101 protein-coding genes and 2 pseudogenes are annotated in these 115343 nt (G+C 72.2%); 73 read left to right on the top strand and 30 right to left on the bottom strand.

Going from position 1 to position 115343, the window contains the following annotated elements:
* Positions 1-106 precede the first annotated feature (106 nt).
* Positions 107-799, bottom strand: a complete 693-nt coding sequence (locus tag ACLQ2T_RS19110; RefSeq protein WP_327027030.1) for a Crp/Fnr family transcriptional regulator — start codon at positions 797-799, stop codon at positions 107-109.
* Positions 800-1057: 258 nt separating this feature from the next.
* On the opposite strand from ACLQ2T_RS19110, the gene ACLQ2T_RS19105 reads away from it, so the two are divergent.
* The 6 genes and pseudogenes from ACLQ2T_RS19105 to ACLQ2T_RS19080 all read left to right on the top strand — a co-directional run bounded on the left by ACLQ2T_RS19105 (position 1058) and on the right by ACLQ2T_RS19080 (position 5421).
* Positions 1058-1555: a polyadenylate-specific 3'-exoribonuclease AS gene (locus tag ACLQ2T_RS19105; protein WP_425767704.1), complete on the top strand. Its 498-nt coding sequence runs from the start codon at positions 1058-1060 to the stop codon at positions 1553-1555.
* A gap of 82 nt (positions 1556-1637) precedes the next feature.
* A complete protein-coding gene (locus ACLQ2T_RS19100) occupies positions 1638-2135 on the top strand; it encodes a pyridoxamine 5'-phosphate oxidase family protein (protein ID WP_425767703.1) in 498 nt (165 codons plus the stop codon).
* 147 nt (positions 2136-2282) lie between these two features.
* A pseudogene (locus tag ACLQ2T_RS19095) lies at positions 2283-3275 on the top strand (6-phosphofructokinase); the annotation flags it as partial.
* A 161-nt stretch (positions 3276-3436) separates the two neighbouring features.
* Positions 3437-4198: a pyrroline-5-carboxylate reductase gene (proC, locus tag ACLQ2T_RS19090; RefSeq protein ID WP_425767713.1), complete on the top strand. Its 762-nt coding sequence runs from the start codon at positions 3437-3439 to the stop codon at positions 4196-4198.
* A gap of 128 nt (positions 4199-4326) precedes the next feature.
* Positions 4327-4695: a DUF2203 domain-containing protein gene (locus ACLQ2T_RS19085; protein WP_425767702.1), complete on the top strand. Its 369-nt coding sequence runs from the start codon at positions 4327-4329 to the stop codon at positions 4693-4695.
* A 159-nt stretch (positions 4696-4854) separates the two neighbouring features.
* Complete coding sequence (locus ACLQ2T_RS19080; protein ID WP_425767701.1) at positions 4855-5421, top strand: GNAT family N-acetyltransferase; 567 nt, start codon at positions 4855-4857, stop codon at positions 5419-5421.
* A gap of 116 nt (positions 5422-5537) precedes the next feature.
* Here ACLQ2T_RS19080 and ACLQ2T_RS19075 read toward each other — a convergent pair whose 3' ends face one another.
* Both ACLQ2T_RS19075 and ACLQ2T_RS19070 read right to left on the bottom strand, forming a co-directional pair.
* Complete coding sequence (locus ACLQ2T_RS19075) at positions 5538-6215, bottom strand: NADPH-dependent F420 reductase (RefSeq protein WP_425767700.1); 678 nt, start codon at positions 6213-6215, stop codon at positions 5538-5540.
* A gap of 53 nt (positions 6216-6268) precedes the next feature.
* Positions 6269-6754 carry a glutathione peroxidase gene (locus ACLQ2T_RS19070; RefSeq protein WP_425767699.1) on the bottom strand — a complete coding sequence of 162 codons (486 nt, stop codon included), beginning with the start codon at positions 6752-6754 and terminating at the stop codon, positions 6269-6271.
* 203 nt (positions 6755-6957) lie between these two features.
* On the opposite strand from ACLQ2T_RS19070, the gene ACLQ2T_RS19065 reads away from it, so the two are divergent.
* The 4 genes from ACLQ2T_RS19065 (at position 6958) to ACLQ2T_RS19050 (ending at position 11879) form a co-directional block, all read left to right on the top strand.
* Entirely contained in the window at positions 6958-8562 is a 1605-nt protein-coding gene (locus ACLQ2T_RS19065; protein WP_425767698.1) for a glycosyl hydrolase family 18 protein, read from the top strand.
* A gap of 201 nt (positions 8563-8763) precedes the next feature.
* On the top strand, positions 8764-9243 hold the full coding sequence (locus tag ACLQ2T_RS19060) for a hypothetical protein (RefSeq protein WP_425767697.1): 480 nt from the start codon (positions 8764-8766) through the stop codon (positions 9241-9243).
* Positions 9244-9330: 87 nt separating this feature from the next.
* The gene (locus ACLQ2T_RS19055; protein WP_425767696.1) at positions 9331-10737 is read left to right on the top strand and encodes a class II 3-deoxy-7-phosphoheptulonate synthase; all 1407 of its coding nucleotides are present in this window, start codon (positions 9331-9333) and stop codon (positions 10735-10737) included.
* Positions 10738-10847: 110 nt separating this feature from the next.
* Complete coding sequence (locus ACLQ2T_RS19050) at positions 10848-11879, top strand: threonine aldolase family protein (RefSeq protein ID WP_425767695.1); 1032 nt, start codon at positions 10848-10850, stop codon at positions 11877-11879.
* Positions 11880-12001: 122 nt separating this feature from the next.
* Here ACLQ2T_RS19050 and ACLQ2T_RS19045 read toward each other — a convergent pair whose 3' ends face one another.
* Both ACLQ2T_RS19045 and pknB read right to left on the bottom strand, forming a co-directional pair.
* A complete protein-coding gene (locus ACLQ2T_RS19045; RefSeq protein WP_425767694.1) occupies positions 12002-12862 on the bottom strand; it encodes a deoxyribonuclease IV in 861 nt (286 codons plus the stop codon).
* Positions 12862-14850 carry a Stk1 family PASTA domain-containing Ser/Thr kinase gene (gene pknB, locus ACLQ2T_RS19040; RefSeq protein WP_425767693.1) on the bottom strand — a complete coding sequence of 663 codons (1989 nt, stop codon included), beginning with the start codon at positions 14848-14850 and terminating at the stop codon, positions 12862-12864. Before pknB ends, ACLQ2T_RS19045 begins: the two co-directional genes overlap by 1 nt.
* A 153-nt stretch (positions 14851-15003) precedes the next feature.
* Between pknB and ACLQ2T_RS19035 the strand changes: the two genes are divergently transcribed.
* Positions 15004-15387: an Rv2175c family DNA-binding protein gene (locus ACLQ2T_RS19035; protein ID WP_425767692.1), complete on the top strand. Its 384-nt coding sequence runs from the start codon at positions 15004-15006 to the stop codon at positions 15385-15387.
* A 205-nt stretch (positions 15388-15592) separates the two neighbouring features.
* On the opposite strand, the gene ACLQ2T_RS19030 is transcribed toward ACLQ2T_RS19035, so the two are convergent.
* Both ACLQ2T_RS19030 and ACLQ2T_RS19025 read right to left on the bottom strand, forming a co-directional pair.
* A complete protein-coding gene (locus ACLQ2T_RS19030; protein WP_425767691.1) occupies positions 15593-16675 on the bottom strand; it encodes a polyprenyl synthetase family protein in 1083 nt (360 codons plus the stop codon).
* A gap of 9 nt (positions 16676-16684) precedes the next feature.
* The gene (locus ACLQ2T_RS19025; RefSeq protein ID WP_425767690.1) at positions 16685-17074 is read right to left on the bottom strand and encodes a helix-turn-helix transcriptional regulator; all 390 of its coding nucleotides are present in this window, start codon (positions 17072-17074) and stop codon (positions 16685-16687) included.
* A 395-nt stretch (positions 17075-17469) separates the two neighbouring features.
* On the opposite strand from ACLQ2T_RS19025, the gene metF reads away from it, so the two are divergent.
* Positions 17470-18387: a methylenetetrahydrofolate reductase [NAD(P)H] gene (metF, locus tag ACLQ2T_RS19020; protein WP_425767689.1), complete on the top strand. Its 918-nt coding sequence runs from the start codon at positions 17470-17472 to the stop codon at positions 18385-18387.
* Positions 18388-18430: 43 nt separating this feature from the next.
* Positions 18431-19120, top strand: a complete 690-nt coding sequence (locus ACLQ2T_RS19015) for a CDP-alcohol phosphatidyltransferase family protein (RefSeq protein ID WP_425767688.1) — start codon at positions 18431-18433, stop codon at positions 19118-19120.
* A 7-nt stretch (positions 19121-19127) separates the two neighbouring features.
* Here the strand turns inward: ACLQ2T_RS19015 and ACLQ2T_RS19010 are convergent, their stop codons facing one another.
* Genes ACLQ2T_RS19010 through ACLQ2T_RS18985 form a run of 6 tightly spaced genes read right to left on the bottom strand, consistent with a single transcriptional unit; the run spans position 19128 to position 24446 of the window.
* Entirely contained in the window at positions 19128-20615 is a 1488-nt protein-coding gene (locus tag ACLQ2T_RS19010; protein WP_425767687.1) for a phytoene desaturase family protein, read from the bottom strand.
* 55 nt (positions 20616-20670) lie between these two features.
* Positions 20671-21798 (bottom strand): glycosyltransferase, encoded by a 1128-nt coding sequence (locus ACLQ2T_RS19005; protein WP_425767686.1) that lies wholly within the window; start codon positions 21796-21798, stop codon positions 20671-20673.
* Positions 21795-22649, bottom strand: a complete 855-nt coding sequence (locus tag ACLQ2T_RS19000) for a carotenoid biosynthesis protein (RefSeq protein ID WP_425767685.1) — start codon at positions 22647-22649, stop codon at positions 21795-21797. The genes ACLQ2T_RS19005 and ACLQ2T_RS19000 overlap by 4 nt, the downstream gene beginning before the upstream one ends.
* A complete protein-coding gene (locus tag ACLQ2T_RS18995) occupies positions 22646-23209 on the bottom strand; it encodes a GNAT family N-acetyltransferase (protein ID WP_425767684.1) in 564 nt (187 codons plus the stop codon). The genes ACLQ2T_RS19000 and ACLQ2T_RS18995 overlap by 4 nt, the downstream gene beginning before the upstream one ends.
* Positions 23206-23961: a monooxygenase gene (locus ACLQ2T_RS18990; RefSeq protein WP_425767683.1), complete on the bottom strand. Its 756-nt coding sequence runs from the start codon at positions 23959-23961 to the stop codon at positions 23206-23208. Before ACLQ2T_RS18990 ends, ACLQ2T_RS18995 begins: the two co-directional genes overlap by 4 nt.
* Entirely contained in the window at positions 23958-24446 is a 489-nt protein-coding gene (locus ACLQ2T_RS18985) for a YbaK/EbsC family protein (RefSeq protein ID WP_425767682.1), read from the bottom strand. The genes ACLQ2T_RS18990 and ACLQ2T_RS18985 overlap by 4 nt, the downstream gene beginning before the upstream one ends.
* A gap of 462 nt (positions 24447-24908) precedes the next feature.
* Between ACLQ2T_RS18985 and ACLQ2T_RS18980 the strand changes: the two genes are divergently transcribed.
* From ACLQ2T_RS18980 to ACLQ2T_RS18945, 8 genes are all read left to right on the top strand, one after another.
* Entirely contained in the window at positions 24909-25358 is a 450-nt protein-coding gene (locus ACLQ2T_RS18980) for an SAV_6107 family HEPN domain-containing protein (protein WP_425767681.1), read from the top strand.
* A gap of 157 nt (positions 25359-25515) precedes the next feature.
* On the top strand, positions 25516-26235 hold the full coding sequence (locus tag ACLQ2T_RS18975; protein ID WP_425767680.1) for a hypothetical protein: 720 nt from the start codon (positions 25516-25518) through the stop codon (positions 26233-26235).
* A 154-nt stretch (positions 26236-26389) separates the two neighbouring features.
* Positions 26390-28063, top strand: coding sequence for a DNA polymerase Y family protein (locus tag ACLQ2T_RS18970; RefSeq protein WP_425767679.1), 1674 nt, complete (start codon positions 26390-26392; stop codon positions 28061-28063).
* A gap of 60 nt (positions 28064-28123) precedes the next feature.
* Entirely contained in the window at positions 28124-31495 is a 3372-nt protein-coding gene (locus ACLQ2T_RS18965) for an error-prone DNA polymerase (protein WP_425767678.1), read from the top strand.
* A gap of 116 nt (positions 31496-31611) precedes the next feature.
* Positions 31612-32358 (top strand): methyltransferase domain-containing protein, encoded by a 747-nt coding sequence (locus ACLQ2T_RS18960; protein ID WP_425767677.1) that lies wholly within the window; start codon positions 31612-31614, stop codon positions 32356-32358.
* Positions 32355-33569 (top strand): alkaline phosphatase family protein, encoded by a 1215-nt coding sequence (locus ACLQ2T_RS18955; RefSeq protein WP_425767676.1) that lies wholly within the window; start codon positions 32355-32357, stop codon positions 33567-33569. Before ACLQ2T_RS18960 ends, ACLQ2T_RS18955 begins: the two co-directional genes overlap by 4 nt.
* 39 nt (positions 33570-33608) lie before the next feature.
* Positions 33609-34868 carry a DNA polymerase IV gene (locus tag ACLQ2T_RS18950; protein WP_425767675.1) on the top strand — a complete coding sequence of 420 codons (1260 nt, stop codon included), beginning with the start codon at positions 33609-33611 and terminating at the stop codon, positions 34866-34868.
* Positions 34869-34983: 115 nt separating this feature from the next.
* Positions 34984-35379: a DUF3040 domain-containing protein gene (locus tag ACLQ2T_RS18945; RefSeq protein WP_327024832.1), complete on the top strand. Its 396-nt coding sequence runs from the start codon at positions 34984-34986 to the stop codon at positions 35377-35379.
* A gap of 471 nt (positions 35380-35850) precedes the next feature.
* Here ACLQ2T_RS18945 and ACLQ2T_RS18940 read toward each other — a convergent pair whose 3' ends face one another.
* From ACLQ2T_RS18940 to ACLQ2T_RS18930, 3 genes are read right to left on the bottom strand one after another with little or no spacing between them, the layout of a single operon-like run.
* The gene (locus tag ACLQ2T_RS18940; RefSeq protein ID WP_425767674.1) at positions 35851-38316 is read right to left on the bottom strand and encodes a transglutaminase TgpA family protein; all 2466 of its coding nucleotides are present in this window, start codon (positions 38314-38316) and stop codon (positions 35851-35853) included.
* Positions 38317-38332: 16 nt separating this feature from the next.
* A complete protein-coding gene (locus ACLQ2T_RS18935) occupies positions 38333-39628 on the bottom strand; it encodes a DUF58 domain-containing protein (RefSeq protein ID WP_425767673.1) in 1296 nt (431 codons plus the stop codon).
* A 1-nt stretch (position 39629) separates the two neighbouring features.
* The gene (locus tag ACLQ2T_RS18930; RefSeq protein WP_425767672.1) at positions 39630-40682 is read right to left on the bottom strand and encodes an AAA family ATPase; all 1053 of its coding nucleotides are present in this window, start codon (positions 40680-40682) and stop codon (positions 39630-39632) included.
* Between the two features lie 499 nt (positions 40683-41181).
* Between ACLQ2T_RS18930 and leuS the strand changes: the two genes are divergently transcribed.
* The gene (gene leuS / locus ACLQ2T_RS18925; RefSeq protein WP_425767671.1) at positions 41182-44022 is read left to right on the top strand and encodes a leucine--tRNA ligase; all 2841 of its coding nucleotides are present in this window, start codon (positions 41182-41184) and stop codon (positions 44020-44022) included.
* A 219-nt stretch (positions 44023-44241) separates the two neighbouring features.
* Here leuS and ACLQ2T_RS18920 read toward each other — a convergent pair whose 3' ends face one another.
* The 3 genes from ACLQ2T_RS18920 to ACLQ2T_RS18910 are packed head-to-tail and all read right to left on the bottom strand — an operon-like array spanning position 44242 to position 47010.
* The gene (locus ACLQ2T_RS18920; RefSeq protein WP_425767670.1) at positions 44242-45054 is read right to left on the bottom strand and encodes a TVP38/TMEM64 family protein; all 813 of its coding nucleotides are present in this window, start codon (positions 45052-45054) and stop codon (positions 44242-44244) included.
* Positions 45051-45773, bottom strand: coding sequence for a type 1 glutamine amidotransferase (locus ACLQ2T_RS18915; RefSeq protein ID WP_363745755.1), 723 nt, complete (start codon positions 45771-45773; stop codon positions 45051-45053). The genes ACLQ2T_RS18920 and ACLQ2T_RS18915 overlap by 4 nt, the downstream gene beginning before the upstream one ends.
* Entirely contained in the window at positions 45763-47010 is a 1248-nt protein-coding gene (locus ACLQ2T_RS18910; RefSeq protein WP_425767712.1) for a MurT ligase domain-containing protein, read from the bottom strand. Before ACLQ2T_RS18910 ends, ACLQ2T_RS18915 begins: the two co-directional genes overlap by 11 nt.
* Before the next feature lie 344 nt (positions 47011-47354).
* On the opposite strand from ACLQ2T_RS18910, the gene mraZ reads away from it, so the two are divergent.
* The 24 genes from mraZ (at position 47355) to ACLQ2T_RS18790 (ending at position 72730) form a co-directional block, all read left to right on the top strand.
* Positions 47355-47786, top strand: coding sequence for a division/cell wall cluster transcriptional repressor MraZ (gene mraZ, locus ACLQ2T_RS18905; protein ID WP_425767669.1), 432 nt, complete (start codon positions 47355-47357; stop codon positions 47784-47786).
* A 209-nt stretch (positions 47787-47995) separates the two neighbouring features.
* Complete coding sequence (gene rsmH, locus ACLQ2T_RS18900) at positions 47996-49102, top strand: 16S rRNA (cytosine(1402)-N(4))-methyltransferase RsmH (protein WP_425767711.1); 1107 nt, start codon at positions 47996-47998, stop codon at positions 49100-49102.
* Complete coding sequence (locus tag ACLQ2T_RS18895; RefSeq protein WP_425767668.1) at positions 49099-49707, top strand: hypothetical protein; 609 nt, start codon at positions 49099-49101, stop codon at positions 49705-49707. Before rsmH ends, ACLQ2T_RS18895 begins: the two co-directional genes overlap by 4 nt.
* 4 nt (positions 49708-49711) lie before the next feature.
* Positions 49712-51940 (top strand): peptidoglycan D,D-transpeptidase FtsI family protein, encoded by a 2229-nt coding sequence (locus ACLQ2T_RS18890; protein ID WP_425767667.1) that lies wholly within the window; start codon positions 49712-49714, stop codon positions 51938-51940.
* A 161-nt stretch (positions 51941-52101) separates the two neighbouring features.
* Entirely contained in the window at positions 52102-53622 is a 1521-nt protein-coding gene (locus ACLQ2T_RS18885) for a UDP-N-acetylmuramoyl-L-alanyl-D-glutamate--2,6-diaminopimelate ligase (protein ID WP_425767666.1), read from the top strand.
* Positions 53619-55025, top strand: a complete 1407-nt coding sequence (locus tag ACLQ2T_RS18880; protein WP_425767665.1) for a UDP-N-acetylmuramoyl-tripeptide--D-alanyl-D-alanine ligase — start codon at positions 53619-53621, stop codon at positions 55023-55025. Before ACLQ2T_RS18885 ends, ACLQ2T_RS18880 begins: the two co-directional genes overlap by 4 nt.
* Entirely contained in the window at positions 55022-56155 is a 1134-nt protein-coding gene (mraY, locus tag ACLQ2T_RS18875) for a phospho-N-acetylmuramoyl-pentapeptide-transferase (protein ID WP_425767664.1), read from the top strand. Before ACLQ2T_RS18880 ends, mraY begins: the two co-directional genes overlap by 4 nt.
* A 488-nt stretch (positions 56156-56643) precedes the next feature.
* The gene (locus ACLQ2T_RS18870; protein WP_425767663.1) at positions 56644-58071 is read left to right on the top strand and encodes an FtsW/RodA/SpoVE family cell cycle protein; all 1428 of its coding nucleotides are present in this window, start codon (positions 56644-56646) and stop codon (positions 58069-58071) included.
* Positions 58071-59177, top strand: a complete 1107-nt coding sequence (murG, locus tag ACLQ2T_RS18865) for an undecaprenyldiphospho-muramoylpentapeptide beta-N-acetylglucosaminyltransferase (RefSeq protein WP_425767662.1) — start codon at positions 58071-58073, stop codon at positions 59175-59177. The genes ACLQ2T_RS18870 and murG overlap by 1 nt, the downstream gene beginning before the upstream one ends.
* A 61-nt stretch (positions 59178-59238) precedes the next feature.
* A complete protein-coding gene (gene murC / locus ACLQ2T_RS18860; protein WP_425767661.1) occupies positions 59239-60771 on the top strand; it encodes a UDP-N-acetylmuramate--L-alanine ligase in 1533 nt (510 codons plus the stop codon).
* Between the two features lie 32 nt (positions 60772-60803).
* Positions 60804-61583 (top strand): cell division protein FtsQ/DivIB, encoded by a 780-nt coding sequence (locus ACLQ2T_RS18855; protein ID WP_425767660.1) that lies wholly within the window; start codon positions 60804-60806, stop codon positions 61581-61583.
* A gap of 241 nt (positions 61584-61824) precedes the next feature.
* The gene (ftsZ, locus tag ACLQ2T_RS18850) at positions 61825-62940 is read left to right on the top strand and encodes a cell division protein FtsZ (protein WP_425767659.1); all 1116 of its coding nucleotides are present in this window, start codon (positions 61825-61827) and stop codon (positions 62938-62940) included.
* A 9-nt stretch (positions 62941-62949) separates the two neighbouring features.
* The gene (locus ACLQ2T_RS18845) at positions 62950-63696 is read left to right on the top strand and encodes a YggS family pyridoxal phosphate-dependent enzyme (RefSeq protein ID WP_425767658.1); all 747 of its coding nucleotides are present in this window, start codon (positions 62950-62952) and stop codon (positions 63694-63696) included.
* Between the two features lie 195 nt (positions 63697-63891).
* Complete coding sequence (locus ACLQ2T_RS18840; protein ID WP_425767657.1) at positions 63892-64584, top strand: cell division protein SepF; 693 nt, start codon at positions 63892-63894, stop codon at positions 64582-64584.
* 29 nt (positions 64585-64613) lie between these two features.
* Positions 64614-64919, top strand: a complete 306-nt coding sequence (locus ACLQ2T_RS18835; protein WP_013735078.1) for a YggT family protein — start codon at positions 64614-64616, stop codon at positions 64917-64919.
* A gap of 44 nt (positions 64920-64963) precedes the next feature.
* Positions 64964-65767: a DivIVA domain-containing protein gene (locus ACLQ2T_RS18830; RefSeq protein WP_327024854.1), complete on the top strand. Its 804-nt coding sequence runs from the start codon at positions 64964-64966 to the stop codon at positions 65765-65767.
* 68 nt (positions 65768-65835) lie between these two features.
* A complete protein-coding gene (locus ACLQ2T_RS18825) occupies positions 65836-66489 on the top strand; it encodes a hypothetical protein (RefSeq protein ID WP_425767656.1) in 654 nt (217 codons plus the stop codon).
* 9 nt (positions 66490-66498) lie between these two features.
* Positions 66499-66798: a DUF167 domain-containing protein gene (locus tag ACLQ2T_RS18820; RefSeq protein ID WP_425767655.1), complete on the top strand. Its 300-nt coding sequence runs from the start codon at positions 66499-66501 to the stop codon at positions 66796-66798.
* 305 nt (positions 66799-67103) lie between these two features.
* The gene (locus ACLQ2T_RS18815) at positions 67104-67523 is read left to right on the top strand and encodes a TraR/DksA family transcriptional regulator (protein WP_425767654.1); all 420 of its coding nucleotides are present in this window, start codon (positions 67104-67106) and stop codon (positions 67521-67523) included.
* A 68-nt stretch (positions 67524-67591) separates the two neighbouring features.
* Positions 67592-68227 carry a signal peptidase II gene (lspA, locus tag ACLQ2T_RS18810; RefSeq protein WP_425767653.1) on the top strand — a complete coding sequence of 212 codons (636 nt, stop codon included), beginning with the start codon at positions 67592-67594 and terminating at the stop codon, positions 68225-68227.
* Positions 68224-69168 (top strand): RluA family pseudouridine synthase, encoded by a 945-nt coding sequence (locus ACLQ2T_RS18805; RefSeq protein WP_425767652.1) that lies wholly within the window; start codon positions 68224-68226, stop codon positions 69166-69168. Before lspA ends, ACLQ2T_RS18805 begins: the two co-directional genes overlap by 4 nt.
* Positions 69169-69210: 42 nt before the next feature.
* The gene (locus ACLQ2T_RS18800) at positions 69211-70248 is read left to right on the top strand and encodes a hypothetical protein (protein WP_425767651.1); all 1038 of its coding nucleotides are present in this window, start codon (positions 69211-69213) and stop codon (positions 70246-70248) included.
* Between the two features lie 96 nt (positions 70249-70344).
* A complete protein-coding gene (locus ACLQ2T_RS18795) occupies positions 70345-71796 on the top strand; it encodes a MinD/ParA family ATP-binding protein (protein WP_425767650.1) in 1452 nt (483 codons plus the stop codon).
* Between the two features lie 49 nt (positions 71797-71845).
* Positions 71846-72730, top strand: a complete 885-nt coding sequence (locus ACLQ2T_RS18790) for a DUF2567 domain-containing protein (protein WP_425767649.1) — start codon at positions 71846-71848, stop codon at positions 72728-72730.
* Here ACLQ2T_RS18790 and ACLQ2T_RS18785 read toward each other — a convergent pair.
* Positions 72642-73343: an LON peptidase substrate-binding domain-containing protein gene (locus ACLQ2T_RS18785; protein WP_425767648.1), complete on the bottom strand. Its 702-nt coding sequence runs from the start codon at positions 73341-73343 to the stop codon at positions 72642-72644. The genes ACLQ2T_RS18790 and ACLQ2T_RS18785 overlap by 89 nt on opposite strands.
* 107 nt (positions 73344-73450) lie before the next feature.
* On the opposite strand from ACLQ2T_RS18785, the gene hisD reads away from it, so the two are divergent.
* The 8 genes from hisD (at position 73451) to hisF (ending at position 79356) form a co-directional block, all read left to right on the top strand.
* The gene (hisD, locus tag ACLQ2T_RS18780) at positions 73451-74770 is read left to right on the top strand and encodes a histidinol dehydrogenase (protein WP_425767647.1); all 1320 of its coding nucleotides are present in this window, start codon (positions 73451-73453) and stop codon (positions 74768-74770) included.
* A complete protein-coding gene (locus tag ACLQ2T_RS18775) occupies positions 74767-75879 on the top strand; it encodes a histidinol-phosphate transaminase (protein WP_425767646.1) in 1113 nt (370 codons plus the stop codon). Before hisD ends, ACLQ2T_RS18775 begins: the two co-directional genes overlap by 4 nt.
* Positions 75879-76490 carry an imidazoleglycerol-phosphate dehydratase HisB gene (gene hisB / locus ACLQ2T_RS18770; protein WP_425767710.1) on the top strand — a complete coding sequence of 204 codons (612 nt, stop codon included), beginning with the start codon at positions 75879-75881 and terminating at the stop codon, positions 76488-76490. Before ACLQ2T_RS18775 ends, hisB begins: the two co-directional genes overlap by 1 nt.
* A 34-nt stretch (positions 76491-76524) precedes the next feature.
* Positions 76525-76698 (top strand): hypothetical protein, encoded by a 174-nt coding sequence (locus tag ACLQ2T_RS18765; protein ID WP_327024867.1) that lies wholly within the window; start codon positions 76525-76527, stop codon positions 76696-76698.
* Positions 76695-77348, top strand: coding sequence for an imidazole glycerol phosphate synthase subunit HisH (hisH, locus tag ACLQ2T_RS18760; RefSeq protein ID WP_425767645.1), 654 nt, complete (start codon positions 76695-76697; stop codon positions 77346-77348). The genes ACLQ2T_RS18765 and hisH overlap by 4 nt, the downstream gene beginning before the upstream one ends.
* Before the next feature lie 48 nt (positions 77349-77396).
* A complete protein-coding gene (locus ACLQ2T_RS18755) occupies positions 77397-77720 on the top strand; it encodes a hypothetical protein (RefSeq protein WP_425767644.1) in 324 nt (107 codons plus the stop codon).
* Between the two features lie 20 nt (positions 77721-77740).
* Positions 77741-78466, top strand: coding sequence for a bifunctional 1-(5-phosphoribosyl)-5-((5-phosphoribosylamino)methylideneamino)imidazole-4-carboxamide isomerase/phosphoribosylanthranilate isomerase PriA (priA, locus tag ACLQ2T_RS18750; protein WP_425767643.1), 726 nt, complete (start codon positions 77741-77743; stop codon positions 78464-78466).
* A gap of 122 nt (positions 78467-78588) precedes the next feature.
* Positions 78589-79356, top strand: coding sequence for an imidazole glycerol phosphate synthase subunit HisF (hisF, locus tag ACLQ2T_RS18745; RefSeq protein WP_425767642.1), 768 nt, complete (start codon positions 78589-78591; stop codon positions 79354-79356).
* Between the two features lie 42 nt (positions 79357-79398).
* Here the strand turns inward: hisF and ACLQ2T_RS18740 are convergent, their stop codons facing one another.
* Together ACLQ2T_RS18740 and ACLQ2T_RS18735 are read right to left on the bottom strand one after the other, a co-directional pair.
* On the bottom strand, positions 79399-79860 hold the full coding sequence (locus tag ACLQ2T_RS18740; protein ID WP_425767641.1) for a hypothetical protein: 462 nt from the start codon (positions 79858-79860) through the stop codon (positions 79399-79401).
* 143 nt (positions 79861-80003) lie between these two features.
* Positions 80004-80657, bottom strand: a complete 654-nt coding sequence (locus tag ACLQ2T_RS18735; protein WP_425767640.1) for a YczE/YyaS/YitT family protein — start codon at positions 80655-80657, stop codon at positions 80004-80006.
* 58 nt (positions 80658-80715) lie between these two features.
* Here ACLQ2T_RS18735 and ACLQ2T_RS18730 point away from each other — a divergent pair, with 58 nt between their 5' ends.
* A complete protein-coding gene (locus ACLQ2T_RS18730) occupies positions 80716-82173 on the top strand; it encodes a PLP-dependent aminotransferase family protein (RefSeq protein WP_425767639.1) in 1458 nt (485 codons plus the stop codon).
* A gap of 171 nt (positions 82174-82344) precedes the next feature.
* Here ACLQ2T_RS18730 and ACLQ2T_RS18725 read toward each other — a convergent pair whose 3' ends face one another.
* The 3 genes from ACLQ2T_RS18725 to ACLQ2T_RS18715 all read right to left on the bottom strand — a co-directional run bounded on the left by ACLQ2T_RS18725 (position 82345) and on the right by ACLQ2T_RS18715 (position 85995).
* Entirely contained in the window at positions 82345-84168 is a 1824-nt protein-coding gene (locus ACLQ2T_RS18725; RefSeq protein WP_425767638.1) for an AMP-dependent synthetase/ligase, read from the bottom strand.
* A 137-nt stretch (positions 84169-84305) separates the two neighbouring features.
* The gene (locus ACLQ2T_RS18720) at positions 84306-85238 is read right to left on the bottom strand and encodes a terpene synthase family protein (protein WP_425767637.1); all 933 of its coding nucleotides are present in this window, start codon (positions 85236-85238) and stop codon (positions 84306-84308) included.
* Positions 85239-85365: 127 nt separating this feature from the next.
* On the bottom strand, positions 85366-85995 hold the full coding sequence (locus ACLQ2T_RS18715) for a TIGR03085 family metal-binding protein (protein ID WP_425767636.1): 630 nt from the start codon (positions 85993-85995) through the stop codon (positions 85366-85368).
* A 160-nt stretch (positions 85996-86155) separates the two neighbouring features.
* Here ACLQ2T_RS18715 and ACLQ2T_RS18710 point away from each other — a divergent pair, with 160 nt between their 5' ends.
* Entirely contained in the window at positions 86156-88021 is a 1866-nt protein-coding gene (locus ACLQ2T_RS18710; protein WP_425767635.1) for an ABC transporter ATP-binding protein, read from the top strand.
* Between the two features lie 111 nt (positions 88022-88132).
* Complete coding sequence (locus tag ACLQ2T_RS18705; protein ID WP_425767709.1) at positions 88133-89860, top strand: ABC transporter ATP-binding protein; 1728 nt, start codon at positions 88133-88135, stop codon at positions 89858-89860.
* 89 nt (positions 89861-89949) lie between these two features.
* On the opposite strand, the gene ACLQ2T_RS18700 is transcribed toward ACLQ2T_RS18705, so the two are convergent.
* Positions 89950-90705 (bottom strand): ABC transporter permease, encoded by a 756-nt coding sequence (locus ACLQ2T_RS18700; protein WP_425767634.1) that lies wholly within the window; start codon positions 90703-90705, stop codon positions 89950-89952.
* Positions 90702-91436 (bottom strand): ABC transporter ATP-binding protein, encoded by a 735-nt coding sequence (locus ACLQ2T_RS18695; RefSeq protein ID WP_425767633.1) that lies wholly within the window; start codon positions 91434-91436, stop codon positions 90702-90704. The genes ACLQ2T_RS18700 and ACLQ2T_RS18695 overlap by 4 nt, the downstream gene beginning before the upstream one ends.
* A 167-nt stretch (positions 91437-91603) precedes the next feature.
* On the opposite strand from ACLQ2T_RS18695, the pseudogene ACLQ2T_RS18690 reads away from it, so the two are divergent.
* The 4 genes and pseudogenes from ACLQ2T_RS18690 to ACLQ2T_RS18675 form a co-directional block, all read left to right on the top strand.
* Positions 91604-92308, top strand: a pseudogene (locus ACLQ2T_RS18690) (phosphoribosyl-AMP cyclohydrolase); the annotation flags it as partial.
* A 333-nt stretch (positions 92309-92641) separates the two neighbouring features.
* Entirely contained in the window at positions 92642-93067 is a 426-nt protein-coding gene (gene hisI / locus ACLQ2T_RS18685) for a phosphoribosyl-AMP cyclohydrolase (RefSeq protein ID WP_425767708.1), read from the top strand.
* Positions 93064-94617 carry an anthranilate synthase component I gene (locus ACLQ2T_RS18680; protein ID WP_425767632.1) on the top strand — a complete coding sequence of 518 codons (1554 nt, stop codon included), beginning with the start codon at positions 93064-93066 and terminating at the stop codon, positions 94615-94617. The genes hisI and ACLQ2T_RS18680 overlap by 4 nt, the downstream gene beginning before the upstream one ends.
* A gap of 79 nt (positions 94618-94696) precedes the next feature.
* Positions 94697-95257 (top strand): Trp biosynthesis-associated membrane protein, encoded by a 561-nt coding sequence (locus ACLQ2T_RS18675; protein WP_425767631.1) that lies wholly within the window; start codon positions 94697-94699, stop codon positions 95255-95257.
* A gap of 80 nt (positions 95258-95337) precedes the next feature.
* On the opposite strand, the gene ACLQ2T_RS18670 is transcribed toward ACLQ2T_RS18675, so the two are convergent.
* A complete protein-coding gene (locus ACLQ2T_RS18670) occupies positions 95338-95589 on the bottom strand; it encodes a hypothetical protein (protein ID WP_425767630.1) in 252 nt (83 codons plus the stop codon).
* Between the two features lie 440 nt (positions 95590-96029).
* Here ACLQ2T_RS18670 and trpC point away from each other — a divergent pair, with 440 nt between their 5' ends.
* From trpC to ACLQ2T_RS18645, 5 genes are all read left to right on the top strand, one after another.
* On the top strand, positions 96030-96833 hold the full coding sequence (gene trpC / locus ACLQ2T_RS18665; RefSeq protein WP_425767707.1) for an indole-3-glycerol phosphate synthase TrpC: 804 nt from the start codon (positions 96030-96032) through the stop codon (positions 96831-96833).
* 56 nt (positions 96834-96889) lie between these two features.
* Positions 96890-98131, top strand: coding sequence for a tryptophan synthase subunit beta (gene trpB / locus ACLQ2T_RS18660; protein ID WP_425767629.1), 1242 nt, complete (start codon positions 96890-96892; stop codon positions 98129-98131).
* Positions 98128-98931: a tryptophan synthase subunit alpha gene (gene trpA / locus ACLQ2T_RS18655; protein ID WP_425767628.1), complete on the top strand. Its 804-nt coding sequence runs from the start codon at positions 98128-98130 to the stop codon at positions 98929-98931. Before trpB ends, trpA begins: the two co-directional genes overlap by 4 nt.
* 210 nt (positions 98932-99141) lie before the next feature.
* Positions 99142-100275 (top strand): prolipoprotein diacylglyceryl transferase, encoded by a 1134-nt coding sequence (gene lgt / locus ACLQ2T_RS18650; protein WP_425767627.1) that lies wholly within the window; start codon positions 99142-99144, stop codon positions 100273-100275.
* Between the two features lie 14 nt (positions 100276-100289).
* Entirely contained in the window at positions 100290-101477 is a 1188-nt protein-coding gene (locus ACLQ2T_RS18645) for an FAD-dependent oxidoreductase (RefSeq protein ID WP_425767626.1), read from the top strand.
* 169 nt (positions 101478-101646) lie between these two features.
* On the opposite strand, the gene ACLQ2T_RS18640 is transcribed toward ACLQ2T_RS18645, so the two are convergent.
* Positions 101647-101925, bottom strand: a complete 279-nt coding sequence (locus tag ACLQ2T_RS18640; RefSeq protein WP_425767625.1) for a hypothetical protein — start codon at positions 101923-101925, stop codon at positions 101647-101649.
* Between the two features lie 233 nt (positions 101926-102158).
* Between ACLQ2T_RS18640 and gltB the strand changes: the two genes are divergently transcribed.
* The 7 genes from gltB (at position 102159) to ACLQ2T_RS18605 (ending at position 113995) form a co-directional block, all read left to right on the top strand.
* The gene (gltB, locus tag ACLQ2T_RS18635; RefSeq protein WP_425767624.1) at positions 102159-106907 is read left to right on the top strand and encodes a glutamate synthase large subunit; all 4749 of its coding nucleotides are present in this window, start codon (positions 102159-102161) and stop codon (positions 106905-106907) included.
* Complete coding sequence (locus ACLQ2T_RS18630) at positions 106900-108408, top strand: glutamate synthase subunit beta (RefSeq protein ID WP_425767623.1); 1509 nt, start codon at positions 106900-106902, stop codon at positions 108406-108408. Before gltB ends, ACLQ2T_RS18630 begins: the two co-directional genes overlap by 8 nt.
* Positions 108409-108613: 205 nt before the next feature.
* Positions 108614-109414 carry an SGNH/GDSL hydrolase family protein gene (locus ACLQ2T_RS18625; protein WP_425767622.1) on the top strand — a complete coding sequence of 267 codons (801 nt, stop codon included), beginning with the start codon at positions 108614-108616 and terminating at the stop codon, positions 109412-109414.
* Between the two features lie 159 nt (positions 109415-109573).
* Positions 109574-112111: an FtsK/SpoIIIE domain-containing protein gene (locus ACLQ2T_RS18620; protein WP_425767621.1), complete on the top strand. Its 2538-nt coding sequence runs from the start codon at positions 109574-109576 to the stop codon at positions 112109-112111.
* Positions 112112-112113: 2 nt separating this feature from the next.
* The gene (locus tag ACLQ2T_RS18615; RefSeq protein WP_425767620.1) at positions 112114-113130 is read left to right on the top strand and encodes a hypothetical protein; all 1017 of its coding nucleotides are present in this window, start codon (positions 112114-112116) and stop codon (positions 113128-113130) included.
* A gap of 141 nt (positions 113131-113271) precedes the next feature.
* Positions 113272-113535, top strand: a complete 264-nt coding sequence (locus ACLQ2T_RS18610) for a DUF6244 family protein (protein WP_102660593.1) — start codon at positions 113272-113274, stop codon at positions 113533-113535.
* A 34-nt stretch (positions 113536-113569) separates the two neighbouring features.
* Complete coding sequence (locus ACLQ2T_RS18605) at positions 113570-113995, top strand: hypothetical protein (protein WP_425767619.1); 426 nt, start codon at positions 113570-113572, stop codon at positions 113993-113995.
* 86 nt (positions 113996-114081) lie between these two features.
* On the opposite strand, the gene ACLQ2T_RS18600 is transcribed toward ACLQ2T_RS18605, so the two are convergent.
* The gene (locus tag ACLQ2T_RS18600) at positions 114082-115338 is read right to left on the bottom strand and encodes a S8 family peptidase (protein WP_425767618.1); all 1257 of its coding nucleotides are present in this window, start codon (positions 115336-115338) and stop codon (positions 114082-114084) included.
* Positions 115339-115343: the final 5 nt, after the last annotated feature.

Genomic DNA, 115343 nt, shown 5'->3' with positions numbered 1-115343 from the left:
CGCTGACGGCGTGCAGATCCGGCTCGGGCACAGCCGGAGCGGGGGGGGGGGGCCCCCCCCCCCGCCCCCCCCCCCCACCGCTTCGTTCAGGGCCCGCTGCTGCCGGTCAGCGCTCGCTCATGCCGGCGCGACGACGCAGTGCCGGCACGTCGGTGACCACGATCCGACGGCCCTCGGTACGCAGCCAACCCCGGTTGGCGAACGAGCCGATCGCCTGGTTGACGCTCTGCCGGGAACCCCCGGCCATCTCCGCCAACTGGCTCTGGTTCAGCTCTATGGTGATCATCGGCGCCTGAGACTCGCCGGCGAGCCGCACCAGGGTCTTGGCGACCCGACCGGGCAGGTCGAGGAAGACATGATCGGCGTTCTGCTCGGTCAGGCGGCGGATCAACCCACCGAGGGAGCGCATCACCGCGTCCAGGATGCGCGGGTTCGAGTGCACCAGCTCCATGAAGGCGCCCCGGGACAGGGCCAGGGCGGTGCAGTCCTCGATGGCCTCCGCCGAGGCGGACCGGGTGGAGGCGTCGAGCAGGGAGACCTCGCCGAGCACATCCGGCGGTCGGATCACCGACAACACCGCCCGCTCACCGGTCGGTGCGGTGCGGAACACCGCCACCGCGCCCCGGCGCAGCACGATCAGCGATTCACCCGGGTCGTTCTCCACGAACAGGAGTTGACCCTTGCGGTACGTCCTCGGCACGGCAGCGGCGATCACCCGCTGGCGTACCTCGGGTTCCAGGCCGGCGAACATCTCCACGCCCGTGAGCGCGTCGCCCGGCTCCGGCAGGCGCATCTCCACGGCCCCACCCCCTCCCCCGGTCAAGGACCACATCGCTCACCGGGAGAGCCTGGTGGCCCCTGACTAGGCGAATCGACACCCGTTCGGCGTCCGGCAGCGGTACACATCAGATCATGACGGTCCGGTCGCGTGCTGTACACCCCTGAAGTCACTTCTGTGACAGCTTCAGCTGCGATGTCGCCGTTGCAGATGGTGTGGAAGCGCTCCCGGCTCGCCCCGCCCGCCGGTGCGGCACGGGCGTCAGCGAGGATGGCAGGGATGGTCTACCGCTATTTCTACGACTGCGAATTCATCGAGGACGGCCGTACGGTCGAACTGGTCTCGATCGGCATGGTCGACGAGTACGGCCGCGAGTTCTACGCGGTCTCCACCGAGTTCGACGCCTCCCGGGCCGTGCCCTGGGTTCGCCGCAACGTGCTGGACAAGCTGCCCTCCCCGGCGGACCGCGCCTGGCGCTCCCGCGAGCGGATCCGCGACGACCTGTACGACTTCCTGGTCGAGCCGATCCGTACGGGCGCTGCGGAGGAGTTGGAGCTGTGGGCCTGGTACGCCGCGTACGACCATGTGACGCTGGCCCAACTGTGGGGCGCCATGCCGGCCCTGCCTCGGGAGATTCCCCGGTTCACCAAGGATCTGCGCCAGCTGTGGGACGACCGGGGGCGGCCACGGCTGCCGAACGCCGAATCCGGCCGGCATGACGCCCTGGTCGACGCCCGGCACAACCTGGCCCGGTGGCGGGCGATGACCGGATCGTAGGTTTGGCCGGCTCCGCAGCGGGCACCGGTCCGTCCTGACGGTGGTCGACCCGAGGGAGCATCGCCATGAGGCGGGCGTCAGCATGAGTGACGAGGCGAGCGCCGTCCGCGCGGCCCGGCAGCGGATCACCGAGCTGATCCGGGCGGCGGGCACCTGCACCCTCACCACGATCTCGCTGGACGGTCGGCTGGTGGGCCGGCCGATGCTCCTGCAACGGGCGGCGTTCGACGGTGAGCTGTGGTTCTTCGCGTACGCCCGGTCGGCGACGGTGCGTCAGCTCCGGGTCAATCCGGAGGTCGAGGTGAGCCTCACCGACCCGGGGGAGCAGGTCCGGGCCTCGCTGTCCGGCACCGCCCGCGACGACCACGACCCGGCGCGGGCGGCCCGACTCTGGCAGCCTGAGCTGGCCGTGTGGTTCCCGGAGGGGCCGACCATGGCGGGGTTGACCCTGGTCGCCGTGCACCTCACCGCAGCCCGCTGCTGGGACCGCGCGGGTCTGCGCGGAACGGACCTGCTCGGCACCGCCGGGGCGGCACCGGCGGTGGTCGGTGTGCACCCCGATGAGGCTACTGGCCGGTAGTGGGGCGCGGTGTCCGGTCGTACCAGCGCCGACTACAGTCGCAGTGACGGCCCGCCCCGGGCCGGCAACGGCGCCGAAGGTCTGACGTGACGCATATCCTGGGGCTTGATCGGGCTTGACCAGATGCTCCCAGGAGGATGAGCGATCATGCGTATCGGCGTGCTCACCGGCGGCGGCGACTGCCCCGGCCTCAACGCGGTCATCCGGGCGGTGGTCCGTAAGGGCGTCGCCAGCTACGGCCACGAGTTCGTGGGTTTCCGGGACGGTTGGAAGGGTCCGCTGGAGGGCCTGTCCCGCCCGCTCGGCATCGCGGAGGTCCGGGGGATCCTGCCGCGCGGCGGCACCATCCTGGGCTCCTCGCGGACCAACCCCTTCAAGATCGAGAACGGCGTCGAGCGGATCAAGGAGAACCTTGCCGCCCAGGGCGTCGACGCGCTGATCGCCATCGGTGGTGAGGACACCCTGGGTGTCGCCACCAAGCTGCACGAGCTGGGCGTTCACGTCATCGGGGTGCCGAAGACCATCGACAACGACCTCGGCGCCACGGACTACACCTTCGGCTTCGACACCGCGGTCAACATCGCGATGGAGGCCATCGACCGGCTGCACACCACCGCCGAGAGCCACCACCGCACCCTGGTGGTCGAGGTGATGGGCCGGCACGCCGGCTGGATCGCCCTGCACGCTGGCCTGGCCGGCGGCGCCAACGTGATCCTGCTGCCGGAGCGGGCCTTCGATGTCGAGCAGGTCGCCGGCTACGTCGAGAAGCGCTTCCAGCACCAGTACGCCCCGATCGTCGTGGTCGCCGAGGGCGCCCAGCCGATGGAGGGCCAGATGGTCCTCCAGAACCAGGAGCTGGACGCGTTCGGCCACGTCCGGCTCGGCGGCATCGGCCAGTGGCTGGCCGAGCAGTTGGAGGCCAAGACCGGCAAGGAGGCCCGCACCGTCGTGCTCGGGCACATCCAGCGCGGCGGCACCCCGACCGCCTTCGACCGGGTGCTGGCCACCCGGCTGGGTCTCCAGGCGATCGACGCCGCCCACGAGGGCGACTGGGGCAAGATGGTCGCCATGCAGAGCACGGACATCGTCCGGGTTCCGCTGGCCGAGGCCACCCGGGAGCTGAAGACGCCCCCGGTGGCGCTCCCCCGCGCGCCGGCTCTCTGCTGCGCCCGCTTAGGGTGGTTGGGCCGCGGGGGGGCCCCCCGGCCCCCCCCCGACGCCCATCTTCAGAGGGGGTACCTCAGGTGTCAGCCGGAGTGCGCACGGTCGCGGTGATCGGGGCGGGCAAGATCGGCGAGTTGATGCTGTCCGGCCTGCTGCGCTCCGGCTGGCCGGTGGACCGCCTGCTGGCCACCGCCCGTCGACCGGCCCGCGCCGAGGAACTGGCCGCCCGCTACGGCGTACGGGTGGTGGACAACCTCACCGCGGTCGACGAGGCCGAGGTGCTGGCCGTGTCGGTGAAGCCCCAGGACGCGGCGGTACTGCTGGAGGAGATCGGGCCGAAGGTACCCGCCGGCAAGCTGGTGATCTCCCTCTGCGCCGGCCTGCCCAGCAGCTTCTTCAGCCGCCGGCTGCCCGAGGGCACCCCGGTCGTGCGGGTCATGACCAACACCCCCGCCCTGGTGGACGAGGCGATGACCGCCATCTCCGCCGGGGCGTACGCCACCGGGGAGCACCTGGCGCTGGCCGAGGAGATGTTCAAGCCGCTCGGCTCCACCATCCGGGTGCCGGAGAGCCAGCAGGACGCGGTCACCGCCCTGTCCGGCTCCGGCCCGGCCTACTTCTACCTGCTGGTGGAGGCGATGACCGACGCCGGCATCCTGCTCGGCCTGCCCCGCCAGGTGGCGCACGACCTGATCGTGCAGACCGCGATCGGCTCGGCGGTGATGCTGCGCGACTCCGGCGAACATCCCGTGAAGCTGCGCGAGGCGGTCACCTCACCCGCCGGCACCACCATCTCCGCCGTGCGCGAGCTGGAGAATCACGGCGTACGCGCCGCACTGCTGGCCGCCCTGGAAGCGGCCCGCGACCGGGCCCGCGAACTGGCCGCCCAGGCCGAATAGCCGCCCCCACCGGCGTACGGTGATCCACTCCGTTACGCCGGTATGGCGGGTTCCCCGCGCCGGTGAAACCGCCGGATCAGCGAAACGGAGTCGATCATGCCCGGCGCCGGTACCGCAGGACCATCCGGGTGACGCATACTGGCGCGGTGTTCACTCTCGCCCAGGCCCGGCACCTGGTGGCCACCCTGCAACCTCGGATCGACGAGCTGATCCGGGTCCGCGCCGACCTGACCGAGTTGCAGGTTGATCTGACCAACCACGGGCTCAGCGCACTCGGCGGACGGCCCGAGGCCAAGGCCCTGGAGGCGCGGCTGCACGCCATCTGCGACGAGATCGGGCAGCACGGCATCGAGATCAAGAGTGTCGCACCGGTGCTGCTGGACTTCCCCGGTGAGCGCGCGGGCCGCCAGGTCCTCTGGTGCTGGCTGGAGGGGGACACCGACGTGCGCTGGTACCACCGGGTCGACTGCGGCTTCGGCGGCCGCCGCCCCGCCTGACCCTACGTCCACCTGGGACAGACCCGTCCCCTCCCTCGGCTCCACCGACCGTACGCTGATCCGATCGTTGATCAGCTCAGGGGAGGGCCGGCACATGTCCGAGGGGGTTCGGTGGGGGAGCGTACGTCCACGACGATGGTGCCATCGGGGAGGAGTCTGATGTTCACCATGCCGTTGACCGCCGACGCCGAGCTGCGTCCGCTCAATCCGTGGCACGCCGAGGAGTTCCTGGCCAATCTGGACCGGGCCCGGGAAAGCATGACGCCCTGGGTGTCACCGGCCTTCGTGGCCACCGACCTACCGCAGGCGCGGCACGTGTTGCAGCGCTACGCCGACCGGTGGGCCCGCGACGACGGTGGCATCTGGGGCATCTGGTCGAACGGGAAACTGGTCGGTGGGGTGCTGTTGGTGTCATTGAACGCCGAGACGGGAGTCTGCGAGGCGGGCTGCTGGTTGGAACCGGCCGCCGTGGGCGGCGGCCTGGTGACCCGTGCGGTCAGCCGACTCATCGACTGGGCCATCGACGAGCGCGGCCTGCACCGGGTCGAATGGCGGGTCGTCACCGGTAACGTGCGCAGTATCGCGGTCGCCCGTCGGCTCGGAATGCGGTGCGACGGCGTCCTGCGTGAGGTGGCCCCGGGCCCGGACGGGCGGCTCGACCTGGAGATCTGGTCGCTGCTGGCACCCGAGTGGCGCGCCCGCCGCGCGGGTGCATCCGGCGACTGAGACGGCGCCGTCGCGGCGGTTGCGGGTGTCCCTGGTGGCCGCGATCGGCTGGTACGGGCTGCGGGCCGCCGCCGACGACAGGCCGGTCACCGCCTGAGGTCGGCGGCGGCCACAGGTCAGCCCCGCTTGGCCTCGGCCAGCGCGGCACGCACCTTGTCGGCGTCGCCGGGGGCCTCCCGCTCCCAGTTGGCCGGGTCGGCGGAGTAGATGGTGCCGTACGCCGGGGTGTCCGGCTGGAACCGCCAACTGTCGGCGAGGCTGCCGGCGTCGACCGCGTCATAGCCGATCCGGTCGAGGAAGCCGGTGACGACCGCCTTGGCCTCGGCGTCGTCACCGGCGATCGGCAGGGCACTGCGGTCCGCCGCACCGGCGGGTCGGGCCAGGGTGAGCAGGTGCTTGAAGAAGATGTTGTTGAACACCTTCACCACCCGGGCCTCGGGCAGATGCTGTTGCAGCAGCTCACTGCTGGTGGCCCTGTCCTCGTCCAACTCGGGGATCTGGCCGTCGCGCTGCGGGTAGTAGTTGTTGGTGTCGATGACGACCTTGCCGGCCAGCGGTTGCGCCGGCACGGACCGGTACGACTTGAGCGGGATGCTGACCACCACCAGGTCACCGGCCCGAGCCGCCGCGTCGGCCGTGCCGGCACTGGCCCTCGACCCCAACTCCTCGACCAGGTCGGACAGGGTCTGCGGCCCCCGCGAGTTGCTCAGCACCACCTCGTACCCGGCGGCCACCGCCAACCGCGCGAGGGTGCCTCCGATGTGTCCACTTCCGATCAGGCCCACGACCGACACGTCCACCTCCATCGACTCGGCTCTCCCGTCGAACCTACGCCGCTGGTGGAGGATCAGGGCAGGATCTTCTCCAGGGCGGTGCGCAGGGTGGGGTCCTCCGGGGTGACCGTCGGATCGAAACGGGCGGCCACGGTGCCGTCCGGGGCGACGAGGAACTTCTCGAAGTTCCACCGGATGTCCCCGGTGTGGCCGTCGGCGTCGGGGGTGTCCACCAGGGCGGCGTAGAGGGGATGACGGTCGGTGCCGTTGACCTCGACCTTCTCCGTCAGCGGGAAGGTGACGCCGTAGTTGACCTGGCAGAACTCGCTGATCTCCGCAGCGCTGCCCGGTTCCTGGCCGCCGAACTGGTTGCACGGCACGCCGAGCACCACCAGCCCACGGTCGGCGTACTCGTCCTGAAGGGCCTGTAGACCGGCGTACTGGCCGGTGAGGCCGCAGCGGGAGGCGACATTGACCACCAGCAGGGCCTTCCCGCGGTACTGGGCGAGATCGGCCGGGCCGCCGGTGAGGGAGTTGATCTGGGTGTCGAAGACGGACATGGCGCGAGGGTACCCGCCGCCGCCGCCGTACCGGATCATGCCGCGCGGCGGCGTCTACCGCCAGGTAACAGCGAACGACCGGCGACGACGTGGTTTCTCACCGGGCCGGCAAATCGATACATCGACATCTTGACGAAGTGTGGTCGCGTGAGTAGCGTCTCCTCAACAATTTGGAAAGTTTCCTAACTGTTTGGAGGCGCCACATGAAGAGATCGCTCCGCCGGGCCCTCTGGGTCGGCGCCGCGGTCGCGGTGACCGTCGCCACGGTCCCGATGGCCTCGGCGTTCGGCGCCGGAAGTGTGACCACCTCGTTCGCCCGGGTGCAGGATTGGGGGACCGGTCACGAAACGAGGGTCACCATCACCAACGGTTCCAGTGCCAGCGTCAGCACCTGGCGCATCGAGTTCGAGCTGCCCTCGGGCACCAGCATCAGCAGCTCCTGGGACGCCGACGTCACCCGCGACGGCAACCGCTACGTGGCGGTCAAGAAGAGCTGGGCCGGTGCCTTGGCGCCGGGCGCCTCCTTCAGTTGGGGCTACAACGGCACCGGGGGGTACCGGGCGCCGCTGAACTGCACCGTCAACGGCGTGGCCTGCGGCGGCGGCACCCCACCCCCGACCACCCCGCCACCGACCACGACGGCGCCGCCTCCGCCGACCTCGCCGCCCCCGACCACGCCGCCCCCGCCGCCGGGTGGACAGAAGGTGGTCGGCTACTTCGCCCAGTGGGGGGTCTACGCCCGCAACTACCACGTCAAGAACATCCACACCAGCGGCTCGGCGTCCAAGCTGACCCACATCCTGTACGCCTTCGGCAACACCACCGGCGGCCGCTGCACCATCGGCGACAGCTACGCCGACTACGAGAAGGCGTACACCGCGGCGGAGAGCGTCGACGGGGTCGCCGACACCTGGGATCAGCCGCTGCGAGGCAGCTTCAACCAGCTGCGCAAGCTCAAGCGGATGTACCCGCACATCAAGGTGATCTGGTCCTTCGGTGGCTGGACCTGGTCCGGCGGCTTCACCCAGGCCGCGCAGAACCCGACCGCCTTCGCCGAGAGCTGCTACAACCTCGTCGAGGACCCGCGCTGGGCGGACGTCTTCGACGGCATCGACATCGACTGGGAGTACCCCAACGCCTGCGGTCTGACCTGCGACGCCAGCGGCCCGAACGCGTTCAAGAACGTGGCTGGCGCGCTGCGTACCCGGTTCGGTTCGAACAACCTGGTCACCGCCGCGATCACCGCGGACGGCAGCAACGGCGGCAAGATCGACGCGACCGACTACGCCGGCGCCGCCACCCACCTCAACTGGATCATGCCGATGACGTACGACTACTTCGGCGCCTTCAACCCGCAGGGCCCCACCGCCCCGCACTCGCCGCTCTACTCGTACTCCGGCATCCCGCAGCAGGGCTTCTGGTCGGACGCGGCCATCCAGAAGCTCAAGAGCAAGGGCATCCCGGCCAACAAGCTGCTGCTCGGCATCGGCTTCTACGGCCGGGGCTGGACCGGGGTTACCCAGACCGCACCGGGCGGCACCGCTACCGGCCCCGCCCCGGGCACCTACGAGCAGGGCATCGAGGACTACAAGGTGCTCAAGAACACCTGCCCGGCCACCGGCACCGTCGGTGGCACGGCGTACGCCAAGTGCGGCAGCAACTGGTGGAGCTACGACACCCCGTCGACCATCGGCGGCAAGATGACGTACGCCAAGAACCAGGGTCTCGGTGGCGCCTTCTTCTGGGAACTCTCCGGTGACACCAGCAACGGGGAGCTGATCAGCGCCATCCGGGGCGGCCTCGGCTGAATGTAAGGAAGGGCCCCCTGTTAACGCCTCCGGTAGAGCACGGGCCCCTTGTTAACACTCCGGCAGTCCGATCTTGCCGCGTGTTAATAGGGGGCCCTTCCTATGCAAAAGGCGATAACAAGGGGCCCTTCCTTACATCAGTGCGGGGTGTGACAGACTCGCCGGTCGGACGGTGCGATGTCCGCAGATCGGGAGGTGACGATGCGGGTTCACCGGCGCTCGGCCGCCCTCGCCCTGCTCACGACCGTGCCGTTCGCGCTGGTCGGTTGCGGACTGATCGGCGGCGAGAAGGAACCGGCGGAGCAGCCCGGTCGGGCACCGGCCGAGGAGGCCCTGGCGAAATCCCGCGAGCGGGTGCAGGCGTACCTCGACGCGATGGTGGCCAAGGACGTGGCGGCCGGGCGCAGTCAACTCTGCACGGTGCTGCACGACTCGTTCGACGAGGCCGCGACCGGGCCGAACGGTGACTTCGCCGACCACTTCACGGTGACGCAGACCGAGATCACCGACATCCGTCCGGGCTCTCTCGGGCAGGAGGTCAGCACTGTGGTGACCGTCACGGTGGGTAAGCGCAAGGCGGACCGGGGACTGTTGTTCACAGTCACCCGCGAGGGGCTGGACTGGTGCATCTCGGGCGAGCGCCCCGGTGGGTACAGCCCGGCACCCGCCCCGACGCCCTGACCTGCGACAACGCCCACGGACGTCCAGCTACCGGAACCCGGCCCCTCGATGGGCGGTCAGCGCCCAGGTCGCCGTACGCTTCTTGTCATGCGGCATGAGTGGCATCAGTTGAGTCATCCGGCGGTGGGCAGCCAGGTGTTGCAGACCAGCCGTCCGACCGTCGACTCCGTCGAGGACGAGGCCCTCGGTCTGGACCGCTGGCGAGAGTTGCCCCGCGCCCAGACCCCGCCCTGGGATGATCCGGCCCAGGTGGCCGAGGTCTGCAAGGTGCTCGACCGGGTTCCGTCGGTGGTCGCCCCGTACGAGGTCGACCAGTTGCGTCAGCGTCTCGCCCTGGTCTGCGAGGGCAAGGCCTTCCTGTTGCAGGGCGGCGACTGCGCGGAGACCTTCGCCGACAACACCGAGAGTCACCTGCTGGCCAACGCCCGCACCCTGTTGCAGATGGCGATCGTGCTCACCTACGGCGCGTCGCTACCGGTGGTGAAGGTGGCCCGGGTCGCCGGGCAGTACACCAAGCCCCGGTCGCTCCCGACCGACGCCCGGGGCCTGCCGGCCTACCGCGGCGACCTGATCAACTCGCTGGAGGCCACCCCGGAGGCGCGGGTCGCTGACCCGCAACGCATGATCCGGGCGTACGCGAACTCGGCCGCCGCGATGAACATGCTCCGTGCCTACCTCGCCGGTGGACTGGCCGACCTGCACGCCGTGCACGACTGGAACAAGGGCTTCGTACGCAACTCCCCGGCCGGGGAACGGTACGAGGCGATCGCCCGGGAGATCGACCGGGCTCTGGCCTTCATTCGGGCCTGCGGGATGACCGACGACGATGCCCTGCGTACGGTTACCCTCTACTGCTCCCACGAGGCCCTGGCCCTGGAGTACGACAGGGCATTGACCCGGGTCTCCGACCGACGGGCGTACGGACTGTCCGGGCACTTCCTGTGGATCGGCGAGCGCACCCGGCAGATCGACGGCGCCCACATCGACTTCATCTCCCGCATCGCGAACCCGATCGGGGTCAAACTCGGCCCGACCACCACCCCGGACGAGGCGATCGAGCTGTGCGAGAAGCTGAACCCGGAGAACATCCCCGGGCGGCTCACCCTGATCAGCCGGATGGGCAACCACAAGGTACGCGACGCGCTGCCGCCGATCGTGGCCAAGGTGACCGCCGCCGGGGCGAAGGTGGTGTGGCAGTGCGACCCGATGCACGGCAACACCCACGAGTCCTCCAACGGCTACAAGACCCGGCACTTCGACCGGATCGTCGACGAGGTGCTGGGCTACTTCGAGGTGCACCGGAGCCTGGACACCCACCCCGGTGGCCTGCATGTCGAGTTGACCGGTGAGGATGTCACCGAGTGCCTCGGCGGCGCCCAGGGCATCGAGGATCTGGACCTGCCCGACCGGTACGAGACCGCCTGCGACCCCCGCCTGAACACGCAGCAGTCACTGGAACTGGCCTTCCTCGTAGCGGAGATGCTCCGTGGCTGACGCGAGGAGTGAGCTTGCGAGCCCCGCAGTCGGCGGCCGGAAGGTGGCACTGTGGCTGACGCGAGGAGTGAGCTTGCGAGCCCCGCAGTCGGCGGCCGGAAGGGATGACCGTGGCTGAGAATCTCATCGATCTGCGTTCGGACACGGTCACCCGGCCCACCTCCGGGATGCGGGAGGCGATGGCCGCCGCCGAGGTCGGTGACGACGTCTACGGCGAGGACCCGACCGTCAACGCGTTGGAGGCCGAGGTCGCGGCGTTGTTCGGCCACGAGGCGGCGCTGTTCTGTCCGACCGGCTCGATGGCCAACCAGATCGCCCTGCAACTGCTGGTGCCGCCGGGCGCGGAGCTGCTCTGCGACGCCGACGCCCATGTGATCACGTACGAGATGGGGGCGGCTGCCGCGTACGGCGGAATCACCTCGCGGACGTGGTCGGCGGTGGGCGCGGACGTGGATCCCGACGTGGTCGCCGGCATGATCCGCCCCGACGGCTACTGGGCGGTGCCCACCCGGGCGATCGCGGTGGAGCAGACCCACAATCGTGGCGGCGGCGGAGTGATCTCCCTCGACACCCTGCGCCGGTTGCGCCGGGTCGCCGACGAGGCGCAGGTGGCGCTGCACTGCGACGGGGCCCGGATCTGGCACGCCCATGTCGCCGACGGGGTGCCGCTGGCCACCTACGGCGGGCTGTTCGACACCCTCTCGGTCTGTCTCTCCAAGGGGCTCGGCGCGCCGGTCGGCTCGCTGGTCGTCGGTGCCGCCGACAAGATCGAGCGGGCTCGGGTGATCCGTAAGCGGATGGGTGGCGGGATGCGCCAGGCCGGCATCCTGGCCGCCGCCGGCCGGTACGCCCTGGCCCACCACATCGACCGTCTCGCCGAGGATCACGCCAAGGCGGCCCGGCTCGCTGAGGCGATCGCCCCGTTCGGGGTGCTGGCCGCCCCGGTGCGTACCAACCTGGTCCCCCTGGACCTGACCAAGGCATCCCTGGACGCCCCCACCCTGGCCGCAGCGGCCCGAGCCGAGGGGGTACTCATCTCCGTCCTGGGCCCCCGCACCGCCCGCCTGGTAACCCATATGGACGTCCCCGACCCCGCCATCGACCAAGCCGCCACCACCCTCACCCACCTCCTCCGCGCCTAACCGCCCCTTTTCGCCCCGTTGATCATGAGGTTGGCGGCAGTATCCGATCTCCGCAGTGCCGTTAACCTCATGATCAACGGCGCCTGAGGGCCCCGGAGAGGGCCCGGGGGTGGGGAGGGGAGTTAGGGGAGGAGGCGGCGGAGGGTGGTTATGTCGGCGGCGTGACCTTCGTGGCGGGTGGTGGGGGTTTCCACGAGGATGGGGACGCCGGCGGTGGCGGGGTGACGCATCAGTTCGGCGAAGGCAGGCTCGCCGATGTTGCCCTTGCCGATGTTCTCGTGCCGATCCCGGGTGGAGCCGCACAGGTCCTTCGAGTCGTTGGCGTGCACCAGCCGGAGCCGATCCGCGCCGACGGTCGCCACCAGGGTGTCCAGGGTCTCGGTCATGCCGCCTTCGGCAGCCAGATCGTGCCCGGCCGCCCAGGCGTGGCAGGTGTCGAAGCAGACCCCCAGCCATGGATGCCGGTCCACCGCGTCAAGATAGGGGCCGAGCTGCTCCACCCGGCAGGCCAGCGACCGGCCGCCGCCCGCGCTCGGCTCGACCAGCAGCATCGGCCCGCCACTGTCGGCCGCCGAGTCCAGTAGCGGCAGCAAAGATTCGCGTACCTGCCGCATGGCCGCCTCGGCGTGCCCGGCGTCCACCGCGCTGCCGGCGTGGAACACCACCGCGCGGGCGCCGATCGCGGTGCCCCGGCGCAGGGCATGGGCCAGGGTCTGCTGGGACCGTTCGACCGTGGCCGGGGTCGGCGAACCCAGGTTCACCAGCAGCGAAGCGTGGATGTAGACGGCCACCCCCCGTTCGGCGCAGCCGTCGCGGAACAGGGCGTCCTGCACGGGGTCACCGGCCGGCATCGCCCAGCCACGGGAGTTGCCGACGTAGACCTGGGCCACCTCGGAGCCGGCGGCGTCGACGTACGGCAGTGCCGCCTTCGCCAGTCCACCCGAGGTGGGGGTGTGCGAGCCGATCGGCCGGTGGCTGGTCATCAGAAGCACCCGATGGTGATCTGGGTGCCCGGGGCCACCTGCGTGTTCTCGGGCGGGTTCTGGAACCGGGCCACGGCCGCCGGGTTGAACTGCACCGCCACCGGGAAGCCCTGGCTCTCCAACACCTGCTTGGCCTGCTGGCAGGGCAGGTCGATGACCCGGGGTACGGCCACCAGCGGTGGACCTTCGCTGACCTCCAGCCGGACCTGGGCGCCCTTCTCCACCCCGCTGCCGTCGGCCGGGCTCTGCCCGAGCACCTCGTCGCGGGGCTTGTCGGACTGCTTGTAGGTCGGTTCCACCAGGACCAGACCGAGCTGCGCGATCTGGGTACGGGCCTCGTTGAGACTCTTGCCGACCAGCTTCGGCACCGTGATCGGGGCGCGGCCCCTGCTCAGGATGACGGTGATCTCGTCGCCCGGCTCGACCTCCTTGCCGGCCTCCGGTTTGGTGGCCACCACCACGCCCTCGGGCAGGCTGTCGTCGTACCGGGCGTTGCCCTTGACGATCTTCAGTTGGGCGTTGACCAGGTCGGTCTCGGCCAGGTCGAACTCCTTGCCCACCACGTCGGGCATCGGGAACCGGGCCGGCCCCAGCGACAGGGTCAGGGTGATGGTGCCGCCCTTGAGGATCCGGGCGGCCGAGGCGGGCTCTTGCGCCACCACCCCGTCGCGCGGGATCTGCTCGTCGTGGCGCGGATCGGCGTACTTCAGGGTGAAGCCGCCCTGCGCCGCCTGCGCCTCCGCCTGGGCCTTGCTCATGCTGACCAGTTGCGGGGCGGTGGTGTAGCGGCCCACGCCGAACCACCAGCCGCCGAGGGCGGCCACCAGGCCGACCACCACCACGACGGCGGCGACCGCGAGACGTCCGTTCGACTCCCCCAGGAGACGGGTACGCCATCCGGCGAGTTGGGCCCACCGATTCCCGTCGCCGTCCGGGGCCGCCCGACGACGCCCCCGAGCGGGTGCCCCACCCTCGGGCAGTCGGGCCCAGGTCGGCCGCTCGGCGGGGCGGACCGTCGCCACCATCATGGTGGGCTGGGCGACCACCGGGTCGTCGGCCACCGCGGACAGCATGGCGGTCTGGGCGTTCGCGTTGCCGAGTCCGTCCCGGGCCACCTGCACCTCGGCCAGCAGCGCCCCGGCATCGACCGGCCGGGTCCCCGGATCACGGCGGGTGGCTCGGGCCACCAGGTCGTCGAGCACCCTCGGCAGGCCGGGCACCAGGGTCGACGGCGCGGGGACGTCCCGGTCGACATGCTGCCAGGCGATGTCGATCGGCCGGTCACCGTCGTACGGCACCCGGCCGGTGAGCATCTCGAACAGCACGATGCCGGTGGAGTAGACGTCCGTACGGGCGTCGGCCCGGCCGGTGGTGACCAGCTCCGGGGCGACGTACGCGACGGTGGCCATCAGCTGGTTGCCGCTGTCGTGGTCGGTGCTCGCCTCCACGGCCTGCGCCAACCCGAAGTCGGTGACCTTCACGACGCTGTCGACCAGGTTGGCCGGGCCGCCGCTGGGTGCCTCGGCGACGAGCACGTTCTCCGGCTTGACGTCGCGGTGCACCAGCCCGGCCCGGTGGGCGGCGGCCAGGGCGGCCAGGATCTGCTCGGTGATCGCCAGCGCCTCGTCCGGGTTGAGTCGACGCCGCTCGGTCAGCACCTCCCGCAGGGTACGTCCGCGGACGTACTCCATGACCAGGTAGGGCCGCCCGGCGTGGGTGCCCTGGTCGTAGACCGCGACCACGTTGGGGTGGGTCAGCCGGGCGATGGTCTTCGCCTCGTCGCTGAACCGGTCGACGAAGCTGGCCAGACCGGCCCGGTCCGTCGGCCCCGATGCCGAGTGAATGATCTTGACCGCCACGGTGCGTTCGAGTCGTTCGTCCGTGGCGGTGTACACGGTCGCCATGCCGCCACGAGCCACGCGACCGCGGATGCGGTAGCGCCCGTCGATCAGCGAGCCCAGCAACGTGTCGGCGACCTGTGTGTCCATCGGCAGGAAGTCTATGTGTCGGGGGATGAAGGTTGAACAGGATGCTACCGCCGAGCGGACCTCCTCGGGTCCGCCGTGGCGTCACGGACGGTGGTCGATCCTGGTCAGGGAGGCTGTTGACCCGGTCCCGGGAGGACGTGGCAGGGTGGTCGGGTGACCGACTCCGTACCCACCGACAACGCCGCGCCGGGGACCACCCCCGCCGGGCCGACGGACTGGCTGACCCTGCCGGACGTCGCCGAGCGGCTCGATCTGACGATCAGCAAGGTGCACCAGAGGATCAGGGACCGGGAACTGATCGCGGTACGCCGCGACGGTGTCCGCCGGATCCCGACCGACCTGGTGGCCAACGACACCGTGCTCAAGCACCTGCCCGGCGTGCTCAACCTGCTGGCCGACGCCGGCTACGACGACGAGGCGGCGCTGCGCTGGCTCTACGAGCCCGACCCGACCCTGCCGGGCGGAACCCCCGCCACCGCCCTCGCCGGCGACCAGGCCCGCGAAGTCAAACGCCGCGCCCAAGCCCTCGGCTTCTAACCCACCCCCACCCCTCCCACACCCCACCCTCCGCCCCGCCCTCGGCCTGCCCGCCCGCCCGCGCCCACATCGCCCGTCGATCTTGCACTTTGTGTCCCCGCGAATGGCGCAAAACACCCCATAGGGGCGACCAAAACTGCAAGATCGACGGCGAGGGCGGCGCGCGGCGAGGGAGCGGCGGTGAGGGGGTGGGGAGGGGGAGGGGTTAGTCGGTGCGGCGGGTGGCGGCTATGGCCAGGTCGACCAGGGACTGGCGGGCTTCGGTGTCCAGGTCGACGGCGCTCAACGCGGCGAGGGCGGCATCGGTGAGGGTGGCGATGCGCTGCTCGGTGCGGGCCAGGGCGCCGGTGGCGGTGATCAGGTCCCGTAGTCGGACCACCCCGGCCTGGTCCAGATCCTGGTTGCCGAGCCCGGCGAGCAGGACGGCCCGGTCGGCCTCGTCGGCCGCCTCCAGGGCCGCCGCCACCAGGTAGGTCCGCTTGCCCTCGCGCAGGTCGTCGCCGGCCGGCTTGCCGGTCTGGGTGGGATCACCGAAGACTCCCAGGACGTCGTCGCGCAGTTGGAACGCCTCGCCCAGCGGCAGCCCGTACGCCGAGTAGGCGACCCGTACGTCGGCGGAGGCGTCGGCCAGCGCCGAGCCGAGCAGCAGGGGCCGCTCGACGGTGTACTTGGCCGACTTGTACCGGGCCACCTTGCTGGCCCGCTCCAACGAGGTGTCCCCGGTGGCCTGGGTCACCACGTCGAGGTACTGCCCGACGGTGACCTCGGTACGCATCTCGTCGAAGTCCGGCCGGGCCCGGGCCACCGTCCGGGGATCCAGCCCGGCGGAGTGCAGCAACTCGTCGGACCAGACCAGGCACAGGTCGCCCAGCAGGATCGCCGCCGCGTCGCCGAAGCCGTCCGGAGAGCCACCCCAGCCGGCCGTGCGGTGCCAGGTGGCGAATCGGCGGTGCACCGCCGGCTCACCCCGCCGGGTGTCCGAACGGTCCATCAGATCGTCGTGGATCAGGGCGCTGGCCTGGACCAGCTCCAGCGCGGCCAGGGCGGTGACCACGGCGTCGGTGTCCACTCCGCCGGCTCCTCGGTAACCCCAGTAGGCGAAGGCGGGGCGTAGTCGCTTGCCGCCGCCCAGCACGAAGTCCTCGATCGCGTCGGCGACCGGCACCAGGGCCTCATCGAGGTCGGTCATCCACGATCGGCGGCCGGCGAGGAAGTCGGAGAGGGCCTGGTCCACCCGTTGGCGGAGGCCGGCCCGGTCGACCGGAGAGACAGGAGCAGCGTGGGTCACGTCCCGACGCTAGTAGGTCGGGTCGCGGCGCGCCGACCCACCCACGTTCCGGCGCGTCGCGACTCGCCGAGGGAGCCGGGTCGGTGGGCGCGCCGAAGCCGGCCGGCAGTGCCCGTGTCGCCGCTGTCGGTCGCCGGCCGCCGCTGTCGGGCCGTCGGCCTCGCCCGGGTCGGCCGGTGGATCGGACCGTACGCCGAGAACGGCGGCCAGCCAGCCGTGCCAGAACCGCCCGGGGGTACGCCGCTGGCGTTCCCACCGGGAGATCTCGTGCCGGCTGAGGGTCGGCACACCGGCGGCGGCGCACAATTCGGCGGCCAGCCGGGACTGGCTCCATCCTCGGGCCAGCCGTAACCGGGTCAGTGGCGGCCCGGACAGCGGATCGGACGGGTGCGGGAACATCGGTCCTCCGGAGGTCGACACGCGGGATGGCCGGCCCGGACTCGGACCACCCATCGGTGGATCATGACCCCCGCGCGGCCCCCTGCGGTCCGCAGACCACCCGCGCTGAGACCAACAGATATCCCAGGGGTCCGACGTTTTCCCGACCGGCGGACTGGGCCTGGCCGCACCGGGTGACAGGATCGGGCCCGCACCGGGAACTGGGCCCGGCCCGCACCGGGGAGCGGGACCGGCCGCATCCGGGAACGGGACCGGCCGGACCCGGGAACGGGACCCGGGGAACGGGACCGGGCCGCACGATGGAAGTGGGCCGGGGGTGCCTGAGCAGCCGGGCAGTGATCCCTGGCAGTGGGAAGCGGATAGGGATCTGTGGACTCTCCGGCTAGAGTCGATGCGTGGCGCTCGGTTTACCCTCGGTCCTCCCGAATCCGCAACCAGCGATCGGGGAGCTGGTCCGTGACTGCCAGCCGACCTTCTCCTTCGAGTTCATGCCGCCGAAGACGGCGGAGGGCGAGCGGCTGCTCTGGCAGGCGATCCGTGAGCTGGAGTCGTTGCGGCCGTCGTTCGTCTCGATCACCTACGGTGCCGGCGGGTCGACGCGGGACACCACTGTCTCGGTCACCGAACGGGTGGCCACCGAGACCACCCTGCTGCCGATGGCCCACCTGACCGCGGTCAACCACTCGGTGGCCGAGTTGCGGCACGTGATCGGGCGGCTGGCCGGTGTCGGGGTACGCAACGTGCTGGCCGTGCGGGGTGACCCGCCCGGTGACCCGACCGGTGAGTGGGTCCGGCACCCCGAGGGTGTCGACTATGCCGAGGATCTCGTCCGCCTGGTACGCCGCTCGGGCGACTTCAGCGTCGGGGTGGCCGCCTTCCCGTACCGGCATCCGCGTTCGCCGGACATCGCCACGGACACCGAGCACTTCGTCCGCAAGTGTCGGGCCGGTGCCGATTTCGCCATCACCCAGATGTTCTTCGACGCCGAGGAGTACCTCCGCCTGCGTGACCGGGTGGCCGCCGCCGGCTGCGACACCCCGATCCTGGCCGGGGTGATGCCGGTGACCCGCATCGGCACGATCGAACGCTCCGTGCAGCTGTCCGGGGCCCCCTTCCCGCCGGCGCTGGCCGCCCGGTTCGAGCGGGTCGCCGACGACCCGGAGGCGGTCCGCCGGCTCGGCATCGAGCAGACCAGCGAGATGTGCCAGCGGCTGCTCGACGAGGGTGTGCCGGGCATCCACTTCATCACCTTCAACCGGTCCACCGCGACCCGGGAGATCTGGCAGAACCTGCGGGTGGGCGCCTCGAAGTGAGCTCGTCGGCGCGATACCTCAGCGCCGCCGCGACGGTTGAACCGTGGTGGGCAGACAGCTGAACTGGAACGAGTACGCCACCGCGTGGGCCCGACTGCACGGTGGGTTCGACCCCCGTGCCGCCACGCCGGTGGTACGCGGTTGGCTGCGTCTGTCGTACCATCTCGGGTTTCTGCTGGGTCGGCTGCGGGTCGGTCCGACCGCGGTGACGGCGGTCGGCGTACTGCTCTGCCTCTGTGTGCCGTTGTTCGCGGTGCGCCCGGGTGACGGTCCGTTCCTCGGCGCCCTGTTCGTGTTGCTCGCCTCGGTGGCCGACAGTGTCGACGGGGCGGTGGCGGTGGTTACCGGGCGCACGACCCGGCTCGGCTACGTCTACGACTCGCTGGCCGACCGGATCGGTGAGGTCGCCTGGCTGGTGGCGTTCTGGCTGGTCGGTGCGCCGGGTGCGCTGGTCGTCGCGGCCGGCGCGCTGTCCTGGCTGCACGAGTACGTCCGGGCCAGGGCGGTCGCCGCCGGGATGCGGGAGATCGGCGCGGTGACGGTGGGGGAGCGGCCCACCCGGGTCTGCGTGGCCCTGGTGGGGCTGCTGCTGGCCGGCCTGACCGGGCTGATCCAGCCGGATCTGGCGGCCGGCACCATCACCATGGCGACCGCGGTGTGGGTGCTGCTGGCCGCCTTCGGGCTGGGGCAACTGCTCTCCGCCGTACGCCGGGCGTTGATCGACGCCAACTGAGTTGCCTCTACCAGGCGGGGCCGACGGCATCGGCGACGATCTGGGCGGACAGGGTCACCATCGGCAGGCCGCCGCCCGGGTGACTGGAGCCGCCGACCAGCCACAGGCCGCGCGCCGGTCCCCGGTTGGCCGGACGCAGCAGGCCACCGGCGGTGCCGTAGATGGTGCCGCCCGGGGCGCCGGTGGCGGTGGCCAGGTCGGCCGGGGTCCGGATGTCCCGGAACACCAGCCGGTCGCGGACCTCCACGCCGCGTTCGGCCAGCACCTCCAGGATCCGATCGGCGTACGCCTGCGCCAGCCCCGGTCGACGCCAGTCGATCGCACCGGGGGCGGTGCCCTGGCGGGCGGCGTTGACCAGCACGAACCACGCCTCGTGGCCCTCCGGGCGGACCGCCGGATCGTCGGCCACGGTGACGAAGACCGTCGGATCGGCGGCCGGGCGGGCCCGGACCCCCCGACCCGGGTCGCCGAAGACCGCGTCGAACTCGGCGTCGTAGTCGCGCGGGAAGAAGACGTTGTGGTGGGCCAGCCCACTCTCCCCGCGTACGCCGAGCAGCAGCACGAAGCCGGCCAGGCTGCGGTCGGTGAGCCCGGCCAACCGGCGGGCGTCCGGCAGCAGGTCACGGTAGACCGTCAGCGCGTCGACATTGGCCACCACCACGTCGGCGGGGATCGGGGCGCGCTGGTCGGCCACGCGTACCCCGTGCACCCGTCCACCGGTGGCGTCGATCCGGGTCACCGTGGTGCCGGTGCGCACCACCACCCCCAGGTCCAGGCAGCGCGACAGCAGGGCGTCGGCCAGGGTGCCCAGCCCGCCACGCAGGTACCAGCCGCCGAAGGTCAACTCGGCGTAGGGGACCGCGACCAGGGCGGCCGGGGCCCGACGCGGGTCGGCGCCGGTGTAGGTGGCGTACCGGTCCAGCAGCATCCGCAGTCGTGGATCGGACAGGTGCGACCGGCCCAGTCCGCGCAGGCTCTGCCCGGGGCGGATCGCCGCCAGGTCGCCCAGTCGCCAGGCCAGTCGGGCCAGGTCCCGGGGGGAGTCGACCCGGCGGCGCAGGATGTCGTGTTCGCTGGCCCGCCACACCCGGGCCGCGCGTCGCCACAGCCGCTGCCAGTCGGCGGCGGCCCGGTCACCGAGGGCCGCGCCGATACGGGCGGTGAACTCCGCCGGGTCGGCGCAGGAGTCCAGCACCGGAGCACCGTCGGGGAAGACGTGCCGCACGATCGGGTCCAGCGGCACCAGGTCCAGGTACTCGTCCAGCTTCGCCCCGGTGGCCTCGAACAGTTCGTGGAAGACCTCGGGCAGGGTGAGCAGGCTGGGCCCGGTGTCGAAGTGGAACTGGCCGGACGGGGTGTCGCGGGTGTGTCGTCCCAGCTTGCCGCCGACCGTGTCGGCCCGTTCCAGAACGGTCACCTGGTGCCCGGTGACAGCCAGCCGGGCGGCGGTGGCCAGCCCGCCCACCCCGGCCCCGACGACCACGATCCGCGCCATGCCGCGTCCTCCCCTGACCGTGTCGAGGTCCCTGCTCCGGCCCGCCGAGGCGGAGCTAGCCGACCGGACGGCCGCGCCAGGACAGGCGCCGCCGCTTGCGCAGATGGTACGACCGTAGGGTCAACCAACCGAGGACCGCGACCGACACGGGGTGGCTCAGCGCGTCGGGCCAGGCCCGCCCGCCGGTGGCCCGGGCGCTGACCACCCGTCCCACCACCCCGGTCAGGTACGTCAGGGCGGCCACCCCGGCCAGGTCCGGCGCCCCGGCCAGCAGGGCGGCCACGGCGACCAGCGGCGGTGCGGTGTAGAGCAGGAGCAGCAGGCCGACCACCAGCGCGGCGGCCAGCGGATGCCCGAAGGTGGCCCACAGGGACTTGGTGTAGCCGTCGCGTAGCTGCGGCCAGGTGTCGTACATCCGGCAGGTGGCCAGCCGGGAGCCGTCGGCCAGGGCGATCCGGCCACCGGCGCGTTTCACCGCGCGGGCCAGCTCGATGTCCTCCAGCACCCGGTCGGCGACCGCCGCGTGCCCCCCGGCCCGCAGGTAGCCGGCCCGGTCGACGACCAGGAACTGCCCGCCGGCCGCGGCCAGGGAGGGCCGCGGCGAGCCTTCCATCGCCCGCAGCGGCAGGAAGGTCAGCCACAACCACTGCAACAACGGCTGCACCAACCGGTCGGCCACCGTCCGCACCACGATCTTCGGGTACGGCGACAGCAGGGTCACCTCGGCGGCGCGCAGTTCGGTGACCGCCGCCGCCACGGCGTACGGGCGAAGCACCACGTCGGCGTCGACGAACACCAGCACCTCGGCCGACTCCTCGGCGTGGCCGGCCAACTGCCAGCAGGCGTGTGGCTTGCCCAGCCAGCCCGGTGGCGGGGCCACCCCGGTGTGCAGGGTGACCCGGGGATCGTCGCCGACCAGGGTGCGGACCACCTCGGCGGTGCCGTCGGTGGAGCCGTCGTCGAGCACCACGATCCGCAGCCCGGGTACCCCACGCTGGGCCAGCAGCGCCCGCAGGCACGGGGTGACCCGGTCGGCCTCGTCGCGCAGCGGCAGCAGCACGGTCACCCGTTCGCCGGTCCGCACCGATCGGTCGGTCGGGCGGCGCAGCCACCGGCCGGCGTTGACCAGGGTGTGCCCGGTCAACACGGCGACGAGGAGCAGTACGACCAGCGGCCCGGTCATGCCGTGACGTCGGCCCGGGTGGGTGCCGTGATGGGGGTGTCGTCGGGCTGGTGGCGGCTGCGCAGCAGCGTCACCGCCAGGGGTACCGCGATCACCGCCATGCCGACACCGCCCCACAGGGCGGAGGCGGGCAGGTCCAGGAAGACCGCGTGGGCCAGCACACTTGAGGCGTACGTCCACAGGTAGAGGGCGTACATCGGCCGGTCGTGGGCGTCCGTGTCGAGCACGGCGGACCCGGCCAGCGGACGCAGGGCGGTCATCACCAGCACCGCGAACAGCAGCCAACCCAGGTAGTTGCTGACCGGGATGCCGGCCAGTCCGGGCAGCGCCGGGGTGGCGTCGCGCCACACCCAGTGCCCCTCGGCGACCATCTGGGGATCGAGGAAGAGGTCCCAGGTGGCCAGCCCGATAGTGGCCAGCCCGATCCGCGCCGGCCACCGCCACCACCCGCGTGCTGTGCCGCCGCCGATGATTCGGGTCGCCACCAGCCAGGCCGGCCAGGCCATCCAGGTCCAGGCCAGCGGGATGATCAGTGGCACCCCGGCCAGTTTCGGGCCGAGTTGGCCGGAGTAGTCGTAGCTGCCGAACGGGAAGCCGGTGGCCACCCCCAGGGCCTCGATGGCGAAACCGCCGCCGGTGGCCAGGGCGACGAGCGCCAGGGCGGTACGGGGTCCCCGGCTGAGCAGGGCGTGCCCGACCGAGAGCAGGTAGCCGAGCACGACGGTGGCCACGGTCAGCCGGGCCCGGGTCGACCCCTCGGTCAGCGGGTAGCAGATCTGCGCCAGCACCAGCAGGGCCAGCAGCACCCAGGGGTAGGCCCGCAGGGGGCGGGTCGGTGCGGCTGCGGTCATGACCGTACGGGTGGCTGCTCGGCGGGGAGGGGCAGATCCCGGCCGAGCACCCCGAACGGGCGCTCGTCGCCGGGAAAGCGGAAGTCGCGCAGCAGGTCGACGAAGCCGAATCGGCGGTACAACCGCCAGGCCCGGGAGGTCTGCTCGTCGGCCTCCGGGGTGGACAGCAGGGTGGTCGCGCCCTCGGCCAGGGTGAGCAGGGCCCGCAACTGTCCGGCCCCCAGACCGTGCCCCTGTGCCGGTGGGCTCACATGCAACTCGACCACCTCGAAGCAGTCGGTGAGCCAGCGTCGGCGGGCGGCCGGGTCGAGCGCCCGCCAGACCTGGTCGTGCCACCACTGGCCGGCGCTGCCGGTGTAGCCGTACCCGAAGCCGGCCAGGTGGCCCTCGGCGGTCAGGCTGGCCACGGCGCGGAAGCCGGGCCGGCGTACGTGGGTGGCGATGTAACCGCGACGGCCCGCCAGCAGGTCGGCGCGGTAGCCCATGGCCTCGCCGTAGACGGTCACCACGTCGTCCAGTCGCCGGAGGAGATCGTCCGGTGTCCACCGCACCAATCTCATGCCCGTCCACCCTTCGCCGGGTCTCCGTCGACCCACCCCAGTACGGTCCGGTCACCGATCACGTCACGCACCTCGAACCGGGCGAAGAGTTCCTCCGCGTACCATCGCGCGGTCTCCGTCCGGGTGATCGCGGCCCGGTGCTGCGGGTGACGGTACGCGAACCCCACCAGGTCTGCCGGATCGCGCCACACACTCACCGTGCCCTGCCAGCCCAGCGGCGCCTCACCGACACCGAAACGGGCCAGCAGGCCGGGCGCGGCGTGCAGGGCGGCGGCCACCGGGGGGACCGCCCGCCAGAAGGTGAGGGCGCGGGTGGGGCGCAACCGGGCCCGGGTGAGGGCCAGCACCGGCCCGGTCACCCGGCCACCGGTCGGCTCGCCGAAGGGCCGTCGACCGGACCACTCACCCCGGCTGCTCAGCGGCCGCAGGTCGAGTCGGACACCGGCGGTGGCGATGTCGGACCAGGCCCGGCCCACCGGCGAGTCGGCGAACCGGGTGGCCGCGACGGGGGAGTCCCACACCGTCAACGCCGCCCAGCGGGTCGGGTCGGCGTCGCCCGGCCCGAAGCCGGTGCCGGTTCCGGTGCCGAGCAGCTTGCCGAACCGTACGCCGGGCAGGGCGCGCAGCCGACGCGGATCCCGCGCCATCCGCAGCAGCGCCCGACCCACGGCGGTACGCGGGATCCGCCACACGTGCAGAGTGACCAGTTGGGGGACCTGCTCCGACCCGTTCACGCCGCCGCGCTCGTTCACGCCACGTCGGTCGGGGTGCCGCCGGTGATCCGCAACAGTTCGGCGTACGTGGTGGGGAAGACCGCCTGCGGTACGCCACCGGCGGCCCAGATCTCGTCGTACTTGTCCAGGGCGTTGTCCACCAGGGTGCGCAGCGGCTGCGGATGACCCACCGGGGCGACCCCGCCGATCACCTGGCCGGTGTGCTCCTTGACGAACTGCGGCGTGGCCCGGCGCAGCCGGGTGATGCCGAGCCGGGCGGCCAGGCCGGTGGTGTCCACCCGGTGCGCGCCGGAGGTCAGCACCAGCAGCGGTGCCCCGTCGGCGTCGAAGACGAGGGAGTTGGCGATGGCGCCCACGTCGACGCCGAGCGCCTCGGCGGCGGCTGCGGCGGTGTGCACGGCGTCGGGCAACAGACGGACCGTGGCCGGGGCGTCGGAACCGCTGCGCGCCTGGGCGGCGTCGAGCGCGTCCTGCACGGCCCGGACGTTCGGGTGTGACTGCATCCCGCCATTCTTCCCGGTACCCGTCCAGGCGGCGCAGCCGGCCAGGGCGCAGCCGGTGGCCGGCCAGGTCGGCGCGTCACACGTTGCATTTTCGTCGGGGGGAGGGTGTACTGTCAGCAGTAGTTAGAACGAGTGTTCGATTGAGTCGAACGTTCGTTCCAACCCCTCGGGGTGGGTGTTTCGCGGCACCTGGCCCCGAGAGGTGCGGTACCGCGGACCGCACCGGGCTTCGGGCAGTCGCGAGTCCGGACCCATCAGGCAGGAACGTCGTCCGCCGCCCACGACCCCCGGGCGGCGGACGACGGACCCGCCGGTACGCCGGCCGGGTGTGGTGTGGGGAAGCTCCACACCCGGCCGGCCACCCGATCTGGTGCGTCTTCCTCCGCACCGCCCGCCGCGGGTGCCCCGCCGACGGATCTCCTCCGCCGCGCGGTCGCCCGCCGGTCCGCCTGGAGGAGTGACATGCCGACCAGCCCGGCCCAGGTGCCGACGGTGCCCGCGCACGTGTTGCCACACCGCACCCCCGCCCAACTACTGGCGGTGGCTCGGCAAGGGCTCGCCGAAGCCGCCCGGACGAGCCCCGATGGTCTCCGGTACGCCACCGCCCACCTGGCGGCCCTGCGTGCCGCCGCCGCGGTGCTCGCCGCCCGGGCCCGTCCCGCGCCTACCCGCCGCAGTCGGATCACCAGTGTCTGGGTCCTGCTCGCCGGTGTCGCCCCCGAACTGCACGAGTGGGCCACCTACTTCGCCCTGGCCGCCGGCAAGCGGGCCGCCGCCGAGGCCGGCATACCTCGGGTGGTCACCACCCGGGAGGCCGACGATCTGCTCCGCGCCGCGGAGGAGTTCGTGGCGGTGGTGGAGTCCGCACTCGACCTGGTCCATCAACCGGCCATCGAGGGGCTCGTCGCCTGAGTCGCGGCGTCCGGTCACCACCGGCGGGACACCAGGATGACCGGACGCCGTCAGGGCCCTCCCGAGCCGACCATGCCGCCTCGGCACCTTCTTATCTGATCAACGACAGCACCATCCCCGGGCCGGTGCCCGGGGCGACACGACGGGGGTAGATCCGATGGCGGGCCGCATGGTCGTCGGTTCCGCCGCGCTGGCCGAGTTGGTGCGTCCGGCCAGCGCCCCCGATCCGGCGGGCGGCCACCGGATGCTGCCGGTGCGGCCCGAGCTGAGCGGGTTGTTGCCCGGCCGAGGGCTGCGCCGGGGCAGCACCATCGCGGTCGGTGCCGGGCAGTCCCGGCACAGTGGCACCACCTCACTGCTGTTCGCCCTGCTGGCGGAGGCCTCCCGCACCGGCTCATGGTGCGCGGTGGTCGGGTTGCCGACCTTCGGAGCCGGCGCGGCGGCCGAGGCGGGGATCGTCCTGGACCGGCTGGCCCTGGTGCCGCAGCCCGGCCCGGAATGGCCCACCGTGGTCGCCGCGCTCATCGACGGGGTCGATGTGGTGGTCACCGCCGTACCGGCCACGGTCTCCGCCTCCGTCGCCGGCCGGCTGGCCGCCCGAGCTCGGCAACGCGGCAGCGTGCTGGTGCCCTACGGCCGGTGGGAGGGCGCGGACGTGACCCTCCAGGTGGTACGCGGGGTGTGGGAAGGGCTCGGGTCGGGTCGGGGCCGGCTGCGGCGCCGCGAGGTGACCATCTCGGCGCGTGGTCGGGGGGCGGCGGCCCGCCCCAAGGAGATCAAGGTCTGGTTGCCCGGTGCCGAACTGACCCGGGTCATCCCCGGGCCCGCACCGATCGGCCGACCGGAGACCGCTCTACGCGTGGTGACCTCGGCATGAGCGTCCGCCCGCAGGCGAATCATCAGCTCGGTGCGCTCCAGGACGGTGCGCTCCAGGACGGTGCGCTCCAGGACGGTGCGCTCCAGGACGGTGCGCTCCAGGACGGTGGTCAAGTCGGCCTGGTTGTGATCACGACCATCTCGAGGTCCGGCCGATGACGCGGACCCTGTTGCTCTGGTGTCCGGACTGGCCGGTGCTGGCCGCCGAGATCATCGACGGGGTGCCGGCCACCGGACCGGTGGCGGTGCTGCACGCCAACCGGGTCATCGCCTGCTCCGAGCAGGCCCGCGCCGAGGGGGTACGCCGAGGGCTGCGTCGGCGGGAGGCGCAGGGGCGCTGCCCACAGCTGACCGTCGTCGACCACGACCCCGGGCGGGACGCGCGGGCCTTCGAGCCGGTGGTGGCCGCGGTCGAGGAGGTGGCGGCCGGGGTCGAGGTGATCCGCCCCGGAGCCTGCGCGTTGCCCGCCCGGGGGCCGAGCCGGTACCTCGGCGGTGAGGAGGCGGCGGCCGAGCGGATCGTCGAGCATGTCGCGCAGAGCTGCGCGGTGGAGAGCCAGGTCGGCATCGCCGAGGGGGTGTTCGCCGCCGGGTTGGCCGCCCGACAGGGGCGGACAGTGCCGCCCGGCGGGACGCCGGAGTTCCTGTCCACCCAGCCCGTCGAGGCCCTCGGTCGGCCCGCCCTGGCCGACCTGCTGCGTCGACTGGGGGTGCGTACCCTCGGTGACTTCGCCGCGCTGTCCGCCGGTGACGTGTTGGCCCGGTTCGGCTTCGACGGGGCGCTGGCCCACCGGATGGCCGCCGGGCGGGACGACCGCCCGCTCGCGGTCCGGCGCCCTCCGGTCGACCTGACGGTCACCGCGGACCTGGACGAGCCGATCGAGCGGGTCGACGTCGCGGCGTTCGCCGCCCGGACCCTGGCCGAACGGCTGCACGAACGGCTCACCGGGCACGGGCTTGCCTGCACCCGGCTCGGCATCGAGGCGGTAACCGCGCACGGCCAGGAGTTGCACCGGGTCTGGCGGCACGACGGTCTGCTGAGCGCGGCGGCGATCGCCGACCGGGTCCGCTGGCAACTGGACGGCTGGCTCACCGGGGCCCGCCGGGGCGGCCCGGCCCGGCCCACCGCCGGGATCATCCGGCTGCGGTTGGTGCCGGACGGGGTGCTGGCCCAGACCGGCCTGCAACCCGGGCTGTGGGGCGAGACCGGCGAGGAGCGCGAACGGGCACATCGGGCGCTGACCCGGGTGCAGGGACTACTCGGCCCCGAGGCGGTGGTCACCGCCGTGCTCGGTGGCGGGCGGTCCCCGGCCGACCAGGTACGGCTGGTCCCATGGGGCGACGAACGCCGACCCACCCGCCCCGATGCCACTGCCCGTCCCGGCGACGCCCGGTTGTCCGATCGCTCCGGTGCTGCACCGTTGGCTGCCCGTACCGGTGCCGTTCCGTTGTCTGGTCGCTCTGCGTCGCTGCCGTCCTGGCCGGGGCGGCTGCCGCCGCCCTCACCGGCGGTGGTGCTGCCCACCGCACTCGCCGTACACGTGTGGGATGCCGCTGGTGAACCGGTGACGGTGAGTGCCCGGCTGACGATGAGCGCCCCGCCGGCCCGGCTGAGCACCGACGCGACCGTGGAGGCCCTGGCCCGGGTAGGCGTGGGCAGGGGAACCGAGATCGTCGGCTGGGCCGGTCCGTGGCCGGTCGACGAGCGGTGGTGGGCCCCGGCCGAGGCCCGTCGCCGAGCCCGCTTCCAGGTCCTCCTGGCCGACGGTGTCGCACTGCTGCTCGCCGTCGAGCACGGCCGGTGGCTGCTGGAGGCGATCTATGACTGACGTGAATCTGCCCTCCCGGGGGCCGGCACGTACCGAGATCGTGGCGGCCGGGTGGGGACGGTGAGTTTCCACAACCCACGGTTGCCGTGGTCGGAGCTGGAGCGGGTGCTCTCCGGGCGGTCGGGCAAGGGGAGCGAGCAGGGCGCCGGGGAGCGGCATCTGCATGTGGTGGACCCGCTCGCTATCGACGCCGACGGGGGCGACTCGCCGGCCTGGAACCGGCGCCGGGAGCACTACCGTCCACCGGAGCTGACCCGACCCGACGGCGTGCTGCCGTACGCGGAACTGCACGCCCACACCAACTTCAGCTTCCTCGACGGCGCCAGCCATCCGGAGGAACTGGTCGAGGAGGCCACCCGGCTGGGGCTCACCGCGCTGGCCGTCACCGACCACGACGGCTTCTACGGTGTGGTGCGCTTCGCCGAGGCGGCCCGCGCGCTGCACCTGCCGACGATCTTCGGGGCGGAGCTGACCCTGGGCCTGCCCGGCCCGCAGAACGGGGTACCCGATCCGCACGGCAACCACCTGCTGGTGCTGGCCCACGGCCACGAGGGGTACGCCCGGCTGGCCACCACCATCGCCCGCGCCCACCTGCGGGGCGGGGAGAAGGGCCGCCCGGTCTACGGCGAGCTGGAGGAGATCGCCGCCGACCTGCGCGACCACGTGCTGGTGCTGACCGGTTGCCGCAAGGGGCACGTGCCGGCCGCCCTGCTCACCGAGGGGGTCGAGGCGGCGGCCCGCGAGCTGGACCGGCTCACCGCCCTGTTCGGGGCGGAGACGGTGGCGGTGGAGCTGACCGACCACGGGCATCCGGTCGACGAGGACCGCAACGAGGCCCTGGCCGAGCTGGCCGCCGCCGCCGGGCTGCCCACGGTGGCCACCGGCAACGTGCACTACGCCACGCCGGGGCGACGTCGACTGGCCACCACCCTGGCCGCCGTACGGGCCCGGCGCAGCCTGGACGAGATGGACGGCTGGCTGCCCGCCGCCGGCACCGCCCACCTGCGTTCCGGTGTCGAGATGGCGGCCCGGTTCGCGGCCTACCCGGGTGCGGTGGCCCGGGCCGCCGAGTTCGGCGCGGAACTCGCCTTCGACCTGCAACTCGTCGCACCGCAACTACCGGCGTACCCGGTGCCGCCGGGGCACACCGAGATGAGCTGGCTGCGGCAGCTCACCGAGGCCGGCGCGCGAGAACGCTACGGCCCGCGCGAGGCCCACCCGCAGGCGTACGCGCAGCTCGACCACGAGCTGAACATGATCGAGGCGCTGGGCTTCCCGGGCTACTTCCTGGTGGTCTACGACATCGTCGAGTTCTGCCGCCGGGCCGACATCTACTGCCAGGGCCGGGGCTCGGCGGCCAACTCGGCGGTCTGCTACGCCCTGCGGATCACCAACGTGGACGCGGTCCGGCACCGGCTGCTGTTCGAACGCTTCCTGGCCCCCGAGCGCGACGGCCCGCCCGACATCGACGTGGACATCGAGTCCGACCGCCGGGAGGAGGTCATCCAGCACGTCTACGCCCGGTACGGCCGGGAGCACACCGCCCAGGTGGCCAACGTGATCTCGTACCGGCCCCGGTCGGCGGTGCGGGACGTGGCCAAGGCGTTCGGTTTCTCGCCCGGTCAGCAGGACGCCTGGAGCAAGCAGATCGACCGCTGGGGCGAGGTGGCCGCGGCGGACGTGCCGGAGATCCCCGAGCAGGTGATCGCGTACGCCAACGAGGTGCAGACCTTCCCCCGGCACCTGGGCATCCACTCCGGGGGCATGGTGATCTGCGACCGGCCGGTGATCGAGGTGTGCCCGGTGGAGTGGGGGCGGATGCCCGGCCGCAGCGTGCTCCAGTGGGACAAGGACGACTGCGCCGCCGTCGGCCTGGTCAAGTTCGACCTGCTCGGCCTGGGCATGCTCTCGGCGCTGCACTACGGCTACGACATGATCGGGATGAGCCTGGATCTGGGCGACATGAGCCTTGACGATCCCGAGGTCTACGACATGCTCTGCCGAGCCGACTCGGTCGGGGTGTTCCAGGTGGAGAGCCGGGCCCAGATGGCCACCCTGCCCCGGCTCAAGCCGCGCGAGTTCTACGACCTGGTGGTGGAGGTGGCGCTGATCCGACCCGGCCCGATCCAGGGCGGCTCGGTGCACCCGTACATCCGGCGCAAGAACGGGCAGGAGCCGGTGACCTACCCGCATCCGCTGATGCGCAACGCCCTGGAGAAGACCCTCGGGGTGCCGCTGTTCCAGGAGCAGTTGATGCAGCTCGCCATCGACCTGGCCGGTTTCGACGCGGCCGAGGCCGACCAGTTGCGCCGGGCGATGGGGGCGAAGCGTTCGGTGGAGCGGATGGCCCGCATCGCCGATCGGCTCTACACCGGCATGGCGCAGCGGGGCATCACCGGCGAGTTGGCCGACGACGTCTACCGCAAGCTCACCGCCTTCGCCAGCTACGGCTTCCCGGAGAGCCACGCGATGAGCTTCGCCTACCTGGTGTACGCCAGCTCCTGGCTCAAGCGCTACCACCCGGCCCCCTTCCTGGCCGCGCTGCTGCGCGCCCAACCGATGGGCTTCTACTCGCCGCAGACCCTGGTCGACGACGCCCGCCGGCACGGGGTGCAGGTCCGCCGACCGGACATCAACGCCAGCGGGGTGCAACCGGTGCTGGAGTCCACAGCGGACACCCGGTGGGGCAGCCGGCCGGGGGAGCCGCCACACGCCTGGGGGCTGGGCGGGCCGGCCGTACGGCTGGGACTGTCGGGTGTGCGTACCCTCGGCGAGCCGGTGGCCGAGCGGATCGTGGCCGAGCGGACGGCGCACGGGCCGTACCGGGACATGTCGGATCTGGCCCGGCGGGTGGGTCTGACCGCCGCCCAACTGGAGGCCCTGGCCACCGCGGACGCCTTCGCCTGTCTCGGTCTGACCCGGCGGCAGGCGCTGTGGGCGGCCGGCGCGGCGGCCCAGGACCGACCGGATCGGCTGCCCGGCACGGTGACCGGCGCGGCGGCGCCCACCCTGCCCGGGATGGAGGCGGTGGACCGGCTGGTCGCCGACGTGTGGGCCACCGGGTTGTCCCCGGAGAACCATCCGGCCCGATTCATCCGCCCCCAGTTGGAGGCGATGGGTGCGGTACCGATCGACCGGCTGGGTCGGGTGGAACCGGGTCGGCGGATCCGGGTCGGGGGGATCGTCACCCACCGGCAGCGGCCGGCGACCGCGGGTGGGGTCACCTTCATCAACCTGGAGGACGAGACCGGGATGCTCAACGTGACCTGTTCGCCGGGGCTGTGGCAGCGGCAGCGGCGGGTGGCCCGGACCAGCGCGGCGCTGGTCGTGCGGGGGCGGCTGCAACGACACGAGGGGGTGACCAACCTGGTCGCCGACCGGTTGGAGGCCATCGAGCCACCGGTCCGTCCGGCCTCCCGCGATTTCCGCTGAGGCGGGTGGGTCGGCCACCCCCCCCGGGTGCTTCGACCTGGCGTGACCCGGCTCGGTGGGGTGTGGACCCAACCTCGGTGAGCAGGATCGGCGGGACAGGCCCTAGGCTCGACCGGGTGGAACAGACCCCAGGCGCGGCCGGGCCGCCACTGACTCCCCGTACCGCCGTGGTCTGGTCGGTGCTGCGCGCCGAGCTGGACCGTCGGCCCGCCGCCGAGTTGACCGTGCTGGACGTGGGTGGCGGCACGGGTGGTTTCGCCGTACCGCTGGCCCAGGCCGGGCACCAGGTCACCGTGGTCGACGCCAGTCCGGACGCCCTCGCCGCCCTCAGCCGCCGGGCCGCCGAGGCCGGGGTGGCCGACCGGGTACGCGCGGTCCAGGGCGACGGTGACGCCCTCGCCGGGCTGGTCGAACCGGCCAGTGTCGACCTGGTGCTCTGCCATGCCGTCCTGGAGGTGGTCGACGAGCCGGCCTCGGTGGTGACCGCGCTGGCCACCGCGCTGCGTCCCGGCGGCGCGGCGAGCATGCTGGTGGCCGGTCGGTCGGCGGCGGTGCTCGGCCGGGCCATGAACGGTCACCTCGACGTGGCCGCCGCGCTGGCCGCCGACCCCGAGGGCACCGCCGGGCCCCGGGACACCCTGCGCCGCCGGTTCGACGCCGAGGGCGCCGCCGCGCTGCTCACCGCCGCCGGCCTCACCGTCGAGGAGATCCACGGGGTACGCGTCCTGGCCGACCTGCTGCCCGCGGCGGTCGCGGACGGCCAGCAGGCGGCCCTGGTCGAGTTGGAGCGGGCCCTGGCGGCCCGGTCACCCTGGCGGGATCTCGCCGCCCAGCTGCACCTGTTCGCCCGCCGCCCGGCATGACCGACCCCACCGCGACCCCCCACCCGGTGCCGGTGTCGAGCGGGGACCCCGGCGTCGACAAGGGGCCCTTCCTGGCACCGGTGGTGCCGGAGTACGGCGGGCGGAGCCTGGCGGATGTGCTGCCCAGCGCGCTGGCGGTGCTCGGGGTGCCCGGTGCGGTCGACCTGCTCGGGCTGGCCGACGAGTTGGCCGGGGTACGTCGGGTCGCCGTGCTGCTGGTCGACGGGCTCGGCTGGCACCAGGTCCCGATCGCCACGCCGTACGCGCCGACCCTGGCCGGGCTGACCGCCACCACCGGCCGCCCGCTCACCTGCGGCTTCCCCTCCACCACGCCGACCAGCCTGGTCACCCTGGGCACCGGTACGGCCTCCGGCGCGCACGGGGTGCTCGGTTTCAGCCTGCGGATACCGGGCACCGACCGGGTGCTCAACCACCTGGAGTGGGTCGACGAGCCGTCCCCGCTGCGCTGGCAGCCGGTCACCACGGCGTTGCAGCGGGCCCGGGCCGCCGGTGTCGCGGTGACCGTGGTGAGCCGACCGGAGTTCGGCGGCACCGGCCTGACCGTGGCCGCCAACCGGGGCGGTGACTACCGGGGCGCCACCGGGGTCGAAGCGCTGGCCGCCACGATGCTGGCCGCCCTGGGCGCCGGGACCGGGCCCACCCTGGTCTCCGGCTACCACCCGGACCTGGACCGGCACGGCCACCTCAGCGGGGTCGACTCGGTGCCCTGGCGTACCGCCGCCACCGAGGTCGACGGGCTGCTGGCCCGGCTGGTGGACGGGTTGCCGCCGGACGCGGCGCTGCTGGTCACCGCCGACCACGGGCAGTTGAACGTGCCGGCCGGGCACCGGTTCGACCTGGACACCGATCCCCGGTTGACCGCCGGGGTGCGGGTGGTCGCGGGGGAGCCCCGGGTGCGCTACCTGCATGTCGTCCCAGGCGCCACCGAAGACGTACGGGCCGCCTGGTCGCAGGTGCTGGGCGCGGCGGCCCGGGTGCTGACCCGGGAGGAGGCGGTGGCCACCGGCTGGTTCGGGCCGGTGCCCGAGGAACACCTGGCCCGCGTCGGCGACCTCGTGGTGGTCTGCAACGACACGTACGCCGTGCTGGCCAGCCGCTCGGAGAGCCCGATGCTGTCCCGGCTGGTCGGCTTCCACGGCGCGGACACGGCAGCCGAGATGACCATTCCGCTGCTGGTCGTACGGGGCTGACCGGCCGAGGGTGTCGGTGCGGGGGGCTAACCTTCCCAGGTGGGCCGCAGCCAGTCGATACCCCGGGGTGGTGATCCCCGCTTCGGGCCGGACGCCGACGACACCGGCTGTCCGATCCTGCATGTCGACATGGACGCCTTCTACGCCTCCGTGGAGGTGCGGCACCGGCCGGAACTGCGCGGTCGGGCCGTCGTGGTCGGCGGAGTCGGGCCGCGCGGGGTGGTCAGCTCCGCCAGCTACGAGGCCCGACGGTACGGCGTACGCAGCGCGATGCCCACGATGCGGGCCCGCGCCCTGTGCCCACACGCGATCTTCCTGCCACCGGACTTCACCCGCTACTCGGCCGCCTCCCGGGCGATCATGCAGATCTTCCGGGACGTCACCCCGCTGGTCGAGCCGCTGTCACTGGACGAGGCATTCCTCGACGTCGCGGGGGCCCGAAGACTGTTCGGCTCGCCTGCGGCGATCGGCCGCCGCATCCGCGAACGGGTCGCGGAAGAACAGGGACTGACCTGTTCGGTGGGGGTGGGGCCGAGCAAGTTCGTCGCCAAGCTCGGCACCACCCGGGCCAAACCCGACGGGTTGCTCGTCGTCCCGGCCGCCCAGGTGCTCGACTTCCTCCACCCGCTGCCGGTGTCGGCGCTGTGGGGGGTGGGGGAGCGCTCCACCGAGGCGCTGCTGCGGCTCGGCCTGCGTACCGTCGGCGATCTCGCCCAGGCCCCGATCGGGATGCTGCGTACCGCGCTGGGCCAGGCCGCCGCCACCCACCTGCACGAGTTGGCCTGGGGACGGGACCCGCGCCGGGTCAGCCCCGAGCAGGTGGAGAAGTCGATCGGCGCGGAGGTCACCTTCGATGTCGACGTGCGCGACCCGGAACGCCTGCGCCGGACGATCCTCGCCCTGGCCGAGAAGGTCGGCGCCCGGCTGCGGGACGCCGGGCAGGTGGGACGAACCGTGTCGGTGAAGGTGCGAATGTCAGATTTCCGTACCGTCAGTCGATCGCGCACCCTGGAAGTAGCGACTGATGTCGCTAGGGAGATCTTCGACACCGCATGGGCCTTGTTCACCGCTCTGTCCCCCGCTGACCCGATCCGTCTGCTGGGCGTACGCGCGGAGGGACTGCACCCGGCGGATGCCACCCCCCGGCAGCTCACCCTCGGTGAGCCCGAGCGGGGATGGCGGGAGGCGGAGGTCGCCGCGGACGCCGCGGCTGCCCGTTTCGGGCGGTCCGTCATAGGTCCGGCCAGTCTTCTCATCGGTCGCGATGGGCGACGAAAGGAAAATCCGACCCTGCCATAGGTCGTCCCGCTTTCCGAGGCGCGAGCCCCCTCGTAGACTTGCGGGTAAGCAGCCGGTTGGCTGCCACGGTCTGTCGGTCCGACCGGACCGACCAACGTGACCGGGGAGGAGTGCCGTGCCGCTCTCGGAGCACGAGCAGCGGCTGTTCGAGCAGATCGAGCGGTCGCTTGCCGAGGACCCCAAATTCGCCTCGGCCGTGCGCGCCAGCGATCCGCGCTTCCATGCGCGGCGTCGCCTGCTCGTCGCTGCCGGTCTGATCGTCGCCGGCTTGGCGTTGTTGGTATATGGCGCGGTGATCAAAACTCCGCCGCTGGCAGTGGCGGGGTTCGTTGTCATGTTGGCCTCGGCCGCGTTCGCGGTGCAGTCGCACCGTCGGGCGCAGTCGCCGGACCTGCACGTCGTCGGCGGCACAGCTAGTCGTCGCCGATCTCGCGGTCGTGCCGGACGGCGGCCGGGATTCATCGACCGGATGGAGGACCGGTGGCGGCAACGCCCGGAGGGGCACCGCTGACCCGGTACCACCAGCCCTAGGCGGCGGACCGCGTCACCGGCCCACGCCGGCGACGCTTTCCAGCTCGATCGACCCTGTGTCGATCGAGCTGTTCGCCATGCCCTCGATCAGCCAACCACCCCGGCCTCATGCCATCCCCGGCCGCAGGGGACCTCAGCGTCATGACTTCCGGGCCAAACCGGCCCATGAGGTCGTGTCGTCCCCGTCGCCACCGACACAGCCCGCGCTCCCGAGTCCCCACGCACCCGGCACGCCTGAACAAGCCCTCACGCACTCGCCAACTGCCCTGCAAGCAACCCTCTCCTCCCACGCCCCGCCCACCTCGGCCGCGATCTTGCACTTTTGGTCGGGACAAAAGCCCTCAAGCCTGACATTCAGGCGACCAAAAGTGCAAGATCGGCGCGGCGGGGCGGGCGGGCGCAGCCCGTCGCGCGGCGGGGCGGGGTGAGGGGTGGGGGTGAGGGGCGGGGGTTAGCGGGGGGGTCGGGTGGCTAGGAGGCGGCGGGGGTTGAAGCGTAGGAGTCGGGATCGGAGTTCGCCGCCGGAGGCGACCAGGCGGGCCGAGGTGTCCGCGAGGGTGGTGCGCCAACGGCCCAGCACCGACGGCGGCAGGGCGGTCGCCATCAGTCGGGTACGCCGGTCGGCCTGCCCGGCGAGGGCACCCCGGACCGTCCGCAGGGCAGCGGGCAGGGGCTCTCCGGTCAACGGGTCCCGGGCGTAGCGGGCCCGTTCCTCGGCCCGTCCGAGCAGGCGTATCGCCGTACCGGCCTCGGTGGCGGCGCCGACCGACTCCCGGGCCAGCCGTTCGGCGGTCGCCCGAGGGGTCTCCGTCGGGTCCACCCGGACCCGGTAGTCGACCAGGGTGTCGATCAACTCGTCCCAGGCGGCGTGTGCGTCCGCGCGGGCCCGGTCGGCGCTGACCATCACGGTCGGCGGGCCGGTCGTGGCGGAGGTCGGGTCCGGTGGGTCGAGGGTCCGGGCGACCGGGGCCGGTCGACCTCGCCGCCGACGCAGGGCCAGCCGGCGCAGCGCCGGCACGGCGAGCAGCAGGAGCAGCGCCAGCGCCCCGAGGAGGGTCAGCGAGGGCCACGGCGAGGACTGTCCGGCGGGGGTGTCGGGGCTGGCGGCGGCACCCGGGTCGACACCTTCGTCGAACTGGTTGGGGCCGCGATCCGGGGCCGCGGTGGTGTCGATCTCGTCGGGGGTGTCCGAGGCGCCGGGCTGCGGCGTCGTCTCCTCCGGCGCGTCGATGTCCGGCGCCCAGGCGGACCGGGTGGAGCCGGGCACCCCGTAGGTCGGGGTGGCGTCGAACGGTACCCAACCGAAGTTGTCGAAGTAGACCTCGGTCCAGGCGTGCAGGTTCCGGTTGGTCAGGGTCAGGGTGTCACCGGTACGCCGATTGCCGTTGGTGAAACCGAAGGCGACCCGCGCCGGGACGCCGGCGTCGCGCACCATCCAGGCCATCGCGGCGGCGTACTGCTGGCAGTAGCCTGCCTTGTTCTCCAGGAAGTCGAGGATCTGCTGGCCGCTGGTGCCCTCCTCGGTACTCAACTGGTAGGTGAAGCCGTTGTCCTCGGAGAAGTAGTCGTAGATGGCCCGGACCTTGTCGTACTCGGTGCGTCTGTCCTGGGTCAGCTCCGCGACCAGGGCCCGCACCTCGGGCACGTCCGGGGTGACGGTCTGCTGCCGACGCAACGGCAGGTCGGCCGGCAGCGGCTGCGCCGAGCGCAGGGCCTGCGGGGTGTAGGTGGACCGTACGTAGTCGAACGAGAACTTCTTGCCCCGGGAGTTGTCCCGATTGGAGAAGAGCACCTGGAGGTTGGGGTCGTAGAACCAGTTGTTGCCGAGATCGTCGACGTTCACCGGTTCGGTGTAGAACGGCAGCAGGGGCATGTTCAGCTCGCGGGACACCTCCACGGTGGCCCGGTGTCGGGTCCGTTCGACCCCGGGCCGTGGCCCTCCGGTCGGATCGGGCAGGTCCCCGTTGGCGCGCTGACCGTTGGGGCCGCGCACCCGGAAGCCGTCCGCGCGCAGGTCGTCCGCGACCCCGAAGCGCAGGTAGAAGGGCTTCTCCTCGGTGGTGGTGACCTTCACCAGGTCGGTCACCTGGGACTGGTTGAGTTCCCCACTGAGCGCGGCGAACAGATCCACCCGGCCGGGCGAGCCGCCCAGCCCGGTGCCGAGACCGGAACCCACCCCGGAGCTGAACGAGTTCATCAGGCCGACGGTCATTCCCGGCACGGCCAGCGGCACCAGCACCGCCAGCGCCAGGCCCAGCACGGCCAGCCGCCGGCCGGCGGCGGCCAACGGGGAGGCCTCCCACACGTCGACGTCACGACCGTCACCGGTGAACCGGCGACCGAAGCGGCGGACCCGGTCCACGTTGTCGGTGACCAGCAGCCAGAGGAAACCGGCGGCGCCGATGGCGAACGGCAACGGCGGGACGCTGTCCACGTGGACGGCCACCGGCACCGAGTAGATCGCCAGCATCGGCAGCCCGGCCAGGGCCGGGCGGCGCATCCCGACGCAGAGCACATCCACCACCACGGCCACCGCACCGATGCCGAGCACGGTGACGAACAGCAGCGGATCGGTGTCGGGGACCTTGACCCCGTAGGAGCGCATGTCCTCGACCGAGCCGGTCAGCAGCTGCGCGAAGTGCCCGAAGGTGCTCGGGGTGGGCAGCACGGCCAGCAACTCGCCACCGCTGGGGAACAGCCAGGTCAGGGCGAGGGTGAGGCCCCCCAGCATGGCCAGGACCTGGGCCCACAGCGGGAACCGGCCGAGTCGGGCCAGGGCCGCCGCGGCGGCCACCGCGGCCACCGCGATGACGGCCTGCACGAACCAGGTCCAGCGTTCGAAGATGGCCGACAGGGGCGCGGAGGCGAGCAGGGTCGCCGCGGCGGCCACGAGGCCCAGGTTCCGGTGGGCGATCATGAGGGGGACCTTCCGTTCATCGCACGCCGCCGGCCACCGTCTCGGCCATCGCCGCACGTAGGGCGAACCCTTGCGAACCTCGCCCGGCCTGTGGCCAGAGGGCCGGCAGCCGACCACCGTGGTCGACCCCGATGACCCGCCAACCGGACTGGAGCAGGGCCAGGGCGGCGGCGTCGTGGGCCTGGTCGGCCTCGGCCCGGGCCTGCGCCGGCAGGTTCAGCCAGGCGGAGCTGTCCAGCAGGAAACACACACAGGTGGCGTTGTTGGCCCGCAGCCCGGCCAGCAGCTCCGCCTCGGCGGTGCTCAGCGTCCCGAACAGGCCGATGATCAGACCACCGTCGGAGCGTTGCCGGACGTGCTGCATCAGGGTGGTGATCTCGACCCGCTGGTCCAGTCGGACCTCCGCGAGATGGTCGAGCAGCAGCCCGTCGCCGCCGTCTCCCGCGTCGATGTCCACCCCGGCTCCGGTGACCAGGCGCAGCTTGTAGCCGGCCTGACGCAGGTGTACGGCGATGCTGGCCGCCGCCGAGACGGTCCACTCGAAGCTGGCCGTCGGCCCGTCACCGTGATGGCCGTACGCCCGGGTGTCCAGCAGCACGGTGGCCCGGCTCTCCCAGGGCTGTTCCTCCCGCCGCACCATCAGCTCACCCGTGCGGGCGGTCGACTTCCAGTGCACCCGGCGCAGGTCGTCGCCGCGCCGGTACTCGCGGGTCGCCGCATCGTCCTCGCCGTGCACCGCCACCGAGCGGGACCGGCTCTCACCGCTGCCGGTGTACTCCCCGGGCAGTCGCACCGACGGCAGCGGCACCACCTGCGGGACGACCGTCAGCCGGTCGGTGCCCGGGAAGGCCCGGGTGAGTTCGCACAGCCCGAAGGGGTCGGTCATCCGCACCATCAGCGGACCCACCTCGTACCGGCCGCGCACGTCGGCCCGCACGGTGTACGCCACCGAGCTGGCCTGGTGGGCGCCGAGCCGTTCCAGCACCACCCGGGGACGACTGCCCAGGGCGTACGGCAGGCGGTCCTCCAGCAACAGGGTGCCGGTGGGCAGCCGGGACATGTTCTGCAACCGCAGCACCACCCGGGCGTTCGCCCCGACCGGCATCCGGTGCGGCTCCAGCGACCGGTGACAGGCCAACTTGTACCGGCTGCGGCCGACGTAGAAGGCGGCGAGCAGGGGCAGGACGGCCAGCAGCACGGCCACCCGGAGCAGATCCTTCTCGCCGAGGATGCCGGCGGAGATGGCCGCCGCCACCGCGGCGGCCAGGAACGAGCGGCCACGGGTGGTCAGTCCACGCAGACCGTCACGCACGTCACGGCCTCCGCGGCTCGAAGGGGGCCCGGCCGTTGCCGGTCGGCGGCCGGTTGTCGTACGGCGAGCGCTTGCGGTCGTGCGGCAGGGGCAGCCGGTGCACCAGCTCGGCGATGATCGCGTCGGTGGTGCGCCGGGCCAGCTGTGCGTCCGCGGTGGGGATGAGCCGGTGCGCCAGTACGGGCACCGCCAGGGTCTGAAGGTCGTCCGGAAGCACGTAGTCACGCCCGTCCAGGGCCGCCACGGCCCGGGCGGTCCGCAGCAGTTGCAGGGTGCATCGGGGGGAGGCGCCGAGCCGCAGGTCGGGCGACTCGCGGGTGGCGGTGACCAGGTCGACGGCGTACTGCTTGACCGCGTCGGCGACGTGCACCTGCCGGACGTGCCCGATCAGTCGGCGTACCGTCTCGGCGTCGGAGACCGGCCGCAGGGCCGCCAGCGGATCCACCGCACCGTGCGCGTCGAGCATGGCCAGCTCGGCGGCCGGATCCGGGTAGCCCATCGCGATCCGGGCGGTGAAGCGGTCCCGCTGCGCCTCCGGCAGGGGGTACGTCCCCTCCATCTCGATCGGGTTCTGGGTCGCGATCACCATGAACGGGGTCTGCAACTGGTAGGTCACCCCGTCGACCGTGACCTGCCGTTCCTCCATGCACTCCAGCAGGGCGGACTGGGTCTTCGGGGAGGCCCGGTTGATCTCGTCGCCGACGACCAGGTTGGCGAAGACGGCACCCGGGCGGAACTCGAAGTCGTGGGTCTCCTGGTTGTAGACGCTGACCCCGGTGACGTCGCTGGGCAACAGGTCGGGGGTGAACTGGATGCGGCGTACCGAACAGTCGATGGACCGGGCCAGCGCCTTGGCCAGCTTGGTCTTGCCGACTCCCGGCACGTCCTCGATGAGCAGGTGACCCTCGGCGAGCAGGACGGCCAGGGCGAGTCGCACGGTGGCGGTCTTGCCCTCGATGACCTGTTCGATGTTGGCCACGATGGCGTCGCTGGCGGCGCGGAACTCGTCGAACGGCAACAGGCCGCCAACCTCGTCCCAGGTCTGCTGTGTCACGGGCCTCCTCCTCGTCGCCATCACGGCAGCTCTGAATAGAGCACCTGGCCCCGCCGTTGGGTTCGCGACGTTTGCAAGCCTCGTCTGCCGCAACAATCTCACTGGCCTCTCAGGCTAACCATGTTTGTCGCCGACGCCGACCTGCGCAGGTGTTTGAGGGCTTACGCAACGTTTGTCACTCACGCAGCGCATGTCGCTGGTTCTTCTCGGGTGATGGGGGTCCGGGTGGGTGGTGCACGACGCGCTCGTACCGGTTGGCGGTACACTGCCGGACATGGCCGGAGTCTTCCTGCTTACCCAGCCGTGCTGATGCGCTGAACGCGCGACAGCACGGCGGCCCCTCCTGCGTGAGGGGCTTTTTCGTGCCCGCCGCCGGCCCTCCGGGGCGGGCCGGCGAGACAGACCCGAGACCAGCCAGCACTCCGACAGACTCCGCCGAGCGATGCGAGGAGAAGGCCATGAGCGAGCGGCAGCGAGCGATTCACCAAGGTGGGGCGGCATGAGCGAGGCAGCCACCCCGACGAGCGACACGCCACCGTTCCGGTACACCGCCACCCTGGCCGACGACATCGAACGCCGCTGGCAGGACGTCTGGGAACGCGAGGGCACCTTCCACGCGCCGAACCCCTCCGGTCCGCTGGCCGATCCGGCCCACCCGCGTTCCGGCGCCGAGAAGCTGTACGTGCTGGACATGTTCCCCTACCCCTCGGGCGCCGGCCTGCACGTCGGTCACCCGCTGGGCTACATCGGCACCGACTGCTTCGCCCGCTACCAGCGGATGGCCGGGCGTAACGTGCTGCACGCGATGGGCTTCGACGCCTTCGGCCTGCCCGCCGAGCAGTACGCGGTGCAGACCGGCACCCACCCGAGGACCACCACCGAGGCCAACATCGAGCGGTACCGGGAGCAGTTGCGTCGGCTGGGCCTGGCCCACGACCAGCGCCGGTCGGTGGCCACCATCGACACCGACTTCTACCGCTGGACCCAGTGGATCTTCCTGCAGATCTTCAACTCCTGGTACGACCGCGACGCCGGTCGGGCCCGCCCGATCAGCGAACTGGTAGCCGAGTTCGCCGCAGGCACCCGGCGTACCCCGGACGGGCGTCCGTGGGGTGAGCTGTCCGCCGCCGAGCAGCGGGCGATCATCGACGACCACCGCCTGGCGTACGTGTCGCAGGCGCCGGTGAACTGGTGTCCCGGCCTGGGCACCGTGCTGGCCAACGAGGAGGTCACCGCCGACGGGCGCTCCGAGCGGGGCAACTTCCCGGTCTTCAAGCGCAACCTGAAGCAGTGGATGATGCGGATCACCGCCTACGGTGACCGGCTGCTGGACGACCTGGACAAGCTGGACTGGCCCGAGCCGATCAAGCTGATGCAGCGCAACTGGATCGGCCGTTCCACCGGTGCGCACATCGACTTCCCGACGGCGACCGCCCCGATCCGGGTGTTCACGACCCGGCCGGACACCGTCTTCGGGGCCACCTACATGGTGCTGGCCCCGGAGCACGAGCTGGTCGACTCCCTGGTGCCGGCCGCCTGGCCGGAGGGGACCCGGGACGCCTGGACCGGGGGGCACGCCAACCCGCGGGCCGCGGTCGAGGCGTACCGCAAGGCGGCGGCGGCCAAGACCGACGTCGAGCGGCAGGCCGACACCAAGGTGAAGACCGGGGTCTTCACCGGGGCGTACGCCACCAACCCGGTCACCGGTAAGCAGATCCCGATCTTCATCGCGGACTACGTGCTGGCCGGCTACGGCACCGGCGCGATCATGGCGGTGCCCGCCCAGGACGAGCGGGACTGGGACTTCGCCGAGGTCTTCGAGCTGCCGATCGTGCGTACGGTCGCGCCGCCGGAGGGCTTCGACGGCAAGGCGTACACCGGGGAGGGCCCGGCGATCAACAGCGCCGCGCCCGACCGCGGCCTGGACCTGGACGGACTGGGGGTGGCCGACGCCAAGGCCCGGATCATCGCCTGGCTGGAGGAGACCGGCAACGGTCAGGGCGCGACCACCTACCGGCTGCGGGACTGGCTGTTCAGCCGGCAGCGCTACTGGGGCGAGCCCTTCCCGATCGTGTACGACGCCGAGGGCACCGCCATCGCCCTGCCGGAGGAGATGCTGCCGGTCGAACTGCCCGAGGTGGACGACTTCTCCCCGCGTACCTTCGACCCGGAGGATGCCGACACCGACCCGGAGACCCCGCTGTCGCGCCGCCGGGACTGGGTCGAGGTGGAGTTGGACCTGGGTGACGGCCCCAAGCGGTACACCCGGGAGACCAACGTGATGCCGCAGTGGGCCGGCTCCTGCTGGTACGAACTGCGCTACCTGGACCCCACCAACGACGGGCGGTTCGTCGACGCCGACAGCGAGCGGTACTGGATGGGCCCGCGCAGCGAGGGCGACTGCGGCGGGGTGGACCTGTACGTCGGCGGGGCCGAGCACGCCGTGCTGCACCTGCTGTACGCCCGGTTCTGGCACAAGGTGCTGTACGACCTGGGTCACGTGTCCAGCTTCGAGCCGTTCCGCAAGCTGTTCAACCAGGGCTACATCCAGGCGTACGCGTACACCGACGCCCGGGGTGCCTACGTGCCCGCCGAGGAGGTCGTCGAACGCGACGGCGGCTTCTACCTGGGCGACGTCCAGGTCAACCGCGAGTACGGCAAGATGGGCAAGTCCCTGAAGAACATCGTCACCCCGGACGAGATGTGCGCCGCCTACGGCGCCGACACCTTCCGGGTGTACGAGATGTCCATGGGGCCGCTGGAGGTGTCCCGCCCCTGGGAGACCCGGGCGGTCATCGGCTCGTACCGGTTCCTGCAACGGGTCTGGCGGGCCATCGTCGACGAGCACACCGGGGCCTCCCGGGTGGTCGACACCCCGGCCGACGAGGCGACCCGACGGCTGCTGCACAAGGTGATCGACGGGGTCCGGGGCGACATGGAGTCGATCCGGTTCAACACCGCGATCGCCAAGCTGATCGAGCTGACCAACGCGGTGACCCGACTGCCGGCCACCCCGCGTGAGGTGGCCGAGCCGCTGGTGCTGATGCTGGCGCCGGTCGCCCCGCACATCGCCGAGGAGTTGTGGCGGCGACTGGGTCACGACACCTCGCTGACCTACGCGGACTTCCCGGTCGCCGACCCGGCCCTGCTGGTCGCCGAGTCGGTGACCTACCCGGTGCAGGTCAACGGCAAGGTCCGGGGCCGCATCGAGGTCCCCGCCGACGCGACCGAGGAGAGCGTGCGGGAGCAGGCGCTGGCGGCGGTGGCCGCCGTGCTGGCGGGCAAGGAGCCGCGCAAGGTCATCGTCATCCCCGGCCGGATGGTCTCCGTGGTGCTGTAGCGAAAGGAGGGGCCCTTCCCCACGCCTCGCGTAGTGGAAGGGCCCCTTCTTGACGTGCGCCGACTGCCACCTTGCGCCCCCTTGAGTGGCGAGGCCGCGAGATCACGCTCGATGTGGGATCGAGTGGCCTTGCCGCGCTGCGAGACCACTCGATCCCACATCGAGCGTGACCATGAAGTGCGGGCGAGTTGCACGCACGACGTGGCGCGTGGCGGAGGCCTACTTGAGGGGAAGGGCGGCGCGAGTTCGCCGTTCGGCGCGCCACCAGCGGGCGACCAGGATTGCGCTGGCGATGAAGCCGAGTGAGGCGGGGGCGGCGGCGTACCAGTTGATGCCGTCGGGGCTGGTGACGGCGGCGCCGAGGGCCGCGTAGCCGAAGGCGGTGGGCACGGAGGCGAGCACGCTGCCGGTGAGGAAGGGCAGCATCCGGGCGCCGGTGGTGCCGTAGCCGTAGCTGACCAGGCCGAAGGCGGAGATGGGCAGCAGCCGTACGGTGATCACCCCGACCACGCTCTGCCGGGTGAACCAGCGATCCAGCCGGGCCAGCCGGCCGCGTACCCGTTCGGCGACGAAGTCCCGGCCGAGCAACCGGCCGACCGCGAAGCCGGCCGCCGCCGCGACCAGGGCGGCCCCCAGGGTGTACAGGGCACCCGGCAACATCCCGAAGATCGCGCCGGCGGCGAGGGTGATGAAGGTACGCGGCACCAGCGCTACCAGCAGCAGTGCCCCGCCGAGGATGGCCGCGACCGGGGCGAAACCACCCAGCCGGTCGGCCAGGTGGGGCAGGGTGGCCGGGTCGGGCAGCGGCGTCAGCAGCAGGAACAACCCGAATCCGGCGAGCAGGAACACCAGCAGCCCGAACCGCAGCCCCGACGACGCCCCGACGAGCCCGAACCCCCGCCGTCCGGGCTGCCCGCCGAGGACGGGCCCGCCGCCCAGCCGGTCCGCGCCGCCGTCGGGCGTGGTGTCGTCGGGCGTGGTGCCGGGGGCTCGTGACCGTCGGGCCAGCAGCCGCCGGACGGCCGGGATCATGGCCGGGCGGCAGCCGCCACCGCAGCCCGACGCTCGGCGCGCAGCCGGTCGGCCCAGGTGTCGTCCAGTGGCGGCAACTGCTGGGCACCGGTGGCCCAGCGCAGCAGCAGGTCGGCCAGGGCCGGGTTGCGGGCCAGCGCCGGCCCGTGGGAGTACGTGCCGAGCAGTTTGCCCCGCCAGGCCCCCTCGGTGGCGCCGTCGTTGCCGACTCCGGCGGTGACCCGGGCCAACGGGGCGACCCCGGGGCCGAGCTGGGTACGGCCGCCGTGGTTCTCGAAGCCGGTCAGCGGCGGCAGGCCCAGCCGGGCGTCGATGTCCCCGGCCAACTCGCCGACCGCACGGCTGGCGCCCCGGTCCGAGCTCAGGTCGAGCAGCTCCAGGCCGCGGTACTGGGTGCCCTTGGCGAAGAAGGAGGTGCCGAGCAGTTGGTAGCCGGCGCAGACCCCGAACACCACCGAGCCCTGGGCCACGGCCCGGTGCAGCCCACCGTCGGCGAGCAGCCGCTGGGCCCCGAGGGCCTGCGGGCCGTCCTCGCCACCACCGATGAGGTAGATGTCGGCCGTGGTCGGCAACGGCTGGTCGGAGCGGACCTCCAGCACCTCGACCGGGAACCCGCGCTGGCGCGCCCGCCGGGCCAGGATCAGCACGTTGCCGCGGTCGCCGTAGGTGGACAGCAGGTCGGGATAGATCCAGACGATGCGCAGGGTCTCAGTTGACACGGTCCAACTCCGCTCGGATGTCCTGGAACGCGGTGTAGTTCGCGATGACCTCCAACCGACCGGGTGGCACCGCCCGGACGGCGTCGTCGAAGGTGCGTACGTGCTGGAAGGGCACGTCGTTGACGTCGAGGCGGACCGCCAGGTCGTACGCCCGGTCGCCGGTGATCAGCACCTGGCGGCCACGCAGCGGGGCGAAGTCGACATCGAACAGCCAGGAGGTGTCCAACCCGTCGGGGTCCCGCGCGTTGATGGACAGCAGGGTCGGCGCCAGCTCGGCCATGTCGAAGGCCTCCAGCCAGCTCGCCGGGTTCTTGGCCAGCAGCAGCCGGACCGTACGCCCGTCCCGGACGACCTGGGCGTACCGTCCGGCGACCGAGGTGACGTCGGCCAGGCGGGGAACCGCGTCGAAGGGGCGGACGCCGAACTCGGCGGCGACGGCCAGGGCGGTGGCCGCGTTGCCGACGTTGACCTTGCCGGGGAGTTGGAGCTTGACCTTGTACCAGGCGCCGGTCGGGTCCAGGACGCCTTCCTCGTCGACGGTCCACTGCGGCTGGGGCCGGCGCAGCGGGCAACCGGTGCACCACCACTGTTCACCGGAGCGCTGGATGGTGGACCCGCACTCGGGGCAGACCCAGGAGTCGTCGTGCCAGCGCTGCCCGGCGGAGAACCAGGTGACGTGCGGCGGGTTGATCCGCTGGTCGTGGGTGGCCGGTGGGGTGGCCGCCCAGACCACCATCGGGTCGTCGGCGTTGGCGATGATGCGGATGTCCGGATGCCGGACCAGTGCCGCGCGCCAGAGCTGCGCCATCATGGCGACCTCCTTGGCGCGGTCCAGTTGGTCGCGGGAGAGGTTGAGCAGCGCCACCACGTGCGGGTCGGTCGCCTCGATCACCTGGGCCAGGTAGTGCTCGTCGACCTCCAGCACCGCGTACGGGGTGCTGCCGGCCTTGGCCAGGGCGGAGGTGTGGCCGGTGGGCATGTTGGCGCCGAAGGAGTTGGTGGCCACCCGGCCCAGCACCCCGACGGCCGCGGCGGCCAGTCGGGTGGTGGTGGTCTTGCCGTTGGTGCCGGAGATCAGCGCGATGGCCCGCCCGGCGGAGAGATGGGCCAGCAGGTCCGGATCGATCTTCAACCCGATCCAACCGCCGATCACCGAGCCGTCGCCGCGGCCGGCAGCCCGGGACAGCGCCGCGGCGGTTCGTGACACCGAACTGGCCACCTTCGCCCGTAGGGGCATTTTCGCGTCCGTCACGCGAGCGAGGTTACCGGACCATGGCATGGGTCAGATCGCCGATCCGTTCGGGTGGGCTTTGTCGGCGATGCGGCCGGTGCCGTTCGGCCGACCGGAGTGGATCTATGTCAGATAGCGGACCCGGTCGTGCACCCCGCTGCGCCCTCCACTCCGCTCCACCCCGACTGACGTGCGGTTTTGTCGTCCAAGATGGCGCGCCACGCGGTCCAATCTGGTTGCGGGTGGAGGGAAGTGGAGTAGAGTGGGGCGCATTGGTGAGGCCGGGAGGGCCCACCGGCCCGGGGGGTCAGCGGCGCGCGAACGCCGCTAAAGGGCGAGGGGGTTGGGCCGTGTTTCTCGGCACCCACACTCCGCGTCTGGACGACAAGGGCCGGTTGATCCTTCCGGCGAAGTTCCGGGATGAGCTGGCGGGGGGTGTCGTGATCACCAAAGGGCAGGAACGCTGCCTCTACGTCTTCCCGACGCCGGAGTTCCAGCACATCGCGGATCAGTTGCGTGCACAGCCGATGACACACAAGGCGGCCCGGGCCTACAGCCGTGTCTTCTTCGCCAGTGCACACGACGAAGTGCCCGACAAGCAGGGCCGGGTGACCATCCCGGCACACCTGCGCAGCTACGCGGGGCTCGACCGGGACCTGGTGGTCATCGGCGCGAGCACCCGGGTGGAGATCTGGGACAAGGTCGCCTGGGAGACCTACCTCGCCGAGAGCGAAGACGACTTCGCCGACATCGAGGAAGGGGTGCTGCCCGGCGGTCTGTAGGGCGTGACGACGCCCGACGTACTGCGAGATCTCCAGCCGCTTTCGAGTTCCTGGCATCCCTTCCCCGGTGCCAGGGGCACGATCCGACACGGAGGGCTGTGGCCCGACGGCCGGGCGGGGAGCGGATGGGGATCTGGCGGTACGACGGCACGGCGTCGTCCGACGAGCAGAACGCAGAAGACAACAAGGTCAAGCCAGTGGGGGTCGACATGGGGGAGCTACGCGGCACGCATGTGCCGGTGCTGCTTGAGCGGTGTCTCGAGCTGCTGGCCCCCGCACTGGGCCGAGGCGGTCGCACCGTGCACGTCGACGCGACACTGGGGCTGGCCGGCCATGCCGAGGCGGTGTTGCTGGCCCATCCGGAGACCATCCTGGTGGGCCTGGACCGGGACACCGAGGCACTGGCCCACGCTCGGGTGCGACTGGCCCGCTTCGCCGATCGGATTCACCTGGAGCACGCCGTCTACGACGAGCTGCCCGAGGTGCTCGACCGGCTGGGCTATCCGCGGGTCGACGGGGTGCTGTTCGACCTGGGCGTGTCCTCGCTGCAACTCGACGCGCCCGACCGCGGGTTCGCGTACGCGCAGGATGCGCCGCTGGACATGCGGATGGACCAGACCCGGGGGGTGACCGCCGAAGAGGTGGTCAACACCTACGCCCATCCGGACCTGGCCCGGGTGCTGCGGGTGTACGGCGAGGAGAAGTTCGCCGGACGGATCGCCTCGGCGATCATCCGGGAGCGGGAGCGCAACCGGATCACCTCCTCGGCCCGACTGGCCGAGTTGGTTCGGGAGTCCATTCCCGCACCAGCCCGACGAACCGGTGGACACCCGGCTAAGAGAACGTTTCAGGCTTTGAGGATCGAGGTAAACAGGGAACTGGCAGCGCTGGAGACGGCGCTGCCGGCGGCCCTGGACAGGCTTTCGGTCGGCGGTCGTCTGGTGGTCATGTCCTACCACTCGTTGGAGGACCGGCTCACCAAACAGGCGCTCGCCGGCCGGGTCCGTAGCACCGGCCCGGTCGACCTCCCGGTCGAACTGCCCGGGTCGGAGCCGACGTTCCGGCTGCTCAGCCGGGGCGCGGAGCTGCCCGGGGAGGCGGAGGTCGCCGCCAACCCGAGAGCCGCTTCGGTGCGGCTGCGGGCGGCGGAACGGATCGACCCGCAGGCCCGGCAGCAGGGGAGTACCGACCGCGAACGGTACCGCCGCCGGGTCAAGGCGATGCACCAACCGGGGACGGGATCGGCCACCGGATCCGCAACGGGTCCGCAGCCGGGCCCGGGGGAGACGACGGACGAAGAGGGGGAGGGAACATGAACGTGGACAAGCGCCGGAACATCGCCGGCGCCGGGCAGCGCGTACCGCGGTCGGGGGGCCGGATCGCGGCAGAGCGGGTTCGGGGGACCGGGGACACCACCCGGCGTACGGAGCGGATGAGCCCGCTGGAGCAGACTCGCGCCCGGGGGGCGCGCGAGTTCCGCACCGAGGGCAGTGCCGCGTTGCGGCCGGTCGAGCGGGCCGGGGTCACCGAGCCGCAGCAGGCGGCGGCACCGCAGCTGCGGGTCGCTCCGCCGGCGCCGGTACGGGTGCCTCGGGCGCCGTTCGCGGCGCTGGTCGTGATGCTGGTCGTCGGCGGGGTGCTGGGCATCCTGGCGGTCAACACGAAGATCAACGAGAACGCCTTCCGGCTGCTGGAGCTTCAGGAGCAGCAGGCCAAGCTCGACGTGGAGCAGCAGCAGTTGACCAAGCAGATCGCCGACGCCGAGGCGCCGGGCAACCTGGCCGACCAGGCCCGCAAGCTGGGGCTGGTCGAGTCGGGGGAGCCGGCCCTGATCCGGCTGCCCGACGGCAAGCTGATCGGGGTGCCGCAGCCGGCCGGTGGGCAGGCGTCGATCACGAGCACCCAGGGCGCGGAGGGGTAAGACCGTGCCACCGAGGTCGGAGGAACCGCGCCGGGACGCCACAGGCTCCCGGCGCGGTTCGTCACGTGGTGCCTCCGATCGGCAGGTGCCACCCCGCAGCAATGGAGAGCGCGCCGCCGGAGAACGGGGTGGCGAATCGGGCATCGGTGGCATCTCCGACGCCCGGGCGTACACCCCTCGGGGCCGCACCATCCGCGAAGGCGGCGCCACTGCGGCGGCCGGCCGGGCCGAACAACGGCGTACCCCCCGCAGCAACCGGTCCCAGGATCCCTTCCGGCCGGCCCTCCAGGTGCTCGACGGAGGTCGGGCGGCAGCGGCCCGGGGTGGGGGCCGGCAGGGCGCCGCAGCCCGCAGGGACGGCGGCACCGGTCGCACCACGGTGGTGCGCACCGTAACGCCCCGCACGCCGCGCGGCGAGGAGGCCGAGCCGCCCCGGCGACGGGTGACCGACCCCCGGCGTCAGGATCGTGGGGGCCCCCGTCGTCCCGCCCGCAAGCCGCCCCGCCCGCCCAAGCTCGCCGATCCGGCCCGTCGCCTGCGGCTGGGCACCGCGCTGGTGATGGCCATGTTCGTCGCCATCGGCATCCGGCTGGTCGTGCTCCAGACCGTGGACACGCCCGCGTACGCCGACGGGGGCATGGCCGACCGGCTGCGCACCGTGCAGCTACCGGCGCCGCGCGGGGCGATCTACGACCGGAACGACGCAGCCCTGGCGCACAGTGTCGAGGCGCGTTACGTCTACGCCGACCCCACCCGGGTCGAGGACATCGAGGCGACCGCCCGGACGCTCTCCCCGATGCTCGGCATCTCCGCCTCCGAGCTGGCCGAGAAGATGCAGCCCCGCAAGCGGATCAACGGGGTCGACTCGCGGTTCGAGTACCTGGCCCGGGGGGTGGACATCGACCGGGCTCGCGAGATCATGAAGCTCGAACTGCCCGGCATCTACACCCAGCGCGACGAGCGACGCGAGGTGCCCGGCTATGACCTGGCCGCCAACCTGATCGGCTTCACCAGCCCCGACATGATCGGCCTGGAAGGGCTGGAGGCACGCTACGACGACCTGCTGCACGGCGAGGACGGCGAGCGGACCTTCGAGATCGGCCTCGGAGCGCCCATCCCGAGCGGGTACAGCCGTACCACCCCGGCCAAACCGGGCAGCTCGATGGTGCTGACCATCGACCGTGACCTCCAGTTCATGACGCAGCGGATCCTCAGCGAGCAGGCCAAGGCGGCGCAGGCCAGCACCGCTGCGGCGATCGTGCTGGACGTGCGTACCGGGGAGGTGCTGGCCCAGGCCAGCCAGCCGACCTACAACGCGGCGCGACCGCAGGCCAGCGAACCGACCGACCGGGAGGACGCGGCCACCAGCTTCGTGGTCGACCCGGGCTCGGTGCACAAGGCGATCACCTTCGGGGCGGCCCTCCAGGAGGGGGTGATCACCCCCGACACCTCGTTCCCGGTGTCCAACGCCATCCGCAAGGGCGACACCTGGTTCCCGGACACGCACTTCGCCAACGGACGGCGGATGAGTGTGGCCGGGATGATGGCGTACTCCTCGAACGTCGGCACCATCCAGATCGCCGACAAGCTGGGCCCGGAGCGGCTGATCGACTACCAGCGCCGATTCGGTCTGGGTAAGCCGACCGGGGTCGGCATGCCCGGTGAGGCCGGCGGCCGGCTGCTGCCCTTGTCGGAGTGGAGCGACTCGTCGCACGGGTCGGTGCCGATCGGGCACAGCGTGGACGCCACCCCCTTGCAGATGGCCGCCGCCTACGCCGCCATCGCCAACGACGGCACGTACATCCAGCCGCACCTGGTCAAGGAGACCATCGACCCGCAGGGCAACCGGACCCCGGCCGAGGCGCCGGCGACCCGTCCGGTGCTCAGCCCCGAGAACGCCAAGGCCCTGCGCACCATCCTGGAGGCGGTCACCACGGTGGAGAACGCCACCGGGTTGGCCGCCGCGATCCCCGGCTACCGGGTGGCCGGCAAGACCGGCACCGGGTGGCGGCTGGTCGACGGCAAGAAGCAGCCCGGGGATGTCGCCTCGTTCATCGGGATGGCACCGGCGGAGAACCCCCGGTACGTGATCGCGGTCTTCGTGCACAGCCCGAGCGGTGGCGGCGGAAAGGTCGCGGCCCCGGCCTTCCGGGACATCATGACCTTCACCCTGCGGCACTTCAAGGTGCCCCCCTCCAGTGAGCCCGCGCCGAAGTTCACCGTCTTCCCGTAGGACGGTCCGGTCCGCACCGACCCGCCGGCAGCACCTGCCGGCGGGTCGATCCGGGTTGTCCGACTCGCGAGTCGCCGTCCCACCTGCGGTTCGACTCCCTGTGGCGGAGATTCAGGCGCGCCGTGCGGCCACGAGCGGGCGACCGGGTAGGGTCTGACGCCGTGCGCGGCAATCCTCGTCCCCGTACCGTGACCGGAATCCGGCTCGGTGACCTAGCCGCCCGGCTCGCCGTGGCGCCCCCTATCACCGTCGATCCGGTGGTGACCGGGGTGACCCACGCCAGCCGTGAGGTTCATCCCGGCGATCTGTACGCGGCCCTGCCCGGTGCCCGCCGCCACGGCGCGGAGTTCGTCGCCGACGCGGCGGCGGCCGGGGCCCTGGCGGTGCTCACCGACCCGGCCGGTGCCGAACTGGCCGCCGAGCACGGGTTGCCCATCCTGGTGGTGCCCGACCCCCGCGCGGTGCTCGGCACCCTGGCCTCGGCCGTCTACGGCAACCCGACCGAGAAGTTGACCGTGATCGGGGTGACCGGCACCGCCGGCAAGACCTCCACGGCCTACCTGGTCGAGTCGGGACTGCGGGCCGCCGGCCACACCACCGGCCTGATCGGCACCGTGGAGACCCGTCTCGGCGACCTGGTGCTGGACAGCGTACGGACCACCCCGGAGGCCACCGACCTGCACGCGATGCTCGCCGCCGCGCTCGAACGCGGCGTCACCGCGGTGGTCATGGAGGTGTCCAGCCACGCCCTGGTGATGGGACGGGTCGGCGGGGTGCGCTTCGACGTGGGTGGCTGGACCAACTTCGGCTCCGACCACCTCGACTTCCACGCCGACGCCGACGACTACTTCGCGGCCAAGGCCCGGCTGTTCGACGGCCGCTGCCGGGTCGAGGTGCTCAACCATGACGATCCGGCGCTGAAGGGCCTGTTCCGGCCCGCGACGGTCAGCTTCTCCGCGGCCGGTGACCGGTCGGCCACCTGGTGGGCGGAGCACATCGACGGCGAGGGGTACGCCCAGCGGTTCACCCTGCACGGCCCGGACGGTCTGGTGCTCGACGCCGGAGTGGCGCTGCCCGGTCGGCACAACGTGGCGAACGCCCTGCTGGCCGTCGCCGTACTGGTGGCCGCCGGGGTGCAGCCGGCCGTCGCGGCGGCCGGGGTGGCCGCCTGCGGCGGGGTACCGGGGCGGCTGGAGTCGGTCGGGGTGGCCGGCGGGGTACGCGGGGTCGTGGACTACGCCCACAAGACCGATGCCGTGGTGGCCGTGCTGGCCGCCCTGCGGGAGATGAGCAGCGGCCGACTGATCTGCGTGATCGGCGCGGGCGGTGACCGGGATCGGGGCAAACGACCGACGATGGGTGCCGCCGCCGCCCAGGGAGCCGACGTGGTGCTGGTGACCGACGACAATCCCCGCACCGAGGACCCCGCGGCGATCCGCGCCGAGGTGCTCGCCGGGGCGACCGGGGCCGGGACACCGGCCCGGGTCGTCGAGGTGGCCGGGCGGCGGGCGGCGATCGACGAGGCGGTCCGGCTGGCCGAGCCCGGCGATGTGGTCGCGGTGCTCGGCAAGGGCCACGAACGTGGTCAGGAGATCGCCGGTGAGGTGTACCCGTTCGATGACGTGACCGAACTGGCCGACGCGCTGCGGGGCCGGTTCGGCAGCCTGGGAGGCCAGCGATGATCGCCTTGAGCCTGGCCGAGATCGCCTCGGTCGTCAACGGGCGGCTGGTCGCCGCCGACCCGGCCGTGCAGGTCACCGGCAGCGTGGAGTTCGACTCCCGCAAGGTCACCGCCGGGGGCCTCTTCGTCGCCTTCGACGGGGAGAAGGTGGACGGGCACGACTACGCCGCCGCAGCGGTGCAGGCCGGCGCGGCGGCCGTGCTGGGCACCCGCGAGGTGCCCGGGGTGCCGATGGTCGTCGTCGCCGATCCGCTGGCCGCGATGGCCCGACTGGCGCGTGCCGTGGTGGACCGGCTGCCCGAGCTGACCATCATCGGGTTGACCGGATCCTCCGGCAAAACCACCACCAAGGACCTGATCGCCCAGTTGACCGCGCGGCTGGGGGAGACCGTGGCGCCGCCCGGGTCGTTCAACAACGAGCTGGGTCACCCGTACACCGCCCTGCAGGCCGGGCCCTCGACGCGCTACCTGGTGCTGGAGAAGGGGGCCCGGGGCATCGGGCACGTGCGGTACCTGTGCGAGGTGGCACCGCCGCGCATCTCCGTGGTGCTCAACGTCGGGGTCTCGCACATCGGCGAGTTCGGCTCGCAGGAGAACATCGCCCTGGCCAAGGGCGAGCTGGTCGAGGCGCTGTCGGCCGAGGGGCTGGCGGTGCTCAACGCCGACGATCCGCTTGTCGACGCGATGGCCGAGCGTACGGCCGCCCGGGTGGTCCGCTACGGCGAGGCGGCGCACGCCGAGGTGCGGGCGGTGGACGTGACGTTGGACGAGCGGGGGCGGGCCGCGTACACCCTGGTGACCCCGGAGGGGAGCGCGTCCGTGCGGCTCGGTCTGACCGGGCGGCACCAGGTGTGGAACACTCTCGCCGCCGCGGCGGTGGCGCGGGAGCTGGGTATGCCGTTGGCGGAGATCGCGGTCGGCCTGGGCAAGCTGGGCCTGGTCTCCACCCGCCGGATGGACGTCTTCGAACGCCCCGACGGGGTGACCGTGATCGACGACTCGTACAACGCCAACCCGGCCTCTACGGCGGTGGCGTTGCGTGCGCTGGCCGGCGTGGGCGCGGGCCGGCGAACTTTCGCGGTCCTCGGCTACATGGCCGAACTGGGCGAGTACGAGGAGCAGGGGCATACCGAGGTGGGTCGGCTAGCGGCCGAGTTGGGTGTCGACCGGCTGCTCGTGGTCGGCGATACGGCGGCGCCGATCCACCACGGGGCGACATCGGTAGGTGACTGGGGAGGAGAATCGGTGCTGCTCACCGATCAGGCGGCGGCCGTCGAGGTGCTGCGCAGCGAGCTACGGCCGGGGGACGTGGTCCTGGTGAAGGGGTCCCGGTACCGGACCTGGGAGGTGGCCGACGCGCTGCGTGCCGAGGCTGATCCGGCCACCGGGGGTGGCGCCGCGTGAGGGCCGTCATCGTGGCTATCGGGGTGGCCTTCCTGGTCTCGCTGTTCTGCACCCCGATCGCCATCAAGGTGTTCACCCGGCTCAAGGCGGGTCAGCCCATCCGGGCCGAGGGCCCGCAGATGCACCAGGGCAAGAAGGGCACCCCGACCATGGGCGGCGTGGTGTTCATCCTCGCCACCGTGATCGCGTACGTGGCCGGTCACCTGGCGCTGACCACCCTGCCGGACGCGCAGATCGCCCAGGTGGAGCCGACCATCACCGCGCTGGTGCTGCTCGGGTTGATGGTCTTCGCCGGTGCGGTCGGCTTCATCGACGACTTCCTCAAGGTGCGCAAGCGGCACAGCGGTGGCCTGAGCGCCCGGGGCAAGCTGCTCGGGCAGATCCTGGTCGGTGCGGTGTTCGGGGTGGTCGCCCTCTGGTTCCCGTCCACCATGACGGACGCCGACGGCGCCCAGACCAACACCGAGACCGTCGGCAGTACGACGTTGAGCTTCATCCGGGACATCCCGGCGCTGGACGTCACCAAGATCGGCGCGGTGATCATCTTCATCTTCGTGGTGATGGCGGCGACCAACGGGGTCAACCTCACCGACGGGCTCGACGGCCTGGCCACCGGGGCCTCGGTGATGGTGCTCGGGGCGTACGCCGTGATCGCCTTCTGGCAGTACCGGCACTGGTGTGCCGACCCGGCGTACACCGCCAACCCGAACAACTACTGCTACGCGGTGCGGGACCCGTTGGAGATCGCGTTGATCGCCGGGGCGGCGGCCGGGGCCTGCGTCGGCTTCCTGTGGTGGAACACCTCACCGGCCCGGATCTTCATGGGGGACACCGGGGCCCTGGGCCTGGGTGGCCTGATCGCCGGCATGGCGATGTCCACCCGGACGATCCTGCTCCTGCCGATCATCGGCGGCCTGTTCGTGATCATCACGATGTCGGTGGTCATCCAGATCATCTCCTTCAAGACCACCGGCAAGCGCGTCTTCCGCATGTCCCCCCTCCAGCACCACTTCGAACTGGCCGGCTGGAGCGAGGTCAACATCGTGGTCCGCTTCTGGATCATCGCCGGCATCGGCGTGGCCATCGCCCTGGGCCTCTTCTACAGCGACTTCCTGGCCAACATGGGCTAACCCCCCTTTTCCGCGGTGTTGATCAAGAGGTTTGCGTCGGAATCCGGCCGTCCGGTGACGCAAACCTCTTGATCAACCACGGCGGGCAGGGGGTGCGACACGCCGAGTGGGGGATACCGGGGGCGTGAGGTGGTGGCAGCGGCGATGATGGCGCTGTGGGGGAGGCCTGGGAAGACAGTGGCGGGGAGTCGGTGGGTCGGCGGCGGGGTCGTGCTGCGGGCGGGGAGAGGGCCGCGGCCAGGGGTGGTGCGGCGGCCAGGGGCGGTGCCGCGGCTAAGGGTGGTGCGGCGGTCACGGGGGGTGGTGTGGCCACAGGCGGGGACGGTGCGGCGGGGGCACGGGACGGTGCTGCGGCCCGGGTCGGGGATGGGCGGGGTGAGGACGCGGGGCGGGGTGCAGGGTCCGCTGCGGGGGGTGGCGGCCGGGCCGGTGGGGCGGGTTCGTCCGGGGCGGTCGCGGAGGGTGGTCCATGGCGTGGCCTGGACCCGATGGGCGGATTCGCCGCCCTGGCCGCCCTGCGTGGCCTGCTGTCCAGGCCCCTGGCTTCGTACCATCTGCTGCTGGCCAGTTCGGGGCTGCTGCTGCTGATCGGCCTCACCATGGTCTTCTCGGCCACCAGCGTGCGCGACTACGCCGCCGGCGGCAACGCCTCGGCCTCGCTGGTCAAGCAGGCGATCTTCGCGGTCATCGGCATCGTTGCCTTCTGGGTCTGCCAGCGCCTGCCGGCGCGGACCTACCGGGCCCTGGGTCGGCCGGTGCTGGCCGTCGCGGTGGGACTGCTGTTGCTGCTGAACGCGCTGGTGGCGTACGGGCGGTTGACCCGCGCCCCGGCGAGGATCGGGCCGCTGGAGGCCGAGCTGCTCGGGCTGTACGTCGGTGGTCTCGGGTTGCAGCCCTCCGAGTTGGCGAAGTTCGCGCTGGTGTTGTGGGGGGCGTACGTGCTGGCCCGCAAGGGTGCCGCGCTGGGCTGGTGGCGGGAACTGGCCACCCCGCTGTTCCCGGTGGTGGGCCTGATGTTCGTGCTGGTCGGCTACAACGACCTGGGCAGCATGCTCTGCCTGGTGGCGCTGGTCGTCGGCCTGCTCTGGGCGGCCGGGGTACGGCTGCGGGTCTTCGCCACCCTCAGCGCGATCGGCCTGACCGGCATCGGCCTGCTGGTGGCGGTGGCCTCCCTCGGCGCCGGTTCCGGGGTCCGGGGTGAGGAGAACTACCGACTGCAACGACTGACCATGTTCGTCAGTCCTCCGCCGCTGGAGCAGTGCCGGGAGGAACTCTGCTACCAGATGGTGCAGGCCCGGTACGCCATCGCCAACGGGGGCTGGTTCGGCACCGGGCTGGGACAGGGACGCAGCAAGTGGGACTGGCTGCCGGCGGCCGAGAACGACTTCATCTTCGCGGTGATCGCCGAGGAACTCGGGGTGGTCGGCTGCGCGGTGGTGGTCACCCTGTTCGCCGTGTTGGCCTACACCGGCCTGCGCATCGCCCGGCGGGTCGACGATCCCTTCCGGCGGCTGGCGGCGGCCGGCGTCACCGCCTGGCTGATCGGGCAGGCCTTCATCAACATCGGCGGGGTGATCGGTCTGCTGCCGCTGACCGGGGTACCCCTGCCGTTCATCTCGGTCGGCGGCAGCGCCCTGGTCGTCACCCTCGCGGCGGTCGGCATGTTGGCCTCCTTCGCCCGGGCGGAACCCGATGCGGCCCGGGCCCTGCATGCCCGTCCGCCCGCCCGATGGGTCCGACTAGTGTGGGCTCCGTTGCCGCCGATTCCCGGCCGGCGTCGCCGTGCGGCGTCGCCGCCGGCTGCCCGCAGGTCCGTGCCCCGGGCCCGCGATCGGCGTGAGGACGACCAGGCCGCATCGCGTGGCGCCCGGGACAGCCGGGGCCGCGGCGGGTCGGCGAACGAGAGGAGACGTTGATGGGTCCGCTGCGTTCGGTGGTACTCGCAGGCGGTGGCACCGGGGGACACATCTACCCGCTGCTCGCCTTCGCCGACTGCCTGCGCCGTCACGACCCCGGCGTCCGGATCACCTGTCTCGGCACACCGAAGGGCCTGGAGAACCAGCTGATCCCGCCCGCCGGCTACGACCTGCGCAACATCCCGGCGTACCAGCTCCCCCGGTCGATCAACATGAACCTGGTCCGTACCCCGGGCCGGATGTGGACCGCGGCCCGCGCCGCGGGCAAGGTCATCGACGAGGTACGCGCCGAGGTGGTCGTCGGCTTCGGCGGGTACGTCTCGGTGCCGGCGTACCTGGCCGCCTGGCGGCGGGAGCTGCCGATCGTCATCCACGAGGTCAACGTGCCGCCGGGGGTGGCCAACCGGCTGGGCATGAAGTTCACCAAGAACGTGGCGGTGGGTTTCCCCCACCAACCCGCGCAGGCCGAGGCGTTGCGGGAGGCCCGGGTGGTCGGGGTACCCCTGCGGCGCAACATCGCCGGGTTGGACCGGGTGGCCATGCGCGGCGCGGCCCGCGCCCACTTCGGGCTGCGTCCGGACCTGCCGGTGCTCTTCGTCGCGGGCGGTTCGCAGGGGGCCCGGTCGATCAACCTGGCGGTGGCCGGGGCGGCCAAGGAGTTGGCCCGCAACGGCATCCAGGTGCTGCACGTGATGGGGGCCCGCAACGAGCCGGTGCCGATCCCCACCGACCTGCCGGTGCCGTACGTGACCCTGCCGTACCTGTCCGACATGGATGCCGGGTACGCCGCCGCCGACCTGATGCTGGGCCGGGGCGGTGCGATGACCTGCGCGGAGGTTGCGGCCATCGGCCTGCCGACCATCTACGTGCCGTACCCGCACAGCAACCAGGAGCAGAAGCGCAACGCCCTGCCGGTGGTCGAGGCCGGGGGTGGGCTGCTGGTCGACGACGGCGAGCTGACCCCGGACTGGCTGGAACGTACCGTCATCCCGCTGATCCGGGACCCGCAGCGGCTGCACGCGATGGGCGCCGCCGCCGCGGCCTACGGCCGACGCGACGGCGACGAGGCTCTGCTCAACTTCGTCCACGAGGCGGTTTCCCGGTGAGCGCGAGGAGTGAGCCGGGTCTGCGAGCCCCGCAGTCGCGAACGAAAGAAGGTACGGCCCGATGAAGACGTTCAGCCCGGCCGGTACGGTGACCGCCGAGGATCTGGGCCACATCCACCTGATCGGGGTGGGCGGGGTCGGCATGAGCGGCCTGGCCCGGCTGTTCCTCACCCGGGGCCTGCCGGTCTCCGGTAGCGAGTTGCGTGAGTGGCCGTCGCTGGCCGGCCTGCGGGCCCTCGGCGGGACCATCCACATGACCCACGAGCCGACCAACCTCGACGGTGTCGACACCGTGGTCTACTCCTCGGCGATCCCGGCCGACCACCTGGAGATGGTCGAGGCGCGTCAGCGTGGCCTGCGGATCCTGCACCGTTCCGAGGCCCTGGCCGCCGCGATGACCGGCCGACGTACGGTGGCGGTCGCCGGCACCCACGGCAAGACCAGCACCACCTCCATGGTCACCATGGTGTTCCAGCAGGCCGGCGCGGATCCCTCCTTCGTGATCGGTGGCGAGATCTCCGAGGTGGGCTCGGGTGCCCATCACGGCACCGGCGAGTACTTCGTGGTCGAGGCCGACGAGAGCGACCGGTCCTTCCTGATCTACCGCCCGTTCGTCTCGATCGTCACCAACATCGAGGCGGACCACCTGAACACCTACGGTGACCTGGCCAATCTGGAGGCCACCTTCGCCGAGTTCGCCCGGCTCACCGACCCGGACGGCTTCATCATCACCTGCGCCGACGACCCGGGTGGGCAGCGGCTGGCGGCCACCCTGCGGGCGGAGGGACGCCGGGTGTACACCTACGGCGAGTCCGCCGAGGCCGATCTGCGGCTCACCGAGATGGCCTCCTCGGCTCAGGGGGTGCGCTACCTGGCCCACATCGACGGGCGTCCGCTGGGGGAGTTCCGGATGCCGATGCCCGGCCGGCACATGGCCCTCAACAGCGCCTCGGCGGTGCTGGCCGCGTACCTGTTGGAGTTGCCGCTGACGGCCGCGGAGGCCGCGCTGGCGTCGTTCCCCGGGGTACGGCGGCGGTTCGAACGCAAGGGCGTCGCCGACGGTGTCCTGGTCTACGACGAGTACGCCTACCACCCGACCTCGATGACCCTGGCGCTGCGGACCCTGCGCGAGGTGGCCGGCGAGGGCCGGTTGCTGGTGGTCTTCCAGCCCTACCGGCTCTACCGGACCCGGGACCTGCAATCGGAGATCGCCGAGGCCCTCGCGATCGCGGACGAGTTGGTGCTGCTGGAGGTCTTCGGTCCGGGTGAGCAGCGCGACCCGGGGGAGGGATCGGCGGCCCTGATCGAGGCGGTGGGGTTGCCGGCGGAGCGGAAGGTCTTCGTCGACTCCTGGGAGGCCGCCCCGACGGAGGTGGCCCGTCGGGCCCGTCCCGGCGACGTGGTGGTGACCATGGGCGCCCCGCCGATCTCGCTGATGGGTGACGAGCTGCTGGCCGTCCTGAGTGCGCGTACCACCGATCCGCAGCAGGGCGCCGGCACGGTGGCCGGTGGCCTGGCCGGGGGCTCGGCGAGCATCGGCGGTACGGTTCCCGACACCGCCGCGCGAAACGGCGCGGCCCCCGGGGTGGAATGAGTCCCGGACCGGCCCGCCGCCGCGGTGGCGGGGTGGACGGTGGCGGGGGGTGGCGCCCGGTCCGCCAGTGGCAGCTGGTCCGTGCCGGTCGGGACGCGGTGCCCGCCTCCACCCGCCGGTTCATGGCGCGGGCCCGGCGCCGTCGGATGCGGGCCGCACTGCCGTGGGCGGTGGCCGGCGGGGTGCTGGCCGTGGCCGGCCTGGTGGCCTGGGTGCTGCTGGGCACCGGTCTGTTCGGCGTACGCGAGGTGCGGGTGGAGGGCGCCGAGTTGGTGACCGCCGTGCAGGTGCGCAATGCCGCCGGGGTGCTCGACGGGGCTCCCCTGGCCCGGGTGGACCTGACCGAGCTGGCCGACCGGATCGGCGCCCTGCCGCCGGTGGAGCGGGTGTCGGTGCACCGGGACTGGCCGGACGCGCTGGTCGTACGACTCACCGAGCGCACCCCGGTGGCGGTGGTGCCGAGTGGGGAACAGTTCGTGGTGGTCGACGCCGCCGGGGTGGCCTTCCGTACGCTGCCGCAGCGTCCGGCGGGTCTTCCGCTGATCCGGATGGCCGACCCGGGTTCGCAGAATCCGGCGACCCATGCCGCGCTGGAGGTGCTCGATGCCCTCACCCCGCAGTTGCGGGCGGATCTGGTGGAGATCACGGTCGAGGGCCTGGCCCGGATCAGCGTCCGGCTGCGGGGTGACTTGACCGTTTTCTGGGGAGATTCCACCCGGGGGACGGACAAGGCCCGGGTGGCCACCGCCCTGCTGGATCAGGACGCCACCCGGATCGACGTCAGCGCCCCGGAGGTGGTCACCTTCCGGTGAGCGACCGGTCAGGCTGTGAACCCTCCCGCTTGACCGGCGACACGCCGAAAGGGTCCTTGGTTCCTCGCTCCGCTGCGCCTACGTTGCCGGAAAGAGGATCAGTGGTTGACATAACTGTAACCCTCTAGTAGAGGGTGAGGGTTTACCCCCTCGGCCTCGCTGGTGACAGCCGGGTCGACCATGGGTCTGGCCGCGCCGTAACCGGTCGGGGAGTAGCCAATCTCGAAGGGAAGGACCGGAGATGACACCTCCGCACAACTACCTGGCGGTCATCAAGGTCGTCGGCATCGGGGGCGGCGGCGTGAACGCCGTCAACCGGATGATCGAGGTTGGGCTCAAAGGCGTCGAGTTCATCGCGATCAACACAGACGCCCAGGCGCTGCTGATGAGCGACGCCGACGTCAAGCTGGACGTCGGTCGTGAACTGACCCGGGGGCTGGGCGCCGGTGCCAACCCGGACGTCGGCAAGAACGCCGCCGAGGACCACCGCGACGAGATCGAGGAGGTCCTGAAGGGCGCCGACATGGTCTTCGTGACCTGCGGCGAGGGTGGCGGCACCGGCACCGGCGGCGCACCCGTGGTGGCCAACATCGCCCGGAAGCTGGGTGCCCTGACCATCGGTGTGGTGACCCGCCCGTTCTCCTTCGAGGGCAAGCGTCGTCAGGTGCAGGCCGAGGCCGGCATCGACGAGCTGCGCAACCAGTGCGACACGTTGATCGTCATCCCGAACGACCGGCTGCTGGCCCTCGGGGACCGCAACATCAGCATGATGGACGCCTTCCGTACCGCCGACCAGGTGCTCCTCTCCGGTGTTCAGGGCATCACCGACCTGATCACCACCCCGGGTCTGATCAACCTGGACTTCGCCGACGTCAAGAGCGTGATGAGCGGCGCGGGCAGCGCGTTGATGGGCATCGGCAGCGCCCGGGGCGAGAACCGCGCGGTCGAGGCGGCCGAGGCGGCCATCTCCAGCCCGCTGCTGGAGCAGAGCATGGACGGCGCCCGCGGGGTGCTGCTGTCCATCGCCGGTGGCTCCGACCTGGGTCTGTTCGAGATCAACGACGCGGCGCAGCTGGTCACGGACGCGGCTCACCCGGACGCCAACATCATCTTCGGTGCGGTGATCGACGACGCGCTCGGCGACGAGGTGCGGGTGACCGTGATCGCGGCGGGCTTCGACGGCGGCACGCCGTCCTACAAGGCGGCCGAGCCGACCCGCAAGACCAATCAGAACCAGCCCGCCCAGCCGAGTACCCCGGTCGTACCGTCGCCGGCCCCCCCGGTGGCACCCCAGTCGCCGCGCCGGGTGCTCTTCGACGACGTGGACGTGCCCGACTTTCTCAAGAACGGTTCCTGAGTACCGGCCATGACGGACAGCCCCGCTCTGGTGCGCCCCGACCGACGTGCCGAACTGGCCGCCGGGCTGGCGCGGGTCCGGTCCCGGATCGCCGACGCCTGCGCGGCGGCGGGTCGGGATCGGACCGAGGTGACCATGATCGCGGTCACCAAGACCTACCCCGCGTCCGACGTGGTCGCCCTGGCCGGGCTCGGGGTGACCGATGTCGGTGAGAACCGCGACCAGGAGGCGGCCCCGAAGGCCGCTCAGGTCGCGGCCGCCGGGGTCACCCCCTGCTGGCACTTCATCGGGCGCCTCCAGCGCAACAAGGTGAAGTCCGTGGTCCAGTACGCCGACGTGGTCCAGTCCGTCGACAGCGTCCGGTTGGCCGCCGCCCTGGACACCGCCGCGACCGGCCGACGGGACCGGCCGCTGGAGGTGCTGGTGCAGGTGAGCATCGACGGTGACTCGTCCCGCGGCGGGGCGGTGGCCGACTCGGCCGATCCGGACATCGGCCTGGGGTCGGTGGCCGCCGCGGTGGCCACCTCGGCGGGACTGCGGTTGGCCGGGCTGATGGCGGTGGCGCCCCTGGGATGGGAGCCGGAGCGGGCCTTCGCGCGGCTGGCCACCATCGCCGAAGGGCTGCGCGCGGAGCATCCGCAGGCCGTCGTCCTGTCGGCCGGGATGAGCGGGGATCTGGAGGCGGCGATCGGCCACGGCGCGACACATGTCCGCGTCGGCAGCGCGTTGCTCGGAATGCGTCCCACGCTGCGGTAGCCTGGCCGCGAGAGAAGCAAATTACATCAGTGTTGTTTGTGGGAGCGGCCTTACCGGCGACCGGGGGGCGTGACGTGCAACGCGAATTGTGCGTCAGGGGATTGCCGTTCCGGTCCGGTGGGCAGGAATGGTCCACTCGCGACAGGCGACACGTACGGGGGCGTGTGCCGCACGGCGGACGGGAAGGGCGCGGGGATGGGTGCACTGCGCAAGGCGGGGGTCTGGCTCGGACTTGTCGAAGAGGACGACGAGCGGGCCTATGACGACGGTGGGTACGACAAGGGCGGGTACCGCGAGTCGCGCTACCGGCAGAGCCGGTACGCCGAGGAGTTCGCCGACGAGGCGGACGACGAGGTGGACGAGCCTCCGGCGCCTCGTCCCCGGCTCGGGGACCGGGGGCGGCTCGGCGAGCGCTCCGGTGGCCGGCTGGGCGAGTCCGAGCGACTGGACTCCGATCGCCCCGAGCGGGTGGAGCGGTCCAGCGTACGCTCGATCACCCGGTCCTCGGGGGAGCAGTCCGGCGCGTTGACGTACCACACTCGGGACAACCTGGCCCTGGCGCCGCAGGCGCAGCCCCGCGAGCGTGCGGTGGTCCAGGAGGAGGAGCAGCGCTACCAGATCACCACCCTGCATCCGACCACCTACCGGGAGGCCCGCACCATCGGCGAGCACTTCCGCGACGGGGTGCCTGTGATCATCAACCTCACCGAGATGGATGAGGCCGATGCCCGCCGACTGGTGGACTTCGCTGCCGGGCTAGCGTTCGGACTGCGCGGTACGATCGAGCGCGTGACCAACCGGGTGTTCCTGCTCTCGCCGGCCAATGTCCAGGTCACCGCGGAGGACAAGGCCAAGATCGCCGAGGGCGGGTTCTTCAGCCTGAGTTGACCCGCCCGACCCGAGGGACGTCGCCTACCGTGTTGTCGATCTTGCTACAGGTCCTCTACCTGATCACCTATCTGTTCCTGATCATCCTGCTGGCCCGGTTCGTGCTGAGTGCGGTCCTTCAGTACGGTCGGCGCTGGCAGCCTGGTCGCGGTGCATCAGCCGGACTGGAATCCGTGTGGAGCGTCACTGATCCCCCGCTCTGGGCGTTGAGGCGTGTGATCCCTCCGCTGCGAATTGGTACCGTGAGCATCGACCTGGCCTCCCTTGTGCTCCTGGTTATCCTGTTCGTGCTGATGAGGTTTGTGTTAGAGCCGGCGATCTTCAGGACCGCCTGATGACCGACGCGCTATCGCGGCCGCAACTGACCCGAGGAGTTTCGATGCCGCTGACCCCGGCCGACGTCCACAACGTCGCCTTCAAAAAGCCGCCGATCGGTAAACGGGGCTACGACGAGGAGGAGGTCGACGCCTTCCTGGATGAGGTCGAGCGCGAACTCGCCCGTCTGATCGAGGAGAACAACGAACTGCGCGCCCAGGTGGAGCGCGGTGGGCGGGGCGGTGCACCCGCCGGCCCCGGTGGCGACGCCCGCCTGGCGGCCGAGCTCAACGACGTCAAGGCCCAGCTCGACCGGGTGCAGCGCGACAAGGCCGCCGCCGAGCAGGCCGCCCGCGCGATGCAGGCCGAGCTGGAGCAGGTACGCGCCGCCGCCGGTGGCGCGGTGCCGGGCGGTGACGGCGAGCAGCAGGCGCTGCGGGTGCTGATGATGGCCCAGCGGACCGCCGACGACCACGTCTCCGACGCCCGTCGTGAGGCCGACCAACTGCTGTCCGAGGCCCGTTCCAAGGCCGAGGAGGTCACCCGCGAGGCCCGCGCCAAGGCCGACGCGCTGGAGCGGGACGCCCGCCAGCGTCACCAGGAGGCCATGGGCGGCCTGGACGCCAAGCGCACCGCGCTCCAGAAGCACATCGAGGAGCTCAAGCAGTTCGAGCGCGAGTACCGTACCCGTCTCAAGGCCTACCTGGAGAGCCAGCTGCGCGACCTCGACGGTCGTGGTCAGGGCCTGGAGGCGGAGATGACCCGTGGCGGAGAGGGCACCCGCGCGGCGGGCAACGGCCTGGCCGCCGCAGGTCTCGCCGGCTCCTACGGCGGGGGTCGCTCCGGGGCACTCGAGGCCGGTCGCTGAACCGGGCGGCGGCCGTCGTGACGGCCGCCCGCCCTGCCTCATCTTCTACGACGCGGCGGGGGTGAGCCGTGATAGTCATCAGTCTCGCGCTCATCCTCGTCGCGGTGGCGCTACTCGTGTTCGGGCTGGCCAGCGGGTCCAGTGCCCTGTTGGTCGTCTCCATCGGCGCCAGCCTGCTGGCTGCGGTGGCACTGGTCGCGGGGGCCCGCCAGGCTGCCGCCGGCCGGTCCGCGACCCAGCGGGAGGATGCCGGGGTCCGTTCGGCCACCATCCCGGCGCAGCATGTCCCATCAACCTCGGATACCGGCGTGCCCGGGTGGCGGCAACCACCCGGCTCGCCGGTGACGACCACGATGGGCACCGCCGAGGCGACCGCGCCGATGGCCGCTGACGTGACCGCGCCGACCACCGCCGCGGCGGGGACGCCGATGGCCACCGCGGACGCGGGGGTGTCCGTGGCGACCGCCGGAGCGGGGGAGCCGTACGACGACGAGCCCGGTGCGCAGGAGGTCACCCCCGAGCAGGCTGCCCGGGTGTCCCGACTGCCGGACGAGGTCCGGGTGGTCGACGGCCGACCCCGCTACCACCTCGACGAGTGCACGCACCTGGTCGGGCGGGACCACGAGCCCCTGGCGGTGGCCGAGGCGGTCTCGTTGGGTTTCACCCCGTGCGCCGACTGCACGCCGGACACCATCCTGTTGTCGCAGTCCGAACGGCGCTGATCCGATCCGATGACCGCCGAGGCGCTGACCGTCGCCGTCCGGGTGAAGCCGGGGGCCTCCCGGGCCCGGGTCGGTGGCCGGTACGACGGCCCCCACGGGCCCGCTCTGGTGATCGCGGTCAACGCTCCCGCAGTCGACGGCCGCGCCACCGAGGCCGCCCGACGTGCCCTCGCCGAGGCCCTCGGTGTCCGCCCGGCCGCGGTCTCACTACGCGCCGGCGCGGCGAGCCGCGACAAACTCTTCGTGGTCGACCCCGCCCCCACCGACCTCCCCACCCACCTCCACCGCCTCCTCGACAACCCGAGTTGAGCAAGAAGTCCGCGTCGCGGAATCGCCGGATGAAGACGCAGACTTCTTGCTCAACTTTGCGGGGAGCGGGGGTTGGGGGTGGGGGTCTGCTAGCGTTCGCTGTGCTTCGTTCCCGTACGGATCGGGGTGGAACGGGCAATTCGGTGCGGCACGTTGTCGGACGACCTTACGTTCCGTATCCTTGCGAATCTCCGGAGTGCGCGGCCAGTGGGCCGCGCGCCCGTTTTGTACCTGGGGTGGCCGATGCCGGCGGCCTCAGTCCAGGGGCTGCGGACCTCCGCGGTTCCGTGGCATAGGGAGTGATGATGGCCAAACCAGCCGACACCAGGACCGCCGGTCGAAAGCCCGCGATGACGTCCACCCGCAGTGCCGCGGAGACCGAGAAGATCCGCGCCGCCCTGGCAGCACGGTACGACGAGCTGCGCGCCGAGTACGATCAGACGCTGAGCGAGATCACCGAGCTGCAGCGCGAGCGCCTCACCGACTCGGCCGGGGACGACCAGGCCGACACCGGCACGAAGACGTTCGAGCGGGAGCAGGAGATCTCTCTCGCCAACAGCATCTTGGAACGGATCACGCAGGTCGAGCGGGCTCTGGAGCGCCTCGACGAAGGTGGTTACGGCTGGTGCGAGCGATGCGGCAACCCCATCCCGGTGGAGCGGCTCGCCGCCTTCCCGTCGGCCACCCTCTGTGTGACCTGCAAACAGCTGGCGGAGCGACGCTGACGGCGGGCTCCCCGGCGCTGGTGCACGGCGGTGCCACGGCACCGCCGTGATACGTCGATGGGGAGCAGATGAGCGCAGTACCGTCCGCAGGACCCGGCACCGCCGAGCCGGGTACCGCCACGAGATCGCGGCGTAGACCCGTCACGATCCTGCTCGGCCTGGCGGCCTTCGCGCTCGCGGTCGACCTGCTCACCAAGCACCTGGCGCTTGCCGAGCTGAGCGACCGCGAGCCGGTGCGGCTGCTGGGTGGCGCCCTCTATCTCTCCCTGACCCGCAACAGCGGGGCCGCGTGGAGCATCGGCAAGGACTACACCTGGGTCTTCCCGCTGATCGCGATCGGGGTGCTGGCCTGGATCGCCTGGATGGGGCGGACCCTGCGGTCGGTGCCCTGGGCCATCTCGCTCGGCCTGGTGGTCGGCGGCGTCACCGGTAACCTGATCGACCGGATCTTCCGGGCCCCGGGCTGGTTCGTCGGCCACGTGGTCGACATGATCAGCGTGTTCGACCCGTACGGCCGGGTTTTTCCGATCTTCAACATCGCCGACAGCGCCCTGGTCTGTGGCGTGATCCTGGCCGTCTGGCTGGAGTTCACCGGCCGCCAGCGCGACGGCACCCGGCTGGTCGGCGACGACCGCAAGGGCATGGAACGCGCGCCGGAACCGACGGCGCAGATTACGGACGACGAGCGGCGGGAGCCGGCATGACGACGACCTTCTCCGCCGGTGGCGACCACCGCAGCCTGCCCGTCCCGGACGGCCTGGACGGTATGCGACTGGACCAGGCGGTGGCCCGACTGTTCGGGCTGTCCCGCACGACCGCCGCCGCCCTCGTCGACGCCGGGGAGGCGTTGGTCGACGGCGCGGTACGCCCCAACTCGCACAAGGTCCGGGCCGGCGCCTGGCTCGAGGTGACCCTGCCCGCGCCGGTCGCGCCCCCGGTGGTGGTGCCGCAGGCGGTACCGGGACTGCGGGTGGTCTACGCCGACGACGACATCGTGGTGGTCGACAAGCCGGTCGGGGTGGCCGCCCACCCGAGCCCCGGCTGGCGGGGCCCGACCGTGATCGGCGCGCTGGCCGCGATCGGTCACACCATCGCCACCAGCGGCGCCGCCGAGCGCCAGGGGGTGGTGCACCGGCTCGACGTCGGCACCACCGGGGTCATGGTGGTGGCCAAGAGCGAGCAGGCGTACAGCTTCCTCAAGCGGGCCTTCAAGAACCGCGAGGTGGAGAAGCGCTACCACGCCGTGGTGCAGGGGCACCTCGACCCGCTGCGCGGCACCATCGACGCCCCGATCGACCGCCATCCGCATCACGACTACCGCTGGGCGGTGGTCTCCGACGGCAAGCCGAGCATCACCCACTACGACACCATCGAGGCGTTCCCGTCGGCCAGCCTGGTCGACGTGCAGCTGGAAACCGGCCGTACCCATCAGATCCGGGTGCACTTCTCCACCCTGCGGCACCCCTGTGTGGGTGACCTGACGTACGGCGCGGATCCCACTCTCGCCGCCCGGCTCCGACTGGATCGGCAGTGGTTGCACGCCAGAGAGTTGAGTTTCGAGCACCCCCGTACGGGGGACGAGGTCCGCTTCGTCAGCGACTACCCTGACGATCTGGGGCGCGCGCTGGAGATTCTCCGCGACTGACACGCCCCGCCCGTCCCGACCGATCCGACGAGGGGACCGCCCGTGCGCGCCGGCGATCTGCTGCGGCAGCTGGACCAGCGGCTGCTGCCCCGCCTCGCCGCCATGTTGAGACGGCTGGACCAGGGGCCGGCCCGCAACTCGCTGCTCAGCTGGGTGGCGGTGCTGTCCTGCGGCGCCGTGCTGTTCACCGCGGTGTTCGCCACCGGGGGCCCGCCGGTGTCCGACCGTACGGTCGGCGAGGTGACCCGGGTGGGCATCGCCGACGGCGACTCGATCCCGAGCTACGAGCGCACGGCCGCGGCGGACCTGGCCGGCCTGGCGCGCAGGACGCCGCTGGCCGACGGCACCTACGCCCTGGTCTCCCTCTCGGAGTACGTCACCCCGCAGTCGCTGGCGACCGTGGTCGGAGATGTCGGGGTCTCCGTGGTGTTCGGCCGGGTGCCGCTGCCGGACCGGCAGACCGAGATCGTGCGCATTCCCGCCCAGCGGCTGCCCGAGGACGTCACGGCCGGGATGGCGGACCTGGCCGAACGCAAGGAACGGGAGGCTGCCGACTACCGGTCGCGGGCTGCCGCCCTGGGTGGCGGCGGGCCGCAGGAACGGGAACTGCGTCAGCTCTACGTCAGCGGGGCGCGCCTGGCGGAGCGGGAGGCGGCCGCCTACCGGGAGAGCTGCGCCTGCGTCTACGCCGTCGTGGTCCGGGCCAAGCCGTCCGTGCTGCGGGGGGTGGCGACCCGCCCAGGGGTACGGGTGGTCGATCCCGCGCCGGAGGTCCGGCGACTGGAACGGACGGTGTTCACCCCACCCCTGCCCGAGCAGCGCGACGTGGCCCGACCGCCGGTCGATCGGGACCTGCTGTCCAGCCCCACGCCCAACCCGAAGTACCCGCTGCCGTCCTGGGCGCCGGTGCCCGAGGAGGCGCCGGTGACGCCGGAAGTGACGGATTCGTCACCATCGCCGACGCCATCCCGGACCCCCCCGGTGTACGCGCCTCCCTCGGCCACTCCCACCTCGACGGATTCCTTCCGGGAGGGTGAGGCGGACCTACAGGTGGTGGACGGTCCGGAGCCGACACCGTGACAGTTGAGGCCATATCGGTGGGTGTCCCGGTGTGGCCTCAGAACGGTTTCGTTCGTAGCCTGTCAGACGGAGACCGAGGCGCTGGGGAGGCGAGCCGTGGACGGCAGCGAGACCGGTTGGGGACGGCCCGCCGAGCCGGCACCGCGGTGGCGGGCCCTGCTCGACCGAGCCCGCCTCGGCGGTCGCGGCGCTGAGCAGGCAACCAACGAGCGACAGGCCGACGAGCCGCCGCCGACCGAGCCGCTGCCGCGTCGGGCGTCGGGCTCCGGCTACTCGGGGCGCGCCTCGGCCACCGGACCGCCGCCAGATCGGACGTACGGCGCCGACCCGGGTTACCGCCCGGAGGCCGGCTACCGGTTCGACGCCCCCGGACCGGCACCCGGGTACCGCGGCCACCCCGGATATCCGCCGGAGCCGGTGACCCATCCGCCGGAACCGGCGTACCCCCATCCGCCGGAGCCACGTCGACCAGAGCCGGTGGACTCCCGCTACGCCCTGCTGGACAACGGGTACCGGCACGCCGCCCCGCCGATGGACTCCCGCTACGCCCTGCTGGACAACGGCGGCTACCAACCGCCCGGCCCGCCCCAGGGGCCGCCGGCCGGGCTCGGCGTACCCCCCGCACCCCCGGCCGGGCTCCCCGCCCCACCCGCCCCGCCCGGGCCTCCTGCGGCGGTCGCCTCGGCCGCGGTGGCCGGGCGTCCCGGGCGGATCGAGTGGCGGGCGCAGAGCATCGAGAGCGAGTTGGAGCGCGCCGCCGCGGTGCTGCGCAAGGACCTGGGCACCCCACGGGTGGTCGCCTTCGCCAATCCCAAGGGCGGGGTGCACAAGACCACCGCCACCGTGCTGGCGGCGGCGACCATCGGCAGCGTACGCGGCCGGGGGGTGCTGGCCTGGGACGACAACGAGTTACGCGGCACCCTCGGGTTACGCGCCGGCAGCGCCCGGCACGCCCGGACCATCCGGCACCTGGTGGCCGATCTCGTCCAGATCGAGATCCGGGAGGGCAACGAGCTGCTGGAGGCGCTGGACGACTACCTGCGGCACGCCTCCGACGGGTCCTACGACGTGCTGGCCGGCGAGGAGAGCCCCCGGTTCGCCCAGCGGCTGGACCAGTTCACCGTCAAGCGGGTGCTGGAGCTGCTGCGACGCACCCATGAGGTGATCTGCGTGGACACCGGCAACAACGTGGAGAGCCCGAACTGGCGTACGGTGATGCACGCCGCCGACCAGTTGGTGGTCACCACGGTGCCCCGGGAGGATGCCGCCTTCAGCGCGGACTGGATGCTCGACCTGCTGCACTCCGAGGGCATGGGCGAGCTGGCCGACAACGCGGTCACCCTGATCTCCTGTCCCACCCCGGGCCGACTGCCCTTGCAGAACGATCTGGAGAAGCACTTCGCCACCCGTACCCGGACGGTGGCCGTGGTGCCCTACGACCCGGCCCTGGAGACCGGCTCCTCGATCGAATATCACCAGCTCCAGGCCGAGACCCGGCAGGCGTGGATGCGGGCCGCCTCGGTGATGTTGGAGCCCTTCGCCCGCTGAGGCGACCACACCGTGTACAGCGCGTCGAGGAAGCTGCGAGGATCATCGGGTGAGTCCGGAGACACCCGCCGTCGAACCGCCCGCACCGGCATCGTCGGCTGACCCCCAGGCGCCCGCACCGGTCGCCCCTCAGGCACCGGCCGATCCGCCCCGCCGCAGCGTTCGGGTCGGGCTGGTGGCCGTGTTCGTGCTGGCCCTGCTCGGGGTGCCGTTGGGGCTGCTGTGGGCGGTGATCTCCCCGGCCACCCCGGTCGTCAAGACCGCCAACGGCGCCGTCTACGGCGAGCCCCAGCCGGAGCAGCCGGTCGCCGCCGACGGCTGGTTCAGCCTGCTCGGTCTGGCCTTCGGGGTGCTCGCCGGGCTGGCCCTGTGGATCGTGCTGCGCCGCCGCCGGGGCCCCTTCGGGCTGGTCGTGGTGGTGGCCGGGGCGTTGGCCGCCGCGATGGTCGCCTGGCAGGTCGGTCGCCGCATCGGGTTGGGCACCTACGAACGCCTGCTGGCGACCGCGCCGGAGGGCACCGCCTTCACCAAGCCGGCCGATCTGCGGGCCGGCGGAATCGAGATGGTCCTCGGGGTGCTGCCCCTGCCGTACGGCAACCTGCTGCTGCCGGCCTTCGGCGCCGCCGTGACGTACACCCTGCTGGCGGGCTGGTCCCAGTGGCCCTCGCTGCGCCCGGAGCCGGAGCTGACCCTGCCGCCCGGCTACCCGCCGGGTGGGCCGGGCCCCTGGCCGGCCGGGCCGGGCGCGGTCGGCGGCTACCCGCCACCGCCCGCCGGCGGGTTCGCGCCGGGACCGCCGCCGGGACCGGGTGGGTTCGCGCCCGGGGTGCCTGCGGCGGGTGGGGTCAGTTCGGGGCCGGCGGGGGCTTGGCCAACTCCGCCAGCGACACCGGAACCGCCCGCACCTGGCGCAGCAGAGCCGCCTCGCGGTTGAGCAGGGTCAGCTCGGCGCGCAGCCGGGCGGTCGTGTCGTCGATCGCGAGCAGTCGCTGCCGGTCCGCCACGGTCAGCGCGGCGGTCGCGGCCACCAGGTGGGAGAGCACGGTCGGGTCCTCCGGCAGCTGCTCGGTCAGCTGACCGGCCTCGGTGCGCATCAGGCCCAGGTACTCCCGGAAGACGGCGATCACCCGGGAGGCCAGCAGACTGGCCGCCTCGTCCGGGCCGGTCGGCTCGGGCAGCCAGCTCACCTCGGCGGTCAGGTAGGGCTCGGCGGCGTTGTCGAGCTGCTCGATCCGGAACCGGCGCCGCCCCACCGTGACGATGTCGAAACCACCGTCGGCCAACTCGGTGACCTGTCGTAGCTCCGCGCTGCAACCCACCTCGTGCAGGGTCAACTCCCCGCTGCCGGCGAGGACCCGGCCGGGGGCGGGTGCCACCTCCCAGCCGCTGCGGATGGCCACCACCCCGAACTCGCGCGGTGTGCCCTCGGGCTGGGCCATCAGGTGCCGGACCAGGGCCCGGTAGCGCTCCTCGAAGATGTGCAGTGGCAGCACCAGCCCGGGAAAGAGCACCGTGGCGAGCGGGAACACCGGCAGCCGTGCGGTCACGGAATCGAGGGTAGCCGCACCGGCGGGGTGACGAGTGTCCCGGCTCACCGTCCCGGCCTACGGGCGGCGCGGGTCGCCGCCCTGACGGGCCGCCTAGACTCGCAGGCGTGTTGAACCGCATCGACCTGCGCGGCGGCGTGCCCGACCCGCGTGACCTGCTGCCTCGTGCCCAGCTCGACGTCTCGGTGGCCGTCGAGCAGATCCGGCCCCTCGTGACGGCGGTCCGTGAGCATGGCTACTCGGCGGTCCGGGAGGCCAGCGAGCGGTTCGACGGGGTGTCCCCGGAGGTGCTGCGGGTGCCCGTCGAGGCCATCGCGGCGGCGGAGAGCACCCTGGATCCGCAGGTACGGGCCGCGCTGCTGGAGGCGATCGCCCGGGTCCGCAAGGTGCACGCCGACCAGCGCCGTACCGATCACACCACCACGGTGGTGCCGGGCGGCACGGTCACCGAACGCTGGGTTCCGGTCGACCGGGTCGGCTTGTACGTCCCCGGTGGCCTGGCCATGTACCCCTCGACCGTGGTGATGAACGTGGTACCCGCCCAGGCGGCCGGGGTCCGGTCCCTGGTGGTGGCCAGCCCGCCGCAGAAGGACAACGACGGGCTGCCCGATGCGCGGGTACTGGCCGCCTGCGCCCTGCTGGGGGTCGACGAGGTCTACGCCGTCGGCGGCGCCCAGGCGGTGGCCATGCTGGCGTACGGCTGCGCGGTCGACGCCGCCGGCAGCGCGCACTGCGCACCCGTCGACATGATCACCGGCCCGGGCAACATCTGGGTGACCGCGGCCAAGCGGCTGCTGCGGGGTGTGGTCGGCATCGACGCCGAGGCGGGCCCGACCGAGATCGCCATCCTGGCCGACGACAGCGCCGACCCGGTGCATGTCGCCGCCGACCTGATCAGCCAGGCCGAGCACGACCCCCTGGCGGCCAGCGTGCTGGTCACCCCCTCGGTGGCCCTGGCCGACGCGGTGGACCGGGAACTGGCCCGGCAGGTGCCGGCCACCAAGCACGCTGAGCGGGTCGGCACCGCGCTGCGCGGTCCGCAGAGCGGCATCGTGCTGGTCGACGACCTGGAGGCCGGGTTGCGGGTGGTCGACGCGTACGCGGCGGAGCACCTGGAGATCCAGACGGTCGACGCCCGGGAGTGGGCGATGCGGGTACGCAACGCCGGGGCGATCTTCGTGGGGGCGTACTCGCCGGTGTCCCTGGGTGACTACTGCGCCGGCTCCAACCACGTGCTGCCCACCGGCGGCTGTGCCCGGCACTCCTCGGGGCTGTCGGTGCAGTCCTTCCTGCGCGGCATCCACCTGGTGGAGTACACCGAGGCGGCGCTGCGGGAGGTTGCGCCGCACGTGGTCACCCTCGCCGGGGTCGAGGACCTGCCGGCGCACGGCCAGGCGGTCAGCCTCCGCTTCCCGGAGATGTCATGACCCGGCTGGAGGACCTGCCGATCCGGGACGACCTGCGCGGCCGGTCGCCGTACGGCGCCCCGCAGTTGGACGTGCCGGTGCGGCTGAACACCAACGAGAACTCCTACCCGGTGCCCGAGGAGGTGGCCGAGGCGATCACCAAGGCCGTCGCGGCCGAGGTGCGTGACCTCAACCGCTACCCGGATCGGGACGCGGTGGCGTTGCGGGCCGACCTGGCCGCCTACCTCGGTCACGGGCTCACCGCCGAGGGGGTGTGGGCGGCCAACGGCTCCAACGAGATCCAGCAGCAACTGCTCCAGGCCTTCGGTGGTCCGGGGCGTACCGCCCTGGGTTTCGTCCCGGCGTACTCGATGCACCCGCTGCTGGCGCTGGGCACCGGCACCCGGTGGGTGCCGGCCCGCCGGGGGGTCGATTTCGGTCTGACCGTCGAGGAGGCGGTGGCCCAGGTCCGTGAACACCGACCGGACGTGGTCTTCCTCTGCTCGCCGAACAACCCCACCGGCACGGCCCTCGACCCGGCGGTGATCTCGGCGGTGCTGGAGGTCGCGTCCGGGATGGTCGTGGTCGACGAGGCGTACGCGGAGTTCGCCCGCCCGGGCACGGTCAGCGCCCTGGCGGTGCTGCCCGGTCACCCCCGGCTGGTGGTCACCCGCACGATGAGCAAGGCCTTCGGGTTCGCCGGTGGCCGGTTGGGCTATCTGGCGGCCGACCCGGCCGTGGTGGAGGCGGTGCAGCTGGTCCGCCTGCCGTACCACCTCTCCGCGCTGACCCAGGCCGCGGCCCGGGCCGCCCTGGCGCACCGGGACGCCCTGCTCGGCACGGTCGCCGCGATCATGCAGCAGCGCGACCGGATCGTCACCGAGCTGCGTCGCCGTGGCCTGCGGGTGGCCGACAGTGACGCCAACTTCGTGTTGTACGCCGTCGACGGTGACCAGACCCTGGCCTGGCAGGCGATGCTCGATCATGGTGTGCTGGTCCGCGACGTCGGCCTGCCCGGCTGGCTGCGGGTGACCGCGGGCACCCCCGCCGAGACCGACGCCTTCCTGGCAGCCATCGACCAGATTCAGCGGGCGGGCCTGTCAGCCCCGCCGCGACCGAAAGGCACATGATGAGCCGGACCGCCCGGGTGGAGCGGATCACCAAGGAGACCAAGGTCCTGGTCGAGATCGACCTGGACGGCACCGGAGCGGCGGAGATCAGCACCGGGGTCGGCTTCTACGACCACATGCTGCACCAGATCGCCCGGCACGGCGGCTTCGACCTGACCGTCCAGACGGTGGGTGACCTGGAGATCGACGCTCACCACACGATGGAGGACACCGCGTTGGCGCTCGGCGCCGCGTTCGATCAGGCCCTGGGGGACAAGGCCGGCATCCGCCGGTACGGCTCGGCCACCGTCCCGATGGACGAGGTACTGGTCCGGGCCGCCGTCGACCTGTCCGGTCGGCCGTACGTGGTGCACGACGAGCCGCTGCTGACCCCGTACATCGGACCGGTCTACCCGACCAGCATGACCCGGCACATCTGGGAGTCCTTCGGCCAGGCGGCCCGGATCACCCTGCACGTGGACGTGCTGCGGGCGGCCCGTCCGGGCGGCCACCCGGACGCCCACCACGTGGTGGAGGCGCAGTTCAAGGCGGTGTCCCGGGCCCTGCGGGAGGCCACCGCGATCGATCCGCGCGCGGCCGGCGTGATCCCCAGCACGAAGGGTGCCCTGTGATGGCCGCCGGGCGGTACGGGCGGGGGTGGCGCCGATGAGCGGGATCCTGCCGACCCTGCTGTTGATCTTCGCCGGGGTGCTGGTGGGTGGGACCTGGTCCCTGCACCGGCAGGGCGCCCCGCGCGGGGCCGTGGTGGTCACCGCCCTGCTGGCGGTGCTGGCCACCGTGGCCGGGGTGCTGTGGCTGCTGCCCGGGGAGGGATCGTGACGGACCGCGACACCCCTCGGCCCCGGGTGGTGGTGCTCGACTACGGCTCGGGCAACCTGCGCTCCGCCGAGCGGGCCCTGGCCGCCGCCGGTGCCGAGGTCACCGTCACCGACGACCTGGCCGCCGCGGCCGACGCCGAAGGTCTGGTGGTGCCCGGGGTCGGCGCCTTCGCCGCCTGCATGGCCGGCATCGAGGCCCTGGGTGCCGGTCCGGTGATCGCCGGACGGGTGGCCGCCGGCCGTCCGGTGCTGGGCATCTGCGTGGGCATGCAGATCCTCTTCGAATCCGGTGACGAACACGGTGTCATCACCAAGGGACTGGGCCTGCTGCCCGGCGATGTCACCCGGTTGCCGGCCGCCCGGCTGCCGCACATGGGCTGGAACACCGTGGAGCCGCCGGTCGGTTCGGTGCTGTTCGCCGGGTTGCCGACGGACAGCCGGTTCTACTTCGTCCACTCGTACGCCGTCTGCGACCCGACCGCCCTCGTCGCGGCCGGCGCCGGGGTGACCACCGCCCACCACGAGGCCGACTTCGTCGCCGCGGTGGAGCGGGGCCCGCTGTCGGCCGCCCAGTTCCACCCGGAGAAGTCCGCCGACACCGGCGCCAGGTTGCTGCGCAACTGGCTGGACACGCTACCCACCGATGGCTGAACCGAACGGCCCGGCGTGGCCGGACGGCCGGGTGCGGCGGGGGGCCCGGTGAGCAAGGAACGGGCCCGTCGCCGTGCGGCCCGGGAGGCGGAGGCGGCGCGCAGGCGGGTGGCCCGGGAACGGGCCATGGCCCGCCGGGCCCGCCGTCGGGCGCTGATCCGGCGGATGGTGCCCACGGTGCGACGTGGGCGTACGGGACGCCTGCTGCGCTACTCCCGTCGGGAACGGGCCACCATCGCGGCGCTGACCCTGGCGATGATCACGCTGATCTGGGTGCTCGTACCGGACCTGGCGCTGCGTGTCGTGTTGATCGTGCTGTTGCTGCTCGTACTGCCGGTGATCGTGGTGATCGCCCTGGACCGCCGTTCCTGATTCTGGAAGGACAAAGACACGTGAGCCTCACTCTGTTGCCCGCCGTGGACGTCGCCGACGGCCAGGCCGTCCGGCTCGTGCAGGGCGCCGCAGGCAGCGAGACCACCTACGGTGACCCGTTGGAGGCCGCCCTGGCCTGGCAGCGGGACGGCGCCGAGTGGATCCACCTGGTCGACCTGGACGCGGCCTTCGGCCGGGGCTCCAACGCCGACCTGCTGGCCGAGGTGGTGCGTCGGCTCGACGTGCAGGTGGAGTTGTCCGGTGGCATCCGCGACGACGCCTCACTGCGCGCCGCCCTGGCCACCGGTGCGGCCCGGGTGAACATCGGCACCGCCGCCCTGGAGGACCCCCAGTGGTGCGACCGGATCTGCGGCGAGTACGGCGACCGGGTGGCGATCGGGCTGGACGTGCGGGGACGTACCCTGGCGGCCCGGGGCTGGACCCGCGACGGCGGTGACCTGTACGAGGTGCTGGAGCGCCTGGACAAGGCCGGGGCCGCCCGGTACGTGGTCACCGACATCACCAAGGACGGCACCATGCGGGGGCCGAACCTGGACCTGCTGCGGGAGGTCTGCTCCCGTACCGACGCCCCGGTGATCGCCTCCGGGGGGGTCTCGACCCTGGACGACCTGCGGGCCCTGGCCACCCTGGAACCGATCGGAGTCGAGGGTGTGATCGCCGGAAAGGCCCTCTACGCCGGTGCCTTCACGGTCGCCCAGGCCCTCCAGACCCTCGCCGAGCAGTAGGGCGAGCAGTAAGGAAGGGCCCCTTGTTAACGCCTGCGGTAGAGCAGGGGACCCCGGTTAACACCGCCGGCGGCCTCGGACGGGCGCGCGGTCGGTCCGAGGCGCGACGATAGGCTGGTGTCATGACGGTGGCGGTACGGGTGATCCCCTGTCTCGATGTGGACGCGGGTCGGGTGGTCAAGGGGGTCAACTTCCTCGACCTGCGCGACGCCGGTGATCCGGTCGAGTTGGCGGCGGCCTACGACCGGGCGGGCGCGGACGAGTTGACCTTCCTCGACGTGACCGCCTCCTCCAGCGATCGGGGCACCATGCTGGACGTGGTGCGGCGTACCGCCGAGTCGGTCTTCATCCCGTTGACCGTCGGCGGTGGGGTACGCACGGTCGCCGACGTGGACACCCTGCTGCGCGCCGGTGCCGACAAGGTCGGGGTGAACACGGCCGCGATCGCCCGGCCCGAGTTGATCGCCGAGATCGCCGACCGGTTCGGTCGGCAGGTGCTGGTGCTCTCGCTGGACGTGCGACGGGCCCCGGCCGGCACCACCCCCAGTGGCTTCGAGGTGACCACCCACGGCGGCCGGCGGGGCACCGGGCTGGACGCCGTGCAGTGGGCGCGGCGCGGCGCGGAGTTGGGCGCCGGTGAGATCCTGCTCAACTCCATGGACGCCGACGGCACCAAGGCGGGTTTCGACCTGGAACTGATCGGGGCGGTCCGCCGGGTGGTGGAGGTTCCCGTGGTGGCCAGCGGCGGCGCGGGTGAGGTGGCGCACTTCCCACCGGCTATCGGGGCCGGCGCCGACGCGGTGTTGGCCGCCAGCGTCTTCCACTTCGGGGAGCTGACCGTCGGTCAGGTCAAGGACGCGTTGCGTACGGCCGGTCACCCGGTCCGCTGACCCTCGCGGGCTCAGGCACCCGGTCCGCTGACCCTCGCGGGCTCAGTTGTGGCCGGAATGCCCCTCCGGGGAACGCCGGGGCATCGGGATGGTCCGCACCAGATATTCCTGTACGGCGGCGGCGTGCTCGGCCTCGTCCAGGTGCCATTCGGCCGTGCCCGGCGGATGTCGGCGGCTGAGCACACTCTGCACGGTGTCGACAGTGGTGGCCAGCCCGGCGGTGGGTCGGGACCGCCACAGCCGCTCGCCGTCCGGGGTGATCCTGAACCAACCGTCGGCGACATCGACCAGGCCGGCACCGAGCAGCCGCCGGATCGCCTCCTCGATGTCGTGCCGCTCGGGGATGCTCTGGTCAAGATGGTCGGCCGTGGACAGCACATCGGCCAGGCGTACGCCCTCCGGGCGGCGTGTGGTCGGGGACCGCCGGTGCCGCCCCGCACCGCTGGCGATCACCAGCGAGACGAAGATCCATGCATCGGTCCGACGCCAGGCGTTCTCCCCCATGTGAGGATTCTGCCGTCCCATCGGGGTCAAGAAAACACCACCCACCCAAGAGTTACGGCCTGTGATGTGCGGGCCGAAAGGCAGGGCCGTGACCTCGGTGGTCACGGCCGGCTGTCGACCAGGGTGATCGCCCTCAGTGACCGTCAGGTGGCCGGTGCCGGCTCGATCCGGGGTGGTGCCTCGCGTTGCGGCTCCGGCACGTCGCAATGGGGCAGGAAGAGTTGCGTCAGCGGCCCGATGGTCAGCGCGTAGACGACCGTGCCGATGCCGAGTTGGCCGCCGAGCAGCGCGCCCACGGCCAGTACCCCGATCTCCAGGACGGTGCGGACCAGGCGCAACGAGCGACCGGGTCGGCGGGCGACGAAACCGGTCATCAGCCCGTCTCGTGGGCCGGGCCCGAGGCGGGCCCCGAGGTAGAGGGCGGTGGCCAGCCCGTTACCCACGATCCCGGCGGTCAGCAGGGGGATCTGGACGGCGAGGTTCTCCACCGGCGGCAGCAGGGCCAGGGTCAGGTCGACCGCCAGGCCGATCACGACGACATTGGCCACGGTGCCGACGCCGGGACGTTCCCGCAGGGGGATCCAGGCCAGCAGGACCAGGGCCCCCACGATGATGACCACCGTGCCCATGCTCAGCCCGGTGAGTCGGGAGACGCCCTGGTGGAACACGTCCCAGGGGTTCAGGCCGAGTTCGGAACGGAGCATCATCGCCATGCTCGCGCCGTACAGCAGCAGGCCGACGAACAGTTGCACCAACCGTCGCACCGGACGATGCCGCAGGTTGCCAATCAATGTCACTCCTGCCACCCTAGTGGCCAATTGGCATTCAAAAAGAGCCAATATTGGGGGAGTGGCCATGACCAGTCAGGTGCGCGGAGCCCAATTGGCCCGCCTACTCGGGCAGTGGCATGCGCTGCCGGGCCGCCGACGCAGACCGGACTACGCGGCCCTGGCCGGTGCGGTACGCGGCCTGCTCGCCGACGGTCGGCTACCGCTGGGGGTACGGCTGCCGGCCGAGCGGGATCTGGCCGAGGCGCTGCAGATCAGCCGGACCACCGTCACGGCCGCCTACCGCGAACTGCGCGACAGCGGACATCTGGCCAGTCGGCGGGGTGCGGGCAGCTGGACGATGCTGCCCGGAACCCACCGGGTGGCCAGCAACGGCCTGTGGATCCCGCTGGACGACCGGGACATGCTCGATCTCGGGGTGGCGGCGCTGGCCGCTCCACCGGAGTTGCTGCCGGCCGCCCGAGCGGCGGCCGAGGACCTGCCGCGCTACCTGGGCGGTGCCGGTTACCACCCGATCGGCATCATCGAGCTGCGGGAGGCGGTGGCCCAGGCGTACGCCGACCGGGGCCTGCCCACCTCACCGGATCAGATCATGGTCACCAACGGCACCCAGCACGCGCTGGACCTGGTGCTGCGACTGGCGCTGGCCCCGGGTGGCAGCGTGCTGGTGGAGTCGCCGAGCTACCCCAACGCGTTGGCGGCCCTCGCCGCCCGACGGGCCCGGATCACCACTCACGGCCTGGCTGCCGAGCTGAACGGCTGGGACGCCGACCTGCTGCTCGGCTCGCTGCGACAGGTGCGCCCCCGCGTCGCGTACCTGATTCCCGATTTTCAGAATCCGACCGGTCACCTGATGTCGGCCGACCTGCGGGAGCGGCTGGTGGCCACCGCCCACGCGGTCGGCGCCGACCTCATCGTCGACGAGTCCTTCGTGGACCTGTCGCTGGACGACGCCCCGTTGCCGCCGCCTACCGCCAGCTTCGACCGGCACTCCCGGGTGGTCAGCATCGGCGGCATGAGCAAGCCCTTCTGGGGCGGGTTGCGGATCGGCTGGATCCGCGCCTCCGCCCCGCAGGTGCAGCGGCTGGCCGCGGCCCGGGTGGGCGTGGACATGGCCAGTCCGGTCCTGGACCAACTGGTCGCCGTACACCTGATGGCCGCCGCGCCGACCATCGTGGCCGCCCGGCGGGCCCAGTTGACCGCCCAGCGCGACGCCCTGCTCGGCGCCCTGGCGGCGCGGCTGCCGGAGTGGCGGGTCACCGTGCCCCGGGGTGGGGTCACCCTCTGGGCCGAGCTGGACGGGCCGATCTCCAGCGCCCTGGCGCGGGCGGCCGAGGAGGTCGGGGTACGCCTGGCCCCGGGTCCCCGGTTCGGCCTGGACGGCACCCTGGAGCGTTTCCTGCGACTGCCGTTCACCCTGCCCTCGGCCGACCTGGTCGAGGCGGTCGGGCGGATCGCGGCGGTCCGCTACGACCTGGACCGGGGCGGGGCGCCCCGCTGGCGGGAGCCCAGCGTCATCGCCTGAGCGGGTCGGCGTGGCCCTGGTCCGCGCCGGGCGTCGGCTGGGCCGCAGGGACCGCCGCGCGGGCGTCGGCACGGGCTGCGGGAGCGTCGGCGGTCAGGACGCACCGAGCCGGCCCCGCGCCCTGGGTGGGGTGCGGGGCCGGCTCGGAGGGGTGCCTGCGAGCGGTTGCCGTCAGAGTTCGGCGACCGTGCCGGTGTACATCTTGTCGATCTCGGTGGAGAAGTTGCTCTCCACCCCGCGACGCTTGATCTTCAGGGACGGGGTGATCTCGCCGTCCTCGATGGTCAGGTCACGCGGCAGGATGGTGACCTGCTTGATGGTCTCCCAGCGGTTGAGCTTGCTGTTGAGCTGGGCGACGTACTCCTCGACCATCGCCTTCGCCTCCGGCGAGGCGACGATCTCGGCGTACGGCCGACCCTCCAGGGGGGTGCCGGCCGCCCACCCGGCGATGGCGTCCGGGTCCAGGGTGACCAGCATGGTGCAGTAGTTGCGGGCCTGGCCGACGACCACCGCCTGCGAGGTGTACGGGCAGGTCGCCTTGAACATGCCCTCGATGTACGAGGGGGCGATGTACTTGCCGCCGGAGGTCTTGACCAGGTCCTTCTTGCGGTCGGTGATGCGCAGGTAGCCGTCGGCGTCGAGCTCGCCGATGTCACCGGTACGGAAGAAGCCGTCCTCGGTGAAGGCGGCGGCGGTCTCCTCGGGCAGGTTGTGGTAGCCGCGCATCACCGGGCGACCCTTGATCAGGATCTCCCCGTCGGTGTCGATGCGGCACTCCAGGTCACCCATCGCCTTGCCGACCGTGCCGATGCGCAGCCCGTTGGGCGGGTTGACGAAGTTGCCGGCGCTGGACTCGGTCAGCCCGTACCCCTCGGAGATGGGCAGGTTGGCCGCGGCGAAGAAGGTCGCGATCTCCGGGCTGAGCGGGGCGGCACCGGACACCAGCACCCGGATCCGCCCGCCGAGGCGGGCCTGGAGCTTGCTGAAGACCAGCTTCTCGGCCAGCGTGTACTTGAACTTCAGGCCGCCGGGCAGGGGCTTGCCGGCCTGTTCCAGGGCGACCTTCTCCTTGCCGACCCCGACCGCCCAGGCGAAGATCTTCGCCTTGGCGCCACCGGCGTCCTGGGCGGTGGTCACCGACTTGTTGTAGACCTTCTCGAACACCCGGGGGGCCCCGCACATCAGGGTCGGTTGGACCACCGAGAGCAACTCGACCAACTTGTCGACCCGGCCGTCGACGTACGTCGGCAGGCCTACGTGGGTGGCCCCGCAGAGCAGGGTCTTGCCGAACGAGTGCGACAGCGGCAGCCAGAGGTACTGGAGGTCGTCATTGCGCAGCAGGCCGACCGCCTCCTGGGCGACGCCCTCCCAGCACCAGCCACCGTGCAGCAGTTCGACCCCCTTGGGTCGGCCGGTGGTGCCGGAGGTGTAGATCAGGGTGGCCAGGTGGTCCGGGCCGATCTCGGCGACCAGGCGGTCGACCAGCTCCGGGTCCTCGGCCAGCCGCTCGGCGCCCTGCTTCTCCAACTGGGCGAGGGTGAGCTGGGGTACGGCTGCCGAGGGGTCGGGCTCCCCGTCGATGAGGATCACGTGGGTCAGCGCGGGTAGCTGGGCACCGGCGATCTTCGCCGCCTGGCCGGGGTCCTCGGCGAACAACACCTTGGAACCGGAGTCGGCGATGATGTAGGTCGCGTCGTCGGGCTCCGTGGTGGGGTAGACCGTGGTGGTGGCACCGCCGGCACACATGATGCCGAAATCGGCGATGACCCAGTCGAGCCGGGTGTTCGCCAGGATCGCCACCGGATCCTCCTGGCCGACGCCCAGGCCGTGCAGACCGGCGGCGACCGCCTTGGCCCGCTCGGCGACCTGCGCCCAGGTCAGCCATACCGGAGAGTTGTCCGGGCCGGGGCGACCGAAAGCCTGGCGGTCCGGTGTGGCCGCCACGCGCTTGAGGAACATGTCAGGAATGGAACGGTACGGTACATCGAGAGCCATCGCTGTAGCCGCCTTCGGGGGTGGAGGCGTGACCATCGTCACGTCGAGTGTTCGTTACCGAAGGGTATTGCCTGTGTCGGGGAGTGGCTAGCCCCGTCGATCATCCACCGGCCGGTTTCCTCTCCGGCCGGCTCCGCTCAGGCGTAGCGCTGCGCTGCCAGGGACCAGTCGTAGGTCGCCCGGATCCAGTTCCGGCGGGTCGCCAGCGCCGGCCGGACCGCCTCGCCGTGCTGCGCCAGCAGGTCGCTCTCCGTGGTCAGATAGGTGCCGAGTTCCTCGTTGAAGCGGGCCGCCGCGGCCCGGATCGCCGCGGTCTCGTCGCCGGTCTCCCGGCTCAGCACGGTGACCAGGTTGTGCGCGTCCGGCCCGGCCCGGTGCTCCTTGCGGTACGAGAAGACGTCGTTGCACCAGCAGATCAGGTTGGCGGCGAGCTGATCCAGGGCGGCCCACTGCGGGTCGGCCCGGTGCTCGGCCGAGGGGAAGCCGTCCAGGACCAGGTCGGTCAGGGTGAGGCTGGGAAACACTCCACCGGTGTGCCGACGCATCTGCACGTACTCGTGCACCGGGGGCACCCGGTCGTGCTCCCGGTTGGCCGCCTCCCAGAGCAGGGCCAGCAGGTACTCCCGCATGGCCGAGGTGAACCGCAGCAGCACGGCCGGCCGGTCGTGGGCGCGTACCCGTCGGCACAGGTCGGCCAGCGCCGCCCCCAACGGGCCGGCGGCCGGTTCGGCGTCCCGACCACCCTGCTGATCCAGCACGTCCAGCAGGGCCGCCACGGTGGGGGCCAGGCGGGTCGGATCGGTCCCCAGACCGTCCTCGTCGCAGGCGTCGTCCATCACGAACAGCCAGGAGATCAGGTCGGACAGCAGGCGTAGACGATCACGGGGTGCCTGTGGGCAGGCCCGGCCGGCCAGCCCGGCAGCATCCGCCCGACGCAACCGCCGTCCGTTACTGATCAGTCCCAGCTGCTGCGCCCAGCTCTCGCTCTCCCGAGCCAGTGCCTCGGTGTCCTGGTGCTGATCCGCAGTGAAGGGAGGTTCTCGCAGGACGGACAGCGCAAAGCTTCGCATCGAGTTTCCCTGTTCCTGCCGCCCCCGGGGCGGAGCGGCGCGGCAAGCGTACGGGAGGCTCGATCAACTCAGGGTACGGACCGGATAACTATTCGGGTGTGGTCGGTGGCCGGTTCTGCACACCGAGCTAAAAGCCCAGCTTGGCCTCGCGTAGCCGGTCCGCCAGGGCCGCCGGGCCCTCGATCTCCACCCGGGCCACCCGCTGCCGACCGGACAGGAACAGGGTCAATTCGCCCGGGGCGCCGACCAGGCGCAGCGTTTCGCCGCCCTGGCCGGTGACGACCTCACCGTGCCCCGGCGCCTGCACGACCAGCCGGGCGGGGAAACGACGCAGCGTCAGCCGGGCCATCGTCGAGGTTCGCCGCCACAGGGCCTGATCCAGCCCGGCCGGCAACTCGCGCGGCTGCCACTGCGGCTGGGCCCGACGGACATCCTCGTGGTGGATGAAGAACTCCAGGGTGTTGGTCAGTTCGTCGGTCAGGGGGTTGCTCATCGGGCTCCACACCGGAGGGTTCCGTACCTGGTCGAGCAGGTCGGCCCAGTCGCCCGCCGCGATCTGCCGGCGGACCCGTTCGCCGCGATCGCGCAGCGGAGCCAACAGGATGCCGGCGGCGGCGTCCGGCCGACGTTCGCGGACCACCAGGTGGGCGGCGAGGTCGCGCACCGTCCAACCCTCGTTGACGGTAGGGGCCTGCGGTCCCAGCGTGGACATCAGGTCGGTGAGCGCCTTGCGCTCCGATCGGGCGTACCGCGACATGACAGCGATGCTAGGCCCATCCCACCGACCCCGCTGGATGGGCCGTCGTGCCTGGTTGCCACCTGGGGGTGACGTCGGACATATCACCGGGGGGTCGGCAGGGGGAGCGGACAACGGTAAGGATGAGAGAGGATATTGGCGGCTTACGGCGGGGGAGACAGTGGCGAGCGGGACTAGTCGGGATGTGCTGGGTCGTGGTCTGGCCGTCCTGGGGCGGGCCATCCGCGAGCAGCCGAGGATCTTCGCGGTCGCGGTCAGCGGCAGTGTGCTGTTCGGCGCGATGGTGGTGGCCAGCGCCTTCATCGTCGGCCGGGTGGTCGGCGAGGTGGTGGTCCCGGCGATCGAGCGCGGCTCCGTGGGGGTCAGTGCCCTGGCCATCGCGGCCACCGCGCTGTTCGGGCTCAGTGTGCTGCGGGTGGTCGGCATCTTCGGCCGACGACTCGGCGCCGGATACATGCAGTACCGCCTCCAGGCCGCCTATCGGCGCCGGGTCACCCGTCGCTACCTGGACCTGCCGCTGTCCTGGCACCACCGCAACGCCACCGGCACCCTGCTGTCCAACGCCAACTCCGACGTGGAGGCGGCCTGGCAGCCGATCGCCCCGCTGCCCTTCGCGGTCGGCACCCTGGTGATGCTGGTCGGGGCGGTGTCCTCGCTCTTCTTCACCGACTGGGCGCTGGCCCTGGTCGGGCTGGCGGTCTTCCCGGCACTGTTCGCGCTCAACGTGGCCTACTCCCGGCGGATGGCGCCGCGCCAGGCCCGTGCCCAGCGGCTGCGGGCCGAGGTCAGCGAGATCGCCCACGAGAGCTTCGACGGTGCCCTGGTGGTCAAGACCATGGGTCGGGAGAGCCAGGAGACCGCGCGGTTCGCCGGCCGGGCCGGGCAACTGCGCGACGCCCTGATCTCCGTCGGGCGGCTGCGCGGCATCTTCGACCCGATGTTGGAGACCCTGCCCAGCCTCGGCACCCTGGCGGTGCTGGTGGTCGGGGCGTACCGGCTGCGCCAGGGGGCCATCGACGTCGCGGACCTGGTCAGCGTGGCCTTCCTGTTCACCGTGCTGGCCTTCCCGGTGCGGGCGATCGGCTGGGTGCTGGCCGAGTTGCCGCGCAGTGTCGCCGGGTGGGACCGGGTCAACCGGGTTCTGGAGGCCACCGGCGAGATGCCGTACGGCGACACCCGGCTGCCCTCCACCACCGCACCGGCCTCGCTCACCTTCACCGAGGTCGGCTTCGCCTACGAACCCGCCGAGGCGCATCTGCCCGGCGCGCAGGTGCTCGGCGAGGTCTCCTTCACGGTCGAGGCCGGCAAGACGGTGGCCCTGGTCGGGCCGACCGGGGCCGGCAAGTCCACCATCGCCTCGCTGGCCGTACGACTGGTGGATCCGCTGTCCGGCACGGTCCGCCTGGACGGGGTGGACGTCCGGGAGTTGACCTCGGACTCGCTGGCCGCCAACGCGGCGCTGGTGGCCCAGGTGCCGTTCGTCTTCGACGACACCATCCGGGCCAACGTCTCGCTGGACCGGCCGGGCATCGACGACGAGGCGGTCTGGGCCGCCTTGCGGTTGGCCGAGGCCGACGGGTTCGTCGCCGCCCTGCCCGACGGGCTGGACACCATGGTCGGTGAGCGGGGCACCTCCCTCTCCGGCGGGCAGCGGCAGCGGCTCACCCTGGCCCGGGCGCTGGCCGGGCGGCCCCGCCTGCTGGTGCTCGACGACGCGACCAGCGCTGTGGATCCCCGGGTGGAGGCGGCCATCCTGGCCGGGCTGCGCTCCTCGACCAGCGGTGGTCCCAGGGCGTCGATCCTGGTGGTGGCCTACCGTCGGGCCACCATCGCCCTCGCCGACGAGGTCATCTACCTGGAGCAGGGCCGGGTGCTCGCCCGTGGCACCCACTCGACCCTGCTGGCCACCGTGCCCGGCTACGCCGACCTGGTGACGGCCTACGAGCAGGCCGAGGTCGACCCGGAGAGCGCGGCGAAGTACGACGAGGTCACCCCCCTGCCCTCCGGCCTGGAGGTGGACCGGTGAGCGCGAGGAACGCAGCGCGGCGGAGTCCCGCAGTCGGGAACGGAAGGTGATTCGGTGAGCGCGAGCAACGCAGAGGCGGCGTCGGAGCGGGCCGAGTCGACCTGGCAGACGATGCGCCGTGGCCTGGCCCTCTCGCCGGAGCTGCGGGTCGGGCTGGCCGGCACTCTCGGCCTGGCCCTGGTCTACATGGTCGGGCGAGTGGCCGTGCCGGTGGCCGTGCAGCAGGGCATCGACCGGGGCATCGTCGGCGGGCTGGACCTGAACGCGCTGTTCACCGTGGTGGCGGTGGCCGGGGCGGTGCTGGTGGTGACCACCGTCTGCGGTTACCTGATGATGCGGCGGCTGTTCACCGTCAGCGAGACCGCCCTGGCCAACGTGCGGGTGCGGGCCTTCCGGCACGTGCACGACCTGTCGATGCTGCACCAGCAGTCCGAGCGGCGTGGTTCGTTGGTCTCCCGGGTGACCAGCGATGTCGACCAGATCACCCAGTTCCTCCAGTGGGGCGGGGTGATCCTGCTGGTCAATCTGGGGCAGTTGGCGGTCACCACATTGGTGATGCTGGCGTACTCCTGGCAACTGACCCTTGTGGTGTACGCCGCCTTCGTACCGGCGGTCGTGGTGATCCGGCTGCTCCAGCGCCGACTGGCCGCCGCCTACGGGGTGGTGCGGCAACGCACCGGCGCCCTGCTCGGCGCGGTCGGCGAGAGCGTGGTGGGGGCGCCGGTGATCCGGGCGTACGGCATCGCCGGGCGGACCGCCCGGCGGCTGGACGCGGCGATCGACTCCCAACGGCTGGCCCAGCAGAAGGCGATCCGGATCAGCATCCTGGGCAGCTCCGTCGGGGAGTTGGCCGCCGGGGTGGCGTTGGCCGGGGTGGTGGTCGTCGGGGTGCTGCTCGGGGCCGACCAGACCCTGAGCATCGGTGAGGTCACCGCGTTCCTGTTCCTGGTCACGCTGTTCATCCAGCCGGTGCAGATCGCCACGGAGGTGCTCAACGAGGCGCAGAACGCGATCGCCGGTTGGCGTCGGGTGCTGGATGTGCTGGACATGACTCCCGACGTGGCCGACCCGGGCGAGCAGGGGCGGGACCTGCCACCCGGCCCGCTGGACATCCGCTTCGCCGGGGTGAGTTTCGCCTATCCGAACGGTCCTACCGTGCTGCACGAGGTCGGCCTGGAGATACCGGCGAAGAGCCGGGTGGCCGTGGTCGGGGAGACCGGCAGCGGCAAGACCACCTTCGCCAAACTGCTCACCCGCCTGATGGATCCGTCGCAGGGTGAGGTGCTGCTCTCCGGGGTGCCGCTGACCGACGTACGGTTCGAGTCGCTGCGCTCCCGGGTGGTGATGGTGCCGCAGGACGGCTTCCTGTTCGACGCCACCGTGGCCGACAACGTCCGCTTCGGTCGCCCGGAGTTGACCGACGAGCAACTCACCGCCGCCTTCACCGAGCTGGGGTTGAGTGACTGGTTGGAGGGCCTGCCGGCCGGGTTGGCCACCGGCGTCGGCGAGCGCGGCGAGGCGCTCAGCGTGGGGGAGCGGCAGTTGGTCGCGTTGGCCCGGGCGTACGTGGCCGACCCGGACCTGCTGGTGCTGGACGAGGCGACGAGCGCCGTCGATCCGGCCACGGAGGTCCGGCTGCAACGGACCCTGGACGCGGTGACCCGTGGGCGCACCACCCTGGCCATCGCGCATCGGCTCTCCACCGCCCAGAACGCCGACGAGGTGATCGTGGTGGACCGTGGCCGGATCGTGCAGCGGGGTCCGCACGACGAGTTGGTCGCCGACCCGGATTCCGTCTACGCCCTGCTCTACGCCTCCTGGCTGGAACAGACCCGCTGACCGGCTGGTCAGCCGTGCCATCGTCCTCCTGCACGCCGAGGCGAAGCCGCGTGCGGGGCAAGGTGGACCCCCGGGTCCGGAGGCCGGTGTCAGCTGCTGCGTCGTCGCAGGGTGGCCGCGGCGAGCAGCAGCGCCAGCACCGTCACGGCGGCGACCACGGCCACGTCACGCCACATCGTCGCCGTCGGCTCGGCATGCGCGCCGACCTCTTGCAGCGCCTCGACGGCGTACGTCAGGGGCAGCACGTCGCTGACCGCCTGCAACCAGCCCGCCATCTGCGCCTTCGGGACGAACAGCCCACAGAGCAGCATCTGCGGCGCGACCACGACCGGCATGAACTGTACGGCCTGGAACTCGGTGCGGGCGAAGGCGCTGCACAGCAGTCCGAGCGCGACGGCGAGCACCGCGTTCAACGCGGCGATCATGATCACTAGCCCGCTGCTGCCGGCGGTGTGCAGGCCGAAGACCCAGTACGCCACGGCCGAGGCGATGGTGGCCTGCACCGCGCCGGCCAACCCGAAGGCGATGCCGTACCCGAAGAGCAGGTCGGCCTTGGCCAGCGGGGTGGTGAGCAGGCGTTCCAACGTGCCGGTGGTCCGCTCGCGGAGCATGGCGATGCTGGTCACCAGGAACATGATGATGAACGGGAAGAAGCCGAGCATGACCAGCGCGATCCGGTCGAAGGCGGACGGCGTCCCCGGCACGGTGGGCTGATCGGCGTACATGTAGTAGATCAGGGTCAGCAGGACGGTGGGCACGACCACCAGCAGGGCCACCGTCCGCCGGTCGTGACGCAGTTGGCGCAGGATGCGCCCGACGGTGGCGAACAGGATCTGGGTGTTCATCCCGCCTCCCCGCTCGGCTTCGTCTCAGCCGCTCGGATCAGCCGCAGGAACGCCTCGTCGAGGTCGTCGACCCCGGCGGCAGCCCGGACGGCGTCCGGTGTGTCGTCGGCGATCAGCTGTCCGGCGCGGATCAGCAGCAGGCGGTCGCAACGGGCCGCCTCGTCCATGACGTGACTGGACACCAGCAGGGTCGTCCCGGTCGCGGCCAACTCGTGGAACCGGGCCCAGAGGTCGGCCCGCAACACCGGGTCCTGGCCGACCGTCGGTTCGTCGAGCACGACCAACTCCGGGTCACCGACCAGGGTGCAGGCCAGCGACGCCCGGCTGCGCTGCCCACCGGAGAGGTTGCCCACCAACTGCCGGGCCGCCGGGGCCAGCCCGACGTCGGCCACGGCCCGGTCCGCCTCGGCAGCGCCCCGGCCGTGCAGAGCGGCGAAGTAGCGGGCGTTCTCCCGGACGGTGAGGTCGGCGTAGACGCTCGGCGCCTGGGTCAGGTAGCCGACCCGGTGGCGTAGACCTGCTGAGCCGGCCGGCTGACCCAGCACGGTCACCGCGCCGGCCGTGATCACCTGAACTCCGACGATCGCCCGCATCAGGGTGGTCTTGCCGCTTCCGCTCGGCCCGAGCAGCCCGGTGACCGAGCCGCCGGGGACGACGGCGTCGATGCCGTCCAGAACTCGCCGCCCGCCCCGGTCCACGACCAGGCCACGGACGGCGATCGCGTCGACCATCGGCCACCTCCGAAAACTCATGATCTGTGGAAATCAGCTCTGGTGGAATCAGTTTCGGCGGAGCAATGGCGATGCCTGCGCCCTCGATGCACGACTGCCGATGACATGGCCGAGAGCTCCGTAAGGTACAACGGGTCCGTCATCGGGCATTGCACCTTAGATCGGACATGCGGCAGGATGGCTCAGTGGTCCACGCCTCGTCACCGGACAGTCGGTTCTTCGACGACTGGACCGCACGGCTGCGGGCGAGCGCCGACCGGCCCGTGGTGGGCATCCTGCTGCGCGGCAGTCACGCCCGCCGGGCCGCCACCGCGCACAGCGACGTCGACGTCGACCTGCTGGTCGGGGGTGCCCCGTACGCTGCCCGCCGGGCCTACTTCGCGGAGCATTCCGGCCGACTGACCCATGTCTCCGTCGCCGCCCGGGACATCCGTTCCTGGGTCACCCGGCTGGGCGAGCCGGCCGACTGGGCCTTCGGTCTGCCCGTGACGGCCCCCGCCCGGCTGCTGTGGGCCGATCCGCGCTGGCGGGCCCGGATCGATCTGCCGGTGCTCTGCCAGCCGGCCGACGAGCCACGGCTGGAGGACCTGATCGCCACCCTCGGCAAGGTGGCCTCGGCTCGGGACGCCACCGATCGAGTCGGGCTGCGACTGGCCGCCGCCGACCTGGCCCGGCTCTGCCCGTCGGTGCTGCGCCTGGCCAATCCCACCGTCCGGGTGGTGTCCCGCCGGTCGGCCTTCACGGCCGCCCTCGACCTGCCGGTGGCCCCGGCCGGGTACCGCGACGACATGCTGCGCTGCCTCGGACTGTGGCCCGGCTCGACCGGCCGCCTGTGGGCAGCCGCGGCCCGACTGGTGGCCGGCATCCTGCCGCTGATCCGCCCGTACGCCGCCGAGGTGGCCGAGGCGGGGGGCCCGGACCTGGCCGAGGCCCTGCTCGACGGCCGCCTGGACCGCTACATCGCCCAGTTGGCCCGGCCCGCCGCTCCGCCCGCGCCCCCCGCCGCTCCCTCCGTGCCCTTCGGGCGGCAGCCCACCCCCGTCAGGCCGCCGGAAGAGCGGGAGCCCGCCGTGGTGACGCCGCCGAACGACGGGGAGCCCTCCGCCGTGGTGCCGCCGCGCGATCCGGAGGCTGTCGGTCCGCCCGTGCCCGGCGGGCGGGAGCCCGCTGGGGTACCCGCGCCGCGTGCGGAACAATGGCTAACTGTGTCCGTACCTGACGCGCCGGTGACCGGCGCCCACCGCGAAGCGCCACCCTCCGGCGGCCCGGACCGGCCCTCCCGGCTGGACCCGGCGATCGCCGCCCGGCTGCGCCGTACCCCCGAGGGTCTGGTGGCCGCCGTGGTCCGGCAGCACGACAGCGGTGAGGTGTTGATGGTCGCCTGGATGGATGACGAGGCCCTGCACCGCACCCTGACCACCGGCCGGGCGACCTACTGGTCGCGCAGCCGCCGGGAGTACTGGGTCAAGGGCGCCACCTCCGGTCACCACCAGTACGTCCGGTCGGTGGCCCTGGACTGTGACGGTGACGCCCTGCTGGTCAGTGTCGATCAGGTGGGCCCCGCCTGCCACACCGGGCAGCGCACCTGCTTTCACACGGAGCTTCCGGTCACCGGGGAGGTGACCTCGTGACGGACGGTCGGGTGAGTCCGGACGAGGCCACCTTCACCGAGCTGGCGGCCCGGTGGCGGGTGGTGCCGGTGACCCGTCGACTGCTCGCCGACGCGGAGACGCCGGTGGGGGTCTACCGCAAGCTCGCCGGTGGCCCGGGCACCTTCCTGTTGGAGTCCGCCGAGCAGGGGGTCGGTTCGGCGGGACTGTCCTGGTCCCGGTACTCCTTCGTCGGGGTACGCAGCAGCGCCACCCTGATCGAGCGCGACGGCGCGGCCACCTGGCTCGGCACCCCACCGACCGGTCTGCCGACCGGCGGTGACCCGGTCGAGGTGCTGCGGGCGACCGTGAGCGCGCTGGCCGGGCCGCCGGGCGATCCGCAGGCCGGGCTGCCCCCGCTGACCGGGGGGATGGTCGGCTACCTCGGCTACGACCTGATCCGGCGGTTCGAGCGGCTGCCCGACCTGACCGAGGACGACCTGGGCGTACCCGAGTTGGGCATGATGCTCGCCACCGACCTGGTGGTGCTGGACCACTTCGACGGCTCGGCGATCCTGGTCGCCAACGCGGTCCTGCCCCCGCCGGACGAGCCGGGCCGCGAGGCCCTGGTCGCCGCCGCCTACCACCACGCGGTGGGCCGGCTGGACGCGATGACGACCGCCCTGTCCCGGCCGATCCCCCCGATGGTCTCCACGGTGCACCGCCCACCGGTCGGTGAGGTACGCAGCCGTACCCCCGAGGGGGGTTACCCCAAGGCGGTCGAGGCGGCCAAGGAGGCCATCCGGGCCGGCGAATGCTTCCAGATCGTGCTGGCCCAACGGTTCGAACGCGACACCGAGGCCGACCCGCTGGACGTCTACCGGGTGCTGCGGACCACCAACCCCAGCCCGTACATGTACCTGCTGCGCTTCGACGACTTCGACATCGTGGGTTCCTCCCCGGAGGCGCATCTGAAGGTGACCATCGAGGAGGGTGGTGAGCGGCGGGCCCTGCTGCACCCGATCGCCGGTACCCGTCCGCGCGGGGTGACCCCGGAGGCGGACGCCCGCCTGGCCGCCGAACTGCTGGCCGACCCCAAGGAGCGGGCCGAGCATGTGATGCTGGTCGACCTGGGACGCAACGATCTGGGTCGGGTCTGCCGGCCGGGCACGGTCGAGGTGCCGGAGTTCGCCACCATCGAGCGGTACAGCCATGTGATGCACATCGTCTCCACGGTCGTCGGCACCCTGCGCGAGGACCGCACGGCCTTCGACGCCCTCGCCGCGACCTTCCCGGCGGGCACCCTCTCCGGGGCCCCGAAGGTGCGCGCCATGGAGATCATCGAGGAGTTGGAACCGGTACGCCGTGGCCTCTACGGCGGTACGGTCGGCTACTTCGGCTTCGGCGGCGACCTGGACATGGCGATCGCGATCCGGACCGCCCTGATCCGCGCCGGTAGGGCCTACGTGCAGGCCGGTGCCGGGGTGGTGGCCGACTCCGATCCGGCCGCCGAGGACCAGGAGACCCGGAACAAGGCCGCCGCCGTCCTGGCGGCCATCGCCGCGGCGGAGACCCTGAGGCCGGCCCGATGACCGTACGGGTGCCGGCGGAGGCCGGGGTGATCCCGGCCCGACGATCGCGGGTGGATGTCGTGGCGGGCAGGTCGATCCGGTGAGCGAGACGGACGAGCCGCAGGTGGCGGCGCGAGCGTCGGTGCGGCGTGAGTTGGCGTACGCCGTGCTGGCCTGCCTGGCCGGCGCGGGGTTGGCCCTCTGGGCGGTGACCCGCACCTGGACGGTGGCGGCCACCGGCTCGACCCTCGACGAGGAGGGCAGCGGCGCCGGTCTGCTGCCCTGGTTGCCGGCGCTGGCCCTGGTGGGGCTGGCCGGGGGTGGTGCGATGCTGGCCACCGGCGGCTGGCTGCGTCGGGCGGTCGGCGGGCTGTTGGCGCTGCTGGGCCTGGCCATGGCCGGGGGTGGCGGCTACGGGCTGGTGGCCGACCTGGGCGACCAGGTCAGCCGGCAGTGGCCCGCCCTCACCCTGCTCGGTGGCCTGATCGCCGTGGCCGGTGGGGTGTTGACCGCGCTGCGGGGTGACCGGTGGCCGGCGATGAGCGCCCGGTACGAACGCCGCTCCCGGCAGCCCGTCGACAGCACCGGCCCGATCGAGGGTGCCGGCACGAGGGACGCCTGGGAGGCGTTGGACCGGGGCGAGGACCCCACGGTGCGCTGAAACCGCCGCCGAGCCGGCTGGGTGGCCGGGCCGCGTAGTGGCCGAGCCAGGTGGCGGCGGCCGGTCGTCGGTGTGGTTGGTCAGCTGACCGGTTGCCGGTCGCGGACCCGGGTGGCGGCGAGTTCGGCGACCAGTTGGTCCAGGGCGGCCCGCTGGTCGGCGCGGGCCCGGTCGGCGCAGACGGCCTCCCAGGCGTTGCCCCGGGCGGTCCGGATCCGGGTGGGACCGACCACCGCGCGCTCGACCGTGTGGACGACACCGACGGCGAGCGACGCGACGGTGCGGGAGATGGTGGTGAGTCCGATGGTCTGGTGCGGCGCGGAGGAGCTCATGAGGACCCCGGATGATCGTCGTGGTGAAGGGGCAGGCGCGTACCTGAGTCTGCCCGAGAACGATGCTGCGCGGTTCACGTTTCGTAGTGATGACTGCAACGTCAACTCTGAGGTAACCGCCCTGACCAGGCAAGGAGTCCTTGGTCCTTGAGGTAGCTCACAGCATCGAGGGTGATCGTAATGAGGTGTCGATCACCTCCGATGAGCGCTTGCATGGGTGCCTGTCGATCTATCGGTGACGTAGAGTTACGACGTGTGCGCGCAAGTCGGCCATTATGCCCCAGCCCATTTCGTGAGGAGCGCCATACCCCCGGCGGGCGGTTCCAGGCCGGGCCACCTAGCATCGGCCCATGACACCCGGAGAGGGGAGTCCGTTGGTGACTGCTGAGCATGCGCACGCGGAGGGGGACAAAGCCGGTTCGTCGGCCGCCCCGACCAGCGTGCTCGACGAGATCCTGGCCGGCGTCCGGGAGGACGTGGCCCGGCGGCAGGAGCAGGTTCCGCTGGAGCGGATCCGTGAACTCGCCGCCGCCGCTGTACCGCCGCTGGACGCGTACGCGGCCCTGCGGCGGCCGGGCGTCGCCGTCATCGCCGAGGTGAAACGCTCATCACCGTCCAAGGGCCAACTGGCCGAGATCGCCGACCCGGCCGACCTGGCCGGTGAGTACGCCGCCGGGGGTGCCCGGGCGATCAGCGTGCTCACCGAGGGACGCTGGTTCGGTGGCTCGCTGGAGGATCTCGCCTCGGTGCGGGCCGCGGTGAACATCCCGGTGCTGCGCAAGGACTTCGTGGTCTCCAGCTACCAGGTGCACGAGGCCCGGGCCCACGGCGCCGACCTGGTGCTGTTGATCGTCGCCGCGCTGGAGCAGAACGTGCTGGTCGGCCTACTGGAGCGGATCGAGTCGCTGGGCATGACCGCACTGGTCGAGGTGCACGACGAGGAGGAGGCCGACCGGGCCCTGGAGGCCGGGGCGCAGGTGATCGGGGTCAACGCCCGTGACCTGCGTACCTTGGAGGTCGACCGGTCGGTGTTCGAACGGATCGCCCCGGGCCTGCCGAGCAGCGTCGTCAAGATCGCCGAGTCCGGCGTACGGGGTCCGCACGACCTGATCCGGTACGCCTCCGCGGGTGCCGACGCGGTGCTCGTCGGGGAGGGGCTGGTCACCAAGAAGAGCCCCCGCGAGGCGGTCGCCGAACTGGTCAACGCCGGAAACCACCCGGCCACCCCCCGCCCGGTGCGCTGAGGTCGTACCGATCGATTCCGAGGGAGAGGATCCCCGATGAGCGCGCAGGTCACGGCATGAGCACCCCGGCGTCGGTCGGCCCGGCGGCACAGGTACCGGACGGCGCCGGCCGCTTCGGCCGTTTCGGTGGGCGGTTCGTGCCGGAGGCCCTGGTCGCCGCCCTCGACGAACTGGAGGCCGCGCACCGTACGGCGATGGTCGACGAGGGCTTCCGCGCCGAGCTGGCCGCCCTGATGCGCGACTACGCGGGCACCCCCTCCCTGCTGTACGAGGCCCACCGCTTCTCCGCCCAGGCCGGTGCCCGGGTGCTGCTCAAGCGGGAGGACCTCAACCACACCGGGGCGCACAAGGTCCGCAACGTGCTCGGTCAGGCGCTGCTGACCCGGCGGATGGGCAAGAAGCGGGTGATCGCCGAGACCGGCGCCGGTCAGCACGGTGTCGCCGCGGCCACCGCCGCCGCCCTGTTCGACCTGGACTGCGTGGTCTACATGGGCCAGGTCGACACCGAACGGCAGGCCCTGAACGTGGCCCGGATGCGGATGCTCGGCGCCACGGTGATCCCGGTGACCACCGGCTCGCGGACCCTCAAGGACGCGATGAACGAGGCGATGCGGGACTGGGTGGCCAACGTCGATGACACCCACTACCTGATCGGCACCGCGGCCGGTCCGCACCCCTTCCCGGCGCTGGTCCGCGACTTCGTCCGGGGCATCGGCGACGAGGCCCGGCAGCAGTGCCTGGACCTCACCGGTGCCCTGCCGGACGCGGTCACCGCCTGCGTCGGGGGCGGCTCCAACGCCCTCGGCATCTTCCACGCCTTCGTCGACGACGCGCAGGTGCGGCTGTACGGCTTCGAGGCCGGCGGCGAGGGGGTGCTCAGCGGTCGGCACGCGGCCAGCATCACCGGTGGTTCCAGCGGGGTGCTGCACGGCGCCCGTACCTATGTGCTCCAGGACGCCGACGGTCAGACGGTCGAGTCCCACTCGATCTCCGCCGGCCTGGACTATCCCGGGGTCGGGCCGGAGCACGCCTGGTTGCACGACACCGGGCGGGCCAGCTATCTGCCGGTCACCGACGACGAGGCGATGGCGGCCTTCCAGTTGCTCTGCCGTACCGAGGGGATCATCCCGGCGATCGAGAGTTCGCACGCCCTGGCCGGCACCCTGGCCATCGCCGGGAAGCTCACCGCCGAGCTGGGCCGGGAGCCCACCATCGTGGTCAACCTCTCCGGCCGGGGCGACAAGGACGTGCACACCGCCGGCGAGTACTTCGGCATCCTGAACGGAGACTCGGCATGAGCCGCATCGGGGTGGTTTTCGACAAGGCGCGGGCGGACGGACGGGCGGTGCTGATCGGCTGTATGCCGGCCGGTTTCCCCACCGTCGAGGGCAGCATCGCGGCGATGAAGGCGATGGTGGCCGCCGGGGTCGACGTGATCGAGTTGGAGATCCCGTACTCCGATCCGGTGATGGACGGGCCGGTCATCCAGCGGGCCAGCGACATCGCCCTGGCCGGGGGCGTACGCACCCGGGACGCCCTGCGGATCATCGAGGAGGTCGCGGCCATCGGTGCGCCGGTGGTGACGATGACCTACTGGAACCCGATCGAGCAGTACGGTGTCGACGCCTTCGCCCGGGATCTGGCCGCAGCCGGTGGTACCGGGCTGATCACACCGGATCTGATTCCCGAGGAAGCCGACGAGTGGCTGGCCGCCTCGGACGCCCACGGGCTGGACCGTACCTTCCTGGTGGCGCCCTCCTCGACGGACGAGCGCCTGGCGATGACGGCGGCACACTGCCGGGGCTTCATCTACGCCACCGCCCTGATGGGGGTGACCGGCGCCCGTACCCAGACCTCCGAGGCGGCGCCCGTGCTGGTCTCCCGGGTCCGTGCGGTGACCGACCTGCCGGTCGGCGTCGGCCTCGGGGTGGGCACCGGCGCCCAGGCCGCCACCGTGGCCGGCTACGCCGACGGGGTGATCGTCGGCAGCGCCCTGATCCGCTGCCTGCTGGACGCCCCGGACACCCCCACCGCCCTGACCGCCCTCACCACCCTGGCCACCGACCTGGCCACCGGCGTCCGCCACCCCACCCCCTAACCCCACTCCCCGCTCCCCACCCCTCCCCACCCCTCCCTCCCGCACCCTCACACCGCCCCTGAGCCGCGTCGATCATGCACTTTTGGTCGCTGATATGCCGGAAATAGGCGGTATGCGGGGACGGAAAGTGCAAGATCGCGGGGGATGGGGGGTAGGAGGGCGGGTGGGCCGGGGTGACGGTGGTGGGGTGGGCAGCGGTAGGGTGCGCCCGTGAGTCTCGCCTCGCCGACGTACCTGGCCGCCATCCCCAGCCCTAGTACCGCCGTGTGGCATCTCGGGCCGATTCCCCTGCGGGCGTACGCCCTCTGCATCCTCGCCGGCATCGTGGTGGCCTGCTGGGTCACCGACCGGCGACTGCGCCAGCGGGGAGTCGCTCCCGGCGCGGTGCTGGACATCGCCCTGTGGGCGGTGCCCGCCGGCATCATCGGCGCCCGGATCTACCACGTGATCACCTCACCGGCGGCGTACTTCGGCACCGGTGGTGACCCGATCCGGGTCTTCTACATCCACGAGGGTGGGCTGGGGATCTGGGGCGCGGTCGCCGGTGGCGCGGTCGGGGCCTGGTTCGCCGCCCGGCAGTTGGGCATCCCCTTCGCGGTGGTGGCCGACGCGCTGGCCCCCGGCCTGCCCCTGGCCCAGGCGGTCGGCCGGCTCGGCAACTGGTTCAACAACGAGCTGTACGGCAGCCGGACGGACCTGCCCTGGGGCCTGGAGATCCACCGGATGGATGGTGGGCAGGCGCTGCGCGACGAGACCGGCCGGCCGATCCTGGAGGAAGGGCTCTACCACCCGACCTTCGCCTACGAGGCGCTGTGGAACGTCGGGGTCGCCGCCCTGGTCTTCTACCTCGACCGTAAGCTGCGGCTCGGCCGAGGCAGGGCCTTCGCGCTGTACGTGATGGGCTACACTGCCGGGCGGTTCTGGATCGAGATGATGCGGACCGACGAGGCCAACACCATCTTCGGCGTACGCCTCAACGTCTGGACCGCGGCGCTGGTGTTCCTCGGCGCCCTGGCCTACTTCCTGCTGGTCCGTGGCCCGCGCCAGTACCTGATCCCGGTCGGTGCCGCGGCCGTCACCCCGACGACCGGCTCCGACGTCTCCCAGGTGGACCTGTCCGCCCGGCAGGCCGCCGAGCAGTCGGCCGCGCCGGAGGGCTACCGGACGGTCAGCGAGGAGCAGTTCCGGCACTGGCAGGCAACCGGCGAGGCGCCGCCCGAGGGATCCGACCCGACCGGTACGGCCGCAGGACGGCCCGACGCGGGCGCTGCCGGGGACCGGCCGGACGACGAGTTCGTCGACGGCGAGGGGGCCTCGGCCCGACCTGCCGAACGCGACAGCTGAACGAGGGGGCCGGTATGCGGACCGCGGTGGTGGTCGGCGGTGGGCTTGGCGGCCTGGCCGTCTCCGGTGCGCTCGCCCGCTCCGGCTGGCAGGTCACCCTCCTGGAACGGGCCGACCGGATCCGCCCGGAGGCGACCGCGGTCGTACTCTGGCCGAACGGGGTCCGTGCCCTGCGTGCCCTGGACCTCGGCGCCGGACTGGACGCGGTGGCCACCCCGTTGCCCGACGGTGGGGTACGCCGTCCCGACGGTCACTGGCTGGTGCAGCCGAGACCGGTCCCGGTCGAGCGGCTTCCCGTCGTGGTGCACCGGGAGGACCTGCACGACGCGTTGATCGCCGGGCTGGGCGACCGGGTGGAGCTGCGTACCGGGGTGACCGTGCGGACGGTACGTGCGGCACCGGGTGAGCGTCCGGCGGTCGGCGACGGTCGGCACACCTTCGAAGCCGACCTGGTGGTGGCGGCGGACGGGGTCGACAGCGTCATCCGTGGTCAGCTGGCCCCTCAGGCCAACGTGGTCAGCTCCGGATGCGCCGCCTGGCGGGCGGTGATCCCCTGGTACCGGGCACCGAGCCTGCCCGAGGCGATCGGCGGGGAGATCCTCGGCGCCGGCTACCGGTTCGTGGCCGCCTCCCTGGGGGAGCGGGGTTCCTCCGGTGCCTCCAGCCGGGGCGGCGTCTACTGGATGGCCACCGCCGCGGGTGCGGCCCGGCCCGAGTCGCCGCAGACCCAGCTGGCACTGCTGCGCCGCTGGTACGCCGGCTGGCCCGGCCCGGTCGAGGAGTTGTTGGCCGCCACCGAGCCCGAGGATCTGGTGCAGCAGGAGATCCGCGAGCTGCGCCCGCTGCCGAAGGCGTACGGTTTTCCGCTAGGCCCAGGCGGGGTGGTGCTGCTCGGCGACGCCGCCCACGCCATGCCGCCGCACCTCGGGCAGGGGGCCTGCCTGGCCTTCGAGGACGCCGCCACCCTGGCCGCCCTGCTACGGGAGTCGTCCCTGCCGGACGCGGTGCTCGCCTACGACCGGGCGCGTCGCCCCCGCGCGGCCGCCATGGTCCGGCAGACCCGTCGGATGTCCGCGGTGCTCCAGACCCGGGGCCGGCTGGCCCTGCGGGCCCGCGACGTGGCCCTCAACACCATCACCCCCCGCATCCTCGGCACCGCCGCCACCGTAGCCGCCCAATGGCGCCCCCCACCCCCCAAGTAACCCCACCCCACCCCACCCTGTCCTCACCCCACCCCGGGCCACCACCCCGCCCCACCTCGGCGGCGATCATGCACTTTTGGTCGGCACAAAACGGGCGCATATGGGCAAAAGGGCGACCAAAAGTGCATGATCGCGGGAACAAGAGGGTGGGGGTGTGGGGCGGCAGGGGTTAGTGGGGGGTGATGGTGGGGGGTTCGGCCAGGGCGGCCGGGTCGAGCACCAGCAGGGGTGCCTCCAGTACGGCCAGGCCGGCCGGGCGGGCCACCGTGAGCAGTTCCGGGTGGGAGTCGTGGACCCATTCCAGGGTTTCCGGCAGGGCCGGTTTCCGTTGCCGGGTGCGTGCGGCGGTCAGGTCGGCCAGGGAGGGCGGCTGGTCCGGGCCGCGAGGGGGGGCGGGCGTAGAACGGCCATCCGGTGCCTTCGCGGACGAACAGGACGCAGCCGCCATGATCCTCTGCGCGGGCCGCATCTCGCGGCACAGCGTCATAAAACCGTTCCAAACGCTCTAGCAGCTCAGCGTGGCCTGCATCCACCCGGCGAGATTACCCGTCTCAGAGTCTGGACGGTGTGATCAATCTGCACTGGCCTTGCCCTACGAGCCCTAACGTAGACTTAATAGTCCGCGTATAGGGCCGACGTCGTCCCGACCATGTTCCAGCCTGAGTGACGACAGGAGGCCCGGTGGCCTTTGCGTACCCACACCGCCCCCAGCCGGCACCGCAGGACCCCCAGGTGACGTCTCCTGCCGGCCTGTACGACGGCGCTCATGAGCACGACGCCTGCGGTGTCGCCTTCGTGGCCGATCTGCACGGACGGCGCTCCCATACGGTGGTCGCCAACGGCCTAGGCGCGCTCTGCCGGCTGGACCACCGGGGTGCCCGTGGCGCGGAGCCGAACACCGGCGACGGCGCCGGCATCATGATCCAGGTACCGGACGCCTTCCTGCGCGCGGTGGTGGACTTCCCCCTGCCCCCGGCCGGCGAGTACGCCACCGGTCTGGTCTTCCTGCCGGACGACGACGCCGGTGAGGCGCGGGCCCGCCAGGTGGTCGAGAAGTACGCCCTGGTCGAGGGGGCGGAACTGCTCGGCTGGCGGGATGTGCCGGTCGATCCCTCCGACCTCGGCGACACGGCGCTGGCCGCGATGCCCCGGGTGCGACAGTTGTTCCTCGCCGCCTGCCGACTCACCGACACCCCGGCCGGCCGGGCCGGCTCTCCGCTGCGCGGCCTCGAACTGGAGCGGGTCGCCTTCTGCGTACGCAAGCAGGCCGAGCGGGAGTCCGCCGAGCGGGGTGTGCCGGCGTACTTCCCCTCGCTGTCCGGGCGGACCATGGTCTACAAGGGGATGCTCACCCCGGACCAGCTGCCCGCCTTCTACCCGGATCTGACCGACGAGCGGGTGGACAGCGCCATCGCCCTGGTGCACTCCCGGTTCTCCACGAACACCTTCCCCTCCTGGCCGCTGGCCCACCCGTACCGGTTCATCGCCCACAACGGTGAGATCAACACCATCCGGGGCAACCGGAACTGGATGCAGGCCCGCGAGGCCCTGCTGCGTACCCCCGACCTGCCGGGCAACATCCGCCGGGTCTTCCCGGTCTGCACCCCGGCCGCCTCTGACTCGGCGAACTTCGACGAGGTCCTGGAGCTGCTGCACCTGGCCGGGCGGAGCCTGCCGCACGCGGTGCTGATGATGATCCCGGAGGCCTGGGAGAACGACCCGGACATGGCCGCCGACAAGCGGGCCTTCTACCGGTTCCACGCCAGCCTGATGGAGCCCTGGGACGGCCCGGCCTCGGTCGCCTTCACCGACGGTGAGATCGTCGGCGCGGTGCTCGACCGCAACGGTCTGCGGCCGGGGCGCTGGTGGCAGACCGCCGACGGGCTCGTGGTGCTGGGCAGCGAGGCCGGGGTGCTCGACCTCGACCCGGCCACCGTGGTCGCCAAGGGTCGTCTCCAGCCCGGCAAGATGTTCCTGGTCGACACCACGGCCGGTCGGATCGTGCACGACGAGGAGATCAAGACCGAGCTGGCCGCCGCCCAGCCGTACGCCGACTGGCTGCACGCCGGGCTGATCGAGCTGGACGACCTGCCGGCCCGCGAACACCAGGTCTACACCCACGACTCGGTACGCCGTCGTCAGCTGACCTTCGGCTACACCGAGGAGGAGCTGAAGATCCTGCTGGCCCCGATGGCCCGTACCGGCGCGGAGCCGATCGGCTCGATGGGCACGGACACCCCGATCGCCCCGCTGTCCACCCGGCCCCGGCTGCTCTACGACTACTTCCACCAGCTGTTCGCCCAGGTCACCAACCCGCCGCTGGACGCCATCCGGGAGGAGTTGGTGACCAGCCTGGCCTCGACCATCGGCCCGGAGGGCAACCTGCTCGACCCCGGTCCGGCGAGCTGCCGGCAGATCGTGCTGCCCTACCCGGTGATCGACAACGACGAGCTGGCCAAGATCCTCAGCATCGACGAGGACGGCGACCTGCCCGGCTTCAAGGCGGTACGGGTCTCCGGGCTCTACCGCATCCGCGACGGCGGCGCCGGGATCAAGGCCCGGCTGACCGAGATCTGCCGGCACGTCTCCGAGGCGATCGAGGACGGGGTACGCATCCTGGTGCTCTCCGACCGGGACTCCAACGCCGACCTGGCGCCGATCCCGTCGCTGCTGCTCACCGCGGCGGTGCACCAGCATCTGGTCCGGGAGCAGACCCGCACCCAGGTAGCCCTGATCGTGGAGTCCGGCGACTGCCGGGAGGTGCACCACGCGGCCGTGCTGGTCGGCTACGGCGCGGCGGCGGTCAACCCGTACCTGGCCTTCGAGTCGGTCGAGGACATGATCTCCACCGGCGCGTTGGCCGGGATCGAGCCGCGTGCCGCGATCCGCAACTACGTCAAGGCCCTCGGCAAGGGGGTCCTGAAGATCATGTCGAAGATGGGCATCTCCACGGTGTCCTCGTACTGCGGGGCGCAGGTCTTCGAGGCGGTCGGGCTGCATGAGCGTCTGGTCCAGCGGTACTTCCGGGGCACCCCGAGCACGATCAGCGGGGTCGGCCTGGACGGCATCCACGCCGAGGTGGCCGCCCGGCACGCCCTGGCCTGGCCGGCGCCCGGGGTCCCGGCCGGTGACCGGCTGCCGGTGGGCGGGGAGTACCAGTGGCGCCGCGAGGGTGAACTGCACCTGTTCAACCCGGAGACGGTGTTCCTGCTCCAGCACGCCACCCGCAGCCGCCAGTACGACGTGTTCCGCAGCTACACCGCCAAGGTCGACGAGTTGGCCGCGAAGGCCGGTTCCCTGCGTGGGCTGTTCCGGCTGCGTACCGGCGAACTGCCGCCGGTGCCGATCGAGGAGGTGGAACCGGCCAGCGAGATCGTCAAGCGGTTCGCCACCGGCGCCATGTCGTACGGGTCGATCTCGGCCGAGTCGCACGAGACCCTGGCGATCGCGATGAACCGCCTCGGCGGCAAGTCCAACACCGGCGAGGGCGGCGAGGACGTCGACCGGCTGCACGACCCGCTGCGCCGCTCGTCGGTCAAGCAGATCGCCAGTGGCCGGTTCGGGGTGACCAGCGAATACCTGGTCAACGCCGACGACCTCCAGATCAAGATGGCCCAGGGGGCCAAGCCCGGTGAGGGCGGGCAGTTGCCCGGCAACAAGGTGTGGCCGTGGATCGCCCGGACCCGGCACGCCACCCCCGGGGTGGGTCTGATCTCCCCGCCGCCGCACCACGACATCTACTCCATCGAGGACCTCGCCCAGCTGGTGCACGACCTCAAGTGCGTCAACCCGGCCGCCCGGGTGCACGTCAAGCTGGTCAGCGAGGTCGGGGTCGGCACGGTGGCCGCCGGGGTGGCCAAGCTCAAGGCCGACGTCATCCTGATCTCCGGTCACGACGGCGGCACCGGGGCCTCCCCACTGAATTCGCTCAAGCACGCCGGCACCCCGTGGGAGCTGGGCCTGGCCGAGGCGCAGCAGACCCTGCTGCTGAACAAGCTGCGCGACCGGGTCACCGTGCAGGTCGACGGCCAGCTCAAGACCGGCCGGGACGTGATCGTGGCGGCGCTGCTCGGTGCCGAGGAGTTCGGCTTCGCCACCGCCCCGCTGATCGTCTCCGGCTGCATCATGATGCGGGTCTGTCACCTGGACACCTGTCCGGTCGGCATCGCCACCCAGAACCCGGTGCTGCGGGAGCGCTACACCGGCAAGCCGGAGTTCGTGGAGAACTTCTTCCTGTTCCTCGCCGAGGAGATCCGCGGTTACCTGGCCGAGCTGGGTCTGCGCAGCATCGACGAGGCGATCGGCCGCACCGAGCTGCTGGACGTCGTACCGGCGATCGAGCACTGGAAGGCCGGCGGGCTCGACCTGCACCGGGTGCTGCACCTGCCGGAGCTGCCCGAGGGGGCGGCCCGTCGGGGCGTACGCGCTCAGGATCATGGTTTGGAGCTGGCGTTGGACAACCAGCTCATCGCGCTGGCGGAGCCAGCCCTGCGCGGCGACGGCGAGCCCGCCCCGGTGCGGGCCGAGGTGACCATCCGCAACGAGCACCGCAGCGTCGGCGCGATGCTCGGCGGGGAGGTCACCCGCCGCTACGGCGGCGCCGGGCTGCCCACCGACACGATCGAGTTCACCCTGCGCGGCACCGCCGGGCAGTCCTTCGGGGCCTTCCTGCCCCGGGGGGTCACCCTGCGGCTGTACGGCGACGCCAACGACTACGTCGGCAAGGGGCTCTCCGGTGGTCGGCTGATCGTCCGACCGGCGCCGACCTCGCCGTTCGTCGGTCCCGACGCCGCGCCGGGTGGCCGGGCCGAGGATCAGATCATCGCCGGCAACACCATCCTGTACGGCGCCACCGGAGGAGAGGTCTTCCTGCGCGGTCGGGTGGGGGAGCGGTTCGCGGTCCGCAACTCCGGTGCGGCGGCCGTCGTCGAGGGGGTCGGCGACCACGGCTGCGAGTACATGACCGGGGGCACCGTGGTGGTGCTCGGCGCCACCGGGCGCAACTTCGCCGCCGGCATGTCCGGTGGTACGGCCTTCGTCTGGAACCTGGACCGGCGGCGGGTCAACACCGAACTGGTCGACCTGTCCACCCCCAGTGAGTCCGAGCGTGCCCGGCTGCACGAGTTGGTGCAGCGGCACTTCGCCGAGACCGACTCGGCCGTCGCCGAGCAGTTGCTCAAGCGCTGGCCGGAGGCGGTGGAGGAGTTCACCGCCGTGGTACCCCGGGACTACCGCCGGGTCATGGAGATCATGCAGGCCGCCGAAGCCGCCGGCCAGGACGTCGACGAGGCGGTGATGAGCGCCCTGGCGCCCGCCGCCGCCCAACCGCAGCCGACGCCCACGGAGGCGTCGCAGCCGACGCACGCCGAGGCGTCGCAGTCGGTCCCGCCCGCGAACCGGGTGGTCGCCCAGGAGGTGGCTCGTGCCTGACCCGAACGGTTTCCTGCGTCACCCCCGCCGGATGCCGGCGCGCCGGCCGGTGCCGGTGCGGATCAGTGACTGGCGGGAGGTCTACCCCCCGGCCGGTGAGGAGCTGATCCGCGAGCAGGCGGCCCGGTGCATGGACTGCGGCATCCCCTTCTGCCACAGCGACACCGCCGGCTGCCCGCTGGCCAACCGGATCCCGGACTGGAACGACCTGGTCCGCACCGGCAACTGGGCGGCGGCGGTGGAGTCGCTGCACGCCACCAACAACTTCCCCGAGTTCACCGGTCGACTCTGCCCGGCGCCCTGCGAGGCCGCCTGCGTGCTCGGCATCGCCGGGGGTGACCCGGTGACCATCAAGCAGGTCGAGGCGGAGATCGCCGACGCCGCCGTGGCCCGGGGGCTCACCCCGGCTGCGGTGCCGCCGCCGAGTGGACGGTCCGTCGCCGTGGTCGGTTCCGGCCCGGCCGGGCTGGCCGCCGCGCAGCAACTGGCCCGCGCCGGCCACGCCGTCACCGTGTACGAGCGCGACGACGCGATCGGTGGCCTGCTGCGGTACGGCATCCCCGACTTCAAGCTGGAGAAGCGACACATCGACACCCGGCTGGCCCAGCTCGCCGCCGAAGGGGTGCAGTTCCGCACCGGGGTCGACGTCGGGGTCGACATCACCGCGGAGCAGTTGCGGGCCCGGCACGACGCGGTGCTGCTGGCCTGCGGTGCGTTGCAGGGCCGCGAGTCCGACACCCCGGGTCGGCAGCTGCGGGGGGTGCACCAGGCGATGAGGCACCTGGTGGCAGCCAACCGGGTGGTGGCCACGGCCGGTGAGGGGCGGCCCGCCCTGGCCACCCTGCCCGACGGTACGCCGATCGACGCGGCCGGTAAGCATGTCGTCATCATCGGCGGCGGGGACACCGCGGCGGACTGCCTGGGGGTGGCCCACCGGCAGGGCGCGGCCGGCGTACACCAGCTGGACCTGTACCCGCAGCCGCCCAGGGCCCGCGACGAGGCCCGCGACCCGTGGCCCACCTGGCCGTGGATCCTGCGCGAGTACGCCGCCCACGAGGAGGGTGGCGAGCGGGTCTTCGCGGTGGCGGTGCAGGAGTTCGTCGACGACGGCACCGGCGCGGTCCGGGCGGTACGCATCGCCGAGGTGACCGTGGAGAAGCGCGACGGCCGGCGGATCGTCACCCCGGTGCCGGGTACCGAGCGGGAGTTGCCCGCCGACCTGGTGCTGCTGGCGATCGGCTTCGAGGGCACCGAGGAGCAGCCGCTGCTGGCCCAGTTCGGGGTGGCCCGCAACGCCCGGGGCGCGATCGATTCCCGGGACGACTGGCAGACCGAGGTCGAGGGGGTCTTCGTCGCCGGTGACATGCACCGGGGCGCCTCGCTGATCGTCTGGGCGATCGCCGAGGGTCGGGCCGCCGCCGCGGCGATCCACCACTACCTCGACGGGGTGGGCGCCCTGCCCGCTCCTGTCCGCGCCGACTCCCGCCCCCTGACGGTGTAAGGAAGGGCCCCCTTTTAACGTCTCGTGTAGAGCAGGGGTCCCCTGTTAACAGCACACGGCACCCGCCTGATCGGTACCGATCGGGCGGGTGCCGTCGGCTATTCCCTTAATCCAGATGTTTCGATAGCATTACCGCCCAGTAACAACCCTTGGCCACGCGCGCGGTTCTCGGGCTCCACCACCACCCCCTTGTGGAGGTCCGCCAATGCCCCACCGTCCGCTGGCCCGCGCCCTGGCCGCGCTGGTCGCCATCGCCACCGCCACCCTCGGTGCGCTGGCCGTCCCCGCCGCCGCCCAGGCCGCCGCCCCCATCCACTACGTAGCCCTCGGCGACTCCTACTCCTCCGGGGTCGGCGCCGGCCCGTACGACCTGTCCACCTGCCTGCGCAGCCAGAAGTCGTACGCCCCGCTGTGGGCCGCGGCCAACAACGTGGCCAGCTTCCGCTTCCCCGCCTGCGGTGGGGCGGTCACCGCCGACGTGCTCAACAACCAGCTCGGCTCGCTGAGCAGCACCACCACCATGGTCACCATCACGGTCGGCGGTAACGACGCCGGATTCGCCGACGTGATGACCAGTTGCCGGTTCGGCAGCACCTCCAGCTGCACCAACGCGGTCAACCAGGCGAAGGCCTTCGCCACCGGCACCCTCCCGGCCCGACTGGACCGCACCTACGCCGCCATCCGCGACCGGGCGCCCAACGCCCGCCTGATCGTGCTCGGCTACCCGCGCCTGTTCGAGACCGGCTCCTGTGGACTGCTGGCGATGAGCAGCCAGAAGCGAACCCTGCTCAACGAGGCCGCCGACACCCTGGCCCAGGTCACCGCCGACCGGGCGGCAGCGGCCGGTGCCACCTTCGCCGACACCCGACCCACCTTCGCCGGTCACGGCGTCTGCGCCGCCCAGCCGTGGATCCGTGACGTCACCGGGGTCATCGAGGCGTACCACCCGAACGCCGACGGCTACCGCCACGGCTACCTGCCGGCCCTCAACGCGGTCACCGGCTGACCGCACACCGACGACGGCCGACGGTACGCACCCCGCGTACCGTCGGCCGTCGCCGTTCCACTGTGGGTCGACACGTCCGGGCGCGCGGACACGTGCCCGCCTCGCCGTGGTCCGTTAGGGTTTCAGCGGACCACAGGGACGGCGGCGGAGGAGCAGAGGTTGGGCAGGCTCGCGTCGGCGTACGGGCAGGCGATCGCCGCCCACCGGGCCGCCCGGGCCCACCTGGAGGCCGCCCGGGAGGCGCTGCGGGGGACCACACCCCCCGCCGGCAGGGTCGACCCCGACCTGCTGACCCGGCTGGCCCGGGTCGGCGGCACCCTGGCCACCCCCACCCCGGGCACCCCCCTGGCCGGTCAGCCGGTGCCGGTACGCCTCGGTGAGGCGGTCACCGCCGGTGAGGGTTTCCCCGTCCTGGTGCCCCTCGGGGCCGGTCATCACCTGTCCGTCGACACGGACGCCCGCAACCCGGCCGTGGCCGGAGCACTGCGCGCGGTCGTGCTGCGGCTGCTGGCCACGGCCGCACCCGGCTCGGTCCGGGTGACCGGGCTGGACAGCGGCGCCCTGGGGGCCACCTTCGGACCCCTGCGACCACTGCTGGACTCCGGGGTCATCGACCCACCGGCGACCACCGAGGCGGAGGTCGCCACCCTGCTGGACGCCGCCGAACAGCACGCCCGTACCGCCCGGCGTAGCGACCGCCCCGACCAGGAACTCCTGGTGCTGGTCGCCGCCTCCGTCCCCTCCCCCCGGGAGGCCGCCCGGCTGGCCGCGCTCACCCACGCCGGGCCGGCCGCCGCCGTCTGCGTCCTGCTGGCCGGTTGGAGCGCCACCGGGCCCGGGGAGACGATGCCGCCGCTGGGCACCACGACCACCCTGCGGATGATCGACGGGTACGCCCGGGTCGGTGACCCGCCGCACGCACCCTTCAGCGCCGACGGCAGCGGCCTGCCCCTGCCGGTACGCCTGGACGGCGACCCGCCGCCGGCCTCGGTCGCGGCGCTGGCCACCCACCTCGGCGAGACCGCCCGCCGGGGCGCCACGGTCGGCTTCGCCGATCTGCTGCCGCCTAAGCGGTGGGCCGCCTCGGCCCGCTCCGGCCTGCGTACCGTGGTCGGTCGAGCCGGCCGGGAACCCTTCACCATCGCCTTCGACGACGCCACCCCGCACTGGCTGGTCGGTGGACGTACCGGTAGCGGCAAGACGGTGTTCCTGCTGGACGTGCTCTACGGGCTGGCCGCCCGCTACGCCCCCACCGAGTTGCAGCTCTACCTGCTCGACTTCAAGGAGGGGGTGAGCTTCACCGAGTTCGTCCCCACCGGCCGCGACCCCTCCTGGCTGCCGCACGCCCGGGCCGTGGGCATCGAGAGCGACCGCGAGTACGGGGTGGCCGTACTGCGGGAGCTGCGCCGCGAACTGCACCGGCGGGCCACCGCCCTGAAACGCCACGGGGTCACCAAACTGGCCGACCTGCCCGCCGACACCGCCGTGCCGAGGATCGTCGCCGTGATCGACGAGTTCCAGGTGCTGCTGGCCGGCAACGACCCGATCTCCCGGGAGTCGGTGGACCTGCTGGAGGAGTTGGCCCGCAAGGGCCGCTCGTACGGCATCCATCTGGTGCTGGCCAGCCAGAGCACCACCGGCATCGAGGCCCTCTACGGCCGGGCCGAGGCGGTGTTCGGGCAGTTCGCGTTGCGGGTGGCGCTGCCCGGAGGCGGGGGAGTGCTCGACCAGCTCAACGACGCCGCGGCCACCCTGCCGATCGGCTCGGCCGTGGTGAACACCGCCGCCGGGGTGTCCGGGGCCAACACGGTCATCCGCTTCCCGGACGCCTACGCCGCCGCCGAGGAGTTGACCCGCCTGCGGCACGAGCTGTGGCAGGCCCGCTCGGCCACCGCCCGGCCACCCTCGGTGTTCCGGGGCTACGAGACCGCCCGGGTGGAGGAGGACCCCACCTTCACCGGTCTGCGCCCCGGGGGTCGGCGACCCCTGGCCCTGGTCGGCCGCACGGTCGACGTGGACGGCACCAGCGCCCTGTTCATCATGGACACCGCCCCCGGGCGGCACCTGGCCGTGGTGGGCACCGCCACCGCCGGTGCCGAGGTGCTGCGGGCGGCCACCCTGAGCCTGGCCCGGCAGCACACCCCCGGGGAGGTGACCTTCCTGCTGGCCCCCCTGGTCGCCGCCGCCGACCCGGCCGCCGACGACACTGCGGCCACCCTGACCGCCGCCGGCCACCCGGTGGTACGCCTCGACGCCCCCGCCCTGCGGCAGCACCTGGTAACCCTCGGCTCGACCGACGCCACGACCTCGCCGGGGCGGGCCTACCTGGTGGTGTTCGGGATGGACGCCGCCGCCGGACTGCTGGCCGAGAGCGACCCGGCCACCTTCCGCAGCGGCCACGACGACCTGCGTACCCTGCTGCGCCAGGGCCCCGGTCACGGGGTGCACCTGCTCGGCTGGTGGCGGGGGCTGCGTCGACTCGCCGACGACCTCGGCGGGACCCAGAACCGCGACGACATCGCCTGCCTGGTGGCGCTGAACGTGCCCGGCGCCGACCTCGGCCTGCACCTGGGGGTGCACGACCTGGCGTACACCCCCCGGGCCGACCGGGCGCTGCTGGTCGACCGGCACGACCAGCGGATCCGGCTGATCGTGCCGTTCGCCCGCGACGAGCACCCCGGCGACGGGCAGGAGTGAGCGTGTCCACCTTCGACGAGTACGCCGCGCTGGTCCGGCACCTGTCCGTCCAGCAGCGCGCCAACGAGCAGGGTGTCGCCGCCGAGGCCGACCGGCGGCGGGATCTCGGTGCCGCCGTCGACTACCTGGACCGTCGACTGTCGGCCCAGGGGCAGCGGCTGGACCAGTTGGGCCGCACGATCGGCGTCGCACCACCGCCCGTCGGGCCGCCGCCGGGCACCGCGCCCACCTCCGGCCCACCGGGCACCGCGCCTACTTCCGGCCCGCCACATGGCTCCGGACCCGTTTCCGGCCCGCCAGGTCCGCCTGGCGTCGGACCTGCTTCCGGCCCGCCAGGTCCGCCCGGCGTGCCTGTCTCCGGCCCACCGTCGGCCCCCGGTCACCTGTACTCCCCGCCCGTCTCCGGTCCACCTGGTCCACCCGGTGTGCCGGTGTCCGGGTCACCTGCGAAGGGGACGGGGTGGGACGGCGGCGCAGCCGCCGCGCCGGGGCGGCCGGGGGTCGGGGCGTACCCCCAGGGGAGTGTGGGGGAGGCGGAGCGGGCGTTGCCGGTGGCGGTGAGCGCGACGGCGGCCGGGGTGCCCGGCCAGCGGGTCGGCGAGGTCGACCCGGCCACGGAGCTGGAGATGGTCCGGCGGTGGGCCGACGAGGCCGACCGGTACGCCCAGCAGACCGAGGTGCTGGCTCAGCGGCCGGCGCTGCTGCCGAGCTGGTCCCCGATGGCCCGGGCGATCGCCGTCTACCTCGGGTTCGCGGCCGTGTCGGTGCTGATCATGCTGGTGATGGTGCTGGCCTCCGGAATCGGGGTGGTCGGCGGCTGGACCCTGTTCTCCTGGATGTGTGCCGGCCTGCCCGCCGCCTCGCTGATCGGTGGCTGGCTGGTGCTCGGCCGCTGGGGTCGGCCCGCCGTCGGCGCGATGACCGCACCCCGCTACCCGGTGATCGGCTTCCTGCTTTGTTTCCTGGCCGTCCCGCTGGCCTACTGCGGTTACCTCATCATGATCCGCACGCTGCGGTGAACTCCGTCGAGATCTTGGTACGTCTGCGCCCCTCCAGGGGCGCTTTCGTACCAAGGTCTCCGGCTGCTGTCGGGGGTGCGGGAGTCTCGTAGGCTCCTCTGTGGTCGTTGCTCTGGTGGCGGAGGACGTGAGGGAGGGCGTGTGAGTGCAGCGGAGATGATCGCCAGGCTGGCGGCGGCGGCACAGAAGCTGGACGAGGCCAAGGCGAAGACGGCCGCCGCCGCGCAGGACGCGGCCGAGGCGCGGCAACTCGTCGCGGGAGCCCTCCAGGGGGTCGCCGCCGGGCCGCTGATCAACATGATCGACTCGTACCGCCAGGCCCTGGCGCAGGCCGCCCAGGGTGGTGAGCCCGCCAAACAGCACGTCCAGGAAACCATTGCGAAGGTACGCGCACTGGGTAACTGACCGCCGAGGGCGCGACGACAGGGGAGGTGGCGCGGTGAGCGAGAGCGCGATGCTGGACGGATTCCACATCGGAGGGGTGCCGGAGGGGCTGGGCGATCAGGTCTCCGACTTCGCCAGCGAGTGGGAGGACGTGCAGATCACCAGCCGGGTCTGGGAGCGGCAGACCGCCGACGGGCACCGGGTGGACCTGCGGGTGCATGTGCTGCGCGGGCAGCGGCTGGGGGACCTCGACGGGCTGCGCGACTTCCTCGTCGACTACCACGAACGCGAGTACGACGATTCCCAGGTGACCGAGTTCCCGCACCCCGAGGGGCCCGGCCTGGCGACCGATGCTCAGGTGTTCTGGCTGGCCGAGCCGGGAGTGGGGGTGACCGTGCTGGCCGACCCGGAGCGGGTCGACCAGGCGGGCCTACTTGCCGTCGCGCGTGGCATCGTCCGGCAACGCCAGCCGGCGGGTTGAGGTGCTGCCGGGCGGGCCGTCCAGGAACGGACCGGAACGCGGGCAGGGCCGCAGTTCTGCTGCGGCCCCGCTGTGCGAGTCGGAGATCAGGAACCGGTCGGGCTCAGCGGAGCACCATCCGGAATGGGGGTGACCCCGGTCGGGCCGACGTAGAGCAGCCGGTTCGGCGAGCCCTCCGGGTTGGGGATCTTGTTCTGGGTGGCGTTGCCCAAGATCAGGTTGCCTACCTGCTGGGGGGTCAGGCCGGGGGTGACGCCGAGGATCAGGGCGGCGGCACCGGCGACGTGCGGGGCGGCCATCGAGGTGCCGCTGGCAATGTAGGAGCTGTTGTCGCTGGTGTACCAGGCGGAACGGATTTCCTGGCCGGGGGCGAAGATGTCGGTGCAGCGGCCCCAGTTGGAGAACAGTGCCCGGGTGTCGCCGATGGTGCTGGCGTTCACCGTGATCGCTTCGAGGACCTTGGCCGGGGTGTATTCGCAGGCGTCGGAGTTGTTGTTACCCGAGGAGATCGTGTAGAGCACGCCTTTCAGGATGGAACCCCGGATCGCGTTCTCCAGGGTTACGTGGCTGCCTTTGGCGCCGAGACTCATGTTCGCCACCGCCGTCGTCCTGGTCACATGTTGAGCGGTCACCCATTCGACCCCGGCGATGACCGCCGCCGTACTACCCACGTTCCCACAGCCGAGAACCTTGACCGCGACCAGTGACACGCTCTTGGCAACCCCGAACGCCCTGCCACCGAGGGTGCCCGCGACATGCGTACCGTGGCCGTTGCAGTCGGTGTTGATCCCGTCCCCGGTGGTGTTGATACCCCAGACCGCCCGGCCGCCGAAATCGGCATGAGTCGTCCGGATCCCGCTGTCGATCACATACGCCCGCACCCTGTTCGTCGCGTCCGGGTACGTGTACGTGTTGTCGAGCGGCAGGTGTCGCTGATCGATCCGGTCGAGCCCCCACGACGGCGGGTTCACCTGAGTACCCGTGAGCTGGACCTCGACGTCCTGCTCGACGTACGCCACTCCCGGCTGGGCAGCGAGCCGGCGAGCAGTAGCGTGGCTCATCGTGCCCGCGAATCCGTTCAACGCATGCGAGTAGGTGTGCGCGACCTTGACGTCGTACCTGGTGGTCAGCTCACGGGTCAGCGTTTGGGCATTGATCGCCGCGTCGTCCTTGAGTACCACGAGGTAACTGTCCGGAATGGCATTCGGATTGTTGGTGCCGAGAATGTTGCCCTCGGCCGCAGCCGCCGGTGACGCGGCCACCGAGACGAGTAGGGCAGCCGCAATGGCGACCGCCGATGATTTGGTGAAACGTCGTCGCCAGGTTCTGCGGGCATCGTCCATGATGA

The organism is Micromonospora sp. DT229 (assembly GCF_049844505.1).
In the GTDB taxonomy this organism is placed as follows: domain Bacteria; phylum Actinomycetota; class Actinomycetes; order Mycobacteriales; family Micromonosporaceae; genus Micromonospora.
This window is presented reverse-complemented; position numbering and strand designations above follow the sequence as displayed.

Bases quoted from the DNA above. Each gene is read 5' to 3' on its own strand.
- ACLQ2T_RS18645 (WP_425767626.1), top strand. From the start codon at position 100,290: ATGCGGACCGCGGTGGTGGTCGGCGGTGGGCTTGGCGGCCTGGCCGTC.
- ACLQ2T_RS19070 (WP_425767699.1), bottom strand. From the start codon at position 6,754: ATGTCCGTCTTCGACACCCAGATCAACTCCCTCACCGGCGGCCCGGCC.
- ACLQ2T_RS19065 (WP_425767698.1), top strand. From the start codon at position 6,958: ATGAAGAGATCGCTCCGCCGGGCCCTCTGGGTCGGCGCCGCGGTCGCG.
- ACLQ2T_RS18940 (WP_425767674.1), bottom strand. From the start codon at position 38,316: ATGATCGCCCACCGGAACCTGGGCCTCGTGGCCGCCGCGGCGACCCTG.
- ACLQ2T_RS18995 (WP_425767684.1), bottom strand. From the start codon at position 23,209: ATGAGATTGGTGCGGTGGACACCGGACGATCTCCTCCGGCGACTGGAC.
- ACLQ2T_RS19105 (WP_425767704.1), top strand. From the start codon at position 1,058: ATGGTCTACCGCTATTTCTACGACTGCGAATTCATCGAGGACGGCCGT.
- leuS (WP_425767671.1), top strand. From the start codon at position 41,182: ATGAGCGAGGCAGCCACCCCGACGAGCGACACGCCACCGTTCCGGTAC.
- ACLQ2T_RS18725 (WP_425767638.1), bottom strand. From the start codon at position 84,168: ATGGCTCTCGATGTACCGTACCGTTCCATTCCTGACATGTTCCTCAAG.
- ACLQ2T_RS18970 (WP_425767679.1), top strand. From the start codon at position 26,390: ATGACGCGGACCCTGTTGCTCTGGTGTCCGGACTGGCCGGTGCTGGCC.
- proC (WP_425767713.1), top strand. From the start codon at position 3,437: ATGCTGTCCGGCCTGCTGCGCTCCGGCTGGCCGGTGGACCGCCTGCTG.
- ACLQ2T_RS18910 (WP_425767712.1), bottom strand. From the start codon at position 47,010: ATGCCCCTACGGGCGAAGGTGGCCAGTTCGGTGTCACGAACCGCCGCG.
- ACLQ2T_RS18640 (WP_425767625.1), bottom strand. From the start codon at position 101,925: ATGGCGGCTGCGTCCTGTTCGTCCGCGAAGGCACCGGATGGCCGTTCT.
- ACLQ2T_RS18805 (WP_425767652.1), top strand. From the start codon at position 68,224: ATGACGACGACCTTCTCCGCCGGTGGCGACCACCGCAGCCTGCCCGTC.
- ACLQ2T_RS18705 (WP_425767709.1), top strand. From the start codon at position 88,133: ATGCGCCGTGGCCTGGCCCTCTCGCCGGAGCTGCGGGTCGGGCTGGCC.
- ACLQ2T_RS18625 (WP_425767622.1), top strand. From the start codon at position 108,614: ATGCCCCACCGTCCGCTGGCCCGCGCCCTGGCCGCGCTGGTCGCCATC.
- ACLQ2T_RS19045 (WP_425767694.1), bottom strand. From the start codon at position 12,862: ATGACCAGCCACCGGCCGATCGGCTCGCACACCCCCACCTCGGGTGGA.
- ACLQ2T_RS18985 (WP_425767682.1), bottom strand. From the start codon at position 24,446: ATGCAGTCACACCCGAACGTCCGGGCCGTGCAGGACGCGCTCGACGCC.
- trpA (WP_425767628.1), top strand. From the start codon at position 98,128: ATGAGCCGCATCGGGGTGGTTTTCGACAAGGCGCGGGCGGACGGACGG.
- ACLQ2T_RS18600 (WP_425767618.1), bottom strand. From the start codon at position 115,338: ATGGACGATGCCCGCAGAACCTGGCGACGACGTTTCACCAAATCATCG.
- ACLQ2T_RS18895 (WP_425767668.1), top strand. From the start codon at position 49,099: ATGAACGTGGACAAGCGCCGGAACATCGCCGGCGCCGGGCAGCGCGTA.
- ACLQ2T_RS18955 (WP_425767676.1), top strand. From the start codon at position 32,355: ATGACCGACCCCACCGCGACCCCCCACCCGGTGCCGGTGTCGAGCGGG.
- rsmH (WP_425767711.1), top strand. From the start codon at position 47,996: ATGGGGGAGCTACGCGGCACGCATGTGCCGGTGCTGCTTGAGCGGTGT.
- ACLQ2T_RS18920 (WP_425767670.1), bottom strand. From the start codon at position 45,054: ATGATCCCGGCCGTCCGGCGGCTGCTGGCCCGACGGTCACGAGCCCCC.
- ftsZ (WP_425767659.1), top strand. From the start codon at position 61,825: ATGACACCTCCGCACAACTACCTGGCGGTCATCAAGGTCGTCGGCATC.
- ACLQ2T_RS18715 (WP_425767636.1), bottom strand. From the start codon at position 85,995: ATGTCGCGGTACGCCCGATCGGAGCGCAAGGCGCTCACCGACCTGATG.
- ACLQ2T_RS18880 (WP_425767665.1), top strand. From the start codon at position 53,619: ATGATCGCCTTGAGCCTGGCCGAGATCGCCTCGGTCGTCAACGGGCGG.
- ACLQ2T_RS18765 (WP_327024867.1), top strand. From the start codon at position 76,525: ATGAGCGGGATCCTGCCGACCCTGCTGTTGATCTTCGCCGGGGTGCTG.
- ACLQ2T_RS19100 (WP_425767703.1), top strand. From the start codon at position 1,638: ATGAGTGACGAGGCGAGCGCCGTCCGCGCGGCCCGGCAGCGGATCACC.
- trpB (WP_425767629.1), top strand. From the start codon at position 96,890: ATGAGCACCCCGGCGTCGGTCGGCCCGGCGGCACAGGTACCGGACGGC.
- ACLQ2T_RS18740 (WP_425767641.1), bottom strand. From the start codon at position 79,860: ATGGGGGAGAACGCCTGGCGTCGGACCGATGCATGGATCTTCGTCTCG.
- ACLQ2T_RS18845 (WP_425767658.1), top strand. From the start codon at position 62,950: ATGACGGACAGCCCCGCTCTGGTGCGCCCCGACCGACGTGCCGAACTG.
- ACLQ2T_RS19080 (WP_425767701.1), top strand. From the start codon at position 4,855: ATGTTCACCATGCCGTTGACCGCCGACGCCGAGCTGCGTCCGCTCAAT.
- ACLQ2T_RS18695 (WP_425767633.1), bottom strand. From the start codon at position 91,436: ATGGTCGACGCGATCGCCGTCCGTGGCCTGGTCGTGGACCGGGGCGGG.
- ACLQ2T_RS19055 (WP_425767696.1), top strand. From the start codon at position 9,331: ATGCGGCATGAGTGGCATCAGTTGAGTCATCCGGCGGTGGGCAGCCAG.
- ACLQ2T_RS18980 (WP_425767681.1), top strand. From the start codon at position 24,909: ATGCCGACCAGCCCGGCCCAGGTGCCGACGGTGCCCGCGCACGTGTTG.
- ACLQ2T_RS19010 (WP_425767687.1), bottom strand. From the start codon at position 20,615: ATGGCGCGGATCGTGGTCGTCGGGGCCGGGGTGGGCGGGCTGGCCACC.
- ACLQ2T_RS18975 (WP_425767680.1), top strand. From the start codon at position 25,516: ATGGCGGGCCGCATGGTCGTCGGTTCCGCCGCGCTGGCCGAGTTGGTG.
- ACLQ2T_RS18830 (WP_327024854.1), top strand. From the start codon at position 64,964: ATGCCGCTGACCCCGGCCGACGTCCACAACGTCGCCTTCAAAAAGCCG.
- ACLQ2T_RS18670 (WP_425767630.1), bottom strand. From the start codon at position 95,589: ATGAGCTCCTCCGCGCCGCACCAGACCATCGGACTCACCACCATCTCC.
- ACLQ2T_RS18840 (WP_425767657.1), top strand. From the start codon at position 63,892: ATGGGTGCACTGCGCAAGGCGGGGGTCTGGCTCGGACTTGTCGAAGAG.
- ACLQ2T_RS18775 (WP_425767646.1), top strand. From the start codon at position 74,767: ATGACCCGGCTGGAGGACCTGCCGATCCGGGACGACCTGCGCGGCCGG.
- lspA (WP_425767653.1), top strand. From the start codon at position 67,592: ATGAGCGCAGTACCGTCCGCAGGACCCGGCACCGCCGAGCCGGGTACC.
- ACLQ2T_RS19005 (WP_425767686.1), bottom strand. From the start codon at position 21,798: ATGACCGGGCCGCTGGTCGTACTGCTCCTCGTCGCCGTGTTGACCGGG.
- pknB (WP_425767693.1), bottom strand. From the start codon at position 14,850: ATGGACACACAGGTCGCCGACACGTTGCTGGGCTCGCTGATCGACGGG.
- ACLQ2T_RS19000 (WP_425767685.1), bottom strand. From the start codon at position 22,649: ATGACCGCAGCCGCACCGACCCGCCCCCTGCGGGCCTACCCCTGGGTG.
- ACLQ2T_RS18815 (WP_425767654.1), top strand. From the start codon at position 67,104: ATGGCCAAACCAGCCGACACCAGGACCGCCGGTCGAAAGCCCGCGATG.
- murG (WP_425767662.1), top strand. From the start codon at position 58,071: ATGGGTCCGCTGCGTTCGGTGGTACTCGCAGGCGGTGGCACCGGGGGA.
- ACLQ2T_RS18730 (WP_425767639.1), top strand. From the start codon at position 80,716: ATGACCAGTCAGGTGCGCGGAGCCCAATTGGCCCGCCTACTCGGGCAG.
- ACLQ2T_RS19025 (WP_425767690.1), bottom strand. From the start codon at position 17,074: ATGTTCCCGCACCCGTCCGATCCGCTGTCCGGGCCGCCACTGACCCGG.
- hisF (WP_425767642.1), top strand. From the start codon at position 78,589: ATGACGGTGGCGGTACGGGTGATCCCCTGTCTCGATGTGGACGCGGGT.
- hisB (WP_425767710.1), top strand. From the start codon at position 75,879: ATGAGCCGGACCGCCCGGGTGGAGCGGATCACCAAGGAGACCAAGGTC.
- ACLQ2T_RS18870 (WP_425767663.1), top strand. From the start codon at position 56,644: ATGGGCGGATTCGCCGCCCTGGCCGCCCTGCGTGGCCTGCTGTCCAGG.
- ACLQ2T_RS18700 (WP_425767634.1), bottom strand. From the start codon at position 90,705: ATGAACACCCAGATCCTGTTCGCCACCGTCGGGCGCATCCTGCGCCAA.
- ACLQ2T_RS19060 (WP_425767697.1), top strand. From the start codon at position 8,764: ATGCGGGTTCACCGGCGCTCGGCCGCCCTCGCCCTGCTCACGACCGTG.
- ACLQ2T_RS18720 (WP_425767637.1), bottom strand. From the start codon at position 85,238: ATGCGAAGCTTTGCGCTGTCCGTCCTGCGAGAACCTCCCTTCACTGCG.
- ACLQ2T_RS18820 (WP_425767655.1), top strand. From the start codon at position 66,499: ATGACCGCCGAGGCGCTGACCGTCGCCGTCCGGGTGAAGCCGGGGGCC.
- murC (WP_425767661.1), top strand. From the start codon at position 59,239: ATGAAGACGTTCAGCCCGGCCGGTACGGTGACCGCCGAGGATCTGGGC.